80 protein-coding genes, 2 tRNA genes, 4 pseudogenes and 1 riboswitch (2 of these 87 cut by a window edge) are annotated in these 115,343 nt (G+C 41.8%); of the genes and pseudogenes, 42 read left to right on the top strand and 44 right to left on the bottom strand.

Annotated elements, in window-relative coordinates:
• From CJF29_RS03940 to pelA, 3 genes are all read left to right on the top strand, one after another.
• Positions 1–2,626, top strand: the 3' portion of a protein-coding gene (locus CJF29_RS03940) for an efflux RND transporter permease subunit (protein ID WP_074559183.1). 407 nt of this gene lie to the left of the window's left edge; the window shows 2,626 of its 3,033 coding nt (coding positions 408–3,033); its start codon lies beyond the left edge, outside the window; it ends in the stop codon at positions 2,624–2,626.
• The gene (locus CJF29_RS03935; protein ID WP_081352715.1) at positions 2,623–3,963 is read left to right on the top strand and encodes a TolC family protein; all 1,341 of its coding nucleotides are present in this window, start codon (positions 2,623–2,625) and stop codon (positions 3,961–3,963) included. The genes CJF29_RS03940 and CJF29_RS03935 overlap by 4 nt, the downstream gene beginning before the upstream one ends.
• Positions 3,964–4,114: 151 nt before the next feature.
• The gene (pelA, locus tag CJF29_RS03930; RefSeq protein ID WP_099146641.1) at positions 4,115–5,209 is read left to right on the top strand and encodes a pectate lyase; all 1,095 of its coding nucleotides are present in this window, start codon (positions 4,115–4,117) and stop codon (positions 5,207–5,209) included.
• Between the two features lie 167 nt (positions 5,210–5,376).
• Here pelA and CJF29_RS03925 read toward each other — a convergent pair whose 3' ends face one another.
• Complete coding sequence (locus CJF29_RS03925; RefSeq protein ID WP_008998956.1) at positions 5,377–7,014, bottom strand: fumarate hydratase; 1,638 nt, start codon at positions 7,012–7,014, stop codon at positions 5,377–5,379.
• 34 nt (positions 7,015–7,048) lie between these two features.
• On the opposite strand from CJF29_RS03925, the gene CJF29_RS03920 reads away from it, so the two are divergent.
• Positions 7,049–7,309 (top strand): hypothetical protein, encoded by a 261-nt coding sequence (locus CJF29_RS03920; RefSeq protein ID WP_224262987.1) that lies wholly within the window; start codon positions 7,049–7,051, stop codon positions 7,307–7,309.
• On the opposite strand, the gene CJF29_RS03915 is transcribed toward CJF29_RS03920, so the two are convergent.
• The 5 genes and pseudogenes from CJF29_RS03915 to CJF29_RS03895 form a co-directional block, all read right to left on the bottom strand.
• Positions 7,281–9,272 (bottom strand): DUF4954 family protein, encoded by a 1,992-nt coding sequence (locus tag CJF29_RS03915; RefSeq protein ID WP_004299189.1) that lies wholly within the window; start codon positions 9,270–9,272, stop codon positions 7,281–7,283. The two genes, CJF29_RS03920 and CJF29_RS03915, sit on opposite strands and share 29 nt — an antisense overlap.
• Before the next feature lie 92 nt (positions 9,273–9,364).
• Positions 9,365–10,627 carry a GTPase HflX gene (gene hflX, locus CJF29_RS03910; protein ID WP_004326261.1) on the bottom strand — a complete coding sequence of 421 codons (1,263 nt, stop codon included), beginning with the start codon at positions 10,625–10,627 and terminating at the stop codon, positions 9,365–9,367.
• 102 nt (positions 10,628–10,729) lie between these two features.
• On the bottom strand, positions 10,730–12,190 hold the full coding sequence (locus tag CJF29_RS03905) for a SusD/RagB family nutrient-binding outer membrane lipoprotein (protein ID WP_099146640.1): 1,461 nt from the start codon (positions 12,188–12,190) through the stop codon (positions 10,730–10,732).
• Between the two features lie 13 nt (positions 12,191–12,203).
• A complete protein-coding gene (locus CJF29_RS03900; RefSeq protein ID WP_413544524.1) occupies positions 12,204–15,083 on the bottom strand; it encodes a SusC/RagA family TonB-linked outer membrane protein in 2,880 nt (959 codons plus the stop codon).
• Between the two features lie 905 nt (positions 15,084–15,988).
• Positions 15,989–17,161: pseudogene (locus tag CJF29_RS03895) on the bottom strand (site-specific integrase).
• A 449-nt stretch (positions 17,162–17,610) separates the two neighbouring features.
• Between CJF29_RS03895 and CJF29_RS03890 the strand changes: the two are divergent.
• The gene (locus CJF29_RS03890) at positions 17,611–20,646 is read left to right on the top strand and encodes a SusC/RagA family TonB-linked outer membrane protein (RefSeq protein WP_032852825.1); all 3,036 of its coding nucleotides are present in this window, start codon (positions 17,611–17,613) and stop codon (positions 20,644–20,646) included.
• Between the two features lie 20 nt (positions 20,647–20,666).
• Entirely contained in the window at positions 20,667–22,079 is a 1,413-nt protein-coding gene (locus CJF29_RS03885; protein ID WP_008777225.1) for a RagB/SusD family nutrient uptake outer membrane protein, read from the top strand.
• Between the two features lie 375 nt (positions 22,080–22,454).
• Here CJF29_RS03885 and tnpC (CJF29_RS03880) read toward each other — a convergent pair whose 3' ends face one another.
• The 3 genes from tnpC (CJF29_RS03880) to CJF29_RS03870 all read right to left on the bottom strand — a co-directional run bounded on the left by tnpC (CJF29_RS03880) (position 22,455) and on the right by CJF29_RS03870 (position 24,849).
• On the bottom strand, positions 22,455–24,020 hold the full coding sequence (gene tnpC / locus CJF29_RS03880) for an IS66 family transposase (protein ID WP_413544523.1): 1,566 nt from the start codon (positions 24,018–24,020) through the stop codon (positions 22,455–22,457).
• Between the two features lie 86 nt (positions 24,021–24,106).
• A complete protein-coding gene (gene tnpB / locus CJF29_RS03875) occupies positions 24,107–24,457 on the bottom strand; it encodes an IS66 family insertion sequence element accessory protein TnpB (protein ID WP_004296723.1) in 351 nt (116 codons plus the stop codon).
• On the bottom strand, positions 24,445–24,849 hold the full coding sequence (locus CJF29_RS03870) for a hypothetical protein (protein ID WP_004307670.1): 405 nt from the start codon (positions 24,847–24,849) through the stop codon (positions 24,445–24,447). The genes tnpB (CJF29_RS03875) and CJF29_RS03870 overlap by 13 nt, the downstream gene beginning before the upstream one ends.
• 258 nt (positions 24,850–25,107) lie before the next feature.
• Between CJF29_RS03870 and CJF29_RS03865 the strand changes: the two genes are divergently transcribed.
• The 8 genes from CJF29_RS03865 to CJF29_RS03830 all read left to right on the top strand — a co-directional run bounded on the left by CJF29_RS03865 (position 25,108) and on the right by CJF29_RS03830 (position 39,464).
• Positions 25,108–28,059: a SusC/RagA family TonB-linked outer membrane protein gene (locus CJF29_RS03865; RefSeq protein ID WP_229092304.1), complete on the top strand. Its 2,952-nt coding sequence runs from the start codon at positions 25,108–25,110 to the stop codon at positions 28,057–28,059.
• A gap of 16 nt (positions 28,060–28,075) precedes the next feature.
• Positions 28,076–29,629, top strand: coding sequence for a SusD/RagB family nutrient-binding outer membrane lipoprotein (locus CJF29_RS03860; protein WP_099147512.1), 1,554 nt, complete (start codon positions 28,076–28,078; stop codon positions 29,627–29,629).
• 363 nt (positions 29,630–29,992) lie between these two features.
• Entirely contained in the window at positions 29,993–30,580 is a 588-nt protein-coding gene (locus CJF29_RS03855; RefSeq protein ID WP_099147511.1) for an RNA polymerase sigma-70 factor, read from the top strand.
• Positions 30,581–30,654: 74 nt separating this feature from the next.
• On the top strand, positions 30,655–31,662 hold the full coding sequence (locus tag CJF29_RS03850) for a FecR family protein (RefSeq protein WP_099147510.1): 1,008 nt from the start codon (positions 30,655–30,657) through the stop codon (positions 31,660–31,662).
• Positions 31,663–31,902: 240 nt separating this feature from the next.
• A complete protein-coding gene (locus tag CJF29_RS03845; RefSeq protein WP_099147509.1) occupies positions 31,903–35,274 on the top strand; it encodes a TonB-dependent receptor in 3,372 nt (1,123 codons plus the stop codon).
• Between the two features lie 5 nt (positions 35,275–35,279).
• Positions 35,280–37,121: a RagB/SusD family nutrient uptake outer membrane protein gene (locus CJF29_RS03840; RefSeq protein ID WP_099147508.1), complete on the top strand. Its 1,842-nt coding sequence runs from the start codon at positions 35,280–35,282 to the stop codon at positions 37,119–37,121.
• A 19-nt stretch (positions 37,122–37,140) separates the two neighbouring features.
• Positions 37,141–37,815, top strand: coding sequence for a DUF3823 domain-containing protein (locus CJF29_RS03835; RefSeq protein WP_074638708.1), 675 nt, complete (start codon positions 37,141–37,143; stop codon positions 37,813–37,815).
• Between the two features lie 71 nt (positions 37,816–37,886).
• Positions 37,887–39,464, top strand: a complete 1,578-nt coding sequence (locus CJF29_RS03830) for an arylsulfatase (RefSeq protein WP_099147507.1) — start codon at positions 37,887–37,889, stop codon at positions 39,462–39,464.
• Between the two features lie 134 nt (positions 39,465–39,598).
• On the opposite strand, the gene CJF29_RS03825 is transcribed toward CJF29_RS03830, so the two are convergent.
• The 5 genes from CJF29_RS03825 to CJF29_RS03805 all read right to left on the bottom strand — a co-directional run bounded on the left by CJF29_RS03825 (position 39,599) and on the right by CJF29_RS03805 (position 43,340).
• Positions 39,599–40,249, bottom strand: a complete 651-nt coding sequence (locus CJF29_RS03825) for a MarC family protein (RefSeq protein WP_099147506.1) — start codon at positions 40,247–40,249, stop codon at positions 39,599–39,601.
• A gap of 61 nt (positions 40,250–40,310) precedes the next feature.
• Positions 40,311–41,003 (bottom strand): YjjG family noncanonical pyrimidine nucleotidase, encoded by a 693-nt coding sequence (locus CJF29_RS03820; protein WP_099147505.1) that lies wholly within the window; start codon positions 41,001–41,003, stop codon positions 40,311–40,313.
• A 96-nt stretch (positions 41,004–41,099) separates the two neighbouring features.
• On the bottom strand, positions 41,100–41,957 hold the full coding sequence (locus CJF29_RS03815; RefSeq protein WP_074638712.1) for a hypothetical protein: 858 nt from the start codon (positions 41,955–41,957) through the stop codon (positions 41,100–41,102).
• A 33-nt stretch (positions 41,958–41,990) separates the two neighbouring features.
• Entirely contained in the window at positions 41,991–42,665 is a 675-nt protein-coding gene (rsmI, locus tag CJF29_RS03810; protein ID WP_004299177.1) for a 16S rRNA (cytidine(1402)-2'-O)-methyltransferase, read from the bottom strand.
• Between the two features lie 12 nt (positions 42,666–42,677).
• A complete protein-coding gene (locus tag CJF29_RS03805; protein WP_099147504.1) occupies positions 42,678–43,340 on the bottom strand; it encodes a hypothetical protein in 663 nt (220 codons plus the stop codon).
• Positions 43,341–43,480: 140 nt separating this feature from the next.
• Between CJF29_RS03805 and CJF29_RS03800 the strand changes: the two genes are divergently transcribed.
• From CJF29_RS03800 to CJF29_RS03790, 3 genes are all read left to right on the top strand, one after another.
• Positions 43,481–44,080 (top strand): thymidine kinase, encoded by a 600-nt coding sequence (locus CJF29_RS03800; RefSeq protein ID WP_099147503.1) that lies wholly within the window; start codon positions 43,481–43,483, stop codon positions 44,078–44,080.
• Between the two features lie 21 nt (positions 44,081–44,101).
• A complete protein-coding gene (locus CJF29_RS03795; RefSeq protein WP_099147502.1) occupies positions 44,102–45,235 on the top strand; it encodes an AI-2E family transporter in 1,134 nt (377 codons plus the stop codon).
• 94 nt (positions 45,236–45,329) lie between these two features.
• Positions 45,330–45,402: transfer RNA gene (locus CJF29_RS03790), tRNA-Lys, on the top strand.
• 118 nt (positions 45,403–45,520) lie between these two features.
• Here the strand turns inward: CJF29_RS03790 and CJF29_RS03785 are convergent.
• Positions 45,521–45,712 (bottom strand): annotated as a pseudogene (locus CJF29_RS03785) (transposase); the annotation flags it as partial.
• A gap of 214 nt (positions 45,713–45,926) precedes the next feature.
• Here CJF29_RS03785 and CJF29_RS03780 point away from each other — a divergent pair.
• The 6 genes and pseudogenes from CJF29_RS03780 to CJF29_RS03755 form a co-directional block, all read left to right on the top strand.
• A complete protein-coding gene (locus tag CJF29_RS03780; protein WP_099147501.1) occupies positions 45,927–47,252 on the top strand; it encodes an ATP-binding protein in 1,326 nt (441 codons plus the stop codon).
• A 394-nt stretch (positions 47,253–47,646) separates the two neighbouring features.
• Positions 47,647–48,711: a toll/interleukin-1 receptor domain-containing protein gene (locus tag CJF29_RS03775; RefSeq protein WP_099147500.1), complete on the top strand. Its 1,065-nt coding sequence runs from the start codon at positions 47,647–47,649 to the stop codon at positions 48,709–48,711.
• Between the two features lie 155 nt (positions 48,712–48,866).
• Positions 48,867–49,235: a hypothetical protein gene (locus CJF29_RS03770; RefSeq protein ID WP_170834904.1), complete on the top strand. Its 369-nt coding sequence runs from the start codon at positions 48,867–48,869 to the stop codon at positions 49,233–49,235.
• Between the two features lies 1 nt (position 49,236).
• Positions 49,237–49,581 carry an IS66 family insertion sequence element accessory protein TnpB gene (tnpB, locus tag CJF29_RS03765; protein WP_004297053.1) on the top strand — a complete coding sequence of 115 codons (345 nt, stop codon included), beginning with the start codon at positions 49,237–49,239 and terminating at the stop codon, positions 49,579–49,581.
• An 88-nt stretch (positions 49,582–49,669) separates the two neighbouring features.
• Positions 49,670–51,448 (top strand): IS66 family transposase, encoded by a 1,779-nt coding sequence (gene tnpC / locus CJF29_RS03760; protein WP_004300191.1) that lies wholly within the window; start codon positions 49,670–49,672, stop codon positions 51,446–51,448.
• Positions 51,449–51,727: 279 nt separating this feature from the next.
• Positions 51,728–51,994 (top strand): annotated as a pseudogene (locus tag CJF29_RS03755) (urea transporter); the annotation flags it as partial.
• Between the two features lie 34 nt (positions 51,995–52,028).
• Here the strand turns inward: CJF29_RS03755 and tnpC (CJF29_RS03750) are convergent.
• Entirely contained in the window at positions 52,029–53,441 is a 1,413-nt protein-coding gene (gene tnpC, locus CJF29_RS03750; protein ID WP_229112578.1) for an IS66 family transposase, read from the bottom strand.
• Positions 53,442–53,712: 271 nt separating this feature from the next.
• On the opposite strand from tnpC (CJF29_RS03750), the gene CJF29_RS03745 reads away from it, so the two are divergent.
• From CJF29_RS03745 to CJF29_RS03735, 3 genes are all read left to right on the top strand, one after another.
• Positions 53,713–56,799, top strand: coding sequence for a SusC/RagA family TonB-linked outer membrane protein (locus CJF29_RS03745; protein ID WP_099146764.1), 3,087 nt, complete (start codon positions 53,713–53,715; stop codon positions 56,797–56,799).
• A 15-nt stretch (positions 56,800–56,814) separates the two neighbouring features.
• Complete coding sequence (locus CJF29_RS03740) at positions 56,815–58,653, top strand: RagB/SusD family nutrient uptake outer membrane protein (RefSeq protein WP_099146763.1); 1,839 nt, start codon at positions 56,815–56,817, stop codon at positions 58,651–58,653.
• 88 nt (positions 58,654–58,741) lie between these two features.
• A complete protein-coding gene (locus CJF29_RS03735; RefSeq protein WP_141561023.1) occupies positions 58,742–58,969 on the top strand; it encodes a DUF6463 family protein in 228 nt (75 codons plus the stop codon).
• Here CJF29_RS03735 and CJF29_RS03730 read toward each other — a convergent pair.
• From CJF29_RS03730 to CJF29_RS03720, 3 genes are all read right to left on the bottom strand, one after another.
• Positions 58,866–59,717, bottom strand: coding sequence for a methylated-DNA--[protein]-cysteine S-methyltransferase (locus tag CJF29_RS03730; protein WP_099146762.1), 852 nt, complete (start codon positions 59,715–59,717; stop codon positions 58,866–58,868). The two genes, CJF29_RS03735 and CJF29_RS03730, sit on opposite strands and share 104 nt — an antisense overlap.
• On the bottom strand, positions 59,714–60,259 hold the full coding sequence (locus tag CJF29_RS03725; protein ID WP_099146761.1) for a methylated-DNA--[protein]-cysteine S-methyltransferase: 546 nt from the start codon (positions 60,257–60,259) through the stop codon (positions 59,714–59,716). Before CJF29_RS03725 ends, CJF29_RS03730 begins: the two co-directional genes overlap by 4 nt.
• A 225-nt stretch (positions 60,260–60,484) precedes the next feature.
• Positions 60,485–62,578 carry a BT4734/BF3469 family protein gene (locus tag CJF29_RS03720; RefSeq protein WP_074557483.1) on the bottom strand — a complete coding sequence of 698 codons (2,094 nt, stop codon included), beginning with the start codon at positions 62,576–62,578 and terminating at the stop codon, positions 60,485–60,487.
• A 347-nt stretch (positions 62,579–62,925) separates the two neighbouring features.
• Between CJF29_RS03720 and CJF29_RS03715 the strand changes: the two genes are divergently transcribed.
• On the top strand, positions 62,926–63,576 hold the full coding sequence (locus CJF29_RS03715; RefSeq protein ID WP_099146760.1) for an HU family DNA-binding protein: 651 nt from the start codon (positions 62,926–62,928) through the stop codon (positions 63,574–63,576).
• Positions 63,577–63,787: 211 nt separating this feature from the next.
• Here CJF29_RS03715 and CJF29_RS03710 read toward each other — a convergent pair whose 3' ends face one another.
• The 11 genes and pseudogenes from CJF29_RS03710 to CJF29_RS03660 form a co-directional block, all read right to left on the bottom strand.
• On the bottom strand, positions 63,788–64,870 hold the full coding sequence (locus CJF29_RS03710; RefSeq protein ID WP_099146759.1) for a linear amide C-N hydrolase: 1,083 nt from the start codon (positions 64,868–64,870) through the stop codon (positions 63,788–63,790).
• Between the two features lie 374 nt (positions 64,871–65,244).
• Complete coding sequence (locus CJF29_RS03705) at positions 65,245–66,669, bottom strand: sialate O-acetylesterase (protein WP_004326400.1); 1,425 nt, start codon at positions 66,667–66,669, stop codon at positions 65,245–65,247.
• A gap of 11 nt (positions 66,670–66,680) precedes the next feature.
• Positions 66,681–68,738, bottom strand: a complete 2,058-nt coding sequence (locus tag CJF29_RS03700; protein WP_004326401.1) for a glycosyl hydrolase family 95 catalytic domain-containing protein — start codon at positions 68,736–68,738, stop codon at positions 66,681–66,683.
• A gap of 134 nt (positions 68,739–68,872) precedes the next feature.
• Positions 68,873–70,726, bottom strand: a complete 1,854-nt coding sequence (locus tag CJF29_RS03695; RefSeq protein WP_099146758.1) for a PQQ-binding-like beta-propeller repeat protein — start codon at positions 70,724–70,726, stop codon at positions 68,873–68,875.
• A gap of 31 nt (positions 70,727–70,757) precedes the next feature.
• The gene (locus CJF29_RS03690) at positions 70,758–71,675 is read right to left on the bottom strand and encodes an endonuclease/exonuclease/phosphatase family protein (protein ID WP_074557490.1); all 918 of its coding nucleotides are present in this window, start codon (positions 71,673–71,675) and stop codon (positions 70,758–70,760) included.
• A 17-nt stretch (positions 71,676–71,692) separates the two neighbouring features.
• Entirely contained in the window at positions 71,693–73,489 is a 1,797-nt protein-coding gene (locus tag CJF29_RS03685) for a RagB/SusD family nutrient uptake outer membrane protein (protein WP_099146757.1), read from the bottom strand.
• A gap of 17 nt (positions 73,490–73,506) precedes the next feature.
• Complete coding sequence (locus tag CJF29_RS03680) at positions 73,507–76,992, bottom strand: TonB-dependent receptor (RefSeq protein WP_099146756.1); 3,486 nt, start codon at positions 76,990–76,992, stop codon at positions 73,507–73,509.
• 255 nt (positions 76,993–77,247) lie between these two features.
• Entirely contained in the window at positions 77,248–78,267 is a 1,020-nt protein-coding gene (locus tag CJF29_RS03675; protein ID WP_004326406.1) for a FecR family protein, read from the bottom strand.
• Between the two features lie 36 nt (positions 78,268–78,303).
• On the bottom strand, positions 78,304–78,903 hold the full coding sequence (locus CJF29_RS03670; protein ID WP_099146755.1) for an RNA polymerase sigma-70 factor: 600 nt from the start codon (positions 78,901–78,903) through the stop codon (positions 78,304–78,306).
• A gap of 74 nt (positions 78,904–78,977) precedes the next feature.
• Positions 78,978–80,696, bottom strand: a pseudogene (locus CJF29_RS03665) (ATP-binding protein).
• Between the two features lie 278 nt (positions 80,697–80,974).
• Positions 80,975–81,295 carry a DMT family transporter gene (locus CJF29_RS03660; protein WP_004326409.1) on the bottom strand — a complete coding sequence of 107 codons (321 nt, stop codon included), beginning with the start codon at positions 81,293–81,295 and terminating at the stop codon, positions 80,975–80,977.
• Between the two features lie 153 nt (positions 81,296–81,448).
• On the opposite strand from CJF29_RS03660, the gene CJF29_RS03655 reads away from it, so the two are divergent.
• The 3 genes from CJF29_RS03655 (at position 81,449) to CJF29_RS03645 (ending at position 83,791) form a co-directional block, all read left to right on the top strand.
• Positions 81,449–82,021: a Crp/Fnr family transcriptional regulator gene (locus CJF29_RS03655; RefSeq protein ID WP_099146754.1), complete on the top strand. Its 573-nt coding sequence runs from the start codon at positions 81,449–81,451 to the stop codon at positions 82,019–82,021.
• A gap of 74 nt (positions 82,022–82,095) precedes the next feature.
• On the top strand, positions 82,096–82,461 hold the full coding sequence (locus tag CJF29_RS03650; protein ID WP_004326411.1) for an MmcQ/YjbR family DNA-binding protein: 366 nt from the start codon (positions 82,096–82,098) through the stop codon (positions 82,459–82,461).
• A gap of 97 nt (positions 82,462–82,558) precedes the next feature.
• Positions 82,559–83,791: an IS256 family transposase gene (locus tag CJF29_RS03645; RefSeq protein ID WP_099146766.1), complete on the top strand. Its 1,233-nt coding sequence runs from the start codon at positions 82,559–82,561 to the stop codon at positions 83,789–83,791.
• A gap of 92 nt (positions 83,792–83,883) precedes the next feature.
• On the opposite strand, the gene CJF29_RS03640 is transcribed toward CJF29_RS03645, so the two are convergent.
• Positions 83,884–84,354, bottom strand: a complete 471-nt coding sequence (locus CJF29_RS03640; protein WP_004299136.1) for an Lrp/AsnC family transcriptional regulator — start codon at positions 84,352–84,354, stop codon at positions 83,884–83,886.
• Between the two features lie 178 nt (positions 84,355–84,532).
• Here CJF29_RS03640 and CJF29_RS03635 point away from each other — a divergent pair, with 178 nt between their 5' ends.
• On the top strand, positions 84,533–85,819 hold the full coding sequence (locus CJF29_RS03635; protein ID WP_099146753.1) for an O-acetylhomoserine aminocarboxypropyltransferase/cysteine synthase family protein: 1,287 nt from the start codon (positions 84,533–84,535) through the stop codon (positions 85,817–85,819).
• A 67-nt stretch (positions 85,820–85,886) separates the two neighbouring features.
• The gene (locus CJF29_RS03630; protein ID WP_004306417.1) at positions 85,887–86,126 is read left to right on the top strand and encodes a hypothetical protein; all 240 of its coding nucleotides are present in this window, start codon (positions 85,887–85,889) and stop codon (positions 86,124–86,126) included.
• Positions 86,127–86,228: 102 nt separating this feature from the next.
• Here CJF29_RS03630 and CJF29_RS03625 read toward each other — a convergent pair whose 3' ends face one another.
• Entirely contained in the window at positions 86,229–87,137 is a 909-nt protein-coding gene (locus tag CJF29_RS03625; RefSeq protein ID WP_099146752.1) for a mechanosensitive ion channel family protein, read from the bottom strand.
• A 129-nt stretch (positions 87,138–87,266) separates the two neighbouring features.
• Positions 87,267–87,363: riboswitch (TPP riboswitch) on the top strand.
• Between CJF29_RS03625 and CJF29_RS03620 the strand changes: the two genes are divergently transcribed.
• Genes CJF29_RS03620 through CJF29_RS03610 form a run of 3 tightly spaced genes read left to right on the top strand, consistent with a single transcriptional unit; the run spans position 87,364 to position 90,860 of the window.
• Complete coding sequence (locus CJF29_RS03620; protein WP_099146751.1) at positions 87,364–89,613, top strand: TonB-dependent receptor; 2,250 nt, start codon at positions 87,364–87,366, stop codon at positions 89,611–89,613.
• Between the two features lie 12 nt (positions 89,614–89,625).
• Positions 89,626–90,237: a nicotinamide riboside transporter PnuC gene (gene pnuC, locus CJF29_RS03615; protein ID WP_099146750.1), complete on the top strand. Its 612-nt coding sequence runs from the start codon at positions 89,626–89,628 to the stop codon at positions 90,235–90,237.
• A complete protein-coding gene (locus tag CJF29_RS03610; RefSeq protein ID WP_099146749.1) occupies positions 90,234–90,860 on the top strand; it encodes a thiamine diphosphokinase in 627 nt (208 codons plus the stop codon). The genes pnuC and CJF29_RS03610 overlap by 4 nt, the downstream gene beginning before the upstream one ends.
• Positions 90,861–90,992: 132 nt before the next feature.
• Here the strand turns inward: CJF29_RS03610 and thrC are convergent, their stop codons facing one another.
• From thrC to thrA, 3 genes are all read right to left on the bottom strand, one after another.
• Positions 90,993–92,294 (bottom strand): threonine synthase, encoded by a 1,302-nt coding sequence (gene thrC, locus CJF29_RS03605; RefSeq protein WP_099146748.1) that lies wholly within the window; start codon positions 92,292–92,294, stop codon positions 90,993–90,995.
• Positions 92,295–92,307: 13 nt separating this feature from the next.
• Complete coding sequence (locus tag CJF29_RS03600; protein ID WP_074638347.1) at positions 92,308–93,516, bottom strand: cofactor-independent phosphoglycerate mutase; 1,209 nt, start codon at positions 93,514–93,516, stop codon at positions 92,308–92,310.
• Between the two features lie 99 nt (positions 93,517–93,615).
• Complete coding sequence (gene thrA, locus CJF29_RS03595; RefSeq protein WP_004299126.1) at positions 93,616–96,051, bottom strand: bifunctional aspartate kinase/homoserine dehydrogenase I; 2,436 nt, start codon at positions 96,049–96,051, stop codon at positions 93,616–93,618.
• Positions 96,052–96,452: 401 nt separating this feature from the next.
• On the opposite strand from thrA, the gene CJF29_RS03590 reads away from it, so the two are divergent.
• From CJF29_RS03590 to CJF29_RS03570, 5 genes are all read left to right on the top strand, one after another.
• On the top strand, positions 96,453–97,490 hold the full coding sequence (locus CJF29_RS03590; RefSeq protein WP_032852820.1) for an asparaginase: 1,038 nt from the start codon (positions 96,453–96,455) through the stop codon (positions 97,488–97,490).
• 87 nt (positions 97,491–97,577) lie between these two features.
• The gene (gene radA, locus CJF29_RS03585) at positions 97,578–98,945 is read left to right on the top strand and encodes a DNA repair protein RadA (protein WP_008999048.1); all 1,368 of its coding nucleotides are present in this window, start codon (positions 97,578–97,580) and stop codon (positions 98,943–98,945) included.
• Between the two features lie 66 nt (positions 98,946–99,011).
• The gene (locus CJF29_RS03580) at positions 99,012–100,664 is read left to right on the top strand and encodes an NAD(P)/FAD-dependent oxidoreductase (protein WP_099146747.1); all 1,653 of its coding nucleotides are present in this window, start codon (positions 99,012–99,014) and stop codon (positions 100,662–100,664) included.
• Between the two features lie 16 nt (positions 100,665–100,680).
• Entirely contained in the window at positions 100,681–101,283 is a 603-nt protein-coding gene (locus CJF29_RS03575; protein ID WP_004306407.1) for a response regulator transcription factor, read from the top strand.
• Between the two features lie 156 nt (positions 101,284–101,439).
• Positions 101,440–103,905, top strand: a complete 2,466-nt coding sequence (locus CJF29_RS03570; RefSeq protein WP_074557565.1) for a TonB-dependent receptor — start codon at positions 101,440–101,442, stop codon at positions 103,903–103,905.
• Positions 103,906–104,423: 518 nt separating this feature from the next.
• Here the strand turns inward: CJF29_RS03570 and CJF29_RS03565 are convergent.
• From CJF29_RS03565 to metA, 4 genes are read right to left on the bottom strand one after another with little or no spacing between them, the layout of a single operon-like run.
• Positions 104,424–104,951 (bottom strand): GNAT family N-acetyltransferase, encoded by a 528-nt coding sequence (locus tag CJF29_RS03565; RefSeq protein ID WP_074560550.1) that lies wholly within the window; start codon positions 104,949–104,951, stop codon positions 104,424–104,426.
• Positions 104,952–104,990: 39 nt separating this feature from the next.
• Positions 104,991–106,136 (bottom strand): zinc ribbon domain-containing protein, encoded by a 1,146-nt coding sequence (locus CJF29_RS03560; RefSeq protein WP_176553144.1) that lies wholly within the window; start codon positions 106,134–106,136, stop codon positions 104,991–104,993.
• On the bottom strand, positions 106,133–107,962 hold the full coding sequence (locus CJF29_RS03555) for a peptidase U32 family protein (protein ID WP_099146744.1): 1,830 nt from the start codon (positions 107,960–107,962) through the stop codon (positions 106,133–106,135). The genes CJF29_RS03560 and CJF29_RS03555 overlap by 4 nt, the downstream gene beginning before the upstream one ends.
• Positions 107,959–108,876: a homoserine O-acetyltransferase MetA gene (metA, locus tag CJF29_RS03550; protein ID WP_004299113.1), complete on the bottom strand. Its 918-nt coding sequence runs from the start codon at positions 108,874–108,876 to the stop codon at positions 107,959–107,961. Before metA ends, CJF29_RS03555 begins: the two co-directional genes overlap by 4 nt.
• A 180-nt stretch (positions 108,877–109,056) precedes the next feature.
• Between metA and CJF29_RS03545 the strand changes: the two genes are divergently transcribed.
• Positions 109,057–109,227, top strand: coding sequence for a DUF362 domain-containing protein (locus tag CJF29_RS03545; RefSeq protein WP_002559159.1), 171 nt, complete (start codon positions 109,057–109,059; stop codon positions 109,225–109,227).
• Between the two features lie 237 nt (positions 109,228–109,464).
• Here CJF29_RS03545 and CJF29_RS03540 read toward each other — a convergent pair whose 3' ends face one another.
• From CJF29_RS03540 to CJF29_RS03525, 4 genes are all read right to left on the bottom strand, one after another.
• Positions 109,465–110,658, bottom strand: a complete 1,194-nt coding sequence (locus CJF29_RS03540; RefSeq protein ID WP_099146743.1) for a pyridoxal phosphate-dependent aminotransferase — start codon at positions 110,656–110,658, stop codon at positions 109,465–109,467.
• Positions 110,659–110,740: 82 nt separating this feature from the next.
• On the bottom strand, positions 110,741–111,958 hold the full coding sequence (locus CJF29_RS03535; protein WP_004299085.1) for a bifunctional 3,4-dihydroxy-2-butanone-4-phosphate synthase/GTP cyclohydrolase II: 1,218 nt from the start codon (positions 111,956–111,958) through the stop codon (positions 110,741–110,743).
• Between the two features lie 5 nt (positions 111,959–111,963).
• Positions 111,964–113,862, bottom strand: coding sequence for an LptF/LptG family permease (locus tag CJF29_RS03530; RefSeq protein WP_099146742.1), 1,899 nt, complete (start codon positions 113,860–113,862; stop codon positions 111,964–111,966).
• Positions 113,863–113,938: 76 nt separating this feature from the next.
• Positions 113,939–114,325, bottom strand: coding sequence for an START-like domain-containing protein (locus tag CJF29_RS03525; protein ID WP_074559987.1), 387 nt, complete (start codon positions 114,323–114,325; stop codon positions 113,939–113,941).
• A gap of 224 nt (positions 114,326–114,549) precedes the next feature.
• Between CJF29_RS03525 and CJF29_RS03520 the strand changes: the two genes are divergently transcribed.
• Positions 114,550–114,623, top strand: a tRNA-Met gene (locus CJF29_RS03520).
• A 209-nt stretch (positions 114,624–114,832) separates the two neighbouring features.
• Here the strand turns inward: CJF29_RS03520 and guaA are convergent.
• A protein-coding gene (gene guaA, locus CJF29_RS03515; RefSeq protein ID WP_004314576.1) for a glutamine-hydrolyzing GMP synthase crosses the window boundary here: on the bottom strand, positions 114,833–115,343 show its end. The gene runs 797 nt beyond the window's last position; the window shows 511 of its 1,308 coding nt (coding positions 798–1,308); its start codon lies beyond the right edge, outside the window — the gene reads right to left on this strand; it ends in the stop codon at positions 114,833–114,835.

Genomic DNA, 115,343 nt, shown 5'->3' with positions numbered 1-115,343 from the left:
ACCGATCCTGATGGTTGCTCTTCAGAGTGATAAACGCTCCTTGTTGGAATTAAGTGAAATAGCGGACTTGACTGTAAAAGAACAGTTACAGACCATTTCCGATGTAAGTAGTGTATCTATCTGGGGAGAAAAGCGTTACTCCATGCGTCTCTGGCTCGACCCGGTTAAAATGGCCGGCTACGGTATCACTCCTATCGACGTTAAAAACGCCGTAGACAATGAGAATGTGGAACTTCCTTCCGGTAGTATCGAAGGAAATACCACCGAGCTGACTATCCGAACACTGGGATTGATGCATACCGCAGATGAATTCAATGATTTGATTATCAAAGAAGAGAATAACCGTATTGTCCGTTTCAGCGATATCGGACGTGCCGAACTGGGACCTGCCGACATCAAGAGTTATATGAAAATGAACGGTGTTCCGATGGTGGGCGTCGTTGTTATCCCACAGCCGGGAGCCAACCATATTGAGATTGCGGATGCGGTATACCAACGTATGGAACAGATGAAAAAGGACTTGCCGGAAGACGTACACTATAACTACGGTTTTGATAATACCAAGTTTATCCGTGCGTCTATCAATGAGGTAAAGTCAACGGTGTATGAGGCTTTTGTACTCGTAATTATCATTATCTTCCTCTTCCTGCGTGACTGGCGCGTTACATTGGTGCCTTGTATCGTAATTCCTGTCTCCCTTATCGGTGCATTCTTCGTCATGTATCTGGCCGGATTCTCCATCAATGTGCTTTCCATGCTCGCCATCGTACTGTCGGTGGGACTGGTGGTAGATGATGCCATCGTTATGACGGAAAATATATACATCCGTATCGAGAAAGGAATGGCCCCGAAAGAAGCGGGCATAGAAGGAGCCAAAGAAATCTTCTTTGCCGTTATTTCAACGACTATTACACTGGTAGCGGTATTCTTCCCTATCGTCTTTATGGATGGAATGACGGGACGACTGTTCCGTGAGTTCAGTATCGTAATTTCCGGTTCGGTTATTATTTCCTCATTTGCCGCATTGACTTTCACGCCGATGTTGGCAACGAAATTGCTCATAAAACGGGAAAAGCAGAGTTGGTTCTATGCAAAAACAGAACCATTCTTTGAAGGAATGAACCGGCTATACAGCCGGTCACTTGCCGCTTTCCTCGGCAAACGCTGGATCGCTCTTCCATTTACTTTCATCACCATTTGCCTGATTGGTATTCTGTGGAATGCAGTTCCTGCGGAAATGGCTCCACTTGAAGACCGTTCGCAAATCAGTATCAATACACGAGGAGCAGAAGGTGTCACTTATGAATATATCCGGGATTATACGGAAGATATCAACCAGCTGGTAGACTCCATTCTTCCTGATGCGGAATCAGTGACTGCCCGTGTATCCAGTGGTAGCGGAAACGTGCGTATCACACTGAAAGATATGAAGGACCGTGATTACACACAGATGGATGTTGCGGAGAAAATATCGAAAGCAGTACAGAAAAAAACAATGGCACGTTCATTCGTACAACAACAGTCTTCTTTCGGTGGACGTCGTGGAAGTATGCCTGTTCAATATGTACTTCAAGCTACCAATTTGGAAAAGTTGGAAGAAGTGCTGCCTAAGTTTATGGCTAAAGTATATGAGAATCCTGTCTTCCAGATGGCGGACGTTGACTTGAAGTTCAGTAAGCCGGAAGCACGTATCCAGATCAACCGCGACAAGTCCAGTATTATGGGAGTAAGTACCAAAAATATTGCTCAAACGCTGCAATATGGATTGAGCGGTCAGCGTATGGGATATTTCTATATGAACGGTAAGCAATATGAGATTCTTGGTGAAATTAACCGCCAGCAACGAAACAAGCCGGCTGACTTGAAAGCGATTTACGTTCGTAGCAATAGTGGAGATATGATTCAGTTGGATAACTTGATTGAGTTGGAAAGCGGTATTGCTCCTCCCAAATTATATCGCTATAACCGTTTTGTGTCAGCTACAATTTCTGCAGGATTGGCAGATGGAAAAACAATCGGGCAAGGTTTGGACGAGATGGATAAGATTGCCAAGGAAACACTGGACGATACTTTCCGCACCGCCCTGTCGGGGGACTCGAAAGAATATCGTGAAAGTTCTTCCAGTCTGATGTTCGCCTTTATCCTGGCCATTCTTCTGATTTACCTGATTCTGGCAGCCCAGTTTGAAAGTTTCAAAGATCCGCTGATTATCATGTTGACAGTACCACTGGCTATTGCCGGAGCTTTGGTCTTCATGTATTTCGGAGATATTACGATGAATATTTTCAGTCAGATCGGTATTATCATGCTGATCGGTCTGGTGGCAAAGAACGGTATCCTGATTGTAGAATTTGCCAATCAGAAACAGGAAGCCGGAGAGGATAAAATGAGCGCCATCAAAGATGCTGCACTACAACGCCTCCGTCCGATTCTGATGACAAGTGCCTCTACGGTTTTGGGACTTATTCCGCTGGCATTTGCCACCGGAGAAGGTTGTAACCAGCGTATCGCCATGGGTACGGCAGTGGTAGGTGGTATGGTCGTATCCACTCTGCTTACGATGTACATTGTACCGGCTATTTACAGTTACATTTCGACTAACCGAATCAAAAAATTACAAGAATGAAACAGAAAGGAATTTGCATGAAACGCATCATTTATATAACCATTGCATGTGCCTTCTTATCAGTCTCTTTTGCAAAGGCACAAGTCCTCACTCTAAAGGAGTGTCTGGAAGAAGGATTGCAAAATAATTACTCTTTACGTATCATCCACAACGAAGAGCAGATCAGCAAAAACAACGCAACGTTGGGAAATGCGGGTTACCTGCCTACACTGGACTTCTCTGCCGGATATACCGGAAACTTGGACAATATTGAAACCAAGGCGCGTGCTACCGGAGAAATAACAAAGAATAACGGAGTCTACGATCAGACGGTTAATGTCGGTCTTAACCTCAACTGGACTATTTTCGACGGATTCAATATCAGCACCACCTACAAACAGTTGAAAGAACTGGAACGTCAGGGAGAAACCAACACCCGTATCGCTATTGAGGATTTTATTGCTGCCCTGACTTCCGAATACTATAATTTTATTCAGCAGAAGATTCGTCTGAAAAACTTTCATTATGCAATGTCGCTTTCCAAAGAGCGCTTACGCATAGCCGAGGCTAGTCACCTGGTTGGTAAGTTTTCAGGACTGGATTATCAGCAGGCAAAAGTGGATTTCAATGCAGACAGTGCCCAATACATCAAACAACAGGAATTGCTCCATTCTTCACGCATCCAGTTGAATGAACTAATGGCCAACAACAACGTCAATCAAAACATTATTATCAAAGACTCTACCATTGACGTACACAGCGACTTGCAATTTGATGACTTGTGGAATTCTACGTTAGCAACCAATGCTTCTTTGCTTAAAGCCGATCAAAACACGGTACTTGCCCAATTGGACTACAAGAAAATAAACTCACGCAACTATCCATATCTCAAATTAAATACCGGATATGGATATACGTTCAACAAGTATGACATCAACGCAAACAGTAGAAGAGGTGAACTGGGTTTCAATGCCGGAATAACTGTCGGTTTTAATATATTCGACGGTAATCGCCGCCGCGAAAAGAGAAATGCGAGTCTGGCTTTCAAAAATCGTCGTCTGGAACGACAGGACATGGAGTTAGCACTCCGCTCTGATCTTAGTAACCTATGGCAAGCCTATCGCAACAATCTCCAATTGTTGAATCTGGAACGTCAGAACCTGATAACCGCCAAGGACAACCACGATATTGCCATGGACCGTTATATACAGGGAGACCTCTCCGGTTTTGAAGTGCGCGAAGCACAAAAAAGTTTGTTAGATGCAGAGGAACGCATCCTCTCTGCCGAATACAATACGAAACTTTGCGAAATATCCCTGTTGCAAATCAGCGGAAAGATTACGAAGTATCTGGAATAAGGAAGTAGTTTCCATTTATTTTTTTATTGGGTTAATCTTCTTATCGGGAAGGTTAACCCAATTTTTACTGCATAAAAAACAGTTATTATATATCGTTATTCTTCTTTCTTTCTACATTTGCATACCATAAAAACATTAAATAATAAAAGCCATGAGAAAACTAAGTCTTTTCTTACTATTACTTTTTATCCTGACAAATGCCTCAGCCCAAAAAGCAACAGATTACAGAAAACAGCAAAACTACAAAGAATGGGTACACATCGCTCCCAAATTTGACGATGATTTTTTTAAGACAGAAGAAGCCCAACGCATTGGTGACAACGTGTTACTGTATCAACAAACTACCGGAGGCTGGCCCAAGAATATCTATATGCCGGCAGAACTGACGGAACAAGAATATAAGGCGGCACTAAAAGCCAAAGAGGATATCAACCAAAGCACAATCGACAACAATGCCACCACGACAGAAATAGAATATCTGGCACGACTTTATCTGGCTACACAGAAAGAGAAATATAAAGAAGGAGTGCTGAACGGTATTCAATATCTGCTCAAATCGCAATATGAAAACGGAGGATGGCCTCAATTTTATCCACGTCCCAAAGGTTATTATGTACAAATCACCTACAATGACAATGCAATGGTGAGAGTCATGAATCAACTTCGGAGCATATACGAAAAGAAAGCTCCATATACTTTTCTTCCTGACAATATCTGCGAACAAGCACGCAATGCATTTAACAAAGGTATAGAGTGTATACTCAAAACGCAGGTGCGCCAAAATGGAGAATTAACGGTATGGTGCGCACAACACGACCGTGTCACTTTGGAACCCTGCAAAGCACGTGCTTATGAACTTCCGTCACTAAGCGGACAAGAGTCGGACAATATTGTATTGCTGTTGATGTCACTTCCTAATCCATCCGCAGAAGTTGTAAAATCCATAGAAGGAGCAATCAAATGGTTCCAAAAGTCTAAAATAAAAGGAATACAGAAGGAATATTTCACTAACAGCGAAGGTAAAAAAGACTATCGTATGGTTCCCTGTGAAGACTGTCCAACTCTCTGGGCACGTTTTTATGAACTGGAAACGAACCGGCCTTTTTTCTGCGACCGTGACGGCATTAAAAAATATGATATATCGGAAATCGGGCATGAGCGCCGGAATGGTTATAGTTGGTATAACAAAGATGGTAGTAAGGTATTGAAGAGATATGAAAAATGGAAAAAAGAACAGAATAAGTAATCACAAATGATGAAAGGCTGATATCTACACTACAAAAATAAATATCCGGAAAGTCTTTAAGTCCTCAAAAGATGAAATCCCCTCACTACATTGCAGAGTGAGGGGATTTTATAAATTCAGGGCATTTAGCCTCTTCTTAAAGTTTTATCCCAACAGGTTAAAACCGGTTATTTTGTGCAATTCCACGGTTTCAACTGTTTGAAGAAGTCATTACCCTTATCATCCACCAAGATAAATGCAGGGAAGTTTTCTACTTCAATTTTCCAGATGGCTTCCATACCCAATTCCGGATATTCCACACATTCGATGCTCTTGATGTTATTCTGTGCAAGGATAGCTGCCGGACCTCCGATAGAGCCAAGATAGAAACCACCATATTTCTTACAAGCATCTGTCACCTGCTGGCTACGGTTGCCTTTAGCCAACATCACCATGCTACCGCCATGACTTTGGAACAGTTCTACATAAGAGTCCATACGTCCTGCCGTAGTAGGACCCATAGAGCCACAAGCCATGCCTTCCGGGGTTTTTGCCGGACCTGCATAATAAATAGGATGATCCTTAATATATTGTGGCAAGTCTTCACCGCGATCCAAACGTTCTTTCAGTTTAGCATGAGCGATGTCACGCCCTACGATGATTGTTCCGTTCAGTGACAGACGGGTAGCAACCGGATATTTAGTCAGTTCTTTCAGGATTTCAGACATCGGACGATTTAAGTCGATCTTCACAACATCACCTTCACCAGCCTGACGCAGTTCTACAGGAATAAGTTCGCCCGGATTTGAATCCAGCTTCTCAATCCAGATACCGTCCTTATTGATTTTACATTTGATGTTACGGTCGGCAGAGCAAGACACTCCCAAACCTACCGGACAAGAAGCACCGTGACGAGGCAAACGGATGATGCGTACGTCATGAGCAAGATATTTACCTCCGAATTGCGCGCCCAATCCAATTTTGTGAGCTTCTGCCAAAACTTCTTTTTCCAGTTCGATGTCGCGGAATGCACGGCCATATTCGTTTCCAGTAGTCGGCAAGTTATCATAGAAATGAGTAGAAGCCAGCTTCACTGTCAATAAGTTCTTTTCAGCAGAAGTTCCACCGATCACGAAAGCGATATGATAAGGAGGGCAAGCGGCTGTTCCCAATGTTTTCATTTTTTCAACCAGGAATGGAACCAGTGTACCGGGATTCAGGATCGCTTTTGTTTCCTGATACAAATATGTCTTGTTGGCAGAACCACCACCTTTTGTTACGCAAAGGAATTCGTATTCCATACCTTCGGTAGCTTCGATGTCAATCTGTGCAGGGAGGTTACATTTTGTATTTACCTCATCATACATATTCAAAGGCGCATTCTGTGAATAACGCAGGTTCTCTTCAGTGTATGTTTTATATACGCCCAGTGAAAGCGCTTCTTCATCAGAATATCCAGTCCATACCTGCTGTCCTTTTTCACCATGGATAATAGCAGTACCAGTGTCCTGACAGAAAGGAAGTACACCTTTTGAAGCAACTTCCGCGTTACGCAGGAAAGTCAATGCCACATACTTATCGTTTTCACTTGCTTCCGGATCACTCAGAATCTTAGCAACCTGTTCGTTGTGCGAACGACGAAGCATGAATGATACATCACGAAAAGCTGCATTAGCCATCGCAGTCAAACCTTCTTTCTCAATTTTCAGGATAGGATTTCCTTCAAACTCGCTTACTGATACATAGTCTTTTGTAAGCAGATAATACTCAGTTGTATCTTTTCCCTTTTCAAACATGGGCTGATACTTAAACGGAGGTGTTGCCATAAGTTTCTTATTTTATTACGTAATGTTAGTTAGTGTGGCAAAGGTAGTAATTAAGAATGAAGAATGGCGAATGATGAATGAAGAATTAAGAATGAATAACGGAGAAAAGCAGGAACAGCAAAAGACAATCATAAACAATAAACAACGAGCGGTAAACAAGCTATGCCATTCATTGACATCTGCCGTTCACCGCTCACTATTTTATTTACAGTTTGCTATTTATCATATCCTGTTTATCATCCACAGTTCGCCATCTGCCACTCCTATTATGATTCGATTGCTTCAATCCGTTTGATTAACTCGTTTCCAAGAGCTGTTTTATCTTCAATATGTTTCAAGACGGCAGTCACAAAGGTATTACTTTCGAAATCACCGCGTACTTGCTCAAAATCCTGCTTCATTTCGTCGTGGGAGCCGTCAGCACCAAATCCGGTCATGGAAGACAACGAAAATTCTTTCTTGGCATCCTCATATACCATCTTATCCAATCCGACAACAGCTTGCTGCCACGCTTTCACGATACCGATGATATCTTGTGCTGTAATCGTTTCCGGATTCAGGCCGTAGAATTCCTGAATCTTATGATAAGCCCATGTCCATTCATAGGTATAATAATTCTCGTGCATTTCTGCAAAGCTTGCATTGATGGATTTCAAACGATTGACTGTTCCATTCTCAATACCATCCAACAATCGGTCGATTTCACTCTTGGGAGCAATCAGTCCGGAAACATCCACCCATTCGCCAAGTCCGATTTCCGTGTCAGGTTTCAGTCGCTGACGGATTTCTTCATTGGTCTGGAAATTAATACCCTCCAATCGTTTTATGATGGAGTTTCCCAAGAACTTGTGAATGGCGATTTCATAAAAACGAATTCCGTTATTCAGAGAAGAGTTCTTGATTTTAGCACTCTGGTAGGAGTAGATCTCTGAAGTTTCACCGGATACACGTTTCAATTCTTTCAAAATGGAACGTCCTTTAAACATCTTCTGAATGGTATAAGGACTCAGCAGGTTATAATTGATATAATCCAGCCGGTTCGGATCTTTTCGCTTATCACGCTTCGGCCATTTCTGTGCGTCACGGATAGTACCCACACTTCTCAAGTTAACTCCCGGAACCAAATAAGTGGTATTCCGCTGCTCTATCAGGTAAGAGAAAGGAAGATTGGAAGTATCGGCGTGATTAACATGACGTCCCATTACCAAAGAGAAGGCCCCGACACGTGCCGGCCATAAGATATATGAATCGGAAGTGGTCTTCGCTCCTCTTTCCATCGTTCCCTGATGGATAGGACCTAACTTATACATGTGATTACTCTGGTTGGACCCCGAACCCGCATTCATAAACGAGAACATACCGGCAATCAATAAAGTAGATTTATGGTGTGTCACCGTAAAAGGACCTGCAAAAATAGCACATGCCTCACCGTTCTCTCCCTGACAATTACTGAAGAATAAAGAATCGGAAGCGGAATAATTGTGTCCCAGTTTACAGGATTGTCCGACGAAACAACGAGTCAGCATCGTACCGTCATCCACTTTAGAGCCGGAAGAAATAATAAAGTCATCACAGATTACACCATGTCCGATATGTACAGGTGCCGTCACATTACTATTGACGCTGCCATTGGATAAGCGGCAGGTCCCACAGATATGGCAGTAATCACCAATCCGGACATTCTTGATCGAGCCCGTATTGAGAATCATCACATGATTGCCAATACTGCCGACAGCAGAAGCATGTTTATTGGAATAATAATCCGCAATAGATTTCATACGGTTTATCAGCTCGGGACGATGGCGGTACAGTGCAAGAATATATGCCTGGTGCGCAGACAATTTATCGTTCATCAACACCTCACGGCCTCCTGTTTCATTCAAGACTGCCACTTCTACCCCATTACCAAAAGTGCTTAACCTATCCACTAAAATAATATCTACATTCTCAATGAAGGTGTCACTGCCAATCTCATAATTAGCAATATAGTTCTGTATATTCTCAATACAGCAGTTATCGCCCACCGACACATTGTGCAACGTCACATGACGTAATCCCGAATGTTTCTTGATTCCCCCCGGCAATGTAAATTCAGCTTCGAATACCCCCAGTTTTACTTCACCCGAGAAACGGGTATGATGGACGTACTCACAATTAAAACCCTCTGCCACTGATACATTTCCCCAATCATCGGCCAGACATGACTGGCTCTTCAACTGAAGTATCTCATCTTCAGTCAATCTACGATAGTCTTTCATCTTAATAATGTGTTAATGTGCCCATATGCCAATGTGCCAATTCTGATGCAGTACGCGCAACCAATTGGCACATCAGCATATTAGCATATTGATTATTCTTCCTCTTCTTCTTCGTAGGTCTGATAAAGAAAATCGTTATAGGGATATTTCTGAACGTGTAATTCTTTCACTCGCTGATAAACTACATTTTTCAGTTCGTCTATATTGATTCGTTCGCGGGCGGAAATAAAGAGGCAGTTATCCTCCATTTTTGCCATCCACGTCTTCATCAGTTCTTCGAGTGTTAAGTTTTCCTTTGTTCGGGGGGTAAGGTCGTCCGGCGCTTTCTCCACGTAGGTGTAAGCGTCTATTTTATTAAATACAAGTATCATAGGTTTGCCACTGCCTCCAATCTCTGCCAGGGTCTTGTTCACCACCTCAATCTGTTCCTCAAATCCGGGGTGGGAAATATCGACTACGTGCACAAGCAAATCTGCTTCACGTACCTCATCCAGGGTAGATTTAAAAGATTCTACCAAGTCGGTGGGTAACTTGCGAATAAACCCTACTGTATCTGACAACAGGAACGGTAGATTATCGATAATCACTTTGCGCACAGTAGTGTCTAAAGTAGCGAACAGTTTGTTTTCCGCAAACACTTCACTCTTGGAGAGAAGATTCATCATGGTTGATTTTCCCACATTGGTATAACCAACCAGTGCAACACGTATCATGCGTCCGCGATTCTTGCGTTGGGTAGCTTTCTGCTTGTCAATCTCCGCTAGACGTTCTTTCAGCAATGACATACGGTTCAGGATGATACGGCGGTCCATCTCAAGCTGTGTTTCACCCGGACCACGAAGTCCCACGGAACCTTTGCCACCACCGGCACCGGAACCACCTCCCTGGCGTTCCAAGTGAGTCCAAAGCCGCTGCAAACGCGGCAACATATATTTATACTGTGCCAGTTCTACCTGTGTCTTCGCATTGGCTGTCTGCGCACGCATGGCAAATATATCAAGAATCAGTGAAGTACGGTCCAGTATCTTCACTTTCAGTTCAGCTTCAATATTACGAATCTGTTTCGCAGAAAGCTCATCATCAAAGATGACCATTCCTACTTCACGTTCTGCTTCCTCTTCGTCATGGATATATTGTCTGATTTCTTCCAACTTTCCTTTTCCAACATAAGTTACAGAGTTAGCCGTCGGCAACTTCTGTGTAAATCGTTTCACAACTTCCGCCCCAGCCGTCTCGGCAAGGAAAGCCAGTTCATCCAGATACTCGTTTGTTTTACGCTCATCCTGCGTCTGTGTGATGAGTCCTACAAGCACTGCTGTTTCTACTTTGGCTTCGGATATTACAAATTCTTTCATTCTTTACTTCTATTATATATAATAATGTGGGCGCAAATATAACAAAAAAAAAGAGGACAATGTTTTATTGTCCTCTTTTTCGTATCATTTATGGTAATTCAATTATAAATCAAACCATAGTTTTTCCCAGATTTTCGGAGATTCTTTCGGTGCATTAATATTAGCTGTCATTTCTTCAGGACTATATTCCCATCTTCTGATCAATTCTTTTGAAGTTGCATCTTCCGAGACTTGCAATGTCGGAACCTCGTTTCCGGCAGTACCAGATCGCCTCCATTGTACAAACTCCTCAAACGGACGATCCATCAAATCAATCCATTGCTGCATATGAATCTCATACAGAGCTTTTTCCTGGGTCATCGTTGTCAATTCCGGTAAACCTGTAACATATGTATCAATATCGGATTCCGCAACTCCATAAAAAGCACATGCTTCACGAATTCCTTTCAGGTACAGTTCATTAGCTTTCGACAGATTTTGAGCAACTCCTAATCCGCGCGCATAAGCTTCTGCTTCCAAAAGTAGCTGTTCTTGACAAGAATAAATCAATTCCGGAGCGTCTCTTCTGAAAAGGTAGTTGCTTACAACAGATGACAGTAGATTTTCTTCATCATCCGTCTTTGCAGCCTCTCTATTACCCAACCCCCGGTATACACCATCCGCACCCGGTTCAAAATAACAGGGAATACGGGGATCATTACGTTCTTGCATCGGTTTCAACATATAATTGCTGGCAAAGAACAATATTTGTGTCCCCCCAACCAATTCTATAAGTTCATATTTAGGGTTCTGGTTACCCGGATCTGTAGAGTAAGGAAATACCAAATTGTCCGCTGCTGATGCAACCATTCCTCCAGCCTGCAGCAACGTACCAATAGCAGCAGCCTTAGAAGGGTCTTTATCTACCATAACCATCAATGTTCTAAACTTTAAAGACTTTGCCAAAGTCATCCATTTATTCATATCACCTTTGTAATAGATATCGTACTCATCAATTGCATTAGCATCATTCAGATCTATAAGCTGTAATGCCTCATCAAGTAATGACAAAACACCATTCAATACACTTTCCTGAGAATCAAATTTCGGATATTTAATTGTTCCGTTCCAGGATTCTGTGAAAGGAATATCTCCCCACAACATCGTTGCCTCATACATATGCTCAGCCAAAAGAATCTTACACTGCGCAATAGCATTGTGATTCACCGGTTCTGACTCTTCTGCATTTTTAATAGCTAACATCAAATTATTGCCACCTACAGAATAATAATGTTTCCAGACATTCCCTGTACTATAAGGAGAAATAGTATATACAGATTCATCCCAGCCACCGTAATCAAGTCCACCATCAACTTGACACTGCGAACTCATAGATAAAGGAATATAAAAGTCACCACCAGTGCGTGTTCCAGCCCAGTTTACAGCTACATAGTTAAACAAATACCCGGGATCAACTTTCTCGGCAGTATTGGGATCATGGTTAATATCGAGCCAATCGCTACATGAAGTTAAACATGCCAAAGCGCTCAATGCGTATGTTAATATTTTCTTTTTCATTATCATATTCGTTTAAATCTTACAATGTTAATCTGACATTAAATCCAAAACTTCTGGTAGAAGGTATGCTGTTAAACTCTACACCACCCCCAATCTGAGAAGGACCGAAGAAGTTAGCTTCCGGATCAATATGTGGCACATGATCTTTAATAATCCATAAGTTACGTGCCTCAAAACCTAAATCCAATGATTTAACAAAAAAGCTCTTGAACCATTTGCGTGGGAAGCTATAAGACAACTGTACCTCTCTGAGTTTTACAAATGATGCATTATAGATATTCCCTTCATTATTACTAGAATTGGATATATGCTGCCAATAATCCTGCATACTTTTCACAGGAACATCATTAGGTCTATATGTTCCATCATCCTGAAGGATTACACCCGGCTCAATAAAGGAAGCATCTTCACGGTGAGCTATTGTTTCAGCAGCCAAACCGCTACTTCTTAAATTAGCTACAGTCTCTGAATACAAAGAACCTCCATGACGGATATCAATCAAGAAACTCAAGGTAACTCCCTTATAAGTAAATGTATTGTTGATTCCCATCGTAAAATCAGGATATACATCTCCTAAACGCACGTTATTAACAGTTTCTCTCAAACCTGTTTTAGAATTAATCACATAATTTCCTTGGTCATCACGTTTCCAACCCGTGCCATACAAGCCAAACGAATCTCCTTTAGCAGCCTTAATTTGTAAACCGCTCAGTCCACTCGTTAACGTATATTCATCAAGTCCTTCAGCTAACTCCTCCACTGTCTGCTTATTTGAAGCAAATGTTGCATCCAGGTCCCATTTAAAATCACGTGTTTCCACAGGAGTCAACCCCAAAGTTACTTCAACACCTTTATTGGCAATCTTCCCGGCATTAATATTATTGGCAAAGTAGCCTGTTGACAATGGGACATCAATACTTACAATCTGATTCTTTGTAATATTGCTATAATAAGTCATATCTAACCTAATTTTTCCACCGAAGAAACGCAAATCAGCTCCAACTTCAAAAGGACTTTGATTTTGCGGCTTCAAATTCTCATTTGGTAAGACACGAGGTCCCGTAAAGCCAACTAATCCCATATGGGGGAAAGTGTTAACATTACCCAGATATTGCAAAAAGTAAGTACTAGCGGGAGTATATTTAAATGCCAAATTGTACGGATCTTCATCACTACCCACATTAGCATAACTCAAACGAACCTTACCAAAATTCAGAATATCTTTGTTTTCCATCAACTCCGTAAAAATAAAACTACCACTTATGGAAGGATAGAAATAGGAACGATTATTGATCGGTAGAGTAGACGACCAGTCATTACGTCCTGTTACATTTACGAAAAGCATATCTTTGTATCCCAAACTAATATCTCCATATAAACCAACAAGACGTTTCTTTTCATAATAATTTACCGGAGTAGTAGACTTCGCATTAGTATATGTGTATAGCCCATCAACAACCAGATTCTGCGCCTGCACATTTTCATTCTTCCATTCCTCCTGATAGAGATTATGCCCCATCATTACCTTAAAATGATAGTCATTTGCAAAAGTCTTCTCGTAAGAAACCATTAAGTCATTATTTATAATTCTTTTATACAAATTCCAAGTCTGGAACTTTCCGTTCAAGGCTCCTACAGTACCTTTTGCATATACCTTACGCCTTCCTTCTGTGTAAAAATCTGTTCCGGCATTATTGGTGATAGTCAATCCTTCAATCGGTTTATAAGTCAATGTAATATTACCAATCATACGATCTAAATTATTGGTAAACTTATTCTTATTAATAATCCAATATGGATTATTACTTTTACCTTCCGGATCTAATGTGATTTGCTTTCCATTCTCATCCACCCAATTCTTTTGAATATCATGTATATCAATAGTTCTCGGCAATCCATTAATCAATGGAATCAGTAGGTTACTATCATTTGCACCTTGCGCTGGACGACCTTCAGAGTCGGAACGTATATATTGAGCAGAAATACGACCTGTGAAGTTCTTAGTAAAATTCATACCCGCATTGACAGAAAAAGCGTATTTATTATAGTCAGATCCAGGTACAACACCAGTCTGATTAGTAGAAGTAAAGCTCAAGCGGAAGTCGGCCTTTTCACCACCACCCGCAACTGATACATTATTAATATAACTCATTCCAGTTTCATAGAAATCCTTTACATTATCAGGATTTGCTTTCAAAGTCACTTTGTCACCTTTGTAATCTGTAAACTGTTGATCTTGTACCGATGAAATCTTCGGTCCCCAACCATTCAACATTTTCACATTATATACGCCATAACTACCTTGTGCATATTCATTTTGAAAATCAGGTAACTTCAGTACATTTTCAAATCGTGTAGAAGAGTTTACTGTTACAAATACCGGAGAGTTCTTTTTTCCCTTCTTTGTAGTAATAACAATAGCACCATCCTTTGCACGCGCTCCATACAATGCTGTTGCAGCTGCTCCTTTCAATACATTGATAGATTCAATATCGTCTGAATTGATATCCCCTGCACGGTTACCAACATCGACTATACCATTAGTTCTGTCAGGATTATAAGAACCATTGTCAATTGGAAGCCCGTCAATAATAAATAAAGGAGAAGAAACGGAACCAATAGAAGAGGCACCACGAATCTGTATACTTGAACTACCACCTACCGTACCAGATGATTGGGCTATTTGCAGTCCCGCAATCTTACCAGACAATGAGTTAAGTACATTACTTTCACGTGCTTTAGTTATTTCATCTCCCTTCACACTAGATACGGCATAACCTAGGGATTTTTCCGATCGCTTAATCCCCATAGCTGTCACTACAACCTCATCTAGATTTTGGGAATCAGACTTTAGCACAACTTTTAAAGTTGGTTTGATCACCACTTCTTGTGTTTGCATTCCGATGTACGAAATCTGCAAAGTCTTTGCAGAACTAAATACAACTATAATATGTTGATTACTAACAATATATATGATGTTTGCTTTCCTTTGGAAATATTTTTTTGTTGTAGTTATTATGCAGATTATCAATATATTAAGCACCTACCAAACATATTAGTTTACTGATTTATGATACCAGATTTCTATCAAAAATAGGGCATAACCATCTATTAATTAATTATTTAAGTTCTTATCTTATATGATATAAGCTAAAACTTATTTCCATCTTAACTGTTGAAGATGGTTTTCTTGTTCTAAATTATATCCAATAATTATTGACTATAATAATATATTCATTAGCAAACGGTAATCTAAGAAAAAGAAAAACTCCAGATGAAAAAATGCATATTTTATTACTGTATATTTTAAAATATGCAGGGGTGGATTCAAATATCCTCCAAAATCGCAGAGAATATGATTGATGAATATTTATATTGGATGGTTATATGCTTTTTCTGTATCAAAGAGATTGTGTAATTACATCTAATTATGCAAAAAGAGGTATTTATCATTTATCTGATGCTAAAATGAAAGAACCCCAAATGCCGGATTTTAATAGCTATTAGAGGCTGTCAAGTTTATAAATTAGCTTTTAATCCTTTCCTTTTAAAGAAAGCAAGGGCTTCTCTACGACCAATGACTCGTTCCTTTTAAAGGAACGCTTTATTCCTTTAAATGGGACGAGTGATAATATTCGTAATTATGATGTATCTTTAGATTATATATATGCGTTTTCGGAACTTATATTGCATATTCTTTCATTTAATTATACACACTTTCTTCTATTAGAGAAAATTATACCTTCCATTTCTATAACCAAATCTTAAAAACAGAACACTTTCGTTTAGTTTTTGTGCTTATTATTATTTTTTTGATGAGGCAGTTTTCTCAAGATCACGCACCACTGTAATATCCATTATATTCGCATATACCTGCGTGGTCTTTACACTTTTATGTCCTAACAGTTTTTGTACAGTAGTTATATTGGCACCATTATATAATAATAAGGTAGCATTTGTATGACGGGCGGTGTGAAACGATACACGTTTATCAATTTTAGCCAAGCCTGCCAATATGTTTAATTCCTTATTAATATTAGAATTGTCTTTCAACTTGAAAAAACTATTGAGGTCATCTTTATAGCGTTGTAATATCTGGATTCCTTTACCCTCAAATAATAAATATAAAGGAAGGCGTACCTCCATACCTGTTTTGACAGATTTGTATATTATCCAAGTCTCCTGATGGAACTCAACAATATTTGCAGAGGTCAGATTAGTGAAATCAGAATATCGTAATCCAGCATAACAGCAAAATAAAAAAGCATCTTTTGTTTTTTGCAGTCTCGTATATCTTCCAGTCAGCTGCAAATTCTCAAATTTGTGTAACTCTTCCGGAGCTAAGTGTGTATGGCTTCCTTCTATACTTTTAATTTTATATTTTCTAAAGGCATACTTCTGTATATCCATATACTCCTTATTTATTGCAACATTAATATATCGTTTCAGATGCTTCATGTGCTTGGCAATAGTATTAAGGTGATAACCTTTAGATTGCAGGTAATTATCAAATGAAGACACAAACTCAAATGTCAAATCGGTAAATAATACCTCTTTCTTGAATTCCTGAAGTAATTCAAGCGTGGAAAGGTGATTTTGACGGGTACTTTCTTTCAAAGAAGAATTGGCTATCTCCTCTTTAAAAAAAGTCAAAAACGACCTTCCATTGCTTAGAGGTTTATCAATCGAATTTTTTAATAAATCTAACGATATGGACTTTCCCTGTTGCCATAGTCCAAGTTCTGTTTGCTCAATAGCTGCTATATTTTCATATAACATACGATTCAAAACATTCGCATTAGGATGATTCTTCACCATTTTTCGTTTGGTATCTCACTGTTCCGGTTTGAGATATATTTTGGTGGAGAAATACATCTTTCTCCTGTTCAGATAGGCTTCTACCTGAACTAATGCCATTCCTCTTTTATTCAATCTTTTCTTTCTGTTAAACACAAGGTTGTAACTGATCTTTTCCATACTTTCATTTTTTAATTAATAATAGAACAAATTAGACGTAATTCTGTGCTATATCAGAGGCGAATAAGCATTAATATCTCTAAAAAATAAATCTTCAAATCACTTGGTATTCACAAAACTTTAAATTAAATGCCACTTTTTTATTCGCTTTTTCACGAAAAAAGCAAAAAGAATGGCCTTCAAAGGTGTTTTATGACTAAAAACGAGTAAAAGAAATATTAAAAGAGGCATTTTGCTTATGCAAAGTGTCAATTGCTGTTTTAGCAATCAAAGCTTTTGGTTGAAAAAAATATGCTTATCGGCATAAATACAGCTTATAAAATAACAAAATGTTATATTTGCAACCTTTTTTTATTAATATAATTGCTAGTTTCAGTTTTATTAATATATTTGCAAATTGTTAGAGTAAAGATACAAATAATGTAAAGTTAAACTTTAAGAGAGAATTTATGAAAAGAAAATTAATGCTGTTATTGGCATGCCTTTTTGTGGGCATAGGCCTAGTAACTGCCCAGACTCAAAAGGTCACAGGCGTTGTGATTTCTGAAGAAGACGGGCAACCAGTTGTTGGTGCTTCTGTGTTGGTAAAAGGTACCACCCAAGGTACAATCACAGATGTAAATGGTAATTTTAATTTGTCAAATGTACCAAGTTCTGCAAAGACTTTGCAGATTTCGTACATCGGAATGCAAACACAGGAAGTGGCGATAAAGCCCAATTTGCGAGTGGTTCTCAAATCTGATGCACAGCTAATAGATGAGGTTGTGGTAACCGGATATGGGGTAACTAAAAAAGCGGCATTTACGGGATCTGCCCAAACGGTGGATAATAAGGACTTGATGAAAAAAACAGATGCAAACTTTATGAAGTCTTTGGAAGGATCAGTAGCTGGTTTACAAGTAAATAGCTTGACTGGACAACCTGGTGCATATGCTTCTACTACTATTCGTGGGGTTGGTTCAATGAACTCTGGAACTGAACCTTTATACGTAATTGATGGTATTGCCATTTACACAGACAAAATGGGGGCTTATAACAAAGCCGGAACAGGGGATATGGCGGCAAGTCCGATGGCTAATATCAATCCTAACGACATTGAGTCCATCACAGTTTTGAAAGATGCTACAGCTACAGCTATTTATGGAGCTCGTGCAGCGAATGGAGTAATTGTAGTTACTACTAAAAAAGGTAGTCTGGGAAAAGCGCGTTTTAATGTGAATGCAAAAGTCGGAACTAGTTTTGTAGGTAAGATAGATCATAATTATCGTACGACAAATCTGGATAAATACAAAGAGATCTGGACCGAAGGACTAACAAATGCAGGATATGACGGTGAGGATGGCATGACTTCTGCTGAATGGCTGAATGCCTATGTTATGGATTGGTATAATGTGGACTTGACGCAAAATATCAAGAGTGTGGATTGGCTGAAGGAGATTCTGCAAAATGGTTTTTCACAAGAATATGATATCAGTGCTCAAGGTGGGAATGAAAATTTGCGCTATTATATTAGTGGAGGATATTTTCAGAATACAGGTATCGTCATCGGAACTGGAATGAAACGCTATAGCGGACGTATTAGTTTAGATGGAAAAAGCGGACGGATAGGATATGGACTTTCTGTGAATGGAGCACTCTCCGATATAAACAACACTATGACTGAAAGCCAATATACTAATCCTATTGTAGCAGTATATGACATCCGTCCGTTTGAACAGGTGCGCAATGAAGACGGAACATATAATACAAATGTTAATTATAATCCTGTAGCTATTAACGATAAAGAAAAAGGTGATAAACGCAATCAAAAGCAGATTACATTGGTTGTGAATCCATATTTTACTTATAATATTATTGATGGCTTAACATGGAAGACAAATGCAGGATTGAGCTTGATTGACTTGGACGAGTTTTTTTACAGTTCAATTTATAATCCTCAATATTCCGGTAGTGGTATGCTTGGTCAAAGAAACCAGGAAAGAGCAACAACCTTGACCATTACCAATACCGTAAACTTCAACCGCACTTTCAAAGACATGCATCATTTGAATGTGTTGTTGGGACAAGAAGCACAGAAAATATCTTATAGAACAATTTATGCAGCTGCCAGTGGATATCCTAGTGATGCTGTTTTTGAATTGGACAATGCTTCCAAGCCAACAGGGGCGGGATCTTCAACCAAAGCAAGCACTCTTTCTTCATTCTTTATGAATGCAGAATATAACTTGAATGATAAATATTATCTGTCAGGCAGTTTCCGTTATGACGGCTCGTCAAGATTTGGTGTAAACAACAAATGGGCTCCTTTTTGGTCTATAGGAGCAAAATACCGAATCTCTAACGAAAGCTTTATGGAAAATACCAAAAATTGGTTGACAGATTTGACTATCAGAGGTAGTTATGGAACTGTAGGTAATCAGGATATTGGTTATTATGCAGCAATGGGATTGTATAATTATGGATATTCTTATAATGGCAAACCTGGAGCTATTCCTTACCAAATAGCCAATCCGGATCTTAAATGGGAGACTGTTGCGAAAGCCGATATCGGTATCCATGCTGTTTTCTTCGAAAGACTGACACTCGAAGTGGACTATTATAACCAACGGACAAAAGATATGATATTTGATGTACCACTTTCTTACACAACTGGATTCGGATCTATCCTGAAAAATGTAGGTGAGATGGAAAACAAAGGTATAGAATTCTTAATTAACGCTAACGTACTTAGAAATAAAGATTTCAGTTGGGATGTTCGCTTCACTGGTACGGCAAATAAAAATAAAATCATAAAACTTGCCACAGAAAAACCAATTGAGAATACTCTAACTATCAGAAAAGTTGGTGAAGCGTATAATACGTTCTATATGCCGGAATATGCAGGAGTGGATCCTGAAACAGGAGAAGCAATGTGGTATAAAGGACAAGAAGGGGATGAGAAAACAAAAAATGTAAATGAGGCCGGTCAGCGAATTGTAGGTTCTGCCGATCCTAAATTTTATGGTGGCTTTGGAATGAATTTCAAATACAAAGGTTTTGACTTCTCTTTTGATACCAGTTTCACCTTGGGAAATAAAGTATATAACTCCGGATTTGCATTTGATATGCAGGTTGGACATTATTTCTTAGGCCCGGTATCTAACTACGTTTATGACAACCGCTGGCAAAAGCCGGGAGATATAACCGACGTACCCAAATTTGTAGCTGGAGACAACTCGGGAGCAGAAACTAATTCCAGCCGTTTCTTAATGAATGGTTCTTATTTAAGAATGAAATCCATGGTTTTAGGATATACTCTTCCGAAGAACCTTATGAATAAGGTGGCTATTGACAATTTAAGAGTTTATATCTCTGCTGACAATTTGTTCACTATCACTGCTAAAGATTTTATAGGATTTGATCCACAAACCAGATCTACCGGTATGCAGTCTTGGGCATATCCTGTACCTAGAAATATCATGTTCGGTCTTAATCTTAGCTTCTAAAAAAATAACTTTAGAAATTTATGACAATGAAGAAAATATTATTTGCTTTATTAACCGGTTGGATGGCAATTTCATTCACCGCATGCGATGACTTCTTGACAGAAACGCCATCAACTTCTGTTCCGACAGAAGAAGCCTTGGTTACTACCCAAGATTTTCAGAATGCTCTAAATGGTGTATATTACACATTAGGTTCATATCGTTTTCTGGGACGTGATGTATTAGCAATTGGAGATGCGCCAACGGATATCACTTCACATTCCGTTGCAACGTCTCATTTCTATGACATCTTCCGCTATCAGATACTGGATACTAATTCATACATAGAAGAAATATGGGCATACGGATATTGGGCTATCGACCGTTGTGCACGTATCATTAAAGAAGGTGCTTCATTTAAAGAAGTAACAAAGGGGGATCTGGCAGAAGTGGAAGGATGCATCGCTCAAGCCTATGCTATTAAAGCCCTCTGCTCTTTCTATTTGACTAACATGTTTGGTTTGCCATATTCGGAAGCCAACAAAACGACATTAGGTATCGTAAACGTTACTGAACCCGTCCCTGCCTATTCACAGGTGTCAAGAGTCAGTGTAGAACAAAATTATAGCCTGATTCTTGATGATATAACGAAAGCTAAAGAATATTATGCTAAAGAAGGTGTTGAAAATGTAGGTAAACAGTATATGAATACGGCTGCAGTTGCTGCACTTGAAGCTCGCGTAAAACTCTATATGAAAAATTACGAAGGGGCTATTACAGCGGCTCAAGAGGCAATAACCCTAAGTGGTGGTACAATTGTATCAACCAAAGAAGACTATAAGAATATGTACACGACATTGGCTGTTTCGACAGAAGACATTTTCTTTATAGCAAAAGCCGAAGATGATTATTTGTCCGCTAATGCTCTGAATACTTTATGGAATAAATACGGTTTGTCTATTAACAGCGCAACAGTAGCAGAATATTCACCTAATGATATTCGGCTGGCGCTTCTTGGCGGTACGTGGACTGGTGGAAAAATGCGTGGTATCACAACCAATAATCAGATTTCTAATTTGCCAGTTTTCAGACTGCCTGAAATGTATTTAATACAGGCAGAAGCATATGCAAAACAGTCAACTCCTAATTATGGAAAAGCTAAAGAAAAGCTATTGGAAGTAGCTTCCAAAAGAAATCCGGATTTGGATGACAATGAAATAGCAGAGGATCAAACGGTTATTGATGCCATTGATAAAGAAAGAAAATTAGAACTGGTTCAAGAAGGACATCGCTTCTTTGACGCAAGAAGATTAGGCAAAATTATTAGTGTAGCAGATGGATCGTACACTAATTTCAACATCGCAAAATTTGTGTACCCAATACCTTCTTTTGAAGTCAATTCAGGTTTTGGAGTTATACAAACAGAGGGATGGAGTAATAATTTACCTCGATAAAACATTTTTTAATATTGCCTCCATATAAGGATAAGTTTTAAATAAATAGATGAGACCTGCAATTTTAGAATTAATCGAAATTGCAGGTCTTATTATTCATAAATATATACATAAGTAGTTTTACGTAAGAAACAATAATTCGCTTGCAAAATTTCAATGAATGTCATATTTACCTTGACTAATAATCAACATTTGAATATTAGTCAGAATTAGTTTGTTGCAATTTTCTTCATATAGTATTCCCTTGCTAAATAAATATCACGTTTATTATCAGATAATTACGTCCATTTTGGGTAGAGATTAAGTATTACATATATGTAAGCGTCTCCGCGATTCTATATAGTGTATTAAAATAAAAAGGCTAATGATCCCTTTTTAGTCATTAGCCTTTTCCCATCTGTCAGGAAGCAGTTCCCTGTATTTTTCAATTGGTGTGTTCGGTTGCCATTCGGCTGTTCTGTTTATCACATCCGTGAGATACTCAAATAGATTCACTTTATGCATCCTACAAGTGAGTGCTATCGTATAGAGTATGGCGCCTCGTTCGGCCCCCTTATGGCTGCCGAAGAACAATGAGTTTTTTCTTGATAAGGATATGTACCGGTTCATCCGTTCAACCATATTGTTGTCCAGATAAGTGTCACCATAATTAAAGATGTCCACCACTGCATTCCACTCATTGCGAAGATAGGTAATGGCTTCCTGCAGTTCGCTCTTAGGTAACAAATCCCCCCGTTCTTCTATTTCATCAAGCACATCTTTTATTTCTCCGAGTATGTCCGGCGCATACTTTTTTCGATGCATAAGATTCTGTTCTACCGTCCATCCCTCAACCCCAACTTTATGCTTATGCTCGTTTTGATAAAGTGCGTTTATCAGCTCCACGATCCTTTTTGCATCCGGGTCCTTCTCACCGCAATCTATAAATTTCCGTTTTATATGTTGCAAGCACGGGATGCGTGTGATATTGGGATAAGCATCGCTTTCGAGCTTCCGGTAAGGTGAGTAACCATCGCTTTGTATGATACCTTTGCAACTGCCTAATTCGTTAAGAATAACTCTTTCAGACCGGGAGCCGTCATCATAGAGCAAGTATATCATCCTGGTGTTTATGCCGACAACCACCCAAAGATATCCCTTCCTGACTCCTTTTCCCTTGCTGTTCTTTTCCGGGACGAGTATTTTGTAATAGGTTTCATCGCCTGCCTTATAAGGATCACTCAAAGCTGTCTGCCGGATGCACTTATAAAGATTTTCGAAGAGGTTTGAGGCTTTCTCTATCAACTTATGAGCCGTAGGTTTCTTCAGCGTAAAGCCATGACTCTCGAAGTAGTTGATGATTCTTTCAACAGGTAGCGATTGTATATAACGTAATTCCATCAATCCGGCAATAAATGAACCGTCATAGCTGGAATTCAAGAAGGCCGAAGCCGGTGTTTTTCCCTCAAACAGGCGACCTTCTTGTGTATAGGTGTGTATCTTGTAGACATGCTTGATGAAGCGCATGGGTACACATTCATAGCGGACGCATATTCTGGGAACAGTGGTAAACAACCGGGCCTTATTGATGTCAAAATCGGGATCATCGGGATAAACGACATGTTCTTCTTCCTCCATCTCATAATGCATGTCACGTTTGGCCCCATTGTTCTTTCTTGCTTTACGCTTATCTGCTTTTTCCGCTTCTATCTTCTGCCGCTCTTCTTCGGATATGGCAGATTGGGGAGCCTGTTGCTGTTCGGATGTGTTGGATACAAGTTTGGCGAGTCCCTTAGTAAGGCGCTGTTGCTTGCTAAGAGATTCGCCTTTTTGGAGGAGTGCCTCTTTAAGGGAAGAAACCTCCTTTATCAAAGCATCTATTTGGTCCAAGAGTCTGTTGTTGTCATCTCGTAATCCCTTGATTTGTTCCTTCAATAACTCTATGATCTCATCCTTTTTCATGGCATAAAGATATAAAAAATCAACGAATTAGCCAAATAAACCGGATGATATCTTTAGCGCAAATGTCTAATAATCAGAATATTGAATTAGATCCTAAAACGTTTTCTCAACCGTACAGACTTTAATGACACTCCATTTAAGATAAAAGACAAAACCTGATAAGAAATCTCGTAATTGCCTGTATTGGGGTTAAATGTCGGTAACTCAAAACTTCCACCTTCGAGGCGCTTGTAGTACAGAAGAAAGCCATCGCCATCCCAACGCAGTATTTTTACACTTTGTCGGTTTTTACCAAAGAATAAAAAGATATCTCCGGAAACGGGAGACAAGTCCTTCATTTCCGATCGTATAATTTTGAATAAACCGTCAATGCCAAGGTTCATACGAACAAAGCCCTGGTACAGATAGTATCGATTGGCTGATGTTAGAGAATACATGGATCTCCCTCCTTTCTTTCGTAATCGCGCAACATTTTAATCACACCACCGGGTGTGGCCCGTTTGACTGAAATGGTGGTTCCACTGTTAAAGGTGATTGTGATCCCGGCAAGACTAAACTCTTCTTCCGACAACATGGCGGGTGCTATTTGAGTGAATGAAGGAGAGGAAGTTGTCGGTTGGGAGGGTTCAACGCCGCCATAATAATCACGGACCACATCTGCCTTGGCTTGTTTAACGCTATAGCCCCGTCTGGACATCCAGGAACTCATACCACCAAAAGTGGTATGCTGATCGCGGCAAACATCGGCTAAAGAACAATTGTAGTCTACTTTCAATACTTCAAGGAAATGTTTCCAAGTTTTTCCAAATCGATTTTCTGCTAAATCCATAATGCTTCATTTTTATACATAGCAAAAATATAAGAATGAAAAAAGGGCGACAAGATAGAATCGCGGAGACGCTTACACATATATAGACTGGCAATAATAACGAATTTATTTAATCATCTAATAATTAAGCATATATGTATCATTAATTAAGAAAAGAAAAAGCTCTCCACACCTAAATATTAGATATTACATCATTGATAATCAATAATATACAAAATATTTAGTTCTGCAAAGACTTTGCAGATTTCGTATATCGGAATGCAAACACAAGAGGTAGTTATTAAGCCAAATTTGAGAGTTGTATTAAAGGCTGACGCCCAAAAGCTAGACGAAGTAGTAGTTACCGCTATGGGTATTTCACGTGAGAAGAAAGCATTGGGATATGCCGTACAAGACGTCAAATCGGATGCGTTGACACGTGCTGCTAATACAGATTTAGCGGGAGCCTTACAAGGAAAAGTATCAGGTATTGACATCACCCCATCATCAGGTATGCCGGGTGCTTCTTCAAAGATTACGATTCGCGGTTCTCGTTCTTTCACTGGAGACAATACTCCATTGTATGTAATTGATGGCATGCCTATCGCTTCTACCGCAGATGTGAGCACTTCTCTTACCGATGGAGCGTATGGAACGGACTATGCTAACCGTGCTGTCGACATTGACCCTAATGATATAGAAAGTATCAATATATTAAAGGGACAAGCCGCTTCTGCTTTGTATGGTATGAGAGCTTCCAATGGTGTTATCGTTATCACTACCAAAAGTGGTAAAGGAGCAGATAAAGGGAAACCTACTATAACTTTCAGTACTAACCTTTCCTTTGATAAGATTTCAACTCTTCCGGAACTGCAACAAGAATATGCACAAGGTTCAGGCGGTACTTTCGATCCGTCATCTCCTTTCGCATGGGGTCCTAAGATTTCCGAATTAGCTAACGACCCTACCTACGGAGGAAATACAGACAACAGTTACACCAGCCAATATGGTAAACAGTCCGGAAAATACTATGTTCCTCAACTTGCAGCTGCCGGCATGAATCCGTGGGCTACTCCACAAGCATATAACAACATGAAGGACTTTTTTGAAACAGGTGTATCTTGGAGCAATAACGTCAATGTAGCCCAGAGATTCGACAAAGGTAACTACTCCTTTTCTTTGGGTAACACCACCAGTAATGGTATCGTTCCATCAACCGGTATGGATAGATATAACGTGAAAATGTCTGCCGAAGCACAACTCCATCCTAACTGGACTACCGGATTTAATGGAAACTTTGTGACTTCAAAAATCTCCAAACAGTCTACAGCCAACACCAGTGTGGTTGCTACGATCTATAATGCACCCGTCAGCTATAATATGGCCGGTATTCCTTCTCACATAGAAGGCGACCCTTACACACAAAATACATATCGAGACAGCTGGATCGACGATGCATATTGGGCAGTTGACAATAACCAGTTCTCCGAACGTTCACAACGTTTCTTCGGAAATGCTTTCGTGAAATACATCACTAAATTTGGAACAGACAACCACAAACTGGATATTAAATACCAGATCGGTGATGACGCTTACACTACCAATTATTCAGAAATCTACGGATATGGAAGTACTTGGGCACCTACAGGTGAAGATTCAGAGTACCATTACACTGTTAATGAATTAAACTCACTGTTAACTGCCGCTTACACATGGAATATCAACGAAGAATGGACCTTGGATGCATTGATTGGTAATGAGTTTGTGGATAAAAAGACAAAATATGAATACGCATATAGCATGAATTTCAATTTCCCCGGATGGAATCATCTGAATAATGCTTCTGTATTCTCCAACGAAAGCCAATACAACAAGAAACGAACGGTAGGTAATTTCGCCAACTTGTCAGTAGCATGGAAAAACATGCTCTATCTAAGTGGAAGTATACGTAACGATATTGTTTCAAGCATGCCACGTGACAACCGTTCTTTCACTTATCCTTCAGTGTCATTAGGATTCATCTTCACCGAACTGGCTCCCCTGAAGAATAACATATTAACCTTCGGTAAGATACGTGCTTCTTATGCGGAAGTTGGTATGGCCGGTGATTATACTCAAAGTTATTATTATACTCCGTCTTATGGTGGCGGTTTCTATATGGGAAATCCTATTGTTTATCCAATTAATGGAGCAATGGCTTACATTCCATATTATAAGGTATATGACCCTAACTTAAAACCACAAAATACAAAATCATACGAACTGGGAGCAGATCTTACTTTCTTAAACGGACTGGTAACCTTGAATTATACTTATTCACGTCAGAATGTGAAAGATCAGATATTCGAAGTTCCTTTGGCAGGTTCAACCGGAGCCTCAAGTATGATAATGAATGGAGGTAAAATCCACACAAATACCCACGAGTTGACATTGGGCGTATCTCCGGTAGATACCAAGAACTTCAAACTCGACTTCGCTTTTAACTTCTCCAAAATCGACAATTACGTAGACGAATTGGCTCCAGGAGTAGAAAGTATTATGTTAGGAGGATTTGTAACTCCGCAGGTACGTGCCGGAATTGGTGACAAGTTCCCTGTGATCTATGGAAAAAGCTATATGCGTAATGACGAAGGCAAGATTGTAGTAGACAAAAACGGACTTCCCATGCAGGGAAAAGATGCGGTTATCGGAACTGTATCTCCTGACTTCCGTTTAGGTTTCAATACAAATATCGAATTGTACAAGTTCCGTATTTCTGCAGTATTCGACTGGAAACAAGGAGGACAGATGTATAGTGGTACCGCAGGTGAAATGAACTATTACGGTGTGAGCAAATTATCTGGTGATATGCGTAATACCGAATTCATTGTGGAAAACTCCGTTAAAGAAACAGGAAAAGATGCAGACGGTAACTCAATCTATGCGCCCAATGATATAAAGGTAACAGACGCTCAAGCATATTTCACAAGAAGAAGATCCATTGACGAATCCTACATTTATGACAATTCTTATATAAAACTGCGTGAATTATCAGTAAGCTATCCGGTATTCTCAAAGAAATGGTTGAATGTGAACGTGAATGTTTTTGCCCGCAACATTTTGGTTTGGTCTGAAATGAAAGGCTTCGATCCAGAAGCTTCACAGGGTAATGACAATATGGGAGGTGCATTCGAGCATTTCTCTCTTCCGGGAACAGCCAGCTATGGTTTTGGATTTAATGTAAAATTCTAATTAGCTAAAAAGAAAGATGAAAACATATAATATAATCAAAGGCATTTTTGCCGCTACTGTTTTATCAGTTGTCTTTTCCGGATGTTCGGAAGATGCAATGGATAGAATCAATAAGGATCACGGACATACGCAAAGCGTGGCCGGAAGATTCATTCTGACGGATGTAATAACCTCTACCGCATTCTCTAACGCAGGAGGTGATTTCAATACTTATCTATCTGCTTACATTGAATATGAAGTAGGTGTTGACAACCAATTGTATTACGCAGAAACCAGAGAAAGCGAACCGACCTCATCCTCCACTTTCAATAATACATGGAATGGTCTGTATTCCACATTGAAATCCGCCCGTATCATCATCAATCAATGCAGTGAGGGAGGAATAGATTATGGAAATTTTGCAACCAAAGGTATGGCTGAGGTGTTGGCTGCTTATAATTGTGCATTGATAGCCGATATGTTCGGAGATGCTCCATGCAGCCAGGCAGCCTTAGTTGACGAAAATGGTTCTCCTGTTTACCTGACTCCTAAAATGGATAAACAAGAAGAGATTTATACACAAGCAATGCAATACCTGGACGACGCTATTGCAGACTTGCAGAAAGAAGATCTAATAGACCCGGGAGCTCAAGATTTGTTATATCAGGGCGATGCTGAAAAATGGCTTAAGTTGGCGTATGGTCTGAAAGCGCGTTACACAATGCATCTTCTTAAAAGATCCGCCAACAAAGACGCTGACATGGAGAAGGTTTTGGAATATGTGGATAACTCTTTCGAAAGTGCAGAAGAACAAGCAGCATTCGACGTATATGACGCCAACAATATAAATCCGCTTTACGGTTTCTTTGTGGCTCGTGCCGGATTAGGTGCAAGCGAAAGTATGAGAAGCAAACTGGCAGAATACAACGACCCACGTCTGTCCAGAGCTTTCATCACTAAACAAGGTGCATCTGGAAAAGAACAAGCTCCGGGAACTGCAGACAATGCCGTATATGCGCCTAACGGTTCTCCGGAACAAGGCACTTCCAAGTATGGAACTTCTTTATTTATGTATTCTATATCAGCACCCACACTGTTATTGAGCTATCATGAATTAAAGTTCCTGGAAGCAGAAGCTCTATGCAGATTGGGACGTGATGCAAAAAGTGCATTAAAAGACGCTGTAGTAGCCGGATTGTTAAATGCAGAAAATAGCTTTAGCGTTTCAAGAAAGGAATTGGGCAAAACGCTCATCAACCCGGCAAGTAGTATTACAGATACTGAAGCCGAAAGTTACTTTGACAATACAGTAGAAGCCAAATATACAGCCGAACCGTTGAAAACAACAATGATTCAAAAATACTTCGCATTATGGGGAGCTTCAGGAGAAGCGACAGAATCTTACAATGATGTTCGCAGAATGAAAGGACTTGGCGAAAACTTTATTGAGCTAAAAAATCCGAACTCTTTCCCATTACGTTGTCCTTATGGCAATAGCGACACAACAACGAATGCCGAAGTGAAAGCAGCATACGGAAACGGACAATATGTATATAGTGAAAACGTTTGGTGGGCAGGCGGAAGCAGATAATCCATTGACTTGAATCATATAAATGAGACTGAATTCTCCAGGGGAAAGGCGGGAATTCAGTCTCATTTCTTTATATCATAATTATAAAAGCCTTTATTATTTATACAAAAATCCCGATCTCCCCCTTTCTTATTTCATGTAATTTCATAGAGCATACTCTTTTCATTCATCCTGCCGACCAACACATTTTCTCTATAAAAGTAATTCAAAATAAAAAATGTTCCTTATATTTGCCAATGGTTTACGGGTTTATTTACATATACTTTTTATATAAAAGAGTATTTATTTCCGTCTATAAACAGAGTAGCTTTTGAATGATAACTCTTTAAACTTCCTCTGAAAAGGATTGAAGACACTGAATATATGGATCATTTTTTAGAGAAAATAGACACACACACTTTATCACTCTTACAACAAGGTGACGAAAAGGCTTTCGACACTATTTTCTGGAAATATAATCCCCGTGTATTTCATTTTATTCATTCCCTTCTATATGATAAAATACTAGCAGAGGACCTCACTCAAAATGTATTTCTAAAGATTTGGGAAAGACATCAAGATATCAAACCGGAAGAAGATTTTGAAGCCTATCTCTTCACGATAGCACGCAACATGGTATACAAAGAAACAGAGAAACGGCTGCTCTCGGAACGTTTTCTGGATTCAATCAAACAAACTGATGCCGACAAGCACTTTGAAATAGATGTTGACACCGACTCCCTACAAGAATATATAGACGAACTGGTAGAACAGTTACCCTCTTCCCGGAAGAAAATCTACCTCATGAGCAGGAAACAACATCTGACAAATAAAGAAATAGCCGCCCAACTATCTTTGTCAGAAAAAACAGTTGAAACGCAATTATATCGTGCCCTTCATTTCTTACGTTCTAAATTAGCCAATGAAATTGTAGCTTTGGCCCTATTTTTTCTTTCTTCTAATTTTAAATAATGTTAAATACAGAGTAAAATCTTTGCACCCTGTAAGGGTTCTTGGCTCCATGGAGATATACATAATAAAAGCCCATGGAGAAGAATACGAATATATTATTATTAGAATGTTTTATGCGGGGAGAAACCTCTCCGGATGAAGAACGAATACTATCTGACTGGCTCCACAGTCAGGAAGCAAAAGAACAGTTATCCAACTATTATCAGGAAACCTGGAAAGGCTCTAATAACAAGCTCATTGCCGAAGTACAAGGACGTATGTTTGAACGGGTCAAAAGTCAAATGCATAATGCCGTACAAGAGTTGAATGGACGAAAGCAGAAACGGACAATGCGAATCAGGCGTTTATTCCAGTATGCAGCAGTCATTCTTTTAATCATAACAGCAGGAATAGGAGGTCATTTATATACAGTTTCTCAAACAGAACCCACAGTAACGGATAAGAGCTATCTTGTCCAAACAGGAAAAGGACAACGGGCAAATATTACCTTACCGGACGGTACAGTCGTTTGGCTAAATTCATATACTCAACTGCATTACAATGCGAATTACGGAGCCACTCAACGAGTGGTGTCATTGACAGGCGAAGCATATTTCGAAGTAGCTAAGGATAAAGAGAAACCATTTATTGTAGAAACGGCAGGAATGAATGTAGAAGCTTTGGGAACTACTTTTAATGTAAAAGCCTACCGGGAAGACTCTCAAATCATCGCAACACTTTTTTCCGGTTCGGTCCGTATTTCTTCCGATAGAGATAACGTTATTCTTTCTCCTGACGAAAATGCCACATTCGAACGAAGATCGGGCAAGCTGGCAATACATAAACTGGATAATTCATCGTATGCCAAAATGTGGCGAAATAACGATCTTGTATTTAATGGAGAAACACTGGAAGAAATTGCCGTACTGCTTAACAGGATGTATAATATGCAAATAGCATTTAAATCCGAACGTATCAAGCAATATCGCTTCTCGGGAGTGATCTGCAACAATAGTCTTGATAATGTAATCGAACTGATTAGCCTAACCTCTCCCATCACTTATGAAACTCGTGGAGATACCATAATACTAGGCAATAGGTAGCCCAATATATTCCTAATTATTAACCTTTAAAATTCAATGCGTATGAAATAGCCTCGGTAGAACATAAAAAAAGATAGCCTGACAAGGTCAGGACTATCTCCTTTAAGCTTAAATCGGACCTTGGAAACTCACTCTGATACTGACAACTGGCGGAAGGCAGTGTCAGAGGGTTATATACACCCGATTTTCAGCTTGTAAAGTTACATCTTTTTTATTGTTTAATGATTAATTTCCTATAAAATGAGTAACATCAAGCATCTCTTTTCTCGAATATTATATATTATTATATTTTTATCAAGTAGTCTAAATGCCATGGGGCAGATCACTCTCACCATGAAAGACAAACCTCTGAAGAAAGTAATAAAACAGATAGAAAAAGTAAGTGAATATCGTTTCTTCTATAATGAAGAGTTGGCTAATCTCAATAAGCCAGTCTCTCTCGAAGCACAGAATAGCAGTATAGAAAAGGTTTTAAAGGACCTGTCTTCGCAGGCTCCATTCAGTTATTTGATTAAGCCTAATTTCCAGATTGTATTATCTGACGACCTACCTTCACAACAGACAAAATTACAGAGCATAACAAGCCGTGTAGTAGACACTACGGACAATCCTATAATCGGTGCAAACGTGTTAGTGAAAGGAACTACCAATGGGGTCATCACTGATATTGACGGTAACTTCTCCTTAGAGAAAGTTCCGGTACAATCACAACTGCAAGTATCCTATATCGGATATGAGACTAAGGAACTGGCCGTAGTTTCCGGAAAGACAAATGTCAAAATCATAATGGCAGAAAATACCAAATTATTAAATGAAGTCGTAGTGACTGGCTTTGGCCTTGCTCAAAAGAAAGCAACCCTGACAGGAGCTATCGCCTCCGTAGGAGCTGATGATATAAGCAGATCTTCAGCGGTAAACACTTCCGGAGCACTGGTCGGAAAGGTAGCCGGATTGAACTACAGATCTGCAGACAGTCGCCCGGGAAATGCCACTACCCTGCAAATCCGTAATATGGGAACACCTTTATTTGTGATTGATGGTGTGCAGTCCGATGAAGGTCAGTTCAACAACATTGATTTTAATGACATCGAATCCATTTCTATTTTGAAAGATGCCTCTGCTTCCATTTATGGTGTACGGGCTGCAAACGGGGTCATTGTTGTAACAACCAAGAAAGGAAAGAAAAACACCAAGAGCACTGTGACGTTAAATACTTATTATGGCTGGCAACATGTATCACGCTTACCGGAACCGGCAGATGCCGTAACGTATGTAGAGAATTACATACAGTCTGAAACAATTCAGGGAAAAACGTCCCGTTTATATAGTAAAGAAGATCTGGAGAAATGGCGTCAAGGTACAGAAAAAGGCTATGTGCCATTTAACTGGTATGATTACATCTGGGTGATTTCTCCGCAATATTATGTCAATGCCAATGTTTCCGGAGGTTCGGACAAGATCAATTATTATTTCAGTGTCGGACACATGAATCAGGAATCTGCCATTCGCAATTATGGCGGTATGAAACGATACAACGTACAAATGAATGTAGAAGCACAAGTCACTGATAAATTCAAAATTGGTATGAACATGAACGGACGTATCAAACAGCTGAGAAATCCGGGTGTACCGGGAACTGACGACTATTCAAACCCGACAGCAGCTACCTACCGCAATCTACCGACTGTCCGTCCGTTTGCCAATGACAATCCTAACTATCCGGCATCAGTAGGCTCTGACAATGGTTTAAACTTCGGATTATTGAATTTTGAGAAAAGCGGAACCTTTGAAGACACTTGGCGAATGGCCCAATTAAACCTGAACGCAGAGTATGAAATTATCAAAGGACTTAAAGCCAAAGCTTTGTTCGGATATTATTTTGCAAGCGAATTACTTAACAATCAAGAATATACCTATCGTGTCTATAGATATGACGAAGCAACGGACGAATATGTAGATGTAGGTGGACGTGCCAGTGCCTGGAGGGAAAGGACGAATGCTTATGTGGAAGAGTTGACTTCAAACATTCAACTGGCTTATGAAAAAGCATTCGGAGCACATTCCATCAATGCAGTAATTGGTTTCGAAGCAATAAAAAGAGACACTCCAAAATCTTGGCTGCATGCCATCCCGGCTTCCAACTCATTGCATCTGATCTATTATGATACGATTGACAAATACGAAGATACTGGCAACAATACGGAAGCACGTTTAGGCTGGCTGGGACGTTTCAACTACAACTACGCCAACAAATATCTGATAGACTTCTCCGCACGCTATGACGGTTCATGGAAATTCCCGCCCAATCATCGCTGGGGTTTCTTCCCTTCCGCCTCATTAGGCTGGAGAATATCAGAAGAAAACTTCTGGAAGGAATCTAAAATAGCTTCCATTTTCAGCGATTTAAAAATCCGGGGATCTTATGGATTAGTAGGAGATGACAACGTTGACGGCTACAGTGCTTTCGACTACATGACAGGTTACGATTACAAACAGGGAGGAGGAGTAATCGACGGTTCCTATATTATTGGTACTACCCCGCGAAACCTGCCTGTTACCACGCTCTCATGGGCAAAGGCTAAAATTCTGGACATTGGTCTCGATGTTGCTTTCCTGAATAACCGTTTATCAGGAAGCGTAGATTTCTTCAGACGTATCAAAACCGGTATTCCGGCTTCCCGTGACGACGTATTACTTCCGGAAGAAGTGGGCTTTGAGCGTCCCAAGGAAAATCTCAATTCTAATGTTCATACCGGATATGATTTGCTTGCACGTTGGAGTGATAAGGTCAATGACTTTCACTATTCTATCAGTGCCAATTTCACCTATTCCCGTTTCTACAACTGGGAGCAGTATAATCCTAAGTTCAGTAATTCATGGGATGAATATCGTAATTCTACATGGCACCGTTTCGGGAATGTCAACTGGGCATACGAGGCAGATGGCCAGTTCCAAAGTTGGGAAGAGATTGCGTCGTGGCCGATTGACAATGACCAGAAAGGAAATACGACATTACGCCCGGGTGATATCAAGTACGTCGACCAAAATGGGGATGGCATAATCAACGATATGGACAAACGCCCCATCGGATACAAAGAAGACTCCACACCCGTTCTGAACTTCGGTTTTAACCTTGCATTCGCATGGAAAGGCTTCGATTTAGCATTGGATTTCTCCGGTGCGGGAATGTCTACCTGGAATCCGTCATTAATCCAAAAGATTCCATTTAACAATAATGGAAACAACCCGGCTTACTACATGGAAGATACATGGAGACTATCTGATATCTTTGATGCAAACAGTGAAATGATTCCTGGCAAATACCCGACATTATTAATCGGAAACAATGCCAATAACCATAGTAATTATTGGGATAGCTCTTTCTGGAAGTACAATGTCCGTTATTTAAAACTGCGTAATCTGGAATTTGGTTACACCTTCCCCAAAGAGTGGCTGCAAAAATGCAGAATTAACAGTCTAAGGTTATATCTTGCCGGACAGAACCTGTTTACACTCACCAATGTACCTATCGATCCGGAAGTTTCAGCCGGTAACGGAACAGCTTACCCGAGTATGCGAATTATCAATCTGGGTTTAACACTTAAATTCTAAAAGCAATGAAATATATAAAAGGATACCTGTTATTGGGTTTAACTTTGATATTAGGATCTTGTTCTGATTTTTTAGATCGTGATCCCGATCAGATATTGACAAATGACCAGATCTTCAGCGATGCTAAAATGATAAACTCCGTATTGGCCGGTTTTTATGGAGATACAGAGAATTGGGGACAAAGTTTTGCCACTCCCGCCAGCTTTACTAAAGTGGACGACGGTTGCGTGACTGATGGTGGCCGTGATAACATGCAGGAATACAGTGACAATCAATGGCGAGTTTATCCATATAAATATATTCGTAATTTAAATCAGTTCCTGGCGGGATTAAGAGCTACAACCGTACTTGAATCTACAGAGAAATTGCGATATGAAGGCGAAATTCGCTTCTTACGCGCCTGGGCATATTTTAGTATGTGCAGAGGTTTAGGCGGTGTACCTATTGTGAATGATAACGTATACGAATATGAGGCAGGGATGGATGTTTCAGGTTTGGCTGTTCCCCGTTCCAAAGAATCAGAAGTCTACGATTATATCATCAATGAATGTGCCACTATCGCAGATTACCTGCCTACAAAGCCCACCACCAATGCCGCCCGTGCCACACGTTGGGCTGCCCTGATGTTAAAGGCACGTGCTGCCGTTTATGCAGGATCATTGGCCAACTACAATAATAAGATGGTTGCTCCTATACGCACAGAAGGAAATGAAGTCGGTATTCCGGCGGAAATGGCTACCCCATATTACGAAACAGCATTGGAAGCAGCCAAAGAGGTGATAACTCAAGCTTCTGCCTATTATAACCTGGACATAACGGTTCCTAATGATCTGGGACAGAATTTTTATAATGCAGTCTGTGTCAAAGAGAATAATCATGAAGTGATCTGGGCCAAAGATTATGCATATCCAGGAGCCACCCATGGATTCACACAAAAGAATATTCCCGCTTCTCTAGCAGAAGATCAGGAACGTTGTTATTCCGGCGCAGTATTAAATCTGGTAGAAGCATTTGAATACAAAGACAACCGCGACGGCACAATCAAAGTTAAGGATGAATCCGGAAATTACATCATGTACAGTCGGCCGGAAGATGCCTTTGCCAATAAAGATGCCCGGTTGTGGGGAACCGTACTTTATCCGGGAGCCAAATTCAGAGGTAGTGAAGTAGTATTGCAAGCCGGTCAGAAAGTGCCCGACGGAAACGGAAATTGGAAAGAAATCATAGGTAAAGCCGATTCTTACGATGACAATAACCGCCTGATAACTTCTATCAACGGACCAATGGAATCAAATGAAATCCGTATAAACAAAACAGGTTTCTTCTTCCGCAAATTCTTGGACGAAACCATCGGTGCTTCTACCAATTCGAAGATGAGTACCATGTGGTATCCTCGTTTCCGTATTTCAGAAGCATATATGATAGCTTGTGAGGCTGCTTATGAGCTCAATAAAACCGGAGAAGATGATCCGTTGAACTACATCAATCCTGTTCGTACACGCGCCGGCATCAGCGAACTGGAATCAATCACATTTGAAGATATTGTCCACGAATACCGGGTGGAATTTGCATTGGAAGATCATCGTTACTGGGATCTGAAACGCTGGCGCCTGGCTCACGAAATCTGGGATGGTAATTCGGAAAATCCGGATGCACAGCTCTACGAGCTATTCCCTTATCAGGTCAATGATCCGGGAAGCGCCAATGACAAGATGTGGGTATTCGACAAAAAGAAAGCCTACATGGTTCCTTACCCCCGCTATTTCCAGATGAAGAACTATTATAACTTCTTCGATAACAGCTGGTTCAACAAGAACCCGCTATTAGTGAAAAATCCGTATCAGTAAAACATAAAACTGTAAGACAATGAAAAAAATAGGAACTATATTTTCTTTGCTTTCACTTTCCCTGCTTGCCGTAAGTTGCGGTTTAGACAATTACGACGAACCCGAATCATTTCTGGAAGGGAAAATCACGTATGAGGGAAAACAACTCGGTTTGAAAGGTACAAACGGAGGTATTCAACTACAACTGTATCAGGATGGTTATGCCAACCATGATCCTATCACCGTGTATGCCACACAGGACGGAACTTTCTCTGCAGTACTTTTCGATGGTCCGTACAAACTGGTAACTAAAGACAAAAACGGTCCCTGGGTAAATAAACGCGATACCATATATGTGGAAGTAAAAGGAAAAACACAGTGTGAAGTAAAAGTCACCCCTTATTTTACAATATCAGACGAAAATATCACATTGGATAACAACATCGTATCCGGCACGTGCAATATACAGCAAATAGTACAGGATGCAAAGATAAGCCAGGCAATGCTGCTCGTCAGCAAAACAACTTTTGTTGACGAGAACACGAATATAGCCCGGCAAAATTTATCCAATATAAATCCCGGAGTAACAAATATTTCGCTGGATATTACGAGTAATCAGAATGTACAGTCAGCCAAAGCCCTATTCGCCCGCATCGGTATAAAAGCGAACGGAGCGGACCAAGCTGTCTATTCAGAAATTTTCAGACTGAAATAATTCACCTAAGAAATAATTTATAAGTATATTTGTCAAACAAATAAACTAACCCAAAAATAAAACAAAATTGTATGACAAACAAAAACATGTTATTAATGGGAACTGCATCCTTACTGTCTCTGCATGCAGCAGCCCAGAATGACCCAAAGCCCAACATTGTCTTAATTATGGTGGACGATATGGGATATTCCGACCTAGGGTGCTACGGAGGAGAAATTCCTACGCCCAATTTGGATAATCTGGCAAAGAAAGGAGTACGCTTTACCCATTTCTGCAACACAGGACGCTCCTGTCCTTCCCGTGCCAGTCTGCTGACCGGACTTTATCCCCAACAGGCAGGTATCGGAATGATGTCCGAAGATCCTCACTCTGCCGAAGATCATGGAGTGCACGGATATATGGGATATTTGAACCGTAATTCAGTCACTATAGCAGAAGTGCTGAAAGAAGCCGGTTATCATACCTATATGTCGGGGAAATGGCATGTCGGTATGCACGGACAAGAGAAATGGCCGTTGCAACGTGGCTTCGATCATTTTTATGGTATCTTGTCGGGAGCTTGCAGTTATCTGCAACCTCATGGAGATCGCAATCTGACTTTAGACAATCAACAGTTGCCTCCACCGGAACAACCTTATTACACTACTGACGCATTTACTGATTATGCGATTAAATTTGTCGATGAACGCCCCAAGGATGACAATCCGTTCTTCCTTTACTTGGCATACAACGCTCCCCATTGGCCGTTACATGCTAAACAGGAGGATATAGACAAATTTGTAGGCAAGTACCGGAAAGGTTGGCAGAAAGTACGTGAAGCCCGTTTGAAACGTATGATTAAAAAGGGATTGGTAGACAAAAACTGGGACCTTGCTCAATGGGAGGGTCGCCAATGGTCCGAACTGACCGAGGATGAACAAATAGAACTGGATAGAAGAATGTCAGTATATGCGGCACAAGTTCATTGCATGGATTATAATGTGGGACGGTTAATAAAGTACCTGGAAGAAAAAGGGGAGCTGAATAACACCTTACTTATTTTCTTGTCGGATAATGGTGCATGTGCCGAGCCTCATCGTGAGAAAGGTTTCGGAACCATCGATATGATTAACAATCCAAATGAATGGGTCAACCCGTCTTATGGTCTGCCATGGGCACAGGTGAGCAATACACCGTACCGTAAGTATAAAGTAAGAGCGTATGAAGGCGGAACTTCCACTCCATTGATTATTTCCTGGCCCGACAAGTATGCAAAATACAATGGCGAGATAAGACACAACAGAGCTTTCCTGCCCGACATCATGGCAACCTTCATCGATGCAGCGGAAACAACCTATCCGAAGACCTATCACGGAGGAAATGAGATCATTCCTTTGGAAGGCGCAAGCATGCTACCGATACTAACCAATACGGACACCGAATTGCACGAATATATTTTTGGTGAACACTTTGACAACTGTGTAGTATGGTGGAAAAACTGGAAAGCCGTTAAAGACCAGAATTCTAAAGTATGGGAACTTTTCAACTTGGAGAAAGACCGTACAGAACGTGTTGATTTGTCCAGGGAAAATCCCAAAATTCTAAAACAAATGGTAAATGAATGGAACAAATGGGCAAATACACATTATGTATATCCCAAAGGAAAATAGCCACAGAAAGGTAACATAAAGACATGCAAAATGTCTAAAAAACGTATCTAAAAGCACTTGCCCCTGTTACAAAAAGAGTTGTAGCAGGGGCAAGTTTCATTATAGGAACTCTCCGTCCCTCATATTCTTATTCATCAGGGAATCATCCCTTCTCTCACAATATCTACCAGAATCGGCTTCAATCCGCTAACGAAACATTCCACTGCAATCACCATCAAAATCAATCCCATAAGACGCATCATCACATTATTACCCGTTTCACCCAAGACTTTTACCAATCTCGTGGAAGCACGAAGAATAAAGAAAGTCAGCAGATAAATCAGGGCAATAGTACCGATCAGTATCCCCTTCATTTCATAAGAATGAGTATCCTGCATCAAAACGATTGCATTGGCAATCGCTCCGGGACCGCATAACATAGGAATACCGAGAGGCGTAATAGAGATATCATCCGCATACGTTTTGATTTCTTCATCCTTCAACTTCATCGGTGTATAACGGGCTTGAAGCATATCAAAACCTATCTTGAAGATAATCACCCCACCGGCAATACGGAAACCATTGGTAGAGATACCGAAGAATTTGAAAAGAAACTGGCCGGCAAAGACAAATACCATCAATGTAATAAACGACACAATAGTAGCACGACGTACGATAGACTGACGTTCTTTATCCGTCATACCATGAGTCATGGTAAGAAAGACAGGCATCGTTCCCAATGGATTGGTCAATGTGAAGAATGAAGTGAAACAAAGCAAGGCGAAAGGCAGAAGCGTACTATCCATGGTTATATCGTATTTTATGCAAAACTAAAACGCAACAAAAATACGACTTAATCCAGAAAACCTATAATAAATCCATTAATTCTTTCAAGGAATGGATGTGATAAGTAGGGAGGAAAGGGAAAGTAGTCCGTTCTGTCACATTGTAGAAAACCTGATGCATCCCTACTCCGTGCGCTCCGGTTATATCCGCTTCCCAACTGTCACCAATCATCAGGGATTCGCGCAACTCGGATTGAGTGGCAGACAGAGCAAAATTGAATATCTCCGGCCAAGGCTTCAACACTCCGAGATCTTCCGAGAGAATCACCTTTCTGAAATACCCGTCCACTCCTGCCGAACGCATCTTGCGTGATTGCAATTCACGAAACCCATTGGAAAGGATATAAAGGTTATATTTGGGAGCAAGATATTCCAATACCTCCTTTGCATGAGGCATCAAAGTACTTTTGGTAGGGATAATAGCGAAAAAATCTTTCGAAAACTGTTCGGCGAGCATTTCATCTTTCACTCCCACAGCCTGTAAAGGATAAAAGAAACGCTGGCTGTTCAATTCATCCTTCGTTATCTTTCCTTCACCGTACTCAATCCAGAGTTCTGTATTTCTTTGTTGATAAAGAGTATAATAATGATTGAATGAGTCAAAATAGCGGTCAAACGAATATTTCTGATATACTTCCTCAAAAGTGTCACGGGCATTTTGAGAAAAAGCCCAGATGGTATCATCAAGATCAAAAAAAAGATTTTTATATTTCATCAGTAGTTATGCGTATAATAAGAAACAAAAAAGCCAATGTGCTAATTTCTTGAATCCAGGAATCAGCACATTGGCAATTCAAAAGGGATATCTACCTTATTTTACCTGGATAACCAAGTATCTGGATACACTCCAGAATTCAGTAGGATTAGTAATCTTCAATGTCAACTGACCTTTGTCATCTTTTACCAATTCATAAGAACCGGTAGGATGAGTAGTCAGTAACTCAGCACGTTTAGAGTACAACTTGATTTCTTTGGTCGTACGGATATCGATCTGAGTGAAATAATCCTTGTTGAAATCAGCGCTCTTCAATACGTCTCCGCTCTGAAGAATCTTTTGAGCTTTCAATTCAGATTTAGTACCGAATACAAACCAGGCAGCATTCAAGCTCTTTTCCTGTTCGGCAACGGTTTTAGCTTTCGCTTCGTTTTCTGCAGCCAGAGTTTCTTTTGCTACAGACAGATCGCTGACAGCAGCATCCAATTCCTGAATACGGATATTCTTGGAAGCCAGTTCAGTTTGCAGTTCCTCAATACGCTGTTGTTTAGCATTCAATTCAGCAGTCAAAGCGGCAACAGCTTTTTTCATCTGTGCAGAATTGTAATTGCTGTTCTTCAACTGTGCCTGTAACTTTGCAATCTGCGCTTTGTTTTCTTCCATTTGCTTGGAGATGAATTCGATGTCAGAAGCAATCTGTTGCTTGGCACTGGCAGAGTTCTCAGTGATGGTTCCACGCTGCAAGTCAACACGGCTTTCGGCAGCATTGATCTTACGGAAACCTTCCTGAACTTCATTGAAAGTACCCATCATATCATCCAGTTCAGCATTACGCTGGTTCAGTTCCATCAAAAGAGAATCATTTTCAGCTTTCAGGTCTTTACTTCCACCTTTAAAGCCATCACACGAAGCCAACATGGCTACGCATACAAATAAAACAGCTAACTTTTTCATACGTTTACGTTTTACGTTTTTTAATGAAGTTATTTAATCATCTATTCCTGCTAATACAATCACAATCTCGCCCCGGGGTTCGGTAGCGGTAAAGTGTTCTATCAATTCAGCCAAACTGCCCCGAACTGTTTCTTCGTGGAGTTTGGATATTTCACGCGACACGGTTGCCTGACGTTCAGCGCCGAAATATTCGGCAAACTGTGTTAACGTCTTCAACAGACGGTGGGGTGATTCATAAAACACCATCGTGCGGTGTTCTTCCGCCAATGTCTTCAGTCGTGTCTGCCGTCCTTTCTTCTGGGGGAGAAATCCCTCGAAGCAGAACTTCTCGTTCGGCAATCCCGATGCAACGAGTGCCGGAACAAAAGCGGTTGCTCCCGGCAAGCACTGCACTTCAATACCGTTGCGCACACATTCACGAACAACCAGAAATCCGGGATCGGAAATTCCAGGCGTTCCGGCATCCGAAATTAGTGCCACCGTTTCACCTGCCTTTATTCTATTAACAACACTTTCCACCGTTTTATGTTCATTAAATTTGTGGTGGGATTGCATTGCATTCTTTATTTCAAAGTGTTTCAGCAAGATACCGGAAGTACGTGTATCCTCCGCCAAAATCAGATCGACCTCTTTCAGGACTTTGATAGCCCGAAAAGTCATGTCCTCCAGATTCCCTACCGGCGTAGGTACCACATATAGCTTTCCCATCTTGTTTTTGTTTTATGCTGATTGATTAAAATATTTCTTTAGTAGCTCCAGAAAGTCGTTCACCGCTTCTTTTTCTTCATTCAATTCGACTTTCGAGGACAGAAACGCGATTGCAGTCTTGTAGGAACTCATTACTGATATCTGTTCGATAACCCGATTCATCAAGTCAGTGTTGCCTCCGAACAGTTCACGAGAAAAACGGAAAGAATCATTCAAACTGATAGAATGTCGCAAGCCGGCAGATAGTTTGAGACTTTCTCCCAACACAGCCGATTTAGGCTCTTCCTCTTTCACAACAGTTTCAACGACAGGTTCCTCCACTATTGCAGGCTCCTCTTCTGCTATTACTACAGGGGGCTCTTCCGCAACAATAGTCTCTCCCTCCTCGTCTTCTTTCACGTCAACCGATTCGAGAGATTGTATAATAACGGAGGAATCTTCTTCAGACCCGGCAACTTCATCCTTCTCTTCCGCTGTCTCTTCCACAGCTAACGGAGAAATTACCTGAACAGCATCCACCTCCTGTTGCAGTTCGTCCAAACGTCCCTGCATCCGTGTAATGCTCCGCTTCAACAGTTCAGACAAAGTCGGAGTCGGCTCCTTGGTAAATAAATCCATGAGATACTTCAACTCATGAACATCCAACTCAATATCTGTTAATAGCTTCTGTTTCATGTCAGTCCATTGTTTATACGGTGCGAATGTAGGAATAATTTATGCAATAAATTAAAATAATGGATAATTTAACAGTTCTTGCACATTGAATTGCTTACCTTTGTCCACATATTTATTTAATCAAGAAAACACAAAATCTCATGGTATTATTTTCAGAAGACCACATACAGGAAACTAGAAGAAGAGGCCGGATCGAAGTAATCTGCGGTTCTATGTTCTCCGGAAAGACAGAGGAATTGATTCGCAGAATGAAGAGAGCGAAATTCGCGAAACAACGTGTCGAGATATTCAAACCAGCTATCGACACCCGTTATTCAGAAGAAGATGTAGTCTCTCACGACAGCCATTCTATCGCCTCCACTCCCATCGATTCGTCAGCCAGCATTTTACTGTTTACTTCCGAGATAGATGTAGTAGGTATTGATGAAGCGCAGTTCTTCGACAGTGGTTTGATTGATGTATGCAACCAGCTTGCCAACAATGGAATCCGTGTTATCATTGCAGGGTTGGATATGGACTTCAAAGGAAATCCGTTCGGTCCAATGCCACAATTGTGCGCCATTGCCGATGAAGTCTCCAAAGTTCATGCGATCTGTGTGAAATGTGGTCAGCTGGCTTCTTTCTCACATCGTACAGTCAAGAATGAGAAACAGGTTCTTTTAGGCGAAACAGCCGAATATGAGCCTCTGTGCAGGGAATGTTATCTCCATGCACGAGGGGAAGATGAGCAGAAAGTATAAACTCTATAAAAGAAACAGATTATGGAAAGGAAAAAGATAACATTCGACAGTTTTATACGCGGTTCCATCGGATGTGTGTTAGTTGTAGGCATATTAATGCTTGTGGAACGTCTTAGCGGAGTGTTATTACCTTTCTTTATTGCATGGCTGATAGCTTATATGGTCTATCCGTTAGTCAAATTCTTCCAGTATAAACTACGATTAAAAAGTCGCATTATTTCCATCTTCTGTTCCTTATTCCTCATTACAGTTATCGGAATCACTTTATTTTATCTGTTAGTGCCGCCGATGATTTCGGAAATAGGCAGAATGAACGACTTGCTGGTGACTTACCTCACCAATGGAGCCGGCAACAATGTGCCTAAGAATCTTTCTGAATTTATCCACGAGAACATCGATCTTCAGGCACTGAACCGTGTATTAAGTGAAGAGAATATTCTGGCGGCAATCAAAGATACCGTCCCCAGAGTGTGGACTTTGCTTGCAGAATCTCTCAACATTCTATTCAGCATCCTTGCCTCCTTCATTATATTATTATATGTAATCTTTATATTATTGGATTACGAAGCGATAGCTGAAGGATGGTTACATCTGCTACCCAATAAATACCGTACGTTTGCCTCCAACCTGGTTCACGACGTACAGGATGGTATGAACAGATATTTCCGTGGACAGGCTTTGGTTGCTTTCTGCGTAGGTATTCTTTTCAGCATTGGTTTCCTGATTATCGATTTCCCCATGGCTATCGCTTTGGGACTTTTCATCGGAGCATTGAATATGGTTCCCTACTTGCAAATCATCGGTTTCCTTCCCACTATTTTATTGGCGATCCTCAAAGCTGCCGACACCGGACAGAACTTCTGGATTATCATTGCATGTGCATTAGCCGTCTTTGCAATCGTACAAATCATACAGGACACCTTCCTTGTCCCCAAAATCATGGGAAAGATTACCGGACTGAATCCTGCCATCATCCTTTTATCTCTTTCTATCTGGGGTTCATTAATGGGAATGCTCGGCATGATTATCGCCTTGCCACTAACAACTTTGATGCTCTCCTACTACCAACGCTTTATTATCAACAAAGAAAAGATAAAATATGATGAAGTAGAAACTACTGATAATCAAGAAACAAGCCATAACAAGGAAAAATAATTGAAACTTTTTTCTACGGAATGCTTGCAAATTAAATAAAAGTAACTACCTTTGCACCCGCAATCAGGAAATAACTGATTCGCAAATAAGGATTGATTCGCTAGCTCAGCAGGTAGAGCACAACACTTTTAATGTTGGGGTCCTGGGTTCGAGCCCCAGGCGGATCACAAAAATAAAAAAGCCCCTGATTTTCAGGGGCTTTTTTTATTACCCTACGGCTTTCTCCGGCTCAGTTTGAAAAAGGAGGATCAAGGGGGATCAGTTGTAATTCGGGGCAGTAGAAATTTAGTGGGGATATCCATATATCTTTGCCATTCTAAACAGAAAAAACTTTCTGTCTGCCACTCCATGTAAGTTTGCCCTAAAGAGTTTGATCTTGGCGTTGAAAGACTCTGCTGCCGCGTTTGATGTCCTCTTGTTATAGAAGTTTAGAATATCATCATAGTGTTCGTAGAATATAGCCGCAATGACATTGAAAACTGGAATACGTATCGGAACACTAATTTAGTGTAACAAGACATGCTGCATGAACTGAAATGTTAAGTATTCACTCTTTTTTGATTTTCAGAACCTTAATCATATTATAGTTTCGAAATTATTAGTAACTTTGTTATTGATTTTAAATTTCACCGTCGTAAAGTTTACGATGGTAAACTTTACGACGGTGAAATCAAATATAAAAAGATAGGATATGAAATTCTACAATAGAGAAAAAGAGCTAGTATTATTGGAAAAGGTCCGCCGAGTGTCTTTTTCCGTACATTCACAAATGACGGTACTTACCGGTCGGCGGCGTATCGGTAAGACCAGTCTTATATTCAAAAGTTGTGAAGATACTCCTACGGTATATCTATTTGTCAGCCGAAGCAATGAAACAGATCTTTGTTTACGATTTACTTCCGAGATCCGACAGGCACTTAATATTTATGTACCAGAACTTACCAATTTTGCAGAAATGTTTCGTTTCTTAATGGATTTGGGAACACGGATGGAATACAATCTGGTTATTGACGAGTTTCAGGAATTCTATTACATAAATCAAGAGATTTACAGTTTGATACAGGATACTTGGGATCGGCTGAGGAAGCAGAGCCATGTCAATCTTATCGTGAGCGGTTCGGTTTATACACTTATGAATAAAATCTTCAGAGATTCCAAAGAACCGCTGTATGGCCGTGCTGACAGTATAATGAAATTGTCTTCTTTCACTACTTCCATATTAAAAGAAATCATGTCGGATCATAAAGCAGACTATACCAAAGATGATTTGTTAGCACTCTATACCTTTACCGGTGGTGTTCCAAAGTATATTGAGCAGTTTATGGACAATGGATGTACGAGTATGGAAAACATGGTTGATTTCATGTTGCAACCCGATTCGTCCTTTCTGACCGAAGGACAGGCTTTGCTGATACAGGAGTTCGGAAAAAAATACGGCAATTACTTTTCAATCTTATCAGCAATCTCCAACGGTAAGAATACCTTGCCGGAAATGGAAACTGTTATGGGTGGAATGAGTCTGGGCGGACAATTAAAGAGATTGGAAGAAGACTATGATTTGATAAAGAAAAAACGGCCTATACTCTCAAAAGAGGGTTCCCAGACAGTCCGTTATGAAGTATCGGATATGTTTTTACGTTTCTGGTTCCGGTATTTTATCAAGTATCAAAATTATATAGAGATACAGAATTTTGAACGCTTGGCTGATATTATTAAAAAGGATTATCCAACTTTTTCCGGCTTAGCTTTGGAAATGTATTTCCGCCAACAGATGATGGAAAGCAAGGAATTTGCAGATATAGGTTCGTGGTGGCAAGGCAAGAATAATAAAGATCAGGATGAAATAGATATTGTCGGACTATATGCAGAAGAGAAAAAAGCTCTGGTAGCAGAGGTGAAAAGACAATCCAAAAATTTCAAACCGGATTTATTCACACTAAAAGTAGAGGAATTACGGAAAAAAGTCTTGTTTAAGTATGAGATAGAAAGCAGGCTTTTTTCAATGGAAGATATGTAGATGTGAATTTTATTTAAAGCACCATGATTACTAAAATTAATATTGAAAAATTTGGATTGTTCTCAATTTATTATTGGAAACAAAATATTAGAACATTATTGAATCAGAATAAAAAATCACAATATTGCATATAAGCAGTAGTGAAATAAGAACTTTCTATTTACAATCCCCTTGTAATTGATATAGCTATAATCATAGCAAACGACACGGATAAAGAATTTTCATTATTCGCATAACACAGATTTGAACTCGCATTTTAGTTACAGAATTCATAAAAAGCGAAGAATCACAGCTCTAACAATTTACAAGTTTTATTTTACGCTTACAAAATAGCAACAAGTTCAATAAAAGTTATACCTTTGCAAAACAAACTATATCATCAAAAAAAGCACTTATGGACGGCAATAAAAAAATATTCATCAGTCACTCCTCAAAAGATAAATCTATCGTTGACCAATTTGTAGATAAAATACTTAGACTAGGACTAAATATAGACATTAATACCATAGCATATACGTCAAGAGAAGACACTGGAGTAATTAATGGAGAAAACATTTCGCAATATATCAAAAATAATATAGCAAATTGCGAATTTGTATTTTTCTTTATTTCTGAAAACTATAAAAGAAGCGAGGTTTGCTTAAATGAAATGGGAGCAGCATGGGCAACAGACAGGTCTGTTAAGCTAATGTTATTCCCCAACCTTTCATTCAAATCTATTGGCTGGCTATATAACTTAAACAAAGGAGCTCATCTCGACAATGAGGAAGCTCTAGATTCGCTATATGATGATATAGTCGAAAAGTTAAACCTCAAGACAAAAGCATCTTCTTGGAATAGATATAAAAAAGAGTTCATTGGATATATCAAATCAACAGTAAAACAAACATCCAATATCCCCACATTAATAGATATTGTACAGGAAGATAAAGATTTAGGTATATTAGATTATAGAGAACTATTTGACGAACAAAATAGTATTCTAATTAAGACTCTCAACACTCTAACAGAGGCCACCGTTATTTACGCAGACTCCCTAGTAAAAAGAACAGATCAACTCAATACGTATAGCAATAATCCTCATGCTATTTCACAATGCAAGGCTATCATGAAAGCCCTTGCAAATGATTACAATAAAATGGCTGACGTGATAGATAATCAAGACCCCCTAATAAAATCATCATTCTCAAACATGGTTGATCATAGCATAAAAATACATAATGTAGGAATCAATAATCCCCAAATTGAAAATGAAAATAGAATTGCTTTTTTGGAAATGATTACTGCAATAAACAAATGCAAACAATCTATCCTTGACCAAAAACGAGTTTTAGCTTCTACAACTCATTTAGAATCTTCACAAATAAAAGCACAGAAAAGGCTAATCAAATGTTACGAAAAACTAATAGCAACATTTGATGCATGCCTAATAAAATCAAATGAATTAACATCATTATAGACTTCCTATTACCCAAATCACATACGGATTACCAACTATAAAAACTACAAAACAGATTTCAAAGTTTAATAAAAGTCGTAACCATTCTATTTTCCGCCTTGACATAAGTTGTTAGCCGCCATATCTTTGCGCCGTAACCTTTAACAAGAATGATTATGGCAAAAGAAAAAGTAAACTATCAGGAGGTATATGACCTCTACCAGTTATGCAGCGAGACCAAAGATCTTCGAGAGTTCTGTGCTGATTATGGTGTAAATTACGACAAGTTCATGAACTGGCAGCGTCACCAGTTGTGGAGTGAGAAGTTAGGCAAGACAGTCCAGGTTGAGCAGCCCAAGGTTGCCAAAGTCCAGATAACCGGGAAACCATGCAATAGTCCAACTGTGAAGTTGGACGTGAAACATCCTGAAGGTGAACCACCAATAAAATGGATCAAGTTACAGCTGGCGTCTGGCGCAACACTGTTCCTGAGAAACACCACCGTTCTTGATTTGAGCCTGTTGCTTAATAAAATGATAGGATGATATGCTTGGACTGAGTGCTAACCTTAACTATTACCTGTTTAACGGTAATGTTGATTTGCGGAAAGGCATTTTCCGTCTGTGTGAGAGTATAAGGGAAGAAATGTCCCTTGACCCGAGCGATGCGTCCAATGTATATATGTTCATGTCCCGGAACCGAAAGGTTGTGAAGATACTTCATTACGAACGCGGTTTTTATGTGCTTTACGAAAAACGTCCTGTTATGGGCAAATTCAAGAAACCTGTATTTGATGAAGTCTCCAGGTGCTACCGGATACAGTGGTCGGACATGGCTTATCTTACGGAAAGCATTGTAGTTGACAAGATGTACGTTAGTCCGAAAGGCTAATATTAACATACTGATTATCAACAGGATAGTATAAAAAATAAACGGTAAAAAGTTTGCGTAAGTGCCTGATTTTTCGTACCTTTATATCATGATTGATGAAAGAGCATACGAGTTACTTTGCTGCCAGCTGGGTCTGGCGAATGAGGAAAAGGCAGGTCTTCGCAAACAGAATAAAGAATTGATTGCGAGGCTTGAGTCTATTGAAGAATCCAACAGGGAGAACTCTAAAAATCTGATAGATACCATCAATGATCTCAAAGATACCATCGAAAAGCAGTCAACCACGGTTGAACATTACAGGAAAGAAATGGAACTTATGAGAAAGCAGCTTGAAGCAAAGGATGAGGTGAACAGGATGCTGGCAAACGAGATCTCCAATCTCAGACTTCAGCTTGAGGACAGCAGGAAACACCGTTTCGGCCGTACTTCCGAGCAAAGAAGGCTGTTGAACAACCGTAATCTCGACAAGTCCGCTCTGGAACAATCCGAGTATGACGGTTCTGACAGGAAGGATGATAATAATAAGACCGATGATAACGAAACCGGCAGCAATACCTCTTCCGGCAACATACCTGCCCAGAACAGCAAACCTTCAAGGAGAAAGGAAACCGCACCACGTGCCGGGAAAACAAAATTGAAAGTTGACAAGGTGGTAGTACATGAAGTGGACGAGTATTACACGCTTCCAGAAGGGGGACGGTTTATGAACCGCAACGGTATGCCTGATGTGTGGGAATACAGGGTCATAGAACATGTAAGGGCTTATAACGTGGAGCATGTTTACAAGGTGGCAAGGGTAAAGCTTGCGGACGGCACTTTCACAAGCACCATGGAACATCCGCTGAAAAACCTTGGAGGTATCTTCTCTCCTGAACTGCTTGCCCGTCTGCTTTGTCTGAAATATGACTTCAGCATGCCTGAGAACAGACAGATAAGACTGCTTGCAAGAGAGGGTATCCACATAAGCAATACCACGCTGAACAGCTATATCCATAACGGAATCGCCAAACTAAGGGAGTTCATGGAAGATGTCTTCAAGGAGTTTGTACAGAGAGCTAATTACCTTATGGTTGATGAGACTACTGAGCTTGTTGGAGTGGAAACAAAGGAAGGTAAGGCTTACAGGAGAAAGTACTTATGGGCTTTCTTTGCCAAGCATATTAAGATGGTCTATTATCACTATAATAACGGCAGCAGGTCGTCCGATGCGGCAAAATCATTCCTGGAATATTTTATGGGAACCATATCCACTGACGGATATACGGTTTACAGGATGTTTGACGGAGACGACTCAAAGGTGCTTCATATAGGATGCTGGACGCATTGTAGAAGGTTGTGGGTTGATGCCCTGCCTTCAGACAGAACAGCGATGGACATAATAGATCCTATCGGTGAGATGTTCAGAAATGAAGACCTGTTCCGTATGATGAAACTCAGCGGTGAGCAGATTAAGGAAAGAAGGCTTAAGCTAACAGGACCGATTCTTGAACGTATCCATCATAAGGTGGTCATTATGATGCAGGATGCGAAGATTATGGCTAACGAACTGATGAGAAAGGCCGTGAACTATACGATAAACCAGTGGAAATCCTTGAGAAATATCCTCAAGGACGGTTCAGCAGAAATCTCGAACAACCTCTGTGAGCAAAGGATGAAACCTGTAAAGCTGCTGCTCAAGAACTGTATGAACGTTGGCAGTGAGGATGCGGCAGAAAACTCTGCATTCACCTTCTCTCTGATAGAAAGCTGTAAGTTGAACGGCATAGACCCTCAGAATTACCTGAAACACTTGTTTGAATGTATTCTTCATGGTAAGGACTGCGACAAGAAGGCTCTTCTGCCATGTTTCTATAAACCGGAATGTTAAAACAAAAATATTTTCTTACGGGCATTTTTATTTTATCGGCTGAAAGACAGCCGATAAAATTGGCGTGGCGGAAAATAGTATGGTTACATAAAAGTCAACAACATACACTTTGTAATTGATCATGCAATATAAAGAAAAATAAATAGATGGTAAGCTCCCGATAAAACTTTGCTAGTAATTTATAATATCATAATATTTTATTACATTTCTATTGATCTTGTTAGTTTCAATAGAAGGTTGTACCTTTGCCATCATTTTATCAGTTAATATTTTACACAAATGACCTTTATACACAATTTATTACTCATTCTGGGACGTGGAATAGGACAAGTGATGTTTCAGAATAATGCGTTATCCGGATTATTAATGCTAATCGGAATATTTCTAAACTCATGGCAAATGGGAATACTAGCAGTCTGCGGTAATATAATAAGTACACTGACAGCCCATTTTTCGGGATATAAGCATGATGATATTAAAAATGGATTATACGGATTTAATGGAACTTTAGTAGGTATAGCAGTTGGCGTATTTCTTCAATTATCGTAACTACTCAGGTATAAAGTCATATTGATACTTCTCACTGTTCAAGAACAGCAAGAATAGCCTTGTATTTAGAATTTCCGTTTTTCTTAGCGGTTTCAGCAACGGAGTGGACGTTCATAAAAGTGTTAGCCCCTTTTTCTGTACGAAAACATCCGCTGACTTTTTGCTTTACCTTTATTTTTCGAATACCTCTTTCGCTGGCATTATTATCATAAGGAACATCTGGGTTTTGCAGGAAGGTAAAAAGATAATCCTTACATTTGAAGAGACCATTTTTGAACTTCTGGAAATCCTCATGCAGATGTGCTACGCTTTCATTTAGCAATCGGTCCAATCTGTCTTTTATAGTGGTTATTGGTATTACTTCAAAGCTTGTAGTCTTACGGATGTGTATCGCCTCTCTAAGAAGTGTACTCACTTTTTTAGACCAGTTCTGCTTAGGGTCAAGTTCAGTAAGGTATTGAATGTTCCTTAACAGATGTGCAATGCATACCTGATGATTCTTTACTTCCATATTGAAATAGCTACCATGTCGATCTGTGACTAATACAGCATTGGGCAATCCATCAGGAAAATGGTTGTTTATAGCCTTCATTCCTCTGGACTTGTCTTGGTATACATAGGTTAACTGATCCGTTTGGAATATCCATGCCCAATTAAGTGCACTATTGACATATAGTCCCGTTTCATCAGCGCCAACAACTGTGGATTCGGCTATGCGCCTGCGAATTTGGTCACAAACAGTTTTTGATTTAGTCCCTATTTTAGTAAGCATGTTCCGCACTGTACCTTGACTAATAGACAAAGAGAAAATTTCTTTGAGTATTTCACAGATACGTTCAAATGAAACACATTGAACATGGCTAAGAAAAGACACCAGAGACTGAATAGTCTTGCCGTATGAAATCCGTTTACTACATTCTTTGGGGAGCGGGCATTTATTAATGTGGCCGCAAGAACAAGTCACATCAAAAGAGCGATGTTCTTTTACTTGGGGACGGGGTAAAGGTATATCAACCACTTGGGAGACTCCGCTACAAATAGACTCAGCCCCAGTCAAAGAACTGCCGCAACATTCACAATAGTCAGATTTATGTTCTTCGATAAAATCAGGAGAAGTGCTCGTTTCTAAAGTAGAGCCGGGATGACCAAATTGACCACCGTTCTTACGGTCTGACTTCTTGCGCAAAGACTGTGTCCGACGGAGGACTTTGGCAGGAAGCGATTCTTGGGAAGGAGGAATACTACTATTATGACTATCCTTATCAGGTCCTTCATATTTGGATAAACGTTTCTTTAATACATGAATCTCTTTATCCTTCTGATCAATAATACGATAAAGACGGCTAATATCAGCACCTTGCTCAGATATAGTTTGCTCCATCGAAGAGAATTTCTCGTTCATCTCCGATAAGAACTTAGATATGTCTGTTACCTGCTCAATCATTGAATGCAAAAGTAATATGTAGGGGATAATAGAGAAAGGGGATTGGCATAAAGTTATCAGATACATTTCAACAGGTAAGAGAGTTTGGATTACTTTTTCAATTTTCAGGAAAAGATACCTGAGTAGTTACTCTGAACAATCATTATTTAACCAATAAAATCTAATAGCCTATGGGGTAAGTAAAGTCGTTACAATCGAGACATAGCTTTAAATTGTCCGGAAATTTAGCTATCCAAAAACAAATTAGTAAACATACAATTAAACAAAAAACATGAAATCATTTTCTGATAAAACAAACATAGGGTGGAATAATCCCCTAAAGACTGTTTATAGAATGAATTTTTACCTATTATTCTTATTAATAGGTTCATTATCGATACTTGGATCAACACGGGCTTATTGCCAACAGAGCAAAACAATCTCAGGTATAGTGAAAAACTCTCAAGGAGAGACGATTATCGGAGCGAATATCGTTGAAAAAGGTACCAGCAACGGAACGATTACGAATGTAGACGGACAATTCACACTGCGCGTAGCACCCAATGCAATATTAAAGGTATCTTATATGGGATACACGGAACAGGAAGTCAATACACGCAACAAGAACAAGGTGGAAATCATACTGACGGAAGACGCCAGACTGATTGATGAAGTAGTGGTGGTAGGATACGGATCGGTCAAAAAACGGGATTTGACGGGTGCGGTAACCTCTGTCAAGAGCGCGGAAGTGCTGGCCGCTCCTACCAATAATGTAATGGAAGCACTTCAAGGCAAGATACCCGGAATGGATATCACCAAAACTTCAGGACAGATAGGGGGTGATGTCACTATCCTGCTTCGTGGTTCACGATCCATCTATGGCAGCAACGAACCATTGTTTATTATCGATGGAATCCCCGGCAGCTATAGCCAAGTCAGCCCGTCGGACATTGAGAGTGTAGATGTATTGAAAGATGCTTCCTCCACCGCCATTTATGGTTCCGCAGGAGCAAACGGCGTTGTCATCATCACCACCAAAAGAGGAAAAGAGGGGAAAGCTACCGTAAACTTCGATGCTTATTACGGATTCAGCGGTTCACCCAACTACAGGCATGGGATGACGCGGGATGAATGGGTCACCTATCAACGGGAAGCCTATAAATATAAAAACGGTGACTATCCCACCGATATGTCCGCCCTACTGGGAAAACAGGATTTTATAGATGCATACAACAACGGCAAATGGATAGACTGGGTGGATGAAGTATCGGGCAATACAGCTACCACAGAGAAATACAGTCTTTCAGTCAGTAGCGGCACTGAAAAGACAAAATTATTTGCTTCGACTTCCTACAACCGGGAGGAAGGTTTACTTAGCAACGAGAATCTGAACAGATATTCGTTACGCCTCAATCTGGATCAGCAGATATTTTCATGGGCAAAGGTAGGCTTTACTTCCAATTTAGTCTACCGGGACTTGAACTCCGGCGTGAAAAACACATTCACCAAATCTCTCTCCACCATCCCGCTGGGTGATGCTTATACCGAAGAAGGGGAGATCAATCACGAATTCATCACGGGACAATATTCCCCGATGAGTGATTTCATAGAGAATCAGTATGTAGACAACACCCGTTCCACCTACCTGAACATGAGTGGCTATGTCGAACTAGCTCCCGTCAAAGACCTGACTTTTACCAGTCGTGTCAATGGAACTTTGAATCACTCACGCCGCGGGCAATACTGGGGAGAAAAGTGTAATGCCAACCGTCCGTCTTATGCAGGTTCACCGCATGCTTCCATCACCAACAACAATGCCTGGAATTACACTTGGGAAAATATTCTCGCTTACAACACAACCATCGCAAAAGACCATAATCTAGGAGGTTCACTGATTACTTCCTGGAATAAGAACCAGTCGGAAAGTAGCATGGCTGCCGCCAGCGGTCAGATGGTAGATCAATGGTCTTTCTGGCGACTGACATCGGGCACTTCCCAACATGTGGAATCCGACTTCGCACAGACACAGAAAATGTCTTTTGCCTTCCGTCTGAACTATTCGTACAAGGGCAAATACCTGTTTAATTTCTCGACCCGTTGGGACGGTGTTTCACAATTTTCTACCGGACATAAATGGGATGCCTTCCCCGCAGGCGCACTGGCGTGGAGAATATCCGACGAGGCATTTATGGAAAAGACACGCAGTTGGCTGGACAACCTGAAGTTGAGAGTGAGCTACGGCATCACGGGTAACTCGGGAGGAACCACCGCATACAGCACCACAACACAAGCATACGTATATACCGCTTCGGGAATTTCCATTAATGGGAAAATCGTTCCTTTCACGCAATACGCTGATAGTTACGGTAGTTCCGATCTCGGATGGGAGAAATCATACAACTGGAATGTAGGGTTGGATTTCGGCATCCTGAACGGTCGCATCGACGGCTCGTTAGAATGGTTCAAAACAACAACCAAAGGATTATTATTCAAACGTACATTGCCCATCACCAGCGGTCTGACCGGATGGGGATCGCCTCTGGCCATCTGGCAAAACATCGCCCAGACCAGCAATCAAGGTGTGGAAGCAACGATCACTTCACACAACATATGGCACAAGGATTTCACTTGGAACACCACTTTATCCGTCACCTGGAACAAGGAACAAATAGACGACCTGCCCGACGGTGACCTGATTGCTGAAAATCTGTTTGTCGGTGAACCGATTAAAGCCATTTACGGATATAAGTATGCCGGAATCTGGAGAACCGATACTCCACAGGAGACATTGGATGCCTACGGCGTAAAACCCGGCTTCATCAAGATAGAAACCTTAGACCAGAAAGGTGACGGAGGCGTACATAAATACAGTACGGAAGACCGACAAATTCTGGGACACTCCAATCCGGACTGGATCATCGGATTCAGCAATTCCTTCACCTACAAGAATTTTGATTTATCTGTCTTTGCCATGGCACGTTACGGACAAACGATCAACAGCGACCTGCTCGGCTATTATACCGCCGAACAGAGCGTAACCAAGAATCAGCTGGCAGGTGTAGACTACTGGACAGAGGATAATCAGGACGCCTATTTCCCCCGTCCCGGAACGGCAGATGAGCAAAAAACCGTATATCCTTCATTAAGAGTACGCGACGGTTCCTTTATCAAGATTAAGAATATCACACTGGGATATACACTGCCCGTAAACATATCACGCAAAGTTTTGATGGAAAAATGCCGCATCTATGCCACAGCCTACAATCCGTTCATCTTTGTAAAAGACAAACAATTGAAAGATACTGATCCCGAAACCAACGGTTCGGATGCATTCCCTACCTACCGGCAATTTGTTTTTGGCGTTAATTTGACATTTTAACTAAAGATTATAATCATGAAAAGTATATATATAAAATTCATATTTTGCAGCGTGCTGCTCTCGGCTCTGTCTCTACACTCCTGCACTTTGGACGAGTACAACCCGGGCGCATTTACCAAAGAGGCTTTAGCTACTTCCATCGATGGATATGAAACCCTGATTAACCAGTGCTATTTTGCTATGGAAAGATTTTATTATGGTGCTGCCGACTGGATGTCACTGACTGAAGGCGACACCGATCTTTGGACGTATAAAGCCAACGAATCAACCAGTTACACGCAGTGGTTCTGGTTTTTCGCAGGAACATCGCCCAATACGACTTCCACCAATAATTGGTGGAACGGGACTTACGACGGTGTGGGAGCCTGTAACGAAGCCATCGCATTAGGAGACAAACCTCCTTACACCACGGAAGAGGAACGGAATGCAAAGATTGCGGAAGCCCGTTTTCTTAGAGCTGTGTATTATTTCAACGCGGTGGAACAATTCGGAGCAGTGACGATGCTCACAGAACCCGTAGTGACGGAAACGTTGACCTACTCCCCCACCCGCACCGATCCGATGACCATCTATCAGGAGGTTATTATCCCCGATTTAAGATTTGCATCCGAATGGTTGCCAACAGGTACGCATGCAACAACTACCACTCCGACAAAGAAAGCCGCTCTCGGTTTTCTGGCTAAAGCCTGCTTGCAGACGTACGAATATGGAAGCACCGAATATTTGCAGGAAGCTTTGGATGCAGCCAAGAAATTGATTACCGATTGCGAAACTGGCGGTGGGAAATACAATACATATATGTATCCATCGTATAGCGAGGTGTTTAAAGAGAGCAACAACTGGGAAAACAAGGAAGCTCTCTGGAAACATCGCTGGTATGCAGGAGCAGACGGACACGGTTCAAGCAATGGGAATTATAAGTTGAATCGCAACGACGAGTATTTCTTATGTAATATCAATAAATTCGGTGCACGTGAAGACAATCAGGAGACACGGTTTACCTGGGAAGGCTCAATTACCGGTATCTTTATGCCTACGCAGCATTTATTGAGTTTGTATGTGCAGAAAGACGGAACATTAGACCCCAGATTTCATGAATCGTTCACTACAGAGTGGAACGCGAACAAGAATTACACTTGGGACGAAAGTGCCGTACACATGTATGACAAGGAAGAAACCGTCATTGGCAAAGCTCTGAATAAAGGTGACTTAGCTATTAAATTCATCATGCCGCAGGACATGGATTATGCGACAGAGAAACAAAAAGAACACATTTCTGATTATTTGCTGATTGATTATCATCATGTATATAGTGACGACAATCATAATGTGAACATGAATTATGCTTATACAAACGTCACAGGCAATTACAAGAATGACGGCACAAATGAGAACCAGTTCCGCTACTATTATCCGTCACTGAATAAGCATAACAGCAGTAATTATTATGTAGCCAATGCTTCCAAACAGAGAAACGGTAATCTGAATGCAACGTTTATCATGCGTATGGCAGAAGTTTATTTGATTGCGGCAGAAGCAGATATTTACCTGAATGGCGGGACGAATGCAGCCGGTTATATCAATAAGGTTCGCGAACGTGCCGGAGCAAATCCGCTCACAGGGAGTATTACGGTGCAGGATATCTTAGACGAAAGAGGCCGTGAACTTTGCGGAGAATATTGCCGCTTCTACGATTTGAAACGGACAGGCATGTTTAAGGACTCCGGCTATTTGGAAAATACTCACCCGGATCTAGCCAAGTTCTTTCATCCGAATTATGCGTTACGTCCTATTTCAACAACTTTTACTGCCACGATCACCAATGGCAGTGAGTACCAGAATCCAGGATATTAAGTAGATATTTCAATATGCACAGGTGCTATGGAGTCAATCCTGGCACCTGTATATTATTATAATTCAAGTTTCAACCTTGCTCTCTTGAATGAATCAGAGTGAGAAAGATACTTATAAAGCAACCCATACCCAAAGATATTACAACAAAAAAATCGGTTGCATAGTCGAACCGATATCCCGTTTCTGGCTTTTCTTACCGCAAGCACTTACTATTATTTTATCAAACACTCGCTTTTCGCAGCCTCCCAACCAATCATCGCAGTCTTTCGAATCTCTCCCCAGTGGTAATTACCCAACTCACCGGAAGAACGAATGACACGATGACATGGAATAAGGAAAGCTACGGGATTCTCACCGACAGCCGTTCCTACAGCCCGGCAAGCCTTCGGGTTATTAATACCTGCGGCTATATCTCCATAAGTAGTCAATCCGGCGACAGGGATTTTCAGTAAAGTCTCCCAGACCTTTAGTTGAAAGTCAGTACCTTTCAAATGCAGCTTTATATCTTTAAGTTTCCTCCAATCCTGCGTGAAGATGGATAAAGCATTTTGCTGCATCTCATCCACAGCCGGAGTAAACGTTGCATTAGGAAACTTCTTCAACAAGGAATGAAATGCCGCATCGTGATCGTCTGCAAACTCCAGACAACAGATACCTTTATTGGTAGATGCAATAAATAGTTCACCAAAAGGACTTTTGGCAAAACTGTAATTGATAGAAAGATTTTCACCACCGTTTTTATACTCACCCGGTGTCATACCTTCTATATTTACAAACAAATCATACAATCTGCCTGTACCTGAAAGTCCCGTTTCCTGTGCCGTATCAAACAAAGACGCATGAGTCTCATCCAAGATTTTCTTGGCATATTCAATACTGGTATATTGCAAGAACTTCTTAGGACTAACCCCTGCCCACTCCGTAAACATACGTTGGAAATGTGCCGTACTCAACGCCACTTCCCGGGCAATCTCATCCAATCCCGGTTGCCTTTTGAAATTCTCCCTTATATACCCGATTGCCTGTGCAATACGTGCATAATCAAGCGTTTCTTGCTCATTCATAACAGAGGTTTGCCGTTTATTTCCAAATCCAGTAACCGTTTTTTAGCAGGAAGACCACCGCCATACCCCACAAGCGTGTGGTTACTGCCGATAACACGATGACACGGAGCAAAAATAGAAATAGCGTTCGCGCCGTTAGCAGCGGCAACCGCACGGACAGCCTTCGGCATATCCAGCTGTTTTGCCAATTCTCCATACGATACAGTCGAGCCGTACGGAATATCCAGCAACTTATACCATACACTTTTCTGAAAATCCGTACCTACAAAAAGCAAAGGCACTTCAAACGCAGTCCGTTCACCATTGAAATATTCGTCCAACTGCTTAATCGCTTTCTGTATAACCTCGGATGTACTTTCTTCATAACAGGCTTTCAGCACTTTCCGTAACCTCCTGTCTACAATATCCCTATGACTTTCAACTGCCCAGTCACAAAGACAAAGCCGATCCTCAAACGAGCCAAGCATCAAATCGCCACAAGGAGAATGATAACGCTGTATCCGAATGACATTGCCAACTATTTCTTTCCTTTTATCTTCCATCTTAACTTATTTTCGGGGATTGATAGCACTGCTTTTGTTTTCCACACCTGCAAAAATACATTTATTGTACTTACAACTGAAAAAGCAATCAATAATATTTTGACTTTCAAATCCATTTTAGTTTCCAGTGCCACAAAATTACCACACATATATCTGATAAACGACCCGAAAATTGCGATTCTTATAAAATCCTTTATTCATCGGAGTTACAAGTGTGAGGATAAACTACTCCACCTTTACCAAATGATAAAGCGTCCCCTTACGAGATTTACGACAAGGAATATTCAGTTTCTGAAGTGCGCGTCCAAACTGTCCCACCTTACTAATAGCCAACTTATCCCGTGTTTTCGTCTGTAAATAGCTCAAAATCTGCATAGCAGTCAGCCATTCGCCTTCCATTTCCTCCTCTACCGGATTAAGATAACAATGAAACAACTGTTCCAACGGACTAGCCTGTTCGAACTCACGGTTGGTCTGTTTCAATATATTTTCATCTTCATCATTCAGCCAATAACGTTCCCCTTTATAAATCGCCTCCATTGCTTGAGCATACAGCTGTTTGTAATTGATGGTAACGTTCGTTTGAATAGGAGCCGTCACCTCGATACAAATGAAACGGCGGCTACCACTGGGATCGGTAAGCAAATCTTTCTGATTGCTGGTTCCGATAAAAGAAGCATAACGCCTCATTTCCCGAATCGTATTACCGTAAGGCTTACGCAAATTCGCAACAGGCTTCTGCAACAAATGCTTCAGGAATCCCTGCTGACTGACATTAATCTGATCGAACTCATCAATATTAATCAGGAAAAAGCGTCCCAGATAACGTTCCGCCTCCTGCTTACTCTTAAAATCAATACTGTCCGTATAGCCGAAACGAAGTTCCGGCGGCAGGATAATGCGACAAAATGTAGACTTGCGATACCCTTGCGAACCGACCAGCAAAGGCGAAGTACTATTACCATGCTGCCGGTCAACTCCCCTCCAATGCGCCACCATACTAAGGAACCAACGGTAAAACAATTCCTGCCAATGCGGATTATCACAAGGAACCAAACCGGCCAATGCACGAATACGATCCTTTCCATCCCAACGCCCTGCCTCATAAAGATATTCTTCGACAGGATTGTACAAAGGAACACATTCCGAATTCAGAAAACGATCCACATCACGGTCCCACGCACTAATTCCCTCTTTCAATGCATTGATTGCAATGCTGTTGCGCACCCGTTTATCCACCGGCTTAAAGCAAAAATGAACAGAGTCACGCTGACGATATTCCAAATCATCCAGCACCGTATTGTAACGGAATTCATAACGGCGTTTCATAAACTCTTCCAACAGAAAAGCCGTCTCCTGCTCTTTGCTGATGCTGCTTTTCTTGCCGAATCCCTTACATTCCTGGTAAAGATTATGGAGTATCGAACGAATCACCTGTTCTTCCTCCTCGCGATAATAATGAATCATCGTCTGCCGTATCGCCTCCTCTTCGGGGATACCCGCTTTGAAACAATGCTCGGCAAGGCGGACCAGCAAAGACTGCAAGTCGTCCCCACGTTTCCAGTTCTCCATTTCCTGAAGTGCCCTGTTCAATGCCGCTTCATAAATCTTCGTGAACGTTTGTGCCGACTCATATCCCGGTTGCAATCGTAATAACGGATTTTTCTCCTCCTGCTTCCGCTGGCGGAAAGTCTCTTCTCCCGGCATCGTAAGCGGCTGTTCCAAACAAAACGGCACTGCATCCGGATTATAATAAGGAGCCTCATCCAACGTCATACGACATTTCTGTGTCAACACAGGTTCCTTCAAATCGATATCGAAAGGCAACATCGGCTGATAACATTTCACAGCCAGCCGATAAGCATGAACATGAAACAGTTCCGCCTCCGCCTCTTCAGATGGCAACCCTCCATCGTCCGGCAAGGCAAAACGAACCCATATCTTCACACTACGACCGCTGGAACCACAAAAAGCAGCAAAAGTCTGTGGCAGAAGCGCCGCTTGCCGTTTCACAAATTCCGCTTCCGACCCACCGGCCAGCCGGCTCACTTCCAACTGTACCAATCCGTTATACTGCTTCATCTTCCGTTCACCCTCTTTGGTCCGGGTATATTCCACAGCAGAATAAATGTATGGCAACTTATCTATATGTTCGTACCGGGCATACGTACCTTCCAGTAACGGTATAATTTCCCGCAAAGCCGTGATATGCCCCGCTTTGGTTTCCGTTTTCATTTTGTCGAATAATGTGCCTGCCTCACAAATGCTAAGAGTCTCTTTTCCGCTCCCGTTGTCTTGTCTGATTAAAGTAATTTTCATCCTATTTTTGTCTATTTTTTCTACAATTACATCTACATATTTAATTCCTGTAAAGGTACGCTTTTATCTTCCGGAAAGCAAGCATTCTATCTGATAAATACCCGTATTTCATTTGCATTTGCCTCATTATTTATGTATCTTTGCTTAGTAGTTGTCAAGGGCTCACCCATGTGAACAAACAGGCTATCATTTGTAAACAAAAACGTCCACAGACGTAAACAGCTTTGTTCACATGGGTGAGCCCTTACAAAGCATTAGAGTTTAACAGAAGAAACATGAAGCGCTAACGTATTACTACTTAAGAGAATACATAATAAGAACAGTTCATTTAAAACAAATATAAAGCTATGGCAATATTATTCGATTGGTATGAAGACCCGAAGCCTTCAGACAAACAGCAGGGAGAAAATGAAAATACCCTGCATCCGCGCATCAAATACAACGGTTCCACAGGGACGGATGTACTGCGCCGGCGTATTCAGGAACGTTGCTCACTAACAGAAACAGATGTCTCTGCCGTGCTCGACGCTCTTTCGCACATCATGGGACAAGAATTGGCGGAGGGACGCCAAGTACATCTGGACGGCATCGGCTATTTCCATCCTTGCCTGACCACCACGGAACCTGTGACGATAGGTACCAAACGGAAAGTGACCAAAGTGAAACTGAAAGCTATCCAGTTTCGTGCCGACCAAACATTGAAAAACGAATTTGGCGTGCTTAAAGTGAAAAGCCTCAAAGGGGGACTGGATTTCACCCAACTAACGAACGAGGAAATTGACCTGCAACTGACAAAGTACTTCCGGACTCACCCATTTATGCGGAGATATGACTTCCAATCTCTTTGTGGAATGGCAAGAAGCACAGCCATGCGACATATCCGGCGTCTGCGCGATGAGGGTAAATTGAAAAATATGGGTGGAGCGATGCAGCCGATTTATGTGCCTGAAAGTGGATATTATGGTAATAATGAACAGGTTAGCATCAAAACAGAATAAAACTAGTTAACCTGCATCAGGACAAAACAGGGTGAGAGTAAAAAGTCACCTTCACCTACCCTCACCTTTACCCTCACACCTATAACCCCGATGAATAAACGGATTGAGCAAAGGGTGAGGGTGTGAGGGTAAAAACGTCACCAACATTTATTTGAAAACATTTCAATGCAAGTAACTATCACATAGGATCACCTCCACACCCTTCCATATTCTACCGGGGAATTTTAACCATTTCAACCGGCTGCTCCTGTATCTTATCCAACGGTTGTGATTGATATTTTACTTTCGAGAAATCAATAGCCTTCAAATCGATGCAACGTATCGAATTGTTATAGGCCGTTTTATAATAAACCTTCCGGTTCGTCAGATCAATAGCCGAGGTCCATTGTGTAGCACTGGGAATATCCGGAATATCACCAGCCTGCGAATATTCTATACCGATGGGAATATCAAAATTATTAAGCAAGTGGAAACATTGCTGCACGGTATCAAAGCCTGTGGCACGTTGCGGAGCTGTCCCCTGGTAAAAGGCCGCACGCACAAACCGCGAAGGAGGCGTGGCATCACCCGGAATACCGAGAAAACCGGAATTGCTACCAGTCGGCTGCAACGTAATACCGCTCAATTTTTGCACGGAAGCGTCACCCGGATGAAGATTGACGTAGTTGTTCAAATTAATGAGTTGCCATTCAAAGCCGGGGGCATTCGTCAGTACACCTACTTTATTCTCATAAAAATGCGGCACGCCACCTACAATTTCCAATACAACCTGACGTCCCGACGGTTCACCGATACGCCAGTGTACTACCGCTGTCGTTTCCAATCCTACGACACGTACAGAAGAGAGGGCTGCTTTCACCTCGTCAATAGTAGAAAACTGCGACAACAACCACTCCGTCACTTGAAGGTCTGCCAGTGTCCGCTGGTTCTGTGCAGCGTCATACGTCTCATACCCCCCATAATGAGGAAAGAAAAATAGTCCGGCCGAAAGTCCTGCCTCATTGATTCCTTCGGCAATAAACTCTTTTTGTACAACAGCCAGACCGACCACTCCATATTTTGCCGTAAACGTTAGTCCATTGACACCTGTAGGAGTGAACGACGTGAGCTGCCGGCCACGTGGAATAATCACATACTCGCTTTGCAATACACCGCGCGCCCATTCAATCGTACGGGCTTGCACATAACTGCCGTCACGAGATGTCAGCGAAATTCCCGTACAAGCTACAGCCTGAAAAGTGCTGCCACATACGGCAGCAATCCCTAACAATAAGTTCTTTGTCATCTTCATCATTCATTATATATTTATTGCTAAAAACTCGATACTGTATAAAGACAACAAAATATGGGTTATTTTAGTTTGCAGATGCGACATTTGTATTGTAAAAGCACAATGGCGCAGAATATATATTCAAAGAGCAACAAGTAAAAAAGCAGTAAATAAACGAACTTAAATAAAAAGGTATCCGAACTCTTTGAACAAAACGAGAGTTTGGATACCTTCCATACTTATAGCGAAGCTTTCTATTGACCTGCTAATTTCTTTATTGCCCTATAAACTCCACTATAAGATTCATTTCCATCGTATTTTTTAGCTAATTCACAAGCCTTCTCCCACAATGTGAATTACCTGACGCAACTTATATGCAATTATTAAAATCTAATCGTTCATTCTTTCACTTCCCAAGTATCAGTTCTAAAGGACGCCACCGGAATGCCATAGCGACTATAAAGTGTCCCTTGCTCATAATTCCGGAAACAATAACGGACAGCCACAGGAGCAGGAACTTTCTCACAACTTACTTCAAGACGTCCTGTATATTTCTCAATCTGTGCAGTAGCAGGATAAAACACATGATCGCTCCCGGCCACCTCCACGCCGGAAATAGTAGCTCCCAATGGTGCAAGCCCTTCACTGCCACAATCAAAAGCCAAGTACGCTTTGCCATTGGCTACCTCCATAGATTGATAGACAGGTGTGTCCGGAACAAAACCTTTCAACCCATAACTTCCGGAAAGGGCCAGCAACGCCAACCGTTCGCCGACTTTACGTTTACGGGCCGGATGAATGCAATTACGATCACCGATATCCATTGTTACAACCATATTACTGTTTGGAATCTCTTTCAAGTTCAGCAATTGTGCCTCACGCAATAAAGCACTTCCTACCAGTTCCGCTCCCTCATACGCAAAAGGAGCTATCTGAACATAATAAAACGGCAATTCGCCTTGCCCCCACGCTTCACGCAACATCTTGACAAAAGCCGGCTGTAACCTGCGATATAAATCCGGGTCCTTACGATTGGACTCGCCCTGATACCAAAGAAAGCCTTTGATGGTATATTGCTCGACAGGAGCAATCATTGCATTGTATAGCATACAAGGCTTGTACTTCGGTCGTTCAATGGACGTTGTGTCGTCAAGAAAACGAAGGTCGAACGCCTTAAACGGAGCTAACACTTCACGGCTCATCCAAGCCTGAATGGCGGTTCCTCCCCACGAAGAGACAATAATGCCAACCGGCACATCAAGTACTTTTTGGAGATAGTCAGCAAAAAAATAAGCAGTTGCACTCGCTTCAGATACCACCTCCGGAGTATTCTTCAACCATTGCGCCCGGCAATCTTTTTGTGGTTTCCGCGCTCCCGCCTGTCCAATTGTACAAATCCGTATCGGTCGTGAAGGTTTGGCGCGGACAATCATATCCACAGCATCAGCAATAGGCTGATTGGCTTTTCCCATCAAAGGCATTTCCATATTCGACTGGCCGGCACATAACCACACTTCGCCAATCAGGACATCACGAAGCATCAATTCTTCACCGTCACTTAGGCTGATCGAGTAAGGTCCTCCCGCAACGGGTGTTCTCAAGCTTGTACGCCACATTCCCGCATCATCCGCCCGAACCGTATAAAGCTTCTGATCCCAGGAAGGACGGATAGAAACCGTTTTCTTAGGGGACGCCATTCCCCATATCTGCACATCGGTTTGTTGTTGCAAAACCATGTTGTCTGTGAAGAGCGAAGAAAGTACCACCTTGGCAGGTGCACTTACTACGCTACATATAGCCAAAAGAAAAACAAGAAATCTCATATCCTGCCAATTTATTTAATGATATAATTCTTTTTCTCTTTCCCTATTCCTTTCAGGGTCAGAGATTTCCATGTATCAGGGATTGCTCCTTTTCCGGCTACAATACCTTTATCCGTAATATCCAATCCACCGAATCCCATCAGTACGGACTGCAATACACCACCTGCCCCTGTCAGGAAATAAGGGTTCGTACCACCGTCAAACTCGGCAATTACCCGGAATGGCGGATTCAGATTGGGAAGATAGGAATCTCTAAAGTAGTGCCATGCACGTTCACGGTCTCCCAAACGGGTAAACAAAATAGAGTAAATGGACTTCGACATGGCAGGTGTCTTTTTTCTCGGAACAGTCTGTAGATAATATTCCAAATCCTTCCGGATCTGCTCTTTATCCGTAATAAGCTTTAACGGGAAAGCTAACAGGCAGACATCAGCCTGTTTGGTTATAGCCCCGTCATACGTATCATGCTCTGCCGTTACTCCATTGGCAAGTTTCCGGAAACGAAGTTTCTCCGCCACAGTTGTCCACATAGGGTCTGACTTTACATTCAACAGTTTGGCTGCTTTACAGGCAGCTTCCAAAGTAGATTTCGCGACACCGTTTGTATAAGCATTATTATTCACATTCTTTCCTCCTTGACGGTTTTGGTTCCATTCATCCGCTCCAATAACATTCCTGATTTCATACTCTCCCGCTTCATTCGATTCCGAACGGCTTACCCAGTATTCGGCAGCGGCACTAAGAATAGAAAATCCTTTTTGACGAAGCCATTCTACATCCTGCGTCACAGCATAATATTGCCAGGCTGCCATAGCTACATCTCCCGTAATATGATTTTCGAAAGGGCCGTACATGTTGGTTACTGTGTTATCCTCGTTTCCCATCTCACTACTTTCCCACGGGTACATAGCTCCTTTATAGCCGTGCATGAAGGCATTATGCCTGGCTGCGTCCAAACGCTGATAACGATACTCTATCATTGACTCCGCCAATTCGGGATGCAGCAATAATAAAGCCGGAAAAATCCACGTATCAGCATCCCAGAATACATGGCCGTTGTAACCGAAACCCGAAAATCCCATCGGGGAACAGGACAATCCCGAACCTTCCCGCACAAAGGCATACATGTGATAAAGCATACTGTGAATGTCTTGTTGCGACTGAAGATCGCCCTCAATCACAATATCACTTTCCCAAAGCTTATCCCACGCAGCTATATGCTTGCTCCATAATCGTTCCACACCTTCTACAGCCGCAAATGCCGTCAACCGTTCCACTTCATTCTTGACATCGACATGAGTGGCGGAGGAAAGTGTCGTCCCGATAATCGAAAAAGTGTAAGGCTGACCTGCCTGCAAACGAACCGTAAACTCTTGTGTATGTACTCCGACTCCGCGTGCACTCCGGTGGCAGACTTCCGGACGGGGAAAAGAATCATCGAAAACAAACGATGAACAAGCCCCGATTTCAAGTTCCCGGGTCGGAGATTTGGCCATCGACGTACAGAAATCAATCGCTGTCTTTCCATTGAATATCCGGTTGAAAGACTCCTGCGGATTACGTAACGATTCATGCACCGTCAGTATATTCGCCACAGCTACTTCTATGTCTTCTTTCGGAATAATCCGCACCCGCAGCAAACACGAATAAGGCAAATGACGTAATGACGTATATTGATACTCAACACGGGCAAGCGATTGATAATCAAACTCTCCGCAAAACACTCCCTGACGCATATCCAAAGTCTGTTTATAACCGGATATCCGGGAAGCTGTCACCGTAGAACCGTTTATCTGCAATTCCGTATCGAGCATATTGATGCCATGCAAGAAATTGTTTACCCTCCCCTTACCATAGATATCATAGAGTCCTCCCAACACGACGCGGGATATCTTCAAAGGTTCGGGAGAAGAGACTAATCCCAGCATACCATTGGCTACTGTTATTCCATAATAAGACGGAGGCTCAATCTGTCCGGCAGTTATTTTCCAGGCATCCTGCGCCGACAAACCAGTGACAGGCCACACCCCCGTCAACAACAGGAATACTAATAAGTTTCTCTTTCTCATTTGATCTACTTTTTTATAAGTTTTTTGCAAGCTTTTTATAAACGTACAGCCAGTCTTTTCTCATCGGAGCAAGGCAAAGCCCGTTCCGACGAGAAAAGAAACATGCTAACTAAAAGTCTGTATGGATAAAAAAACTAATACATATATCCGTTCTTACCCGGATTACCGTCCATCTGCGACCAGGCATTGGCTGCATAACCTGTCGCCGCTCCTTCAACAGCAAACAGAGTCGGTTTTCCTTCCAGCATACCGGTCACATAGATTGTGCCATCAGCAGATATGGTAGGAGATGATTTCAGTTCGGTTCCAAGCTGGAGCGAAGCGATTGCCTTTCCTGTGGCCGGTTCAAGCTTCACCAAAGAACCTTTTTCCGTATCATTATAGTAGATATACCCTTCATTATCTATAGCAGGAACACCATAAGCAGTACCAGCCACTTCTGTTGACCACAAAACGGAACCAGCGGAAGAAATAGCAGTAATGTATTTGTCAGTAGCCACATACACAACCCCATTTCCATCAACCACCAAGCCATAACCGGTTTGTTTATTTTCCCCTTTGACAGCAGTGTACCATTCAGGAGTAGAAACATTACCTGCGGTCGTCTTCTTGGTATCATAGCAATAAACCAATGCTTTCGTCTCATTGGTCGAAATCCGGGCACCCAAATTATGACAAAGAATATATGCTCTCCCGTCTGCACCGACAGCGATCTGACTGCCATTCGGCTGATCATTCGGAGCATAGTTTTGCTCATTGGTCGACTTGCTCCAGCCATTGCCATTCGGAAAGAAGATGTGTGTACCATACGACCGTCCTCCGCTCTGTCCCGTGTTGACAAGTGCCCTGCCATCTTTCAATCCTACGCAACCGCCATAACTCCCGGAAGATGTTTTCTCCGCATACTTCAGAACACCGGACGCTTTATCGTAAATACGGAAATGCATACCATCCGTACTTGGAGCCGAATTCGTCAGAATCATCACATACTGATCCGTGACAACCGGAGCACCGAAAGGACGCATACTCGATTTTGCGCCAATCGAAGTAAACCACTTCTGTGTGCCGCCGTCCGCACCACCTTTAACGGCATAAATACTGGCAGACTTAGTTGCATCCGCTTTGGAAGAATTATCTCCGACAGCTACATAAACCGTTCCGTCGGAATCCACCGTAGGAGTCGGATGCTGATAGTCAGAACCTCGATTCGGTTCATTGTTCTGTCCGCAATCAAATCCCCAAGTCCGTTCACCGAGTTTCGTGAAACAAACCAGGTTATAATTACTGGAAGAAACATAAACATACTCACCATCTGCACTTGTTGCCGGAGAAGTGCCGTACACCACTCCCTGCTCATCGTAGGAATGAGACCATAACACGCCAAGACTACCGGCCCCCTTGGCTATATCCATTGTGACAGTCTTCGTATCTTTCCTTTTTTTATTATCCGTCACAGTCAGCGATACGTTTATTTTTCCATGCGAACCGAAAGTAATTTTCGGATTCTCCTCTGTAGAGAGGATAGCGCCGAACGTCCATTCTCTTTTGACAATCTCACACCCTTCCGCCGCTTTCGATTGATCCGTAAAAGCAACTTCTTCTCCCGCTACAATTCGTTCGGGCAACCAACTGAAGTCTGCCGTAGGACGAATACCGTCATCGATAATTTTAATGGTCTTTTCAAATACCGACTTCATAGCACCGCGATCCGAAGTGACAGTCAGACGAAAAAGATATTCTCCGCCCTCTTCCACACTAAAAGGCTCGGGAGCAGTCAGTTCATAGGACACCTTACCCATAAATTCCCATTTGCAGACTGCAATCCGGGCATTCTCCACCGTCGACGTGTTTGTCAGGGTAATCAAGTCACCAATCTCATAGGATTCTTTATCTGTAGTAAATCCTGCCTGCACCCATGTCTCTTCTTCAGGCGTACATCCTACCAGCAGACCGATAGCAGCCACTAATAAATATATGATTCTTTTCATTGCGTTTCTGTAATTTTAGATGATCGTTTCATTACTTCACGTATTCCAATTTACCGACGATGGGATAATGATCGGAGATATAAGTGATATTCTGATATACCTTATCGATCGTCTCGAACTTCAAAGCTTTAAAGCCTGTACAAAAGATATGATCTACTATATAAGGATTGGCAGTACCAAAGCCTGTATATGAGTTTTTCGTGTCTGTGACCGGAGCTGATAGACGCACATTAGTCATGAATGTTTTAACCCCGTCAAAGATATCGCTGTCGATCTGTTTGTTAAAGTCAGCAGTCAGCAACATCGGCAATCCTTCCGGATTGAGTTCGGACATTTTATTCACAATCACTTCCATCGACTTGCCCGGAGCGATGGTAGAGCCTACATCGATGTGAGTATTGACGAAAAAGAATTTCTTGCCGGAAGCAATGTGCTTGAAAATTGCCCACGTTGCCACACGAGGAACAGTATTGTCCCAACCTTGGGAACCCGGAACATCCGGAGTTTCGGAAAGCCAGAAACAATCCCACTTGACAAGCTCAACAGCCTTTTTCCGATAAAAGATAGGAACAAACTCATCATTGTTGGCATTGTTGGCACGGCGTCCCTTGCCGATATATCCATAATCTTTCCAGTTCTCTTCCAACCACTTCAACTGTGGAGGCCGGGCTTCCTGTATACCGATCACCGTCGGTTTCTGATCTTCAATCATCGGAATAAAGGCTGTCGTACGGGTCTCCCAGGATTTATCTCCCGTATCATTGGTGTTATAATAACGGATATTGAACGACATGACTTTAATTTGGTTATCATTCAGTGACGGGTCTTCCTCTTTTACTGTTTCCGGGTCCTTATAAAATTCTGAATAATCAGGAGTAGTATTACTGCATCCGCCTAATGCTACAACATAGATAGCAATAACAGGCAATATCTGGTTAAATTTCATCATACTAAATCTTTTATATTTTAATTCCAATTGGGGTTCTGTGATAGTTTATATCCGGCACTCTCATAGTCGCGGATCACCTGTGCAGGAACAGGATAAAGATATTGGCGGTCGTCATCGTACCAGATGCGGTTTCCCGTACCGGGGTTATATCTCAAATCGTATCCGCCTGCGGCATTTACTGTGGCATAAAGTCCTGTTTCATTCTTTACGTTCACCGTTTTGCAGTCTTTATTGGATGATTGCGTACCGTTATCGGTAAAGTAGCAATCAGGAGTTCCGTCACCATTCAGGTCAATATCCACATTCAATGCGCTGATGTGCATGCCTGTCCACGGTAGTTCCTCTATCAGTTCACCACATTTCCAACGACGCAAATCATTGAATCTCGTTCCTTCAGCCACCAACTCAATGGCACGTTCCCGACGGATTTCCAGTAAAACCGGATTAGTGATATTCGGATAAAAGACCTGCTGCAAATACGAATCAACAGTTGTAGGGAGTTTTTCCGTTCCGCCTGTGATTCCAGCACGTCGACGCTGGGCGCCGATGGTAGTGTTCCATTCAGCATCAGTAAGTCCACCCAGTTCGGCTTGTGCTTCGGCATAGTTAAGCAGCACTTCAGCGTAACGCAACAGGGGGATACTGTTGTTGTTCTTTTCATTGTTATCATATTTCGTGTCATCAAGAGAATACTTAATCACATGATAACCGGTCAGGCAAACTGTCATATCGGCTACTACGGCTTTTCCGTCACGTTTGAAATCCAGTCCGCGGATGGTCTGTGCCAAACGCAGGTCACGGCTCTTCATCTCTTCCACAAAGTTTTTGGTTTCGTAACCTGTTTCGGAAGTGAACGGAGTGCCGTCCAATTTCAGGTAAGTATTGACAAACGGACGAACCAGACTCCAGCCTTTACCGTACGAAAGCGAGTTATACCAGTAATTTTGAGTCCCGTAGATACCTGATGCGCTATTGGCACATACCGCCAGAATTACTTCAGAGGTAATGGGTGCTTCCAGATAGAACAAATCACGGTAGGCCCCTTTGGTTCCTGTTGCCGTATTCAGCGAAAGCCCGCTGTTGTCCATTACCAATTTGGCTGCATTGGCAGCATGGCGGTAAAGTTCTTCCGGAGTGATTTCCAAACCTGTCAGCTTGTGATAACGACGATAGGCGGCTTCGAACAGACACACTCGGGATTTGAGTGCGGCTGCGGCCCATTTGGTGAGTGTGGAGCTATTGACAGAAGAAGTTGCCTGAATATGTTCGTAAGCAAAATCGAGATCTTCGATCATATTCTTGATGATAACGTCCCGGCTGTCACGCTCTTTATACATGACATCGTACTGGTAGGACTGTATTTCATTGCCAAACCAGGGAACTTCGCCATATTGAGTCAACTTGTCATAATAAAACCAGGCGCGGAACCAACGGGCAATGCCCAAGTAATTATCGCGGGTAGCTGCATCCACTGTGCACTCTTTCGAGTGACAACCATCAATAAAATAGTTGATGTTCCGTAAGGTTCCCCACGACCAGCTGGTAGCTGTTTCCGAATTGTACGCGTTTTGCTGAATAAACACATTCGTCTGCCGGACAGCGGCAATATCACACATCTCATCCTGCTGATAGCCTGTAGAAAGTGTAGGCAATGCCCGATAGAAGGAATAGGCATAAAGGCGCAATCCGGACTCGCTGCCGAAAACCATAGATTTGTCAGCCTCTACCTGCATCGTCTCCGTCAAATCGCAACCACCTAGCAGCACCGTTGCACACAGAAGCAGGATATTACGTATAGTACTTAATCTTTTCATATCTTCTTTGTTTCTATTTAGTAAGTAATAGAGATTCCTAAACTTAGATTCCGCATCGTCGGATAGTTGAAGCCGTCTCCTTTGTTGCCGGAAGTCAGGTCATTATCCGAACCTTTCGTTATCACTGTCACATCGTAATCTTTCGTGTGACGGTAGAGTGGAGACCACGACCATAAGTTCTCGCCCGAGAAATAGACGGATACTTTAGAGAAACCGGCTTTTGCTATCCATTTCTTTGGCAGATTGTAACCAAACTGCAAGTTCTTGAGCCGGAAGTAAGATACATCCTGCAGGTAGCGTGTATTGGCCGTTCCTTTATATAAGGGATTGTAATAACCCGAATAACGCGGCAGATAGGCATCGGGACGGTCTTTGGTCCAGTAGTTATTCAAGTGGCACACCGGGACTTGGTTGTAAGGACGGTTGTACTGTCCCCAGAAAGAACTCTCGCCACTAGGATACCAGTCTTGTTTTCCCACACCGTCGAACATGGCTGACAGAAAGAAGTTATTCCAGTCGGCACTAAATGAGAGGGTATAGATGTAGCGCGGTTCAGAATTTCCAATGATTTTCCGGTCGCCCGGTGAGTCTACCGTGTTGGCTCCGTTATCAATAGTACCTGTATTGTTCAAGTCTTCGAAACGCATATCACCGGGATAAGTGATGTAATTGACAGATGTCTGCATCAGGTTGTTTTTGTAACCTTTCCCGTCAAAAGCCGCATCAATTTCGTCTTGTGACTGGAACAGTCCGTTACAAACAAATCCCCAAATTTCACCGATACGCTGACCTACATAATAATCATCCAAGTCACGTTTCGGATTATTATATTTGTCTATCACCGAATGATAATCGGCAAGGGTCGCTTTAATGCCGAAACTGAACGGTTTGCCTGCCAAACGGAACGAGTCGTTATATCCCAAGGAAATCTCGTAACCATAGGTACTCATGTCGGCATAGTTTCCTTTGGGTGATGATGCTCCGAATGTATCGGGAAGCGTCGGACCTACTGTATACATATTAACGGTCTTACGTACATAATAATCGGCGGACAGCGTAATCTTGTTATTCCAGAATCCCAAGTCGATACCCCCATCTATGGTTCGTGAAGTTTCCCAACCGATATTATCCGGAATCTGGTCGGGGTTGAGCGTGTAGCGTAACTGTGCCTTACCATCCAGGTAACGTCCTTCGCTTGAAGAACCGGTAGTAGAATAGGTCTTCAATGCGAACTTCTCCAGATAAGAATACGGTCTCACGTTACTATTACCTAATGTTCCATAAGAGACACGCAGTTTTCCGTGTGAGATAATAGCCGGATTCACCTTCCAGAACTTCTCTTCCGAGAAGCGCCATGCTGCCGAAGCTGAAGGGAAAAATCCCCATTGCGAATTGTTGGGGAACTTCGAAGAACCGTCATAACGCCCGTTCACCTCAAATAGATAACGGTTGTCATAAGAGTAATTCAACCGGAAGAATGCCCCGGCATACCGCCACCGGTTACCATCACTCTTAATAGACATATTATCTCCCATAGCAAAGTTGATATTTTCCACATCAGGCATCAACAAGCCATTCCGCTCCGAAGAGATTGCCTTATAGTCCTGCTGTTCATAGTTATATCCCGCCAGAGCTTTCAAATAATGTTTTCCGGCAAAGGTGTTCTCATATTCGGCATATATATTGGTGGATATATAGGTGGTCTGTTGCACTTTCTCCAACATCTTATCATCCGTTTCCGGTACTCCGAGATATTTAATCACCCCTTCGTAATCGCTATATGGAACGGCGGTCGTTTTCTTGTCTTCTATAAAATCTTTCGTACGGAAAGAGAAGTCTCCGGTAAAACGTAATTTGTTGTCCAGCATGGTTATATTCAGGGCAGTCGTATTTTTCAGCGTTTTCGTTGTACGCTTTATCCAGTTGTTACCCGTTACCAGTCCACCGACGGAACGTGCACCGGAGTGTGTCAAGGTACCGTCCGGATTGAAGATTGGCTCGGACGGATGGCCTTCCATATTGATCGCTTTCCAAACCAGACCTTCATTCTGCTCTACATAACCCAATGGCTGCGTATATTTATCATGAGTATAGTCTATATTATTAGAAATTTTCAGCCAGTCGAACACCTGTGCACTGATTTTGGTACGCATATTCATAGTGCGGTAGGTATCCGAGTTATAATTGAACAGACCGTCGTAATCGTATAAACGTGCGGAAGTGTAGTAACTGATTTTTCCGTTCGAACCGCTAATGGATACATTATGCGACTGTGCAAACGTATGATCCTTATAAAGCGCGTCATAGTAATCTTCATTTCCATAGTATGTATACTTTCCATCGGGACCAACCGCTGCCTGTAATGTATTTCCTGCCAACTTCCGCTGCCGGAAAGTCTCCAACCATTCTTTTGAGAAAGGTTGTGATTTATTAATGCTGGTAGGCTCTATCCCGCGGTAATTGTATTCCGCCTCGCGAAACAGATAAGCCCAGACATAACCGTCATCAACAACATCCGGCACAGCATACGGAGTCTCATAGGAGAAGTTCCCCGTATAATTGACTGTAAACTTATCTTTTTGCTTTGACGGATCTTTTGTTGTAATCAGGACAACCCCATACGGAGCACGTGAACCATAGATGGCTGCCGAAGCCGCATCTTTTAATACGGACACGCTTTCTATATCGTTCGGATTCAACATGGCCGGATCACCTTCTACACCGTCGATCAATACCAGCGCACTACCGCCCGCTCCGATAGACGTTACACCACGGATATTATACGAAGCCGATTGATTGGGTTTACCATCAACTAACGAAATATTCAGATTAGGTACAGCACCTTGCAACATCTGCGTGACATTAGCTACCGGACGATTTTCAAATACATCTGATGATACATTTTCTACCGCACCTGTCAAGTTTATCTTTTTTTGAGTACTGAACCCGACCACTACTACTTCGTCCAACGTCTGTGTATCATCTTTCAACATAACAGTGAGATAGTTTTTATTCTTCACGCTCACTTCTTGTGTCAGAAACCCCAGGTAGGATATTTGCACTATACTCCCTTCATTGACAGTCAACTGAAACTTACCGTCCATACCGGAGATTGTACCCGCCGTGCCATTTTTCTCTTTTATATTGGCTCCGATGACCGGTTCGCCCGACATGTCCTTCACTATCCCGCTAATAGTGTATTTCTTGGAGGATTGTTGTACAGACTGACTGTCTTTCTTCTTGATGATAATATCTTTCCCTTGGATAGTGTAGCTAACATCTTGTCCTGCCAAGACCTGTTCTACCACCTTTTCAATAGGTAAATCTTTGGCTAGCACGGTCACAATCTTTTTGGTATTCAGATCGCTTGCTGCAAATGCAAATGAATATCCGTTTTGCTTCTGTATTGTTTCAATAGCCTGCTTTACGGTTACGTTCTTTAACTGCAAGTTGATAAGCTGCGCAAATGAGCTTAGATAAGAGCATAGCAAGAGCAGGACCATGAAAAAGACTTTCTTCTTATTTTTCATAAGTCAATGGATAAATAATTGATAAATAGGATGAGAAGTTTAGGATTTTATTTATATTTGCCTAAGCTTTCATCAATTAAAGTCACTGTGGCTTTTAAGATAGAAGGGTAAGAGGTCAGGGGATGGAAAAGGAACCTGACCTTTTTATGTTTCTATCAAGAGAGGTGAATCATGTTTTTTCTAAATGGCTTTTCATATTTTTTTAAGTTTTAAAGGTTTAACATTTGTTCATTTGGGAAGTGTGATCACAATATTTTTTCCATTCATGGTATAAGTCATTTTGTCCGTAGATGACAATACATTCATAATCTCCTGAATACTTTGCTCTCTTTTACGGAAGTTTCCATAAAAACGAATCGTATTTAACGTGTCGTCTGCAACGGTTATTTTCACATCATAGCTTCTTTCCAGTTCTTTAATGATATCTGAAAGCAGCACTTCATCAAAATAAAGGCGGTCGTTTGTCCATTCAGCACTGTAAGCGGCTTTGGTGCCGGATACAAATAGTTTTCCTGTTTTTTTATCTAACAGCGCCTGTTGGTCCGGATGAAGTATGGTCTCTTTTTGCCGGGTATTCAGAGCGACTTTTCCTTCCAGCAGACAGACTTTAGCTTCCAGATCGTCTTTATAATTCCGGAAATTAAATTTAGTTCCCAATACTTTGACGTCTAGTTCTTCCGTATGTACTTTAAAAGGTATCTCCTCATTTCTGGTTACTTCAAAATAGGCTTCTCCCGACAAGTTCAATGAACGTTCATTAATTCCAAAATCTTGTGCATAGCTCATTTTGGAACCCGCATTAAGCCAAACCAACGTTCCATCAGGAAGATATAATTTGGTTTTTGAACCGTATGGAGCTTCCACCGTAATCTGTGTCAATTGATTTTGGAGCACTCTCTTTCCACTCTGAAAGGCAATCGTTCCGCAGAAAAAGACAATTACAACCATTGCAGCAACATAAATCCATGGACTGATAGTGAATGCTTTTCGTTTTAGCGATGGTCTTACAAGGCTTTCCGTATGTTCTAAAAATAATTGATAAGCCCGTTCTTTGTCGAAGTGCTGTTCATCTGCCTCATCAGAAGCAGCGATCCAAACTTCTTGCATATCGGAAAAATATTCTCGGTTTTCTTCCGAAACATTCAGCCAATTCTGTAACGACTGCATTTCTTCCGGTGTCAGACTGTTTGTCAGATAACCGACAATCCAATCATTGACCATATCCGTATGTGGTAATTGTTCATTCATAAAAGATAGTGCCTTTATATATACTACAGTTTTTTATTATAGCAGGGTAGGATAAAAAGCAAAAATAATGCATAAAAAAGTTCCTAGTTCTTTTTTAAGTATGACTAATGCGCTCTTAATATGATACTTAACTGTATTTACAGAAATGCCAAGCTCACAAGAAATTTCTTCGTAACTCATTTCCCGGAAGCGGCTCATGGTGAATACCTGTTTGCAGACAGGCGGTAATTTGTTGATGGATTCGTGGATTTTGGATTCCAATTCTTCTTTTAGCAGGTTGCCTAAAGGATGCACATTGTCAGAAACAATATTTTGCAATTGGATACCAGCCCGCTCCATAGCAGAAAAACGTATCTCTGTCTCTTGTTGTTTGAGAGCTAAATAGTTCAGACATTTATTACGTACAGCTACTATCAGATAACTGCGAAGAGGAGGGACCAGTTCCAATTTGTCTCTGACTTCCCAAAGATGAAAGATGACATCGTTCACGATGCTTTCCGCCTGCACTCTGTCTTTCAATAGATAATAACTAAGTTTACAGAGAGCAACATAATGATAATCATATATATATTTATATGCTTCATTATCCCCGGCCTTTAACTTTTTTATAATGTGTTTTTCATCAATTGGAATCATATTCTGTTTTTTCTGCTCTGCAATATTCGGATAATATATTGAAAGATGCAAATTAATCAGCAGAAAAATTGGTATTAGAGAAAAGTACCGGAAACATACGGATGCGTAAACCAGAAGCACGAACCTTCCCCCTCCCGGGATTCGACTCCAATCTCTCCACCCATCCTTTTGACCAGACTTTGGCAGATGGATAACCCTAATCCGGCTCCTTGTACGAACGAGTCCAATTTTATAAAACGATTAAAAATTTCATGCTGTTGTTCATCAGGAATACCTTTACCTGTATCCGTCACACAGAAACGCACCTGACTCTCGTCTTCCAATGTATAGGAAAGTGTAATCGAGCCCTTGGTAGTAAATTTTAAGGCATTGGTCAGGAAGTTAGAGAGTACCTGTATAATTCGATTTTTATCAGCATTAATCACGATCTGTGGTGAACTTTCATCAAAACGCAATTCGACTGCATCGTCACGTTTTTTGTGCGAGAAAGTAGCAATCACCTCCCGGCAAAGTTGTGGTACATCCACCCATCCCATAGTAAGATCTATCGCACCGGCCTCGATTTTGGAAATGTCCAATATGTCGGAAATAAGGTTGAGCAACAACTCACTATTCTCTTGCACCAAAGACATGTATGAATGGCGCAATTCCTCCTCATCGGTTTCGGCAAGCAGACTGGAAAAACCTACGATGGCATTAAGAGGAGTACGTATCTCATGACTCATGTTGGCAAGGAATGCCGATTTGAGTCTGTCCGATTCTTCGGCTTTTTCCTTGGCTTGAATCAGTTCCAGTTCCACCTGTTTGCGGGTAGTGATGTCGGTAGCCAATTCCATGATTGCCCAACGCCCGTCAAGCCATTTTATAGCCATACTCTGGATGGTGTACCAACGTTTGGTGACCGGATTGTAGTCTTCCCAAAAATGAACGCCTGTAAACTTACGGTTGGCATCAAGCAACTTTGGCTTCGGGCAGTGTTTACACCCATTTTCCAATCCTGCATTCAACATTCTCCAACATTCTGCATTTTCCGGAACTTCTCCTGCTTCTTCCCTGAAAGGCTTATTGGCAAAAATCACTTTCAGTGTATCGTAATCGCTCACAAAAATATTAGCATTGATATTATCCAATACCTTCTGCATGGTTCGCTGCGACTGTTGCAGAGATATTTCAACTTGCCAGCGTTTGGTAGCAGTGGATACAATTTGCGATATCTGGCTCATCAGTTCCACATCCTTTTCATCCCATTGTTTGTTCCAGCAAAAGTTAAATGAAAGAAATCCGAAATGTACTCCCAATTGTGACAAGGGGAATACAGCGATGGCTTTTACACCTTGCACTTCGAGCATTTGAGTAATAAAGGGATCGAGCGAATAAATATCGGACGTACAAATGATATGTTTTTCTTCCAGCATGTCGAACCAAGGTTTTCCCGCTTCAATAGTCATACTCCGCAGGTAATCTATAGCGGGTTCTATACCGTCGTTGCACCATTCGTAAGTACAGCCATACGTAACTCCATCGAGGTGGTTTTCCCATGTCGCCAAACGATCGACGCCAGTGTAGCGGCCAATCTCGGCCAATGCCATATTCATAGCAGTAGGTATGTCCGGTTCCAGTTGCAGAATTTGCAATACCTTGATAAATAATGCCTGCCGCCGGTTAGTCGCTTCGAGATTCTCCTGAATAGCAATCAGGTCTTTAGATTTCTCTTCAACCATCTGTTCGAGTCTGGTACGGTACTACTCCAGTTCCATACCGACTCCATGAGGTTCGGGATCAGTGGATTTCATGTTTAATCAATAACTGTGAATAGAATTTAGTTTAGTTTTTGCATCCGAACGAAATCTCGTCTTACACTCTGCAAATATATACATTTATTTTAGAAACCAATCTTTTTCCCAATTAAAACGATTTCTTTTTCTAAAAGCCTAATATTCGAGGGTTTATGGCAAAGAACATCAGTACATTACACAAGTACTCTACCAGACAAGTTCTTTTTTACAGCAATCCTGATTTATAAAAACATTCAATTCTATTTTCTATCAATTAAAGCTCCCAATAATTAAATTCATATCAGTTTCAATCCTACGATTGAAATAATCAAAGTTGTCATAAAGAACAAACGTCCCAAAGTTGCCGGTTCATGAAAGAACAGGATACCGATCAATACAGTCCCCACTGCTCCTATCCCCGTCCAAACAGGATATGCAGTGCCGATAGGCAATGTTTGTGCAGCCTTCGCCAACAGATACATGCTTAAAGTTACAGAGATTACAAACCCCGTTCCCCACAAATAAAAATCGGTGCCCGTTGCTCCTTTCATCTTGCCTAGACAAAAGGTAAAACCAACCTCAAACAGTCCGGCAATAATCAATATAATCCAATTCATATCATTCTATTTTTAAATTAGACTGCAAAATTAACAGGATACCCGGAGCTTTCACTTTACATTTGATAAGAAATGACGGTGTAAGAGTATTATCAATTCTTCTTTTCCTATGGTAACTTTTTGTATTTTTGCAGAATAATGATTCAATGCGATATGGATATACACGAAATTATAAATAGAATATATCGGATGCCGGAGACTTCGGTGGAGAAGGTGGTTAAACATCTGTCAAAGGTCACATATCCCAAAGGTCACCATATATTGGAGGCTGGCAAGACTGAAACGAATATCTTTTTCATCGAGAAAGGAATTACCAGAGCTTACATTCCCGTAGACGGAAAAGAGGTAACGTTCTGGATTGGGAAAGAAGGATCTACCATTGTCTCATTGAAAAGTTATGTAAATAATCAACAGGGGTATGAGTCGATGGAACTGATGGAAAACTCGGTTTTGTATTTGTTAAAGCGCAAAGACTTACACGAATTATTCAAGGAAGATATCCATATTGCCAACTGGGGACGCAAATTCGCCGAATCAGAGTTCCTGCAAACAGAGGAAAGACTTATTTCTCTCTTATTTACCACTGCATCCGAACGGTATATGAAACTGATACAAAATAATCCGGAGCTATTACAAAGAATACCATTGGAATGTCTTGCTTCTTATCTGGGAATAACTCCGGTAAGTTTAAGCCGGATAAGGGCGAAATTGAAACGGGTACTTTGAGATAAAAACATATTTTTCAAAAGCAAACAGAAAGTGATATATTTGTGTTTTGAATGAATCAAAAGAGAGAAATCATGAATATCGAAGATTATAGAGAATATTGCCTGTCAGTCAAAGGAGCAACTGAATGCATGCCGTTTGATAAACATACTTTGGTTTTCAAGGTTATGGATAAAATGTTCAGCTTTGCAACGTTACGCCCTAAGAACGGAAGATTCTGGGCAGATATGAAATGCAACCCTGATAAATCGGCAGAGCTCATTGAGCAATATGAGGACCTTTTTTGGGGACCTTTTTCGGATAAGAAACATTGGATAACTGTTTACTTGGAAGGAGATGTTCCCGATAAACTCATAAAGGAGTTGATTAGCCACTCGGTAGAGGAAGTTATAAAGAAGTTACCCAAGAAAAAACAAGAGGAATACAGGAATATGATTTAGGATTCGGAAAGTAAACGGCACTATAAAATATTTTGTGTAAATGGAAATACGTGATTCAAGTTTGAGTCTCGTATTTTTTATTTTATACATTTGCAAAATGAAGAAGATTATGAAAGAAAAGAATCACGTAGTGCCTGATGAGGTATTAAGCAAGGAGTTCCTTAGCCAGTTCAAAACAGAAGCCGATGTGAGCAAGTTTCTTAAACAGTTGCATGCCCAAGTACTGGAGAAAATGCTTGAGGGTGAAATGGATGTCCATTTGGGCTATGAGAAGAATTCTGTGGCAGGAAATAACACCGGCAATTCCCGAAATGGTAGTTATCCGAAGAAAATCCAAACCGAACATGGAGAGTCTGTTATCTCCATTCCGCGTGACCGTAACGGCCAGTTTGAACCGATAGCAGTTCCAAAACATGAGAGCCGTGGACTTTCAATAGAAAAGCTTGTTATCTCCCTATATGCCAAAGGAATGAGCGTTTCTGATATAGAGGAAGAGATGCGTGAGATTTATGAAATAGAACTCTCAACATCAGCCATTTCCATCATTACAAATAAGGTAAATCAGGCTGCTCAGGAATGGCAGAACCGTCCTTTGGATCCGGTTTATCTGATAGCCTGGATGGACGGTATCGTCTTCAAGGTACGTGATAACGGCAAGATCATAAACAAGACCGTTTATCTTTGTGTCGGGCTGAAACAGAACGGCCTGAAAGAAGTCCTCGGCATGTGGGTCGGCAAATCGGAAAGTTCTTCTTTCTGGATGGGCGTCCTGACTGATTTAAAAGCACGTGGAGTGCAGGATATACTGATTACCTGTACCGACAATTTGAATGGATTTACGGACACCATTCGAACCGTATTCCCTCAATCATCCACTCAGATCTGTGTGGTACATCAGATCAGAAACTCGTGTAAATATGTCGTGTATAAGGACAAAAAAGAGTTTACGGCAGATATGAAGAATATCTATAATGCACCCAACAAAGAGGTGGCTGCAGCAGAGCTTGACAATTTGGAAAAGAAGTGGGGAGGAAAGTATCCTTATGCCATACTTTCATGGAGAAACAACTGGGATGATCTGACGGTTTTCTTCCAATTCCCCTTGGAAATCAGAAAAATAATCTATACTACAAATCTAATTGAAAACCTGAACGGGAAAATCAGAAAGTATACCAAATCAAAGCTTTCATTCCCTTCAGACGATGCCGTAAAAAAGACCGTGTATCTGTCACTTATGGAGATTGAGAAAAAATGGACACAGCCTATTCATAACTGGGGATTGATTATGAACCAATTTATGCTTATTTTTGAAAACAGAATACAGATATAAGAGGAAACTTACAACTGAATCCTGTTTCCATTTACACAAAATTGTGGACAGTGTCAATATACAAGATAAATTTCATACTATTACACAAAGAATTAAATATGTATTCCATATTGATGCTTCACTTCCGCCATCACAAACGTGCTTTCCAATGATCCCAAGCTATCAATCGTCCCCAACACATTCAGAATAAACTCCTGATAGTATTTCATATTGGGAGCATGAATCTTCAACAGGTAATCATAACTACCTGATATGTTATAACATTCGGTTACTTCGGGAATATCCTGTATGATCCGCGTAAACTCGGCTGCTATATCCCTGTTCAGCCGTCTAAGCTTCACACTGCAGAATACGACAAATCCCTGATTCAACTTTTCCGCATCCAATACGGCAATATACTTCTTTATATATCCTCCACTCTCCAACCGTTTAAGACGTTCAAAAACAGGAGTTGAAGAAAGACTCACCCGTGCGGCCAGCTCTTTGGTTGTCAATCGGGCGTTTTCTTGCAAAGTACGGAGTATTTGCAAATCGACTCTATCCAGTTTATCAAAAGTATCCATAAGAAAAATATTCTTCTAAAAGGTGATTTTTAGGAATAACGCAACTATATTATTCTATATAACGGTACAAAAATAGCATTATTTTCTGTATTTTATCTATATCTTGTTCGATATATCTACATCCCATAACTTTGCAAGAAAATAAGGAAAGAATATTAAACTTAAAAAATATACGATTATGGCAACAAAGAATTTACATTTCGAGACTTTACAAGTTCATGTAGGACAAGAACAAGCAGATCCGGCAACAGATGCCCGCGCAGTACCTATTTACCAGACTACTTCTTATGTATTTCACAACTCCGCTCACGCAGCCGCACGTTTCGGCCTGCAGGACCCGGGAAACATCTACGGTCGTCTGACCAACTCCACTCAAGGAGTTTTTGAGCAACGCGTAGCTGCTCTTGAAGGAGGAGTAGCAGGACTGGCAGTTGCTTCGGGTGCTGCTGCCATCACTTATGCTTTCGAGAATATCACTCGTGCAGGCGATCATATTGTAGCAGCCAAAACGATTTATGGAGGAAGCTATAACTTACTGGCTCATACCTTACCCAGCTATGGCATCACAACAACATTCGTTGATCCAAGTGATTTATCGAACTTTGAAAAAGCCATTCAGGAAAATACGAAAGCCGTATTTATCGAGACGCTGGGAAATCCGAACTCAAATATCATTGATATAGAGGCAGTAGCTGAAATAGCTCATCGCCACAAAATTCCTTTGATTATTGACAACACATTCGGTACTCCGTATTTAATCCGCCCTATCGAACACGGAGCAGATATCGTTGTACATTCCGCAACAAAGTTCATTGGCGGACACGGTTCCTCATTAGGAGGAGTCATTGTAGATTCAGGCAAATTCGACTGGGTGGCTTCCGGCAAATTCCCACAACTGACCGAACCCGATCCAAGCTATCACGGAGTACGTTTTGTTGATGCGGCAGGTCCGGCTGCCTATGCCATCCGCATCCGGGCTATTTTGCTGCGCGACACAGGTGCCACCATCAGTCCATTCAATGCTTTTATCCTGTTACAAGGATTGGAAACTCTTTCCTTGCGCGTAGAACGTCATGTAGAAAACGCGTTGAAGGTCGTGAATTTCTTAAACAATCACCCGAAAGTGAAGAAAGTGAACCATCCGTCATTATCCGATCATCCCGATCATGCGCTGTATCAGCGTTATTTTCCGAACGGCGCCGGTTCTATTTTCACTTTCGAAGTCAAAGGCGGACAAGAAGAAGCACACCGCTTCATCGACAGCCTGGAGATTTTCTCCTTGCTTGCCAATGTTGCCGATGTGAAATCATTGGTGATCCACCCGGCAAGCACTACCCACTCGCAGCTCAATGCACAGGAACTCGCCGAACAAGAGATTTATCCGGGCACTGTACGCTTATCGATTGGAACGGAACATATTGATGACCTGATTGCGGATTTGGATCAGGCACTTGCCAAAATCTAACATTCAATCATTGAACTTTCCATGACTGCAAGATGTTATACCTATATAACATTAAAACATTGCAGTCATGGAAAAATATTTAATACACAGCAACGAACTGCATCTGATAGACGCAGAGAAAATCCATCAAGCCGTAGAAAAGATGGTGGAATCACTCGATTTAGCCGCAGGATCAACCACTAACTTCGATCTCTATCAGGTTGTGGAAAACTACTTTAAAGATCTCGAGAAAAGGAGAAAAATCAATCATGTACTGGGAATCAAAGAAGATAGATATGAATTAGCCGAAGATTTCGGTATAAAATAAAAAAGAGATTTATTCAATCACGCCAGACAAGTTTTCCAAAAAATAAGGGAGTTGCACGTTAAGTACAACTCCCTTATTTTTTGAATTATCAGAGTATAACAATCAATTTCCCTGATGCACAGTAAGCTGTGGGAAAGGGAAGTTGATACCTTTTTCATTGAAGGTTTCGTAAATTGCTTTATTTGTATCAAAATAGACACCCCAGTAATCTCCGCTGTTTACCCAGACACGTGCCACTACATTCACACTGCTGGCATCCAGGGCATGAAGAGCTATAAACGGAGCTGGTTCATTCAGGATACGTTTATCGGCGGCCAGAATATCACGAACTATCTGCTGAACTTTATTGTAATCTTCCCCATAATCTATACCAATAATCCATTCTACACGGCGGGTTTCCTGATGACTGTAATTGGTCACTACTCCACTGCTCAATGAACCATTTGGGATATAAATCAATTTATTATCCGCAGTCGTAAGGATGGTGTGAAATATCTGGATTTCTTTTACCGTACCGGATGAACCTTGCTGTGTTTCTATCCAATCGCCAACTTTATAAGGTTTGAACAAAAGAATAACCAGTCCGCCGGCAAAGTTTTGCAGATTACCGGATAAAGCCATACCGACAGCGACACCGGCGGAAGCCAATAAAGCCGCAAATGAAGTTGTCTCAACTCCCAAGGCGCCGACAACAGAAATGATCAAAAGGATCGTCAACAGGATATTTACCAGACTTTTAACGAAAGTTTTGATACTTACATCCACTTTTCGTTTATCCATCAGACGTCTTATAAACTTATTAAGTAGCGAAATCAAAAAACGTCCGACGATGAAGACAATGACCGCAATCAGTATACGTTCTCCGGCACGAATACCAAAATCTATCAGTTGTTGAGTAATTAGCGAAAGCTTATCCAATCCGTCGGCATTGGCAATCGCCTCTTTCATTAATTCATCTGCGGCCACTTGCACAGAATCCGCAGCTTGTGTTGCTTGAAGTAAGAGTAGCATAATTAAATTATATATTAAATGAATAAACTGTTGTATTGGTATTTCAACAATCTACAAAGTTATATTGTTTTTAGTAAATCTAAAAGTTTTTTTTGCTTTCCTCCTTCAAAAGCCGTATTTTTGTAGTCGATTCACTGGTAGGGGTGCCTTAACATGACGGGCTGAGAACATACCCATAGAATCTGATCCGGGTAATGCCGGCGTAGAGAACTAATTAGTAAGCAAAATGAAAAGAATTGTATGGATGGCCGTCGCCTTATCGGGCGCAGGCATCACTGTTCATGCACAGACGAGTGCAAAGGACAGTATGAGAGTAGTAAACCTGCAAGAGGTGCAGGTAGTATCCACGCGTGCCACAGCCAAAACTCCCGTGGCATTCACCAATATAGATAAAGCAGCACTCAAAAAGGTAAACTTCGGACAGGATATCCCCTATCTGCTAAGTATGACTCCTTCCACACTGACCACATCGGATGCAGGAGCCGGTATTGGCTATACGACGCTTCGCGTGCGTGGAACCGACGGCACACGAATCAACATCACGGTAAACGGCATACCGATGAACGATGCCGAAAGCCATAACCTGTTCTGGGTGAATATGCCCGACTTTTCTTCTTCCGTAAAAGATATGCAGGTGCAGCGCGGAGCAGGTACATCAACAAATGGAGCAGGTGCTTTCGGAGCCAGTGTCAATATGCAAACCGAAGGTGCATCTATGAAACCATACGCCGAATTCAATGGTTCATACGGTTCGTTCAACACGCACAAGGAAACAGCGAAAGTGGGAACCGGCTTACTCAATAACCACTGGACGTTTGATGCCCGCCTTTCCAATATCGGTACGGACGGATACATAGACCGTGCTTCGGTGGACTTGAACTCTTACTACCTGCAAGGAGGTTATTTTGCAGAAAACACCTCTGTGAAACTGATTGCATTTGCCGGAAAAGAAAAGACATATCATGCTTGGGGATACGCAACAAAAGAGCAAATGGAAGAATTTGGCAGACGCTACAATCCTTGCGGGGAAATGTACACCGACGCCAACGGCAAAAAACATTATTACGACGACCAAACGGATAATTACTTGCAAAAGAATTATCAACTTCTCTTCAACCATACTTTCTCAACGGCTTGGAATCTAAACGTTGCCTTACATTATACCAAAGGTGACGGTTATTACGAAGAGTATAAAGATGACAGATACCTGACAGAATATGGTTTAAAGCCATTTACAATAGATGGAACCGAAATAGCTAAAAGCGATCTAGTCCGTCAAAAGAAGATGGACAACAAATTTGGCGGTGGTGTTTTTTCTCTCAATTACACAACCAACAGGCTAAGTGCATCTCTGGGCGGCGGATTAAATCAATACCGGGGCAATAACTTCGGAAAAGTCCCCTGGGTGAAAAATTACGTAGGTTCTCTATCTCCCGACCATGAATATTACCGCAACAAATCCAAGAAGACCGATGGAAATATTTATCTGAAAGCGAACTACGATCTTACTAGAGGACTAAGTGCTTATGCCGATCTCCAGTATCGCCACATCAACTATACCATCGACGGAAACAATGATAAATATGACTGGAGTAAGAATGCGCTGCGTCCACTGGCAGTAGATAAAAAGTTCGATTTCTTTAATCCGAAAGTAGGATTAAACTGGAACATCACTTCCAACCATCGTGTCTATGCCTCTTTCTCGGTTGCTCAAAAAGAGCCAACAAGAAACAATTATACGGATGGTGATCCGGACTCGTACCCCAAAGCAGAAAAGCTGCTCGACTATGAAGCAGGATATACCTTCGCCAACCAATGGCTGACAGCAGGTGCAAACTTCTACTACATGGACTATACCGACCAACTGGTTCTGACCGGAGCCTTAAACGATATAGGTGAAGCACTGACCGAAAATGTGCCGGACAGTTATCGCATGGGAATCGAAATCATGCTGGGAATCAAACCGTGCAAATGGTTTCAATGGAACATCAACGCTACATGGAGCAAAAACCGTATTCAGGATTTCGCAGAGAGCCTGCCGGGCTACCACTATAATAATGACGGTAGCTCTACTTCTCTCCCGACTATTCAGATAAAGCATAAAGACACTCACATTGCTTTCTCACCAGACTTCCTACTCAACAATCGTTTCTCATTCAAATCTAAGGGATTCGAAGCTGCCCTGCAATCGCAGTTTGTAAGCAAACAGTATATGACAAACGCAGAAGTTGAAGAACTGACTCTTGATAAGTATTTTGTCAGCAACCTCAATCTGGCGTACAGCTTCCACCCCAAGAAAGTACTGAAAGAAGTTACGGTAGGATTTACTGTATACAATCTGTTTAATGAAAAATATGAAAACAACGGCTGGGCGTCAAGTGACTACACCGATACGCTGGAAAATCGGGGAAACTATGCCGGATATGCCGCACAAGCAGGGACAAACGTTATGGGACATGTTTCTTTCCGCTTTTAATCAAACAGAGTTATGGAATTGAATTTTCTGGAAATATTCGGTACGATTGTCGGACTGGTCTACCTTTGGTTAGAGTACCGGGCAAGTATCTACCTTTGGATAGCGGGCATTGTGATGCCTGCCATCTACATCTTCGTATATTACAAAGCCGGATTGTATGCTGACTTTGGCATCAATATCTACTACCTGATAGCTGCCATCTACGGCTGGTTCTTCTGGATGTGGGGACACAGGAAAAAGAAAGGTCAACTGACGACAGCAGATGCTTCAACCGGTGACACCCCTAAAGATCTTCCTATCATACATACTCCGGGAAAATGTTACTTACCTCTTTTTCTGATATTCATCGTTTCTTTCCTCGGTATTGCATGGATACTGATAGCATATACGGATAGCAATGTTCCCTGGCTAGATAGCTTTACTACCGCATTGAGCATTGTCGGTATGTGGATGCTGGCACGCAAATACGTCGAGCAATGGTTTGCCTGGATTCTTGTGGATATTGTCTGCTGCGGACTTTATATCTACAAAGACCTTTATTTTACTTCCGCTTTGTATGGACTTTACTCCATTATAGCTATCTTTGGCTATTTTAAGTGGAAAAAATTAATGAGCATACAATGAAATACGAACACTATACTCCCGAAGCCGTGATACTAGCCAATGGCGAATATCCCAGCCATCCTCTTCCCCTGCAAATGCTGGAAAATGCAGAATTTGTAGTTTGTTGTGACGGGGCTGCCAATGAATATATCCTGCGTGGGCATACCCCCGATGTAATTATCGGTGACGGGGATTCTCTTTCACCGGAATATAAAGAACTTTTCTCCCCTATTGTACATCAGATAGCGGATCAAGAAACGAACGACCAAACCAAAGCTGTTCATTTCCTGCAAAAGAAAGGATTCCGAAGAATTGCCATTGTCGGAGCCACCGGCAAACGGGAAGATCATACATTAGGAAACATCAGTCTGCTGATCGACTACATGAAAGATGGTATCGAGGTACGTACCATTACCGATTATGGTATGTTTATTCCCGCCAAAGACACGCAAGCTTTCGCCTCTCATCCGGGACAGCAAGTTTCTATTTTCAATTTCGGAGCGAAAGGATTGCGAGGAAAGGGACTGGTTTATCCTCTTAGTGATTTTACGAATTGGTGGCAAGGAACGCTTAATGAAGCAACAGCTAATGAGTTTACTGTTCATTGTACGGGAGAATATTTAGTATTCTTAGCTTCTATATAAACTATATTGCAATTATCCGGTTTATGCCACCCTATTGTCACAATTGTGCCACCTTGTTGGCACGACCGTGACACTTCGATGGCACAACCGTGCCAACAAGGTGGCACAAATTCATTCATAGGAAGAAGAGGATTAAAGCGTCAACAAATACTTCTTGAAGTCCGCAAAGTCTTTTGTCATTTGAAGGCTTTTTTTCTCGCCTTTCATAAATTCCTGCAATTTGGCAGGGATTTCTACCGCTTCTCCAATAATGCTTTCCACTGTTTCGAGGAACTTGGCAGGATGAGCCGTTTCAAGGAATACACCTGTTTCTCCCTCTTTCAAGCCTTCTACCAACGCACGATATCCACAAGCACCATGAGGATCAAGGAGATAATGATGTTCTTTCCAGGTTTCTTTCACCGTTTCACGGATTTGCTCGTCGGTATAAGTTGTTCCTGAAATCTCGGCAGAGATATCAGCATGTGAACCGCTATATAAATCAAGTACGCGGGCAAAGTTACTCGGATCGCCTACGTCCATAGCATTAGCAATCGTTGCGACAGACGGACGGGGATTGTACTTACCTGTTTGCAGGTATTGATAGAAAATATCGTTGCGGTTATTGGCAGCAATGAAACGCTTCACAGGCAATCCCATCTTCTTACCAAACAATCCGGCGGTGATATTTCCGAAGTTTCCACTAGGTACACAGATTACAGCATTATCAGCTTTTCCGGCACGTTTCAATTGTGCATAAGCATAGAAATAATAGAATGCCTGCGGCAAGAAACGGGCTACATTGATGGAGTTGGCAGAAGTCAACGAAAGGTGTTCATTCAATTCTTTATCCATGAAAGCAGATTTCACCAATGCCTGACAATCATCAAATGTTCCGTCCACTTCAAGCGCAGTAATATTCTGTCCGAGCGTAGTGAATTGCTTCTCCTGTATTTCGCTCACTTTTCCTTTCGGATAAAGCACATACACATGAATACCTTCCACACCCAGAAAGCCGTTGGCAACAGCACTTCCCGTATCACCGGAAGTAGCTACCAATACATTGACATTCTTTTGTCCTTCTTTTTTAATGAAGTATCCCAAAAGACGCGCCATGAAACGACCGCCTACATCTTTAAATGCTAACGTCGGTCCGTGGAAAAGTTCAAGTGAATAGATGTTATCTGCCACCTTAACCAAAGGTACATCGAAACTTAATGTATCATATACAATCTGTTTCAGCGTATCGGCAGGAATATCCTCACCGAAGAAAGCATCGGCTACGCGATAAGCAATTTCCTGAAAGGATAAACTATCAATCGTATCGTAAAAGTCCTGTGGAAGAGGTTTGATAGACATAGGCATAAACAGCCCTTTGTCGGCAGCAAGCCCTTTTACCACCGCTTCTTGCAGTGAGGCAACAGGTGCTTGTTTATTCGTACTATAATATTTCATAATCTGTGGTGACTTATTTCATGAATTCTTTTATAAACTCGTCTTCTTTCAGAAGTCCGTAACTACCGTTGCAAGCGGCTATTTCATCATACGTCTGCACTTCGTCCGGCTCGATACCCGGATACCAGATAAGAAACGGAATGGGATCAGATGTATGAGTCCGAAGCTCACAGGGAGTAGGATGATCGGGCAATACAGCAATGGCTACCGGTTCGTCCCAATCTTTCACTGCTTCATAAATAGGACCTACGGCACGTTTATCAAGATTCTCGATAGTGAGAAGTTTCAAGTCGATGTCTCCTTCGTGTCCGGCCTCATCACTGGCTTCGATATGCAGATAAACAAAATCATCCGTCTTCAATGCTTCCAAGGCAGCGGTCACTTTGTTTTCATAGTTCGTATTATAAAGTCCGGTCGCTCCCTCTACTGCGATGCGACGTAAATCAGCATAATAACCGATTCCGTTTATCAGATCGACAGCCGAGATGACTGCTCCTTTCTTTACCTGTGGGAAAGTCTCGGAGAAAGTAGGCATCTGCGGACGGTAACCGGGACTCCAGGGCCAAATACTGTTCGCAGGATCTTTACCTTCTGCCATACGTTTCAGATTCAATGGATGATCTTTCAGCAATTCCTGTGATTTCAGAATCAGGTCGTTAATCAGATCTGCCGTTTCTTGCGCTTCCGGAACCAATGGTTTCACCATCAATGGACGGAAAGGTTTCAAAGGTACATCATGCGGAGGTGTACAATCCAGTTCTTTATTACCTCCCTTGATAACCAATAGATGGCGGTACTGAACTCCTGTATGAAAGCGTACGCGGTCATTGCCCAGTTTTTCTTGCAAATATTGAATCAATACATCTGCTTCTTCCGTAGATATATGTCCGGAGGAGTGATTCTTCAGAATTTCTCCTTCCACACAAATCAAATTACAGCGCATTGCCATCTCACCCGGTTTCAGATCCACACCAATACTGGCAGCTTCCAGCGGTCCGCGACCTTCATATACCTTTGGCAAATTATATCCCAACACGGACATATTGGCAACTTCACTACCCGGATGGAAACCTTCCGCCACAGTAATCAGGCGGCCGTTACGTCCCATGCGAGCTAGCTTATCCATATAAGGCGTCTTTGCATATTGCAGGAGCGTCTTGTCCCCTAATGACTTCACTGGCCAATCGGCCATTCCGTCTCCCAATATGATAATATGCTTCATAAATTGAAAATTGAGAATTGAGAATTAAAAAATGAAAGAAAGCCTTAGATCCGTTTCCGAATGGTATTTCTCAATTTTTAATTCTCAATTTTTAATTTATTAAACGTTTGCGATACTCATGATGTCGGCAAATACTCCGGCAGCCGTTACGCCGGCACCGGCACCGTATCCTTGAATCATCATCGGATATTCTTTATAGCGTTCCGTAGTGAGCAGGATAATATTGTTGCTGCCTTCCAAGCCGTAGAACGGATGGTTGGCTCCTACTTCCTGCAGGCCGACGGAGGCTTTTCCATTCTCCAGTTTGGCGACGAAACGCCAGTGCTTGTTTTCTTTTTCCAATACCTGGCGACGGGCTTCAAAGTCTGCGTCGAGACTTGGAACACGTTTCCAGAAATCTTCCAGAGAACCTTCGAAGAAGTCATTCGGAACAAAGAGGTTCTTTTCAACATCTTCTTGTTCCAGACGGTATCCGGCTTCACGTGCCAGAATCACCAGTTTACGGATCACATCTTTTCCACTCAAGTCAATACGTGGGTCCGGTTCAGAGTAGCGTTCTTCCTGTGCCATTTTGATGGTACGGCTGAAAGGAATATCGGCGCTGATTTTATTAAATATATAGTTCAGTGTACCGGAAAGCACCGCTTCAATCTTCAGAATCTTGTCACCGCTATGAATCAGGTCATTAATTGTATTGATGATCGGAAGACCTGCACCTACGTTTGTTTCGAACAGATACTTCACACCACGTTGGCGGGCAATCGTTTTCAGTTCACGATAGTTTTCATAAGCGGAAGAAGCCGCAATCTTATTGGCTGCTACCACAGAGATATTGTGTTGCAGGAAATCTTTGTAAAGCGATGCGATGTCAGCGCTGGCCGTACAGTCTACAAATACAGAATTAAAGATATTCATTCCGATAATCTCGTCGCGGATGGTTTGCAAGCTGCTGTCCTTGCCCTTTTCCAGCAGTTCTTCACGGAAGTTGGCGAGGTCGAAACCTTCACGGCTGAACATTGCCTTGGCTGCATCAATGATGCCTACTACATGGAGTTTCAGTCCGTTTTCCATCATCAGCTTTTGTTGCTGGCAACGAATCTGTTCTACCAGACTGCCCCCTACCGTACCGACACCACAGATAAAGAGGTTCAATACCTGATATTCGGAGAGGAAGAAAGAATCGTGGATTACGTTCAATGATTTACGCAAGGATTTGGAATCGACAACAAAAGAGATATTAGTTTCCGAAGCTCCCTGTGCGCAAGCGATAACGTTGATACCATTACGTCCCAGTGTACCGAAAAGTTTACCTGCGATACCCGGTGTATGTTTCATATTCTCACCTACGATAGCCACTGTTGCCAGATTTCTTTCCGCCAGAATCGGAGAAATCTCCCCCATCTCTATTTCTTTCGCAAATTCTTCGTTCAGCACTTCACAAGCCAGGTCGGCATCGGCATTACGCACACCGATAGAAGTACTGTTTTCCGATGAAGCCTGTGAGACGAGGAACACGCTGATTCCATTCTTTGCCAATGCTTTAAAAATGCGGTAGTTTACACCGATCACACCTACCATACCAAGACCCTGAACAGTAATCAGACTTGTGTCGTTGATGGAGGAAATCCCCTTGATAGCCTTGCTCTGCGGGTTGGAAACTTCTTGTTTGATAACCGTTCCCACTCCATCCGGGTTGAATGTATTCTTTATTATAATAGGAATATTCTTGTGACATACGGGATAGATAGTCGGCGGATAAACCACCTTTGCGCCGAAGTTACAAAGTTCGGTCGCTTCTACGTAACTCAATTCCGTAATCGTATAAGCAGTCGAAATGACACGCGGATCAGCCGTCATAAATCCATCTACGTCCGTCCAGATTTCCAGACTTGCCGCATCCAGCGCCGCAGCAATAATGGCAGCCGTATAGTCCGAGCCACCGCGTCCGAGGTTTGTTACATCCCCTGTCGTTTTATCCGAAGAGATGAATCCCGGCACCAGCGCTACTTTAGGAATAGACTGGAAAGCCTCTTTCACCAGTTTATTAGTCAATTCTGTATCCAGCGTGTGCTTGCTATGCTTTCTTTCCGTCTTGATAAAAGTGCGCGAATCGAACCATTTTGCTCCCTCAATCAGTGCGGTGACGATGATCGATGAAAGGCGTTCACCATAGCTGACGATTGTATCCGAAGTTTTCGGGGAAAGGTCTTTAATCAGGTAAATTCCCTGAAAGATATCCTTCAATTCGTTCAGCAGCTCGCCAATCTGACGTTGCAACGATACTTGCTTTTCTCCGGCAGGAATCACCTCCTTAATCATCTCCACATGACGGTAAACGATTTCGCGAAACTCACCTTCATAGGCTGAATCTCCCACTGCCGCCATCTTCGATGTATTTATCAATTTGTCAGTGATGCCTCCCAATGCGGAAACAACTACAATTACCGGCTCATTTGCCGACTCTACAATTCTCTTTACGCTTAAAATGCTGTTCACGGAACCTACGGATGTTCCGCCGAATTTCATTACTTTCATGAAGATACTTATTTAAATGCAATGTCCTGAAGTTTGCTTTTTACAGAACGATTGGTTGTTTACGAATAAAATTGAATTTGAATTTTGCCTGCTTATACAAGCGTGAATCACGTAGATACACAAAAACTATCCATTAACCCCTAAGGGTCATGGTACACATGGATGTGACTGTATGTGGATAGTACTTCATCATAGTCCTTGTTTCTACTCTTGTTTTTGATAAGTGTCGCAAAAGTAATAATAAAAACGTTCAATCTATCACTTTTTTCGGTTTTTTTCTGATAAAAAGAATCTTTCGCCTGCGCTTTACCCGGTCATTCGCCTTTACTTTTATGACATTTTGTTACTTATTTATCAAATCTATTATTATATTTGCGAAAACAATCGCACAAAATCAGCTTATGAGCCCATTAAATACTTCCGTATTGTTAATATACACCGGTGGAACAATTGGTATGATTGAGAATGCCGCGACAGGTGCTCTGGAGAACTTTAACTTCGAGCAACTGCAAAAATATATCCCCGAACTGCAAAAGTTCAATTTTCCAATTGACACCTATCAGTTTGATCCTCCGATGGATTCGTCGGACATGGAACCGGATATGTGGCGGAAGCTGGTACGCATTATTCATGACAACTACAATCGTTACCACGGCTTCGTCATCCTGCACGGAACGGACACGATGGCTTATACCGCTTCCGCACTAAGTTTTATGCTGGAAGGACTGGACAAACCTGTTATCCTCACAGGCTCACAGCTTCCCATCGGCGTACTCCGCACGGACGGAAAGGAAAATCTGATGACCAGTATCGAGATTGCCATTGCACAAAACAAGGAAGGAAGGGCACTGGTGCCCGAAGTATGCATCTTCTTTGAAAATCACCTGATGCGGGGAAACCGTACGACAAAGATGAATGCAGAAAACTTCAATGCATTCCGTTCTTTCAATTATCCGGTATTGGCGGAAGCGGGAATCCATATTAAATATAATAATGTACAAATTCACGGAAATGGTGAAGAACGGGAATTGAAACCGCACTATTTGCTGGATACCAATGTAGTGGTACTGAAGCTCTTTCCGGGCATCCAGGAAAATGTAATTGCCACCATTCTGGGGATTGAAGGTTTAAAGGCGGTTGTGCTCGAAACATACGGTTCGGGGAATGCTCCCCGAAAGGAATGGTTTATACGCCGGCTCTGTCAGGCCAGTGAACGTGGAATTGTGATTGTCAACGTAACACAATGCAGCGCAGGAATGGTAGAAATGGAACGTTACGAAACGGGATACCAGTTGTTGCAGGCAGGCGTTGTCTCCGGATATGACAGTACAACGGAATCGGCAGTCACTAAATTAATGTTCTTACTGGGACATGGATATACCCCGGATGAGGTACGCGACCGGATGAACCGTTCGATAGCAGGAGAGATAACTCTGTAGGCTTCATCCTATTTCTATTAGGCAGGGATAACTTATTTCTAATAAATTATCCCTATTTTTGTACCCTACAAGAAGAAAGGAATTTCGATGGCAAAAGAGAAAACCGTATATGTATGCAGTAATTGCGGACAGGATTCACCCAAATGGGTGGGTAAATGTCCGTCGTGTGGAGAATGGAATACGTATGTTGAAGAAATCGTACGGAAAGAACCCACTAACCGCCGTCCGGTGTCGGGCATTGAAACACAAAAGCCCAAGCCACTGGCACTTAGCGATATAGAGGCAGACGACGAGCCACGTATCAATATGCACGATGATGAACTGAATCGTGTATTGGGAGGCGGACTTGTACAGGGTTCTCTTGTCCTGATAGGCGGCGAACCGGGAATCGGTAAATCGACGCTCGTCATGCAGACCGTACTGCACATGCCGGAAAAGAAGATTCTTTATGTATCCGGTGAAGAGAGTGCACGACAGCTGAAACTTCGTGCCGACCGTCTCTCTGACACTTCCAGCGATTGCCTGATCGTTTGCGAGACTTCACTCGAACAGATTTATGTGCATATCAAGAATACGAATCCCGATTTAGTGATTATCGACTCTATACAGACTATTTCCACCGAAAGTATCGAATCGTCTCCCGGAAGTATAGCGCAAGTCAGAGAGTGTTCGGCGTCTATTCTTCGTTTTGCGAAAGAAACACATACGCCTGTATTGCTGATCGGACATATTAATAAGGAAGGAAGTATCGCAGGGCCTAAAGTGCTGGAACATATCGTAGATACTGTTCTTCAATTTGAAGGCGACCAACATTATATGTATCGTATTCTACGCAGTATCAAGAATCGTTTCGGTAGTACGGCAGAATTAGGTATTTATGAAATGCGTCAGGATGGGTTGCGCCAGGTAAATAATCCTTCCGAACTTTTGCTAAGTCAGGATCATGAAGGGATGAGCGGGGTAGCCATTGCCTCCGCCATTGAGGGGATTCGCCCGTTTTTAATTGAAACACAAGCTTTGGTAAGCTCTGCAGTCTACGGAAATCCGCAACGTTCGGCAACCGGTTTCGATTTGAGAAGAATGAATATGCTGCTGGCTGTTCTCGAAAAGCGGGTGGGATTTAAGTTGGCACAGAAAGATGTGTTCCTGAATATTGCCGGAGGATTGAAAGTGAATGATCCGGCTATCGACCTGCCGGTTATCAGTGCGATCCTTTCTTCCAATATGGATGCAGCCATTGAACCGGAAGTTTGTATGGCGGGAGAAATCGGTCTGTCGGGAGAGATACGTCCTGTGAATCGAATTGAACAGCGTATCGGTGAAGCTGAAAAGTTAGGTTTCAAACGCTTCTTGCTGCCCAAATATAACTTGCAAGGGATCGATACCCAAAAACTGAAGATAGAATTAGTACCGGTAAGAAAAGTAGAAGAGGCGTTCAGGGCTTTATTCGGATAAGACACTGATGCATAAATAGCCCGTTTTTCTAATTGGATAATCAAAAACAATATCAATAATAACTAAATGACACAAGAATACCAACTCCGTATACTTCCCGAAATCGCAGCAAACGAACAGAAATTAAAGGAATATCTTTCTAAAGAAAAAGGTCTGAATTTACGTGACATCACCGCTACCCGAATCTTGAAACGGAGTATTGATGCACGCCAGCGGACTATCTTCGTCAATCTGAAGGTAAGGGCATACATCAAGGAAATGCCGCAAGAAGATGAGTACGAACGTACTATATATAATAATGTAGAAGGAAAACCGCAAGTGATTGTCGTTGGCGCAGGTCCCGGCGGATTATTCGCTGCTTTACGCCTTGTTGAACTTGGATTACGCCCTATCGTCATCGAACGTGGAAAAAACGTGCGCGAACGTAAAAAAGACCTGGCACAAATCAGCAGGGAACACACTGTTGATCCAGAATCGAATTACAGTTTCGGAGAAGGAGGTGCAGGAGCTTACTCGGATGGGAAGCTCTATACCCGTAGCAAGAAGAGAGGAAATGTGGATAAAATCTTGAACGTATTTTGCCAGCATGGAGCTTCAACTTCGATATTGGTGGATGCGCATCCGCATATCGGAACGGACAAATTGCCACGTGTCATTGAAAATATGCGGAACACCATTATCGAATGTGGCGGAGAAGTACATTTCCAGACACGAATGGATGCATTGATTATTGAGAACGATGAAGTCAAAGGTATCGAAACAAATACAGGAAAGACCTTTCTCGGACCTGTGATACTGGCAACCGGACATTCTGCAAGAGATGTATATCGTTGGCTGGCTGCCAATAATGTGACGATTGAAGCGAAAGGAATCGCTGTCGGGGTACGTCTCGAACATCCGGCAATGTTGATCGATCAAATACAATACCATAATAAGAATGGACGGGGCAAATACCTGCCCGCTGCAGAATACAGCTTTGTAACACAGGCAGAAGGCAGAGGAGTATATAGTTTCTGTATGTGTCCCGGCGGCTTTATCGTTCCTGCTGCCAGCGGACCGGAACAAGTGGTAGTAAACGGCATGTCTCCTGCCAACCGTGGGTCACGGTGGAGTAATTCGGGAATGGTAGTGGAAATTCAACCGGAGGATTTGGGAAATGAAGAATTAAAAATGAGGAATGAAGAATTGGCTGCCCAACAAGATGAACAGCTGATGGCACTGAATCCAAATTTGAAAAGTTCACAACTTTCAGAGATTAATTCACAGTTACTATCTGTTCTTCACTTTCAAGAGGAATTGGAACGTCAATGCTGGTTGCAGGGAGGCAGACGACAGACCGCTCCGGCGCAACGCATGCTGGATTTTACCCGCAAGAAATTGAGTTACGATCTGCCCGAGTCATCCTATAGTCCGGGATTGATTTCGTCTCCACTTCATTTCTGGATGCCATCATTTATTAGCAAAAGGTTATCTCTTGGTTTCCAACAATTCGGACGCAGCAGTCACGGATTCCTGACTAATGAGGCAGTAATGATTGGTGTGGAAACACGAACTTCTTCTCCCGTTCGTATCATACGCGATAAGGATACTCTGCAACATGTCACCGTTCGCGGATTATTTCCTTGCGGAGAAGGCGCAGGCTATGCCGGAGGTATTGTGTCTGCCGGGGTGGACGGCGAACGATGTGCAGAAGCAGCAGCCAACTATTTCAATCATTAATTAAACTTACACTAAAATGAATTATCAACCCGAAATAGCAATCGTAGAAGCCAATACATTGACCTGTCTCGGTCTGAAAGGAATCCTGGAGGAAATGATTCCTATGGCAACCATACGGACTTTTCATCACTTCAGCGAACTGATGGACGATACTCCCGATATGTATGCCCATTATTTCATTTCCGCACAGATTTACGTGGAGCACAATGCCTTCTTTCTCCCCCGGAAACGAAAAACGATTGTATTGGCAAGCGACAGTCCGCAATTCCAACTGTCCGGCGTACCTGTACTCAACATTCACGAATCCGAAGAAGAGCTGGTGAAAAATATATTGAAACTTCACCAACATGCTCACCACGACGGTTATCCGGTAAAAGATATGCCCCCTATGCCTCCGATGCAGCCTCATCAGGAAATTCTATCCGCCCGTGAAATAGAAGTGCTCGTACTGATAACCAAAGGATTAATCAACAAAGAAATAGCAGATAAACTGAATATCAGCCTGACTACCGTTATCACTCACCGAAAAAATATCACGGAGAAATTAGGCATTAAGTCTGTCTCCGGGCTGACTATTTATGCTGTAATGAACGGATATATCGAAGCCGACCGAATCTGATTCACCACAGAGGACGCAGAGGACACAGAGGATATAAAATTTAAGAATCATACCTTCGTGTCCTCTGCGTCCTCTGTGGTGAATCAAATCCTAATAAATGAGGATTGACCGTCATCTATATTTGCCGTTACTTTGCACCAGATAAATTAACAGCAGATGAAAACAAAAAAGATTATGATTGCCCTCATGCTCCTGACGACAGGGACAGCATGGGCTGAAGATTTCCCCAAAGACTCACTAAAAATAGTAGACATCGAAGAGGTGGTAGTGATTGCTACTCCGAAAGAAAACCGTAAACTGCGTGATCTGCCGGTAGCCGCCACCGTCTTATCACAGGAGAATATGCGCGCCAATCAGGTAAATTCCGTAAAGAACCTGACAGGTATTGTTCCCAATCTGTTTATCCCTGACTACGGTTCCAAACTGACTACTTCGATTTATATCCGCGGAATCGGCTCACGCATCAATACTCCGTCCGTAGGACTTTATGTAGACAATATCCCTTATATCGACAAATCCGCTTTCGACTTCAACTATGCTGATATCGAACGTATTGATATTCTTCGCGGGTCACAAGGTACCCTCTACGGACGTAACACGATGGGAGGACTTATCAAGGTGCACACAAAATCGCCTTTCACTTATCAAGGTACCGATATTCGCATGGGAGCAGCAACTTACAATAATTATAACGTTTCACTCACCCATTATCACCGTATATCCGACCGCTTTGCTTTTTCTACCGGAGGTTTCTACGAACACACAGGCGGCTTCTTTGAAAACTCTGCACGGAACAATGAAAAAGTCGACAAAAGCAACGCCGGAGGCGGACGTTTTCGTGGGATTTACCTGCCGACATCTAATCTGAAAATAGACATGACCGTGAACTATGAATATAGCGACCAGGGCGGGTATCCGTACTACTATACCGGGATTACTCAAAACGGCATAGCCAAAGCTAAAGAAAAGGGTAAAGAAATTACAGAGGACCGGGCAGACTACATCGGTAAAATTTCATATAACGACCGCAGCAGTTACCGCCGTGGATTGCTCAATTCTGGTGTCAACATCGAATATCAAGCCTGTAACTTTATATTGAGTGCCGTGACAGGTTATCAGAACCTGAATGACCGTATGTTCCTCGATCAGGACTTCACAGAAAGAGATATCTTTAATATCGAGCAAAAGCAAAGGGCAAATACCATTTCCGAAGAAATTGTCTTGAAAGCCAAACCCGGAAAGAGATGGCAATGGACTACGGGAGCTTTCGGATTCTACCAATGGCTACATACCACAGGTCCCGTTCTGTTCAAAGAAGAAGGAGTGAAAACGATGATTGAAAACAACGCCAATTCCGCTTTTGAAGAGATTGCCTCCAAACCCGGTGCACCTACTATGGGAATGACCGTACATAACCCGACACTAAGTGTAGGAGGAACCTTCGATACCCCGACTCTTAGCGGCGCACTTTATCATCAGTCTACTTTCAACAACCTATTTATCGAAGGACTGTCCGTTACAGCGGGACTCCGACTCGATTACGAAAAGATCAGTATGAAGTACAATTCCCTTAGTACTCCTGTAGACTTTGGCTTTGATTTTCACTTAGCTATGGGTCCCAACTCAATAAACTTGTCCGATCAGAATATGAAAGCTCCGGCCTCTTTCGTAGGCAAGCTATCGACTGACTATGTACAACTTCTCCCTAAATTCGCTATTCAATATGAATGGAAGAACCAAAATAATGTGTATGCCACCGTTACCCGGGGATATCGTTCGGGAGGATATAATATCCAGATGTTCTCTGACTTATCACAAACAGAATTGACCAACTCGATGATGAATGCCATTAAAGAAAGTCCGACAATAGGGCAAGATGCCACATGGGGGGCAACCATCATAAAAATGATGGACCAAATGGTACCAACCAAAGAGATTAATGTAAAAACGTCTACTACGTACAAACCCGAATATTCGTGGAACTACGAAGTGGGCAGTCATCTTACGTTGTGGGAAGGTAGGCTTTGGGCTGATCTTGCAGCATTTTATATGGACACCCGCGACCAACAACTCTCTCAATTTGCAGAAAGCGGTTTGGGACGTATTACCATCAATGCGGGAAAAAGCCGTAGTTATGGTGCAGAAGCATCTCTTCGTGCCAGCGTGACTAAAGAACTTAGTCTGAATGCCAGTTACGGATATACCTATGCCACCTTTACTGATTATGTAATTACAGAAGGACAAAAAGATGGCAGTTCCAAAGTAACTGCGGATTATAATGGCAAATATGTCCCTTTCGTTCCCAAGCATACATTAAATATCGGTGGAGAATATGCGATCACCTGCAGCCCACGTTCTATCTTCGACCGGGTTGTGCTCCAAGCGAACTATAATGCTGCCGGACGTATCTACTGGACTGAACAAAACGACGTCAGCCAATCCTTCTATGGCACGCTCAACTGGAGAACGAATCTGGAAATCGGTGATGCAATGATTAGTTTCTGGGCACGCAACTTCCTGAATAAAGACTATGCTGCCTTCTATTTCGAAACAATGAACAAAGGTTTCATGCAGAAAGGACGCCCAATGCAATTTGGAGTAGATCTTCGCTGCCGCTTCTAATCATTTTTACTCATAAGGATATTATTTAGTCTTTTTATTGTCAGCCAAAGGTTTTTATCCATACAGAGCAATGATTTTCAGTACATTAACGGCTGACAATAAGCGCTGACAATAACCAAAAACAGGCTGACAATAAAAGATTCTGACTTTTATTGTCAGCCTGTCTCTTTGTAGATTAACAGCATAGAATACGGGATAGAAGAACGTATGTCCCTATGAAGTTTGCATTATAAAGCCGTTATACTTAATTTACCCAATCGGTATTGTTCTGTCAGACCTACGCTATCCTTAACTCTCCACAGCCGTGGTCGCATCTCTCCACGGCCGTGGGAGGATCTCGTCACGACTGTGGGAAGAAGTTACCACGGCCGTGGGAAGGTAAAGATAGCGGCACCTTACCACAACTATACCGGCACCTTACCGGAACTTTATCAATGCTTCGGCATTAGTTTACCTACTGCTTGCTATCAGTTTGCTTATACCTAAGACTGCTTCGTTCATCATCCAACGTACCTGACCTATACTTCAGTACGATCAGATTCCTCCACCCCACCATGCAAACGCTTCATCTGATAAGCAATACGTTCCGTCCCATTCTTAACATAAATGATGCCGCAACGTTGAAAGCCATACTTCGTCAGTATATGTTGCATGACCTTATTATCCCGATGAGTATCTACCCGGACATTAGGCCAACGTTGAAAACACCAGTCCAGACAAGCTTCCGACACCCCTTTCTGCTTTCCGTTCGTTGCCAATCGGTGAATTACTCCATAAGGTTCGTCATTGAGCCATGCACCTTCATAAATCTGTTGGTAAGTAGGATCCTCACCTAGTATGAAACAAAAAGTTCCCAAGATTTCTCCTTGTTCACCGACACAGACAAAGCTATGGCTCTCTTCAATTTCCTGACGAATCAATGCTTCAGACGGATAGCCGTCAATCCATTGGGTCGTGTTCCCGGTTGCACGCATAAAAGCACGGGCATAGTCATAAATCTCCATCACTAAAGGGAGATCTTTTATTTCAGTAGACCTGATTTTCATCATTTGAAAAGTTATTCAGAAATAAAACAGATAATAAAATCACTCGTTAATCGCTCCACAATGGGGGCATATACCTTTTTGCTTCATTTTTTCCCCGCAACGTCCACAACGATACTTATACCCAATGTTCCGACAGACTTTCTTCGCAAAAACCAGCATAAAAAAGGCAAGAAACAGATAACCGATATAAATATGTGTCATCAGGATAAAGAAGAAATAGCAGAAAATACAGCAGGACATCAACCCTAGCAAATAAAAAATAGCCGCAGCGGGAGTCAACTGTCGAAACAAATCATCTAGCACCGCCAAAGCGACTATCAAAAACAACCAGATGCTCAACAAGAAGACAGAGAGAATAAAAGGAACTTTGAATGGCGACAAAGTAGGATTGAAATAAAAATGCTCCCACGTTTCCGGCACAAAGACCTGCATTGATTCGTAAATCGTTGCACTGAAAGCCATCAACAAACAGAGAAATAATGGATAAACACTATCTATATCATTAAAATAGACCATCTGCAATTGCTTTCGACGAAAAGCACGAAACAGATATACACCAACGAATAAAGCGAAGATTATAATAAAATAAGAAGCATGCGTATCACTGAAAAGATGAATGGCCTGCGAAATACTATCAGTCGGCACAAATGATGTTTTGAGTTCTTTTTCACGTATCCAGCCCTGTTCATCCTGTGTATGAGCCAGCTTCACCCAAATACTGTCTACACTATCGGCAGGATGAACCGCAAACTCTGCCACCACTACCCTATCCCCTTTATTCAACTGAATAAAAGTATCTTTTATCGGAAGACATTCCAAAGAGATGGAATCATCGACTACTTCCAGATTTGTATTCCAAGTATAATGCCGCTCGTACAAGTAGGTCAACGAGTCTTTCGTCTTCTTCGACAGTTCTTCCGAATCCAGAGCCTGGACTTTATAATAACAGGATGAGAGCAAAAATAAACATAGTAGTAAGTTCATCACAGTTTTCATCACAGTTTTCACCACAGAGGACGCAGAGGACACAGAGGGTAAAAGGGGGAAAAAAGGGAAAGAGAGAAACTTTCTACACTTTTTCCCAAAAACACGCAAACAGTCTGTATCAGAAGAATGAGTGAAGATGTTACCTTCACTATATCCTCTGTGTCCTCTGCGTCCTCTGTGGTGAAAAATGATTCTCATTGCGCAGCCTTTACTTTCATTTGACAATTCTTACAATCAAATTCCAGACGAAAACGTTTGCCGTCATTCGATACCAGATAGTAAGGCTCTTTATAAGGTGAACGTACCCGTTGATGGATAGGACACCAGCCCATGCTATAACGCAAACAATGTTTGCAGAACATCAGTACCGCATCTTCCACTGCTTCTTTTTCGTATGCTGCCGCTACCTGTTGTACCCCATGCTCCTGATAGAAAGAAGCTGCACGGGGATTCATTACATTCCCCAGATATGTTAATGTAGTTTGCGGAAAAGCATGACTCGTTGGCTTCCATACTGCCAATTCCTGACGATAATTGATTCGACGGGCAGTTATCAATTGATCGATTGCCTGTCTGCGGAAATCGGCTAACACTGAAGCTGGCAAAAACCAATTTCCGGTAAAGGATATTTCTATTTCTTTTGCTTCAAAAGGTGTATTCCCCAGTTTGGACAGTTGCGTTTTCAGATTGTCCGTCTGTGGAGTGCGGGCAAGTTCTTTCTCACGAGGGAGGGTGATTGTGACGCTATTATCATCTTCATCAGTCAATGTCAGGGAGAAACCAAAATTATTGTCGGCAAGCAAGATTTTCACTGCGATTTTCCTTTCGGCAGATTTGCGGGAAAGGATTCGTTCAAATTCCTGGTCGAAATTACGATACAGTGTAGTACGCGGCTTAATACGGGGCATTTCCTGCGGATAGAGTTTGTTACTGTCCACCCGGTTGATACGGAAACCCTGCAAACGTCCCTGTTCGTCGATATAGCAAACACCGTCTCCATTGTTAAAGGATTTAAGTCCGGCAACTGTCAGATAGTTGCCCCGGACCTCTTTCATGGTTCCCATCTCTTCACCCAGCGACTTAGGAGTGTCGAAAGAGAAAATCTCTTTATCACGTCCATTCAGGAAATAATGCGTGAATCCACGACTGAAACTCTTATCAAGTTGTGGTTTAAATTCGAAACTACACGTACCCGAAGAAGCACGTACATATTCCGGACGACGGGCAAAGATCGCATCCAGTTTCTGGCGATAAGCGGCTGTCACATTCTTCACATAAGATACGTCTTTCAGTCGTCCCTCTATTTTAAATGAAGAAGCTCCGGCATCCAGTAGTTGCTCCAGTTCGTCACTTTGATTCATATCTTTCAGGGAAAGCAGATGTTTGTCTTTGACAATCACTTTCCCGTCCGCATCTACCAGACTAAAAGGCAGACGGCAGAATTGTGCACACTCTCCACGATTGGCACTACGACCGAAACAGGCTTGACTAACATAGCATTGCCCGCTATAACTGACACAAAGAGCACCATGTACAAATACTTCCAAAGGTACTTCCGGACAGCTTTCATGAATCTTCTTTATTTCACGCAACGATAACTCCCGCGCCAACACCACTTGACGGAAACCTGCTTCCCAAAGGAACTTCACTTTTTCCGGCGTACGATTGTCCATCTGCGTACTGGCATGAAGCGGTATCGGAGGAAGGTTCAGTTTCGTGATTCCCATATCCTGTACAATCAGTGCATCGACACCAATCCGATAAAGTGCATGAATCATCTCCTCCGTCTCTTTCAACTCTTCTTCTTTCAGAATCGTATTGACCGTGACATAAATACGTGCATTATACAAATGAGCATGCTGCACCAATGCTTCAATATCTTCCAATGAATTCACAGCTGCCGCACGGGCACCGAATTTCGGAGCACCGATATATACAGCATCTGCACCATGGTTGATAGCTTCAATACCACATTCCAAGTTTTTCGCCGGAGCGAGAAGTTCTATTTTACGCTGCTTTATCATTTAATATCATTGATGTTGTAAGGTGTTTCCTGATAAACAAAGTAGTTCAACCAGTTGGAGAACAACAAATTGGCATGAGCACGCCAACGTACCAACGGGCCTTTTTCAGGATCATCGTCTATATAATAATTGCGGGGAATCTCTATTGGCAGGCCTTTATCCAAGTCACGGCGGTATTCCGTATCCAGTGTCAGCGGAGAATATTCAGAGTGCCCCGTGACAAAGAACTCACGTCCGCCCCGTGCCATTGCCATATAGACACCGGCCTCTTTCGATTCGGAAAGCAACGTCAGTTCCGGAACTTTCAGAATATCTTCCCTGCGCACTTCCGTATGACGGCTATGCGGCACATAGAAACAATCGTCAAAACCACGGAAGATGGAATGGAAAGGTTCCAGTACACGATGCTCAAAGATGCCGAACATTTTCTCTTCCAACGGATATTTAGGAATTCCATAATGATGATACAATCCGGCCTGCGCTGCCCAACATATATATAAGGTAGAAGTGACATGCGTGCGTGCCCAATCAAAGATTTCCGTAATTTCATCCCAATAGGTCACCTCCTCGAAGTCCATCTGTTCTACAGGGGCTCCGGTGATAATCATACCATCATACTTCTCATGACGCATCTGGTCGAAATCCGTATAGAACGTTTTCATGTGTTCTATCGGCGTATTCTTCGACGTGTGGCTCTTGATCTTCATAAACGAAATCTCCACCTGAAGAGGGGTATTCGAAAGTAAGCGCACCAAGTCTGTTTCCGTTGTAATCTTCAACGGCATCAGGTTCAGAATCACAATCCGTAGCGGACGAATATCCTGCTGCGTAGCGCGGGAAGTGTCGATCACGAAAATATTTTCTTCCTTCAAAAGCTCTATCGCAGGTAGTTTATCGGGTAAATTTAAAGGCATAATCGCTATATATTAGTAATTTGAATGCAAAAATACGAAAAATATAGCAGATAATAGGGAGGTTGCTTATTTAGAAGACGTACAAATTAAGTCAATTTAATCATAGAAGCATAACAACTAATCAATAAAAGCCTTATTTTTGCCGAAGAAATTAGTACTAATAATTTAAATCTTAGAAAAATGGCTTACGTAATTAGTGACGATTGTATTGCTTGCGGTACTTGTATTGACGAGTGTCCGGTAGAAGCTATCTCTGAAGGTGATATCTATTCTATCAACCCAGATGTATGTACTGACTGTGGTACTTGCGCAGACGTTTGTCCGTCTGAAGCAATTCACCCGGCTGAATAATACAAGCTACAAAAAATGTACAGGCTGCTTTCTACGGAAGGCAGCCTTTTTTTTCACCACAGAGGACGCAGAGGACACAGAGTAAAATAGTTTGGGGATGTGTCACAACTCTCCTTTTAGTGAAATCCCCCTTGCTACAAAGCATTTGTGGCAAGGGGGATTTCTAATTTATATGGGTGATGACACATCCTTTCATTGTTTCTTCTCTGTGTCCTCTGAGTCCTCTGTGGTGAACTCTTATTTCAATTTAGCTAATGCTTCCTTGATACGACGGATAGCCTCTACGATATTTTCATCGCTTGTAGCATAACTCATGCGGATACATTCAGGAGCACCAAAAGAGGTACCACCTACACAAGCCACGTGAGCTTCTTCAAGTAAGTACATTGCTAAATCATCCGAATCTGCAATCTTACGTTCGCCGTTGCTCTTTCCAAAGAAAGCATCGCATTTCGGGAACAAGTAGAAAGCACCTTGCGGAACGTTTACTTCAAATCCCGGAACTTCTTTAGCCAACTTCACAATCAGGTCACGACGGCGTTCGAATGCTTTCTGCATTTCTTTTACCGGTTCTTGTGTTCCTGTATATGCAGCTTCAGCAGCTTTTTGAGAAACAGAGCAAGGACCTGAAGTGTACTGACCTTGCAACTTGTTGCAAGCTTTTACAATCCATTCCGGACCGGCAATGAAACCGATTCTCCATCCTGTCATAGCGTAAGCCTTGGATACACCGTTTACAATCACTGTACGTTCCTTCATTTCAGGGAATTGAGCGATACTTTGATGTGCGCCGATATAATTGATATGTTCGTAAATCTCGTCAGCGATTACGATCACCTGCGGATGTTTAGCCAATACAGCAGACAGTCCGGCCAATTCTTCCTTTGTATATACAGAACCTGTCGGGTTGGACGGGGAACAAAGAATCAACGCTTTCGTTTTCGGAGTAATAGCAGCTTCCAGCTGTTCCGGAGTAATCTTGAAATCTTGTTCGATACCTGCCGAAATGATAACAGGAGTACCTTCTGCCATTTTCACCATTTCCGGGTAGCTTACCCAGTAAGGAGCCGGAACGATTACTTCGTCACCCGGATTTACCAATACAAGAATCGTATTACAAACAGATTGTTTTGCACCATTTGCACACGAAATCTGGGCGGCTGTATATTCAAGACCGTTTTCTTTTTTCAGTTTCTCAACAATAGCATTGCGCAAAGCCGGATAGCCCGGTACCGGAGAGTAGCGGGAAAAGTTATCATCTACGGCTTTTTTCGCAGCTTCTTTGATGTGGTCAGGAGTATTAAAATCAGGCTCTCCTACACTTAAGTTAATAACATCAACGCCTTGTGCCTTGAGCTCGTTGCTCTTTTGAGACATGGCAAGCGTCGCCGACGGCGACAAGCTGTTCAAACGATCTGATAATTGATTCATTTTGTATCTATTTTATTGTTGTTGAGTGAAAATCGTTGCAAAATAAGCGATAATATTTGATATATGAAAACAAAATGGCAATTTACTTATTAAAATGTAAAGTATGCCCCATTCTTTCTTTCTTTGTTCTCAAGTATCGCTCATTATACGGATTAGGAACTGTTTCAACAGGCACGTTTTCTACAATCTCCAATCCATAGGCTTCCAAACCAACACGTTTTACCGGATTATTTGTCAAAAGTCTCATTTTGTGTACTCCCAGCTCACGAAGGATCTGTGCACCTACTCCATAATCACGTTCGTCAGCAAGATGTCCTAAGCAAATATTCGCATCAACGGTATCCATACCGTCTTCCTGGAGCTTGTATGCTTTCATTTTTTCCATCAGACCGATGCCACGTCCTTCCTGATTGAGATAAACCACTACACCTTTTCCTTCTTTTTCGATCATTTCCATCGCTTTATGCAACTGTTCGCCACAGTCACAACGCTGAGAACCAAGGATATCTCCTGTAGCACAAGATGAGTGGACACGTACCAGGATAGGTTCGTCTTCACTCCACGTACCTTTAAATATAGCCATGTGCTCCAATCCGTTTGATTTCTGGCGGAAAGGAATCAGACGGAACATCCCGTGTTCAGTAGGCATGTTTACTTCCACTCCTTTTTCCACAATGGATTCCTGTTTCAAACGATAGACAATCAGGTCATGGATAGAGATCAGTTTCAGTCCATGTTCATCTGCCATCTGGCGGAGTTCAGGCAAACGTGCCATTGTTCCATCTTCACTCATGATTTCCATCAAGGCGCCTGCCGGGTAAAGTCCTGCCAGACGAGCCATGTCAATCGTAGCTTCCGTATGTCCGGCACGGCGAAGCACTCCTTTTTCTTGTGCATATAACGGATTGATGTGCCCGGGACGCCCGAAGGTTGCCGGTGTAGAAGTAGGATCGGCCAACGCCTGAATAGTAGCGGCACGGTCGGAAGCAGAAACACCTGTTGTACAGCCTTCCAGTTTGTCAATGGTAACCGTAAAAGGAGTTCCCAACACGGAAGTATTGTCACTTACCTGATGCGGCAAATCCAACTCCTTGCAACGAGACACTGTGACAGGTGCACAAAGTACGCCACGTGCATGTTTCAACATGAAATTTACTTTCTCGGGAGTTATCTTTTCAGCGGCAATAATCAAGTCGCCTTCATTTTCGCGGTCCTCATCATCCACTACTATGACAAACTTGCCTTCTTTGAAGTCGGCAATCGCATCTTCTATTCTATCCATTTTAATAGTCTCTTTCATAACACTTATTTATTGATTTTCTGTATGATGAATTGAATTTGTTCATTGTTCTTTATAATCCGTTCCATATCCTTAGCCAGACGAACGCGGAACGCCCAGATGCGGAAATAGAAAAATAAACCGATAGGGAAAATGACTCCGGCTACCAGATTCAACCAATATATATGGAACGGGCGCACATGAGCAGAAACGGAAATAACCGGATAATTGTTTAATGCACCGATCAAAGTGGCAGATTTCGTATTGGACATTTCTTCAACCAACGCTTCCAGCTTTTCATTGATAGCCATTACTTCGTTGTCATCCTCGCTCGACATCCACAATTTAAAGTAATTCGGTGCTTTTTCCAATCGTTTCTTGGCAGCATACGCTCTGCACTCTGCAGTGAGTTGTTCCAAATCACCGATCAGACGTGTGTAATCAGGATCATGGATAATCACTTCTTTCTTAAATATATGGCGTACACTACGGATTCCCACAATCTTCTTGAACCAGTTGATATAAGCATCTGCATTAAGCACCACAGAGTCCTTATTCGATTTATAGGTAAGGAAAACTCCTAATGGGGCAAGGACCGCACTACTTGTCCACATTCCCATCCATACTATCCACTTACCGTCACGGGCCATTTTATATCCTGTATTATCAATGATATAGTAAATGATAAATACCAACACGGATACAATTACCGGCATTCCGAGACCTCCTTTGCGGATAATTCCGCCCAATGGAGCTCCGATAAAGAAGAACAGCAGACAAGAGAGTGAAATCGTTATCTTCTTATGCCATTCGGTCTTATGCTTGCGAATACTATAATCGTTGTTCTCCATCGTGAATTTCTTGAACCCAAGATCGTTGGCCACATTCTCCGCCCGACTGACAGCAGAAGAAAGCACCTTCTGTTTCTGCGTTAAAGAGGCTACTTCGTAAAGGCTGTCCACATTATATTCATGGATATCCGCCTTTTCTATTTTGACCGTATCTTCTTTTGTCAATCCATAAGAAGGACGGAAATTTCCTTCTGCCACTTCCCTGTAATACTGTCGTCCGATACTGTCTCCCACAACCGTCATCGAGTCAATGGAACTCTGCAACTGCGCCATGTCCTTAGCACTGGACTGCTTACCCATAATCTCACCGTCAACCATATTGAAATCGGAATTAAACTCAATAATGGAATGTTTTTCCCTGAATTCCTCGCGTCGATAAGGTACATTCTCCGATTTCATACTTTGAGCTTTCAGATTCTCAAATAAATCTCCGCTATACAAATGCAGCCAAAGATGCTGTTTATCCGCGGTCATCTCCAAACGCCCGGAATCAGCATATATAATACGTGCTTTCTCAAAGCCATCTTTCATACTATAAATCAGCACATCATATAGCATACCGGTCTTCCGGTTCTTCTTAGCTACCTTTAAATTATAGTCCTTGATTTCAGAATAGAAAACTCCTTCCGGAATGTCCAACTCCGGAGATTTCTGTTTCATCGAAAGAATCAGGGTTCCCAATTTAGCCTGGGCAATAGGACCTACTACATTTTGGAAATAGAATGAGACACCGACAAGCCCGCAAACGAAGAAAGCAAGCGGACGCATGATTTTAAGGAGAGAAATACCTGCGGCTTTCATCGCGAGCAATTCATAACGCTCACCAAAGTTACCGAAAGTAATCAAAGAAGCCAGTAGCACAGCCAATGGCAACGATACTGGCACTAATGTTAATGCAGAATAAAAGAAGAATTGAGCCATAACGCTCATCTCCAACCCTTTTCCGACCAATTCGTCTACATATCTCCACAGGAACTGCATCATGAATATGAACAGACAGATGAAGAATGTACCAATAAAGAGCATCAAAAAACTCTTTACGATGAATATATCTAATTTCTTTATGCGTAGCATCTTAATAGGTTCGTGCAATTAGGATGCAAAATTAGCACAAAAAAAGGAGCATCGAAAATTTTTAGTTGAAAGTTAACTAAAAACCACAAGTTCTTCTTAATTTAGCTACTTGCGACTCCCACAATTCTTTCATATCGGCTACTTCATCCGGCTCTGCGAAATCGGTAATTTCCAACACATAGTCACTAGTCAGCTCATTATAAGTCATCTTGATTTCAAAATAATCGCGTTCGTTTTCATCATCCTGCCAACGGAAGCGGATAAAAGAGAAAGAGCGAATGGCAATAATCTCTGCTTTCCTCAGCTCTGTCTTCCCCCAATGGAACTCTACTATTTTATCGTCAGAAATAACTTTGTCGGCAAACCAGTCCTCCAACCCGGTCGGTGTACTTATAGCTGACCAAAGAATATTTTTAGACGTTGCATTCAACAAATACTCCAAATGAATCTTTTCCTTTTTCATAGCAATTTCGAATTGTTTTTACGTGTGCCAAGATAAATACTTTTTTCTAAATACGCCGCATAAATCAGACACTTTATTTAATTATTCTTTCATTATCGAGCTTCAAACTTCCTGTTTATAGGGAAAATCAAACCCTTTCTTAAAGAAAAAGCACAAAAAAGTTATGAATTGTTTTGGAGATTATAAAAAATCATCTATCTTTGCACCCGCAATCGAGAAACGATGGCGGGATAGCTCAGCTGGTTAGAGCGCATGATTCATAATCATGAGGTCCCCGGTTCAATCCCGGGTCCCGCTACTTGATAAGAATAAGGCATTTGGGAGGCTTCCACTTCTGGGTGCCTTTTTCTTTTATACATCAATTGGTGCCGGTTTACACCAACGCAAATCATATATCAATCAGATTAAACATCCGTCAAATTCAATGTGGCAAGGTTCAACATATTAAAAAAATAGCCTCAACTTACAAAAAATTGAGGCTATCGAAATATCACTTAAAAAGTCTCTCTATTCCCATTCTATAGTCGCATTAGGTTTCGGAGACATATCATAACAAACGCGATTTACATTCTTCACTTCTTTCAGGATACGGTCTGTTATCTTCATCAGGATAGGCCATTCTATCGGTTCGATAGTAGCCGTCATAGCATCTACCGTGTTGACAGCGCGAATAATCACCGGCCAATCAAAAGAGCGGGCATTATCACGTACACCAACAGATTTAAAATCGGGTACTACCGTAAAGTATTGCCATACCTTTTTATCCAATCCGGCAATCTGAAACTCTTCACGCAAAATAGCATCGGACTCACGTACAGCCTCCAAACGGTCACGCGTAATAGCACCTAAACAACGTACGCCCAAACCTGGACCAGGGAAAGGTTGACGGTAAACCATCTCATAAGGCAATCCCAACTCCAAGCCACAAGCACGAACTTCATCTTTAAATAATTGGCGCAACGGCTCTACAAGTTCGAACTTAAGGTCTTCAGGCAGACCACCTACGTTATGGTGAGAC

Origin of the sequence: Bacteroides celer (genome assembly GCF_002632415.2) — a bacterium.
Classification (GTDB): domain Bacteria; phylum Bacteroidota; class Bacteroidia; order Bacteroidales; family Bacteroidaceae; genus Bacteroides.
The sequence above is the reverse complement of the archived record's forward strand: the minus strand, read 5'-3'. Positions and strand labels throughout refer to the sequence as shown.

What these genes read in the sequence shown, in the direction of transcription:
- CJF29_RS03740 (WP_099146763.1), top strand. Translation starts at nt 56,815, where the DNA reads ATGAAAAGTATATATATAAAATTCATATTTTGCAGCGTGCTGCTCTCG.
- CJF29_RS03890 (WP_032852825.1), top strand. Translation starts at nt 17,611, where the DNA reads ATGAAAAGAAAATTAATGCTGTTATTGGCATGCCTTTTTGTGGGCATA.
- CJF29_RS03600 (WP_074638347.1), bottom strand. Translation starts at nt 93,516, where the DNA reads ATGAAGCATATTATCATATTGGGAGACGGAATGGCCGATTGGCCAGTG.
- CJF29_RS03735 (WP_141561023.1), top strand. Translation starts at nt 58,742, where the DNA reads ATGAATCAGAGTGAGAAAGATACTTATAAAGCAACCCATACCCAAAGA.
- CJF29_RS03660 (WP_004326409.1), bottom strand. Translation starts at nt 81,295, where the DNA reads ATGAATTGGATTATATTGATTATTGCCGGACTGTTTGAGGTTGGTTTT.
- thrA (WP_004299126.1), bottom strand. Translation starts at nt 96,051, where the DNA reads ATGAAAGTAATGAAATTCGGCGGAACATCCGTAGGTTCCGTGAACAGC.
- CJF29_RS03675 (WP_004326406.1), bottom strand. Translation starts at nt 78,267, where the DNA reads ATGAATGAACAATTACCACATACGGATATGGTCAATGATTGGATTGTC.
- CJF29_RS03590 (WP_032852820.1), top strand. Translation starts at nt 96,453, where the DNA reads ATGAGCCCATTAAATACTTCCGTATTGTTAATATACACCGGTGGAACA.
- CJF29_RS03915 (WP_004299189.1), bottom strand. Translation starts at nt 9,272, where the DNA reads ATGAAAGACTATCGTAGATTGACTGAAGATGAGATACTTCAGTTGAAG.
- CJF29_RS03870 (WP_004307670.1), bottom strand. Translation starts at nt 24,849, where the DNA reads ATGGATTTAGCAGAAAATCGATTTGGAAAAACTTGGAAACATTTCCTT.
- pnuC (WP_099146750.1), top strand. Translation starts at nt 89,626, where the DNA reads ATGGAATTGAATTTTCTGGAAATATTCGGTACGATTGTCGGACTGGTC.
- tnpB (WP_004296723.1), bottom strand. Translation starts at nt 24,457, where the DNA reads ATGTATTCTCTAACATCAGCCAATCGATACTATCTGTACCAGGGCTTT.
- CJF29_RS03830 (WP_099147507.1), top strand. Translation starts at nt 37,887, where the DNA reads ATGACAAACAAAAACATGTTATTAATGGGAACTGCATCCTTACTGTCT.
- CJF29_RS03640 (WP_004299136.1), bottom strand. Translation starts at nt 84,354, where the DNA reads ATGGATACTTTTGATAAACTGGATAGAGTCGATTTGCAAATACTCCGT.
- radA (WP_008999048.1), top strand. Translation starts at nt 97,578, where the DNA reads ATGGCAAAAGAGAAAACCGTATATGTATGCAGTAATTGCGGACAGGAT.
- tnpC (WP_229112578.1), bottom strand. Translation starts at nt 53,441, where the DNA reads ATGATTGAGCAGGTAACAGACATATCTAAGTTCTTATCGGAGATGAAC.
- tnpC (WP_413544523.1), bottom strand. Translation starts at nt 24,020, where the DNA reads ATGAAAAAGGATGAGATCATAGAGTTATTGAAGGAACAAATCAAGGGA.
- CJF29_RS03610 (WP_099146749.1), top strand. Translation starts at nt 90,234, where the DNA reads ATGAAATACGAACACTATACTCCCGAAGCCGTGATACTAGCCAATGGC.
- CJF29_RS03840 (WP_099147508.1), top strand. Translation starts at nt 35,280, where the DNA reads ATGAAATATATAAAAGGATACCTGTTATTGGGTTTAACTTTGATATTA.
- CJF29_RS03935 (WP_081352715.1), top strand. Translation starts at nt 2,623, where the DNA reads ATGAAACAGAAAGGAATTTGCATGAAACGCATCATTTATATAACCATT.
- CJF29_RS03670 (WP_099146755.1), bottom strand. Translation starts at nt 78,903, where the DNA reads ATGATTCCAATTGATGAAAAACACATTATAAAAAAGTTAAAGGCCGGG.
- CJF29_RS03820 (WP_099147505.1), bottom strand. Translation starts at nt 41,003, where the DNA reads ATGAAATATAAAAATCTTTTTTTTGATCTTGATGATACCATCTGGGCT.
- CJF29_RS03730 (WP_099146762.1), bottom strand. Translation starts at nt 59,717, where the DNA reads ATGAATGAGCAAGAAACGCTTGATTATGCACGTATTGCACAGGCAATC.
- CJF29_RS03805 (WP_099147504.1), bottom strand. Translation starts at nt 43,340, where the DNA reads ATGAAACAGAAGCTATTAACAGATATTGAGTTGGATGTTCATGAGTTG.
- pelA (WP_099146641.1), top strand. Translation starts at nt 4,115, where the DNA reads ATGAGAAAACTAAGTCTTTTCTTACTATTACTTTTTATCCTGACAAAT.
- CJF29_RS03925 (WP_008998956.1), bottom strand. Translation starts at nt 7,014, where the DNA reads ATGGCAACACCTCCGTTTAAGTATCAGCCCATGTTTGAAAAGGGAAAA.
- CJF29_RS03545 (WP_002559159.1), top strand. Translation starts at nt 109,057, where the DNA reads ATGGCTTACGTAATTAGTGACGATTGTATTGCTTGCGGTACTTGTATT.
- CJF29_RS03530 (WP_099146742.1), bottom strand. Translation starts at nt 113,862, where the DNA reads ATGCTACGCATAAAGAAATTAGATATATTCATCGTAAAGAGTTTTTTG.
- CJF29_RS03565 (WP_074560550.1), bottom strand. Translation starts at nt 104,951, where the DNA reads ATGAAAATCAGGTCTACTGAAATAAAAGATCTCCCTTTAGTGATGGAG.
- CJF29_RS03900 (WP_413544524.1), bottom strand. Translation starts at nt 15,083, where the DNA reads ATGCAAACACAAGAAGTGGTGATCAAACCAACTTTAAAAGTTGTGCTA.
- CJF29_RS03775 (WP_099147500.1), top strand. Translation starts at nt 47,647, where the DNA reads ATGGACGGCAATAAAAAAATATTCATCAGTCACTCCTCAAAAGATAAA.
- CJF29_RS03860 (WP_099147512.1), top strand. Translation starts at nt 28,076, where the DNA reads ATGAAAACATATAATATAATCAAAGGCATTTTTGCCGCTACTGTTTTA.
- CJF29_RS03850 (WP_099147510.1), top strand. Translation starts at nt 30,655, where the DNA reads ATGGAGAAGAATACGAATATATTATTATTAGAATGTTTTATGCGGGGA.
- CJF29_RS03655 (WP_099146754.1), top strand. Translation starts at nt 81,449, where the DNA reads ATGGATATACACGAAATTATAAATAGAATATATCGGATGCCGGAGACT.
- CJF29_RS03825 (WP_099147506.1), bottom strand. Translation starts at nt 40,249, where the DNA reads ATGGATAGTACGCTTCTGCCTTTCGCCTTGCTTTGTTTCACTTCATTC.
- CJF29_RS03800 (WP_099147503.1), top strand. Translation starts at nt 43,481, where the DNA reads ATGGTATTATTTTCAGAAGACCACATACAGGAAACTAGAAGAAGAGGC.
- CJF29_RS03560 (WP_176553144.1), bottom strand. Translation starts at nt 106,136, where the DNA reads ATGAGAATCATTTTTCACCACAGAGGACGCAGAGGACACAGAGGATAT.
- CJF29_RS03835 (WP_074638708.1), top strand. Translation starts at nt 37,141, where the DNA reads ATGAAAAAAATAGGAACTATATTTTCTTTGCTTTCACTTTCCCTGCTT.
- CJF29_RS03620 (WP_099146751.1), top strand. Translation starts at nt 87,364, where the DNA reads ATGAAAAGAATTGTATGGATGGCCGTCGCCTTATCGGGCGCAGGCATC.
- thrC (WP_099146748.1), bottom strand. Translation starts at nt 92,294, where the DNA reads ATGAAATATTATAGTACGAATAAACAAGCACCTGTTGCCTCACTGCAA.
- CJF29_RS03680 (WP_099146756.1), bottom strand. Translation starts at nt 76,992, where the DNA reads ATGGTCCTGCTCTTGCTATGCTCTTATCTAAGCTCATTTGCGCAGCTT.
- CJF29_RS03705 (WP_004326400.1), bottom strand. Translation starts at nt 66,669, where the DNA reads ATGAGATTTCTTGTTTTTCTTTTGGCTATATGTAGCGTAGTAAGTGCA.
- CJF29_RS03815 (WP_074638712.1), bottom strand. Translation starts at nt 41,957, where the DNA reads ATGAAAAAGTTAGCTGTTTTATTTGTATGCGTAGCCATGTTGGCTTCG.
- CJF29_RS03645 (WP_099146766.1), top strand. Translation starts at nt 82,559, where the DNA reads ATGAAGAAGATTATGAAAGAAAAGAATCACGTAGTGCCTGATGAGGTA.
- CJF29_RS03570 (WP_074557565.1), top strand. Translation starts at nt 101,440, where the DNA reads ATGAAAACAAAAAAGATTATGATTGCCCTCATGCTCCTGACGACAGGG.
- CJF29_RS03650 (WP_004326411.1), top strand. Translation starts at nt 82,096, where the DNA reads ATGAATATCGAAGATTATAGAGAATATTGCCTGTCAGTCAAAGGAGCA.
- CJF29_RS03720 (WP_074557483.1), bottom strand. Translation starts at nt 62,578, where the DNA reads ATGAAAATTACTTTAATCAGACAAGACAACGGGAGCGGAAAAGAGACT.
- tnpB (WP_004297053.1), top strand. Translation starts at nt 49,237, where the DNA reads ATGCTTGGACTGAGTGCTAACCTTAACTATTACCTGTTTAACGGTAAT.
- CJF29_RS03700 (WP_004326401.1), bottom strand. Translation starts at nt 68,738, where the DNA reads ATGAGAAAGAGAAACTTATTAGTATTCCTGTTGTTGACGGGGGTGTGG.
- CJF29_RS03695 (WP_099146758.1), bottom strand. Translation starts at nt 70,726, where the DNA reads ATGAAAAGAATCATATATTTATTAGTGGCTGCTATCGGTCTGCTGGTA.
- CJF29_RS03855 (WP_099147511.1), top strand. Translation starts at nt 29,993, where the DNA reads ATGGATCATTTTTTAGAGAAAATAGACACACACACTTTATCACTCTTA.
- CJF29_RS03625 (WP_099146752.1), bottom strand. Translation starts at nt 87,137, where the DNA reads ATGCTACTCTTACTTCAAGCAACACAAGCTGCGGATTCTGTGCAAGTG.
- CJF29_RS03770 (WP_170834904.1), top strand. Translation starts at nt 48,867, where the DNA reads ATGGCAAAAGAAAAAGTAAACTATCAGGAGGTATATGACCTCTACCAG.
- metA (WP_004299113.1), bottom strand. Translation starts at nt 108,876, where the DNA reads ATGCCTTTAAATTTACCCGATAAACTACCTGCGATAGAGCTTTTGAAG.
- CJF29_RS03635 (WP_099146753.1), top strand. Translation starts at nt 84,533, where the DNA reads ATGGCAACAAAGAATTTACATTTCGAGACTTTACAAGTTCATGTAGGA.
- CJF29_RS03885 (WP_008777225.1), top strand. Translation starts at nt 20,667, where the DNA reads ATGACAATGAAGAAAATATTATTTGCTTTATTAACCGGTTGGATGGCA.
- CJF29_RS03685 (WP_099146757.1), bottom strand. Translation starts at nt 73,489, where the DNA reads ATGAAAAGATTAAGTACTATACGTAATATCCTGCTTCTGTGTGCAACG.
- CJF29_RS03845 (WP_099147509.1), top strand. Translation starts at nt 31,903, where the DNA reads ATGAGTAACATCAAGCATCTCTTTTCTCGAATATTATATATTATTATA.
- CJF29_RS03865 (WP_229092304.1), top strand. Translation starts at nt 25,108, where the DNA reads ATGCAAACACAAGAGGTAGTTATTAAGCCAAATTTGAGAGTTGTATTA.
- hflX (WP_004326261.1), bottom strand. Translation starts at nt 10,627, where the DNA reads ATGAAAGAATTTGTAATATCCGAAGCCAAAGTAGAAACAGCAGTGCTT.
- CJF29_RS03535 (WP_004299085.1), bottom strand. Translation starts at nt 111,958, where the DNA reads ATGAAAGAGACTATTAAAATGGATAGAATAGAAGATGCGATTGCCGAC.
- CJF29_RS03715 (WP_099146760.1), top strand. Translation starts at nt 62,926, where the DNA reads ATGGCAATATTATTCGATTGGTATGAAGACCCGAAGCCTTCAGACAAA.
- CJF29_RS03540 (WP_099146743.1), bottom strand. Translation starts at nt 110,658, where the DNA reads ATGAATCAATTATCAGATCGTTTGAACAGCTTGTCGCCGTCGGCGACG.
- CJF29_RS03525 (WP_074559987.1), bottom strand. Translation starts at nt 114,325, where the DNA reads ATGAAAAAGGAAAAGATTCATTTGGAGTATTTGTTGAATGCAACGTCT.
- CJF29_RS03745 (WP_099146764.1), top strand. Translation starts at nt 53,713, where the DNA reads ATGAAATCATTTTCTGATAAAACAAACATAGGGTGGAATAATCCCCTA.
- CJF29_RS03725 (WP_099146761.1), bottom strand. Translation starts at nt 60,259, where the DNA reads ATGGAAGATAAAAGGAAAGAAATAGTTGGCAATGTCATTCGGATACAG.
- CJF29_RS03780 (WP_099147501.1), top strand. Translation starts at nt 45,927, where the DNA reads ATGAAATTCTACAATAGAGAAAAAGAGCTAGTATTATTGGAAAAGGTC.
- CJF29_RS03555 (WP_099146744.1), bottom strand. Translation starts at nt 107,962, where the DNA reads ATGATAAAGCAGCGTAAAATAGAACTTCTCGCTCCGGCGAAAAACTTG.
- tnpC (WP_004300191.1), top strand. Translation starts at nt 49,670, where the DNA reads ATGATTGATGAAAGAGCATACGAGTTACTTTGCTGCCAGCTGGGTCTG.
- CJF29_RS03630 (WP_004306417.1), top strand. Translation starts at nt 85,887, where the DNA reads ATGGAAAAATATTTAATACACAGCAACGAACTGCATCTGATAGACGCA.
- CJF29_RS03580 (WP_099146747.1), top strand. Translation starts at nt 99,012, where the DNA reads ATGACACAAGAATACCAACTCCGTATACTTCCCGAAATCGCAGCAAAC.
- CJF29_RS03905 (WP_099146640.1), bottom strand. Translation starts at nt 12,190, where the DNA reads ATGATAATGAAAAAGAAAATATTAACATACGCATTGAGCGCTTTGGCA.
- CJF29_RS03575 (WP_004306407.1), top strand. Translation starts at nt 100,681, where the DNA reads ATGAATTATCAACCCGAAATAGCAATCGTAGAAGCCAATACATTGACC.
- rsmI (WP_004299177.1), bottom strand. Translation starts at nt 42,665, where the DNA reads ATGGGAAAGCTATATGTGGTACCTACGCCGGTAGGGAATCTGGAGGAC.
- CJF29_RS03690 (WP_074557490.1), bottom strand. Translation starts at nt 71,675, where the DNA reads ATGATGAAATTTAACCAGATATTGCCTGTTATTGCTATCTATGTTGTA.
- CJF29_RS03710 (WP_099146759.1), bottom strand. Translation starts at nt 64,870, where the DNA reads ATGATGAAGATGACAAAGAACTTATTGTTAGGGATTGCTGCCGTATGT.
- CJF29_RS03795 (WP_099147502.1), top strand. Translation starts at nt 44,102, where the DNA reads ATGGAAAGGAAAAAGATAACATTCGACAGTTTTATACGCGGTTCCATC.